Annotated in this window: 106 protein-coding genes (2 of these 106 running past the window's edge); 62 read left to right on the top strand and 44 right to left on the bottom strand. The window is 68.6% G+C overall.

All coding sequences use genetic code 11. The annotated features are described in order from the left end of the window. Positions 1-229: the final stretch of a dipeptide ABC transporter ATP-binding protein gene (locus E0H45_RS40985; RefSeq protein ID WP_131347967.1), read on the top strand. 1,649 nt of this gene lie to the left of the window's left edge; only the last 229 of its 1,878 coding nucleotides appear in the window; the start codon falls outside the window, past its left edge; its stop codon occupies positions 227-229. A gap of 4 nt (positions 230-233) precedes the next feature. Here E0H45_RS40985 and E0H45_RS40980 read toward each other — a convergent pair whose 3' ends face one another. Then, positions 234-1,007 carry a phytanoyl-CoA dioxygenase family protein gene (locus E0H45_RS40980; RefSeq protein ID WP_131347965.1) on the bottom strand — a complete coding sequence of 258 codons (774 nt, stop codon included), beginning with the start codon at positions 1,005-1,007 and terminating at the stop codon, positions 234-236. A gap of 98 nt (positions 1,008-1,105) precedes the next feature. On the opposite strand from E0H45_RS40980, the gene E0H45_RS40975 reads away from it, so the two are divergent. After that, positions 1,106-1,915, top strand: coding sequence for a helix-turn-helix transcriptional regulator (locus tag E0H45_RS40975; RefSeq protein ID WP_165546785.1), 810 nt, complete (start codon positions 1,106-1,108; stop codon positions 1,913-1,915). Between the two features lie 45 nt (positions 1,916-1,960). On the opposite strand, the gene E0H45_RS40970 is transcribed toward E0H45_RS40975, so the two are convergent. Continuing rightward, positions 1,961-2,539, bottom strand: coding sequence for a Uma2 family endonuclease (locus tag E0H45_RS40970; RefSeq protein ID WP_131347961.1), 579 nt, complete (start codon positions 2,537-2,539; stop codon positions 1,961-1,963). A gap of 146 nt (positions 2,540-2,685) precedes the next feature. Here E0H45_RS40970 and E0H45_RS40965 point away from each other — a divergent pair, with 146 nt between their 5' ends. Next, positions 2,686-2,970, top strand: coding sequence for a PDDEXK family nuclease (locus E0H45_RS40965; protein WP_131347959.1), 285 nt, complete (start codon positions 2,686-2,688; stop codon positions 2,968-2,970). A 136-nt stretch (positions 2,971-3,106) separates the two neighbouring features. Here the strand turns inward: E0H45_RS40965 and E0H45_RS40960 are convergent, their stop codons facing one another. After that, complete coding sequence (locus tag E0H45_RS40960) at positions 3,107-3,427, bottom strand: nuclear transport factor 2 family protein (RefSeq protein WP_131347957.1); 321 nt, start codon at positions 3,425-3,427, stop codon at positions 3,107-3,109. A gap of 78 nt (positions 3,428-3,505) precedes the next feature. On the opposite strand from E0H45_RS40960, the gene E0H45_RS40955 reads away from it, so the two are divergent. Further along, the gene (locus E0H45_RS40955; protein WP_238155690.1) at positions 3,506-4,276 is read left to right on the top strand and encodes a helix-turn-helix domain-containing protein; all 771 of its coding nucleotides are present in this window, start codon (positions 3,506-3,508) and stop codon (positions 4,274-4,276) included. On the opposite strand, the gene E0H45_RS40950 is transcribed toward E0H45_RS40955, so the two are convergent. From E0H45_RS40950 to E0H45_RS40940, 3 genes are all read right to left on the bottom strand, one after another. Next, entirely contained in the window at positions 4,273-5,463 is a 1,191-nt protein-coding gene (locus tag E0H45_RS40950) for an epoxide hydrolase family protein (RefSeq protein ID WP_131347953.1), read from the bottom strand. The two genes, E0H45_RS40955 and E0H45_RS40950, sit on opposite strands and share 4 nt — an antisense overlap. After that, positions 5,460-5,885, bottom strand: coding sequence for a MarR family winged helix-turn-helix transcriptional regulator (locus E0H45_RS40945; RefSeq protein WP_131347951.1), 426 nt, complete (start codon positions 5,883-5,885; stop codon positions 5,460-5,462). The genes E0H45_RS40950 and E0H45_RS40945 overlap by 4 nt, the downstream gene beginning before the upstream one ends. Positions 5,886-5,969: 84 nt before the next feature. Then, a complete protein-coding gene (locus tag E0H45_RS40940) occupies positions 5,970-8,033 on the bottom strand; it encodes an FHA domain-containing protein (RefSeq protein WP_131347949.1) in 2,064 nt (687 codons plus the stop codon). A gap of 525 nt (positions 8,034-8,558) precedes the next feature. Here E0H45_RS40940 and E0H45_RS40935 point away from each other — a divergent pair. After that, positions 8,559-10,859, top strand: a complete 2,301-nt coding sequence (locus E0H45_RS40935) for a M4 family metallopeptidase (RefSeq protein ID WP_131347947.1) — start codon at positions 8,559-8,561, stop codon at positions 10,857-10,859. A gap of 62 nt (positions 10,860-10,921) precedes the next feature. Here E0H45_RS40935 and E0H45_RS40930 read toward each other — a convergent pair whose 3' ends face one another. From E0H45_RS40930 to E0H45_RS40920, 3 genes are all read right to left on the bottom strand, one after another. Further along, positions 10,922-12,100 (bottom strand): SGNH/GDSL hydrolase family protein, encoded by a 1,179-nt coding sequence (locus E0H45_RS40930; protein WP_238155689.1) that lies wholly within the window; start codon positions 12,098-12,100, stop codon positions 10,922-10,924. Positions 12,101-12,284: 184 nt separating this feature from the next. After that, a complete protein-coding gene (locus E0H45_RS40925) occupies positions 12,285-12,965 on the bottom strand; it encodes an SRPBCC family protein (protein WP_131347946.1) in 681 nt (226 codons plus the stop codon). Beyond that, positions 12,962-13,531, bottom strand: a complete 570-nt coding sequence (locus E0H45_RS40920; RefSeq protein WP_131347944.1) for a winged helix-turn-helix domain-containing protein — start codon at positions 13,529-13,531, stop codon at positions 12,962-12,964. Before E0H45_RS40920 ends, E0H45_RS40925 begins: the two co-directional genes overlap by 4 nt. A 202-nt stretch (positions 13,532-13,733) precedes the next feature. Between E0H45_RS40920 and E0H45_RS40915 the strand changes: the two genes are divergently transcribed. From E0H45_RS40915 to E0H45_RS40870, 10 genes are all read left to right on the top strand, one after another. Next, positions 13,734-14,651: a nucleotidyltransferase domain-containing protein gene (locus tag E0H45_RS40915; RefSeq protein ID WP_131347942.1), complete on the top strand. Its 918-nt coding sequence runs from the start codon at positions 13,734-13,736 to the stop codon at positions 14,649-14,651. Beyond that, on the top strand, positions 14,641-15,396 hold the full coding sequence (locus tag E0H45_RS40910) for a nucleotidyltransferase domain-containing protein (RefSeq protein WP_238155688.1): 756 nt from the start codon (positions 14,641-14,643) through the stop codon (positions 15,394-15,396). Before E0H45_RS40915 ends, E0H45_RS40910 begins: the two co-directional genes overlap by 11 nt. A gap of 127 nt (positions 15,397-15,523) precedes the next feature. Beyond that, positions 15,524-17,641 carry an alpha-galactosidase gene (locus E0H45_RS40905; protein ID WP_131347940.1) on the top strand — a complete coding sequence of 706 codons (2,118 nt, stop codon included), beginning with the start codon at positions 15,524-15,526 and terminating at the stop codon, positions 17,639-17,641. Positions 17,642-17,673: 32 nt separating this feature from the next. Continuing rightward, a complete protein-coding gene (locus E0H45_RS40900) occupies positions 17,674-18,618 on the top strand; it encodes a carbohydrate ABC transporter permease (RefSeq protein ID WP_238155687.1) in 945 nt (314 codons plus the stop codon). Beyond that, positions 18,615-19,496 (top strand): carbohydrate ABC transporter permease, encoded by an 882-nt coding sequence (locus tag E0H45_RS40895; RefSeq protein ID WP_131347938.1) that lies wholly within the window; start codon positions 18,615-18,617, stop codon positions 19,494-19,496. Before E0H45_RS40900 ends, E0H45_RS40895 begins: the two co-directional genes overlap by 4 nt. Continuing rightward, positions 19,493-20,851, top strand: coding sequence for an extracellular solute-binding protein (locus E0H45_RS40890; protein ID WP_238155686.1), 1,359 nt, complete (start codon positions 19,493-19,495; stop codon positions 20,849-20,851). The genes E0H45_RS40895 and E0H45_RS40890 overlap by 4 nt, the downstream gene beginning before the upstream one ends. Positions 20,852-21,021: 170 nt before the next feature. Next, positions 21,022-21,498 carry a DUF1707 SHOCT-like domain-containing protein gene (locus E0H45_RS40885; RefSeq protein ID WP_131347934.1) on the top strand — a complete coding sequence of 159 codons (477 nt, stop codon included), beginning with the start codon at positions 21,022-21,024 and terminating at the stop codon, positions 21,496-21,498. Beyond that, on the top strand, positions 21,495-21,908 hold the full coding sequence (locus tag E0H45_RS40880) for a hypothetical protein (RefSeq protein ID WP_131347932.1): 414 nt from the start codon (positions 21,495-21,497) through the stop codon (positions 21,906-21,908). The genes E0H45_RS40885 and E0H45_RS40880 overlap by 4 nt, the downstream gene beginning before the upstream one ends. Next, a complete protein-coding gene (locus E0H45_RS40875) occupies positions 21,901-23,355 on the top strand; it encodes a multicopper oxidase family protein (RefSeq protein ID WP_238155685.1) in 1,455 nt (484 codons plus the stop codon). The genes E0H45_RS40880 and E0H45_RS40875 overlap by 8 nt, the downstream gene beginning before the upstream one ends. A 43-nt stretch (positions 23,356-23,398) precedes the next feature. Then, positions 23,399-23,776: a hypothetical protein gene (locus tag E0H45_RS40870; RefSeq protein WP_131347930.1), complete on the top strand. Its 378-nt coding sequence runs from the start codon at positions 23,399-23,401 to the stop codon at positions 23,774-23,776. A gap of 47 nt (positions 23,777-23,823) precedes the next feature. On the opposite strand, the gene E0H45_RS40865 is transcribed toward E0H45_RS40870, so the two are convergent. The 6 genes from E0H45_RS40865 to E0H45_RS40840 form a co-directional block, all read right to left on the bottom strand. Further along, a complete protein-coding gene (locus E0H45_RS40865; protein ID WP_238155684.1) occupies positions 23,824-24,057 on the bottom strand; it encodes a hypothetical protein in 234 nt (77 codons plus the stop codon). 82 nt (positions 24,058-24,139) lie between these two features. Further along, positions 24,140-25,243, bottom strand: a complete 1,104-nt coding sequence (locus E0H45_RS40860; RefSeq protein ID WP_131347928.1) for a sulfite oxidase — start codon at positions 25,241-25,243, stop codon at positions 24,140-24,142. A 42-nt stretch (positions 25,244-25,285) separates the two neighbouring features. Continuing rightward, positions 25,286-25,894: a response regulator transcription factor gene (locus tag E0H45_RS40855; protein ID WP_131347926.1), complete on the bottom strand. Its 609-nt coding sequence runs from the start codon at positions 25,892-25,894 to the stop codon at positions 25,286-25,288. Positions 25,895-25,928: 34 nt separating this feature from the next. Further along, a complete protein-coding gene (locus tag E0H45_RS40850; protein ID WP_131347924.1) occupies positions 25,929-27,062 on the bottom strand; it encodes a sensor histidine kinase in 1,134 nt (377 codons plus the stop codon). 100 nt (positions 27,063-27,162) lie between these two features. Then, positions 27,163-27,897: an ABC transporter permease gene (locus E0H45_RS40845; protein WP_131347922.1), complete on the bottom strand. Its 735-nt coding sequence runs from the start codon at positions 27,895-27,897 to the stop codon at positions 27,163-27,165. Further along, the gene (locus E0H45_RS40840; RefSeq protein WP_131347920.1) at positions 27,894-28,814 is read right to left on the bottom strand and encodes an ABC transporter ATP-binding protein; all 921 of its coding nucleotides are present in this window, start codon (positions 28,812-28,814) and stop codon (positions 27,894-27,896) included. Before E0H45_RS40840 ends, E0H45_RS40845 begins: the two co-directional genes overlap by 4 nt. 207 nt (positions 28,815-29,021) lie before the next feature. On the opposite strand from E0H45_RS40840, the gene E0H45_RS40835 reads away from it, so the two are divergent. Continuing rightward, entirely contained in the window at positions 29,022-29,675 is a 654-nt protein-coding gene (locus E0H45_RS40835) for a DUF1269 domain-containing protein (RefSeq protein ID WP_238155683.1), read from the top strand. A 14-nt stretch (positions 29,676-29,689) separates the two neighbouring features. On the opposite strand, the gene E0H45_RS40830 is transcribed toward E0H45_RS40835, so the two are convergent. Then, positions 29,690-30,652 carry a glucuronyl esterase domain-containing protein gene (locus tag E0H45_RS40830; RefSeq protein ID WP_131347918.1) on the bottom strand — a complete coding sequence of 321 codons (963 nt, stop codon included), beginning with the start codon at positions 30,650-30,652 and terminating at the stop codon, positions 29,690-29,692. A gap of 48 nt (positions 30,653-30,700) precedes the next feature. Here E0H45_RS40830 and E0H45_RS40825 point away from each other — a divergent pair, with 48 nt between their 5' ends. The 4 genes from E0H45_RS40825 (at position 30,701) to E0H45_RS42740 (ending at position 34,143) form a co-directional block, all read left to right on the top strand. Beyond that, a complete protein-coding gene (locus E0H45_RS40825; RefSeq protein WP_131347916.1) occupies positions 30,701-31,237 on the top strand; it encodes a phosphotransferase family protein in 537 nt (178 codons plus the stop codon). Between the two features lie 31 nt (positions 31,238-31,268). Continuing rightward, positions 31,269-32,180, top strand: a complete 912-nt coding sequence (locus tag E0H45_RS40820; protein ID WP_131347914.1) for an aminoglycoside phosphotransferase family protein — start codon at positions 31,269-31,271, stop codon at positions 32,178-32,180. A 107-nt stretch (positions 32,181-32,287) separates the two neighbouring features. Further along, positions 32,288-32,623 carry a hypothetical protein gene (locus tag E0H45_RS42745; protein WP_165546784.1) on the top strand — a complete coding sequence of 112 codons (336 nt, stop codon included), beginning with the start codon at positions 32,288-32,290 and terminating at the stop codon, positions 32,621-32,623. Next, positions 32,587-34,143: an HNH endonuclease signature motif containing protein gene (locus E0H45_RS42740; RefSeq protein WP_165546783.1), complete on the top strand. Its 1,557-nt coding sequence runs from the start codon at positions 32,587-32,589 to the stop codon at positions 34,141-34,143. The genes E0H45_RS42745 and E0H45_RS42740 overlap by 37 nt, the downstream gene beginning before the upstream one ends. A gap of 688 nt (positions 34,144-34,831) precedes the next feature. On the opposite strand, the gene E0H45_RS40805 is transcribed toward E0H45_RS42740, so the two are convergent. From E0H45_RS40805 to E0H45_RS40795, 3 genes are all read right to left on the bottom strand, one after another. Further along, positions 34,832-35,407, bottom strand: coding sequence for a dihydrofolate reductase family protein (locus E0H45_RS40805; protein WP_131347910.1), 576 nt, complete (start codon positions 35,405-35,407; stop codon positions 34,832-34,834). Between the two features lie 395 nt (positions 35,408-35,802). Beyond that, positions 35,803-36,417: a GNAT family N-acetyltransferase gene (locus E0H45_RS40800; RefSeq protein WP_131347908.1), complete on the bottom strand. Its 615-nt coding sequence runs from the start codon at positions 36,415-36,417 to the stop codon at positions 35,803-35,805. Then, the gene (locus E0H45_RS40795; RefSeq protein WP_131347906.1) at positions 36,417-37,049 is read right to left on the bottom strand and encodes a TetR/AcrR family transcriptional regulator; all 633 of its coding nucleotides are present in this window, start codon (positions 37,047-37,049) and stop codon (positions 36,417-36,419) included. Before E0H45_RS40795 ends, E0H45_RS40800 begins: the two co-directional genes overlap by 1 nt. A 90-nt stretch (positions 37,050-37,139) precedes the next feature. On the opposite strand from E0H45_RS40795, the gene E0H45_RS40790 reads away from it, so the two are divergent. Genes E0H45_RS40790 through E0H45_RS40780 form a run of 3 tightly spaced genes read left to right on the top strand, consistent with a single transcriptional unit; the run spans position 37,140 to position 40,129 of the window. After that, positions 37,140-38,594, top strand: coding sequence for a flavin-containing monooxygenase (locus E0H45_RS40790; protein WP_131347904.1), 1,455 nt, complete (start codon positions 37,140-37,142; stop codon positions 38,592-38,594). 54 nt (positions 38,595-38,648) lie between these two features. Next, positions 38,649-39,953 carry a hypothetical protein gene (locus tag E0H45_RS40785; RefSeq protein WP_131347902.1) on the top strand — a complete coding sequence of 435 codons (1,305 nt, stop codon included), beginning with the start codon at positions 38,649-38,651 and terminating at the stop codon, positions 39,951-39,953. Beyond that, positions 39,950-40,129: a hypothetical protein gene (locus E0H45_RS40780; RefSeq protein WP_131347900.1), complete on the top strand. Its 180-nt coding sequence runs from the start codon at positions 39,950-39,952 to the stop codon at positions 40,127-40,129. Before E0H45_RS40785 ends, E0H45_RS40780 begins: the two co-directional genes overlap by 4 nt. Positions 40,130-40,183: 54 nt before the next feature. On the opposite strand, the gene E0H45_RS40775 is transcribed toward E0H45_RS40780, so the two are convergent. Further along, positions 40,184-40,405, bottom strand: coding sequence for a hypothetical protein (locus E0H45_RS40775; RefSeq protein ID WP_131347898.1), 222 nt, complete (start codon positions 40,403-40,405; stop codon positions 40,184-40,186). A gap of 248 nt (positions 40,406-40,653) precedes the next feature. Here E0H45_RS40775 and E0H45_RS40770 point away from each other — a divergent pair, with 248 nt between their 5' ends. Then, positions 40,654-41,535 carry a phosphotransferase enzyme family protein gene (locus E0H45_RS40770; protein WP_165546782.1) on the top strand — a complete coding sequence of 294 codons (882 nt, stop codon included), beginning with the start codon at positions 40,654-40,656 and terminating at the stop codon, positions 41,533-41,535. A 29-nt stretch (positions 41,536-41,564) separates the two neighbouring features. On the opposite strand, the gene E0H45_RS40765 is transcribed toward E0H45_RS40770, so the two are convergent. Then, positions 41,565-42,314, bottom strand: coding sequence for a MerR family transcriptional regulator (locus E0H45_RS40765; protein ID WP_238155682.1), 750 nt, complete (start codon positions 42,312-42,314; stop codon positions 41,565-41,567). A gap of 105 nt (positions 42,315-42,419) precedes the next feature. Between E0H45_RS40765 and E0H45_RS40760 the strand changes: the two genes are divergently transcribed. Continuing rightward, positions 42,420-44,252 (top strand): hypothetical protein, encoded by a 1,833-nt coding sequence (locus tag E0H45_RS40760; protein WP_131347892.1) that lies wholly within the window; start codon positions 42,420-42,422, stop codon positions 44,250-44,252. Next, positions 44,249-45,181, top strand: coding sequence for an alpha/beta fold hydrolase (locus E0H45_RS40755; RefSeq protein ID WP_238155681.1), 933 nt, complete (start codon positions 44,249-44,251; stop codon positions 45,179-45,181). Before E0H45_RS40760 ends, E0H45_RS40755 begins: the two co-directional genes overlap by 4 nt. A 1-nt stretch (position 45,182) precedes the next feature. Here the strand turns inward: E0H45_RS40755 and E0H45_RS40750 are convergent, their stop codons facing one another. Continuing rightward, positions 45,183-45,596 (bottom strand): CHRD domain-containing protein, encoded by a 414-nt coding sequence (locus E0H45_RS40750; protein ID WP_131347890.1) that lies wholly within the window; start codon positions 45,594-45,596, stop codon positions 45,183-45,185. Between the two features lie 131 nt (positions 45,597-45,727). On the opposite strand from E0H45_RS40750, the gene E0H45_RS40745 reads away from it, so the two are divergent. Next, positions 45,728-46,873: a CaiB/BaiF CoA transferase family protein gene (locus E0H45_RS40745; protein ID WP_238155680.1), complete on the top strand. Its 1,146-nt coding sequence runs from the start codon at positions 45,728-45,730 to the stop codon at positions 46,871-46,873. Positions 46,874-46,933: 60 nt separating this feature from the next. Here E0H45_RS40745 and E0H45_RS40740 read toward each other — a convergent pair whose 3' ends face one another. Genes E0H45_RS40740 through E0H45_RS40730 form a run of 3 tightly spaced genes read right to left on the bottom strand, consistent with a single transcriptional unit; the run spans position 46,934 to position 49,292 of the window. Then, complete coding sequence (locus tag E0H45_RS40740; RefSeq protein WP_131347886.1) at positions 46,934-48,007, bottom strand: LacI family DNA-binding transcriptional regulator; 1,074 nt, start codon at positions 48,005-48,007, stop codon at positions 46,934-46,936. 18 nt (positions 48,008-48,025) lie between these two features. Beyond that, entirely contained in the window at positions 48,026-48,343 is a 318-nt protein-coding gene (locus E0H45_RS40735) for a hypothetical protein (protein WP_131347884.1), read from the bottom strand. Between the two features lie 4 nt (positions 48,344-48,347). Continuing rightward, entirely contained in the window at positions 48,348-49,292 is a 945-nt protein-coding gene (locus E0H45_RS40730; protein ID WP_131293460.1) for a DUF6772 family protein, read from the bottom strand. Between the two features lie 189 nt (positions 49,293-49,481). On the opposite strand from E0H45_RS40730, the gene E0H45_RS40725 reads away from it, so the two are divergent. From E0H45_RS40725 to E0H45_RS40675, 11 genes are all read left to right on the top strand, one after another. Beyond that, the gene (locus E0H45_RS40725; protein ID WP_131347882.1) at positions 49,482-50,126 is read left to right on the top strand and encodes a helix-turn-helix domain-containing protein; all 645 of its coding nucleotides are present in this window, start codon (positions 49,482-49,484) and stop codon (positions 50,124-50,126) included. Beyond that, positions 50,126-51,052, top strand: a complete 927-nt coding sequence (gene nikB, locus E0H45_RS40720) for a nickel ABC transporter permease (protein WP_131347880.1) — start codon at positions 50,126-50,128, stop codon at positions 51,050-51,052. Before E0H45_RS40725 ends, nikB begins: the two co-directional genes overlap by 1 nt. A gap of 2 nt (positions 51,053-51,054) precedes the next feature. After that, positions 51,055-51,936, top strand: a complete 882-nt coding sequence (locus E0H45_RS40715) for an ABC transporter permease (protein ID WP_202872753.1) — start codon at positions 51,055-51,057, stop codon at positions 51,934-51,936. Then, positions 51,936-52,922: an ABC transporter ATP-binding protein gene (locus E0H45_RS40710; protein WP_131347878.1), complete on the top strand. Its 987-nt coding sequence runs from the start codon at positions 51,936-51,938 to the stop codon at positions 52,920-52,922. The genes E0H45_RS40715 and E0H45_RS40710 overlap by 1 nt, the downstream gene beginning before the upstream one ends. Further along, complete coding sequence (locus E0H45_RS40705) at positions 52,912-53,916, top strand: ABC transporter ATP-binding protein (RefSeq protein ID WP_131347876.1); 1,005 nt, start codon at positions 52,912-52,914, stop codon at positions 53,914-53,916. Before E0H45_RS40710 ends, E0H45_RS40705 begins: the two co-directional genes overlap by 11 nt. Further along, a complete protein-coding gene (locus E0H45_RS40700; protein ID WP_131347874.1) occupies positions 53,913-54,515 on the top strand; it encodes a histidine phosphatase family protein in 603 nt (200 codons plus the stop codon). The genes E0H45_RS40705 and E0H45_RS40700 overlap by 4 nt, the downstream gene beginning before the upstream one ends. Beyond that, positions 54,512-55,273: an endonuclease/exonuclease/phosphatase family protein gene (locus tag E0H45_RS40695; protein WP_131347872.1), complete on the top strand. Its 762-nt coding sequence runs from the start codon at positions 54,512-54,514 to the stop codon at positions 55,271-55,273. Before E0H45_RS40700 ends, E0H45_RS40695 begins: the two co-directional genes overlap by 4 nt. An 11-nt stretch (positions 55,274-55,284) precedes the next feature. After that, positions 55,285-56,784, top strand: coding sequence for an ABC transporter substrate-binding protein (locus tag E0H45_RS40690; protein WP_131347870.1), 1,500 nt, complete (start codon positions 55,285-55,287; stop codon positions 56,782-56,784). Between the two features lie 171 nt (positions 56,785-56,955). After that, positions 56,956-58,509: a sugar ABC transporter ATP-binding protein gene (locus E0H45_RS40685; RefSeq protein ID WP_131347868.1), complete on the top strand. Its 1,554-nt coding sequence runs from the start codon at positions 56,956-56,958 to the stop codon at positions 58,507-58,509. Beyond that, entirely contained in the window at positions 58,509-59,525 is a 1,017-nt protein-coding gene (locus tag E0H45_RS40680) for an ABC transporter permease (RefSeq protein WP_131347866.1), read from the top strand. The genes E0H45_RS40685 and E0H45_RS40680 overlap by 1 nt, the downstream gene beginning before the upstream one ends. Before the next feature lie 12 nt (positions 59,526-59,537). Next, positions 59,538-60,554 carry a substrate-binding domain-containing protein gene (locus tag E0H45_RS40675; RefSeq protein WP_131347864.1) on the top strand — a complete coding sequence of 339 codons (1,017 nt, stop codon included), beginning with the start codon at positions 59,538-59,540 and terminating at the stop codon, positions 60,552-60,554. A 93-nt stretch (positions 60,555-60,647) separates the two neighbouring features. Here E0H45_RS40675 and E0H45_RS40670 read toward each other — a convergent pair whose 3' ends face one another. Continuing rightward, a complete protein-coding gene (locus tag E0H45_RS40670) occupies positions 60,648-61,637 on the bottom strand; it encodes a LacI family DNA-binding transcriptional regulator (RefSeq protein ID WP_131347862.1) in 990 nt (329 codons plus the stop codon). A 118-nt stretch (positions 61,638-61,755) separates the two neighbouring features. Between E0H45_RS40670 and E0H45_RS40665 the strand changes: the two genes are divergently transcribed. The 3 genes from E0H45_RS40665 to E0H45_RS40655 are packed head-to-tail and all read left to right on the top strand — an operon-like array spanning position 61,756 to position 64,173. Beyond that, a complete protein-coding gene (locus E0H45_RS40665; protein WP_131347860.1) occupies positions 61,756-63,186 on the top strand; it encodes an NAD-dependent malic enzyme in 1,431 nt (476 codons plus the stop codon). 32 nt (positions 63,187-63,218) lie between these two features. After that, positions 63,219-63,608: a VanZ family protein gene (locus tag E0H45_RS40660; protein WP_238155679.1), complete on the top strand. Its 390-nt coding sequence runs from the start codon at positions 63,219-63,221 to the stop codon at positions 63,606-63,608. A gap of 7 nt (positions 63,609-63,615) precedes the next feature. Then, positions 63,616-64,173, top strand: a complete 558-nt coding sequence (locus tag E0H45_RS40655; protein ID WP_131347858.1) for a YqgE/AlgH family protein — start codon at positions 63,616-63,618, stop codon at positions 64,171-64,173. A gap of 18 nt (positions 64,174-64,191) precedes the next feature. On the opposite strand, the gene E0H45_RS40650 is transcribed toward E0H45_RS40655, so the two are convergent. Next, positions 64,192-64,464, bottom strand: coding sequence for a DUF3039 domain-containing protein (locus E0H45_RS40650; RefSeq protein WP_131347857.1), 273 nt, complete (start codon positions 64,462-64,464; stop codon positions 64,192-64,194). A 121-nt stretch (positions 64,465-64,585) separates the two neighbouring features. On the opposite strand from E0H45_RS40650, the gene E0H45_RS40645 reads away from it, so the two are divergent. The 3 genes from E0H45_RS40645 to E0H45_RS40635 all read left to right on the top strand — a co-directional run bounded on the left by E0H45_RS40645 (position 64,586) and on the right by E0H45_RS40635 (position 70,465). Next, complete coding sequence (locus E0H45_RS40645; protein ID WP_337590434.1) at positions 64,586-65,089, top strand: Uma2 family endonuclease; 504 nt, start codon at positions 64,586-64,588, stop codon at positions 65,087-65,089. A 44-nt stretch (positions 65,090-65,133) separates the two neighbouring features. Continuing rightward, positions 65,134-66,924 carry a DEAD/DEAH box helicase gene (locus tag E0H45_RS40640; RefSeq protein WP_131347855.1) on the top strand — a complete coding sequence of 597 codons (1,791 nt, stop codon included), beginning with the start codon at positions 65,134-65,136 and terminating at the stop codon, positions 66,922-66,924. 208 nt (positions 66,925-67,132) lie between these two features. Further along, the gene (locus E0H45_RS40635) at positions 67,133-70,465 is read left to right on the top strand and encodes a CARDB domain-containing protein (protein ID WP_131347853.1); all 3,333 of its coding nucleotides are present in this window, start codon (positions 67,133-67,135) and stop codon (positions 70,463-70,465) included. Positions 70,466-70,513: 48 nt separating this feature from the next. Here E0H45_RS40635 and E0H45_RS40630 read toward each other — a convergent pair whose 3' ends face one another. Next, positions 70,514-71,269 (bottom strand): glycoside hydrolase family 16 protein, encoded by a 756-nt coding sequence (locus E0H45_RS40630; protein WP_131347851.1) that lies wholly within the window; start codon positions 71,267-71,269, stop codon positions 70,514-70,516. Positions 71,270-71,316: 47 nt separating this feature from the next. Further along, the gene (locus tag E0H45_RS40625; RefSeq protein ID WP_131347849.1) at positions 71,317-72,159 is read right to left on the bottom strand and encodes a helix-turn-helix transcriptional regulator; all 843 of its coding nucleotides are present in this window, start codon (positions 72,157-72,159) and stop codon (positions 71,317-71,319) included. Between the two features lie 101 nt (positions 72,160-72,260). On the opposite strand from E0H45_RS40625, the gene E0H45_RS40620 reads away from it, so the two are divergent. Next, complete coding sequence (locus E0H45_RS40620) at positions 72,261-72,989, top strand: SDR family NAD(P)-dependent oxidoreductase (RefSeq protein WP_131347847.1); 729 nt, start codon at positions 72,261-72,263, stop codon at positions 72,987-72,989. Between the two features lie 3 nt (positions 72,990-72,992). Here the strand turns inward: E0H45_RS40620 and E0H45_RS40615 are convergent, their stop codons facing one another. Both E0H45_RS40615 and E0H45_RS40610 read right to left on the bottom strand, forming a co-directional pair. Further along, a complete protein-coding gene (locus E0H45_RS40615) occupies positions 72,993-73,544 on the bottom strand; it encodes an NUDIX hydrolase family protein (protein WP_131347845.1) in 552 nt (183 codons plus the stop codon). A gap of 14 nt (positions 73,545-73,558) precedes the next feature. Next, a complete protein-coding gene (locus E0H45_RS40610) occupies positions 73,559-74,221 on the bottom strand; it encodes an AraC family transcriptional regulator (protein ID WP_131347843.1) in 663 nt (220 codons plus the stop codon). A 119-nt stretch (positions 74,222-74,340) separates the two neighbouring features. On the opposite strand from E0H45_RS40610, the gene E0H45_RS40605 reads away from it, so the two are divergent. Together E0H45_RS40605 and E0H45_RS40600 are read left to right on the top strand one after the other, a co-directional pair. After that, positions 74,341-75,102 carry a phytanoyl-CoA dioxygenase family protein gene (locus E0H45_RS40605; RefSeq protein WP_131347841.1) on the top strand — a complete coding sequence of 254 codons (762 nt, stop codon included), beginning with the start codon at positions 74,341-74,343 and terminating at the stop codon, positions 75,100-75,102. A 29-nt stretch (positions 75,103-75,131) separates the two neighbouring features. Further along, the gene (locus tag E0H45_RS40600) at positions 75,132-76,364 is read left to right on the top strand and encodes an MFS transporter (RefSeq protein WP_131347839.1); all 1,233 of its coding nucleotides are present in this window, start codon (positions 75,132-75,134) and stop codon (positions 76,362-76,364) included. On the opposite strand, the gene E0H45_RS40595 is transcribed toward E0H45_RS40600, so the two are convergent. Next, complete coding sequence (locus tag E0H45_RS40595) at positions 76,365-77,114, bottom strand: hypothetical protein (RefSeq protein WP_238155678.1); 750 nt, start codon at positions 77,112-77,114, stop codon at positions 76,365-76,367. It abuts the gene before it with no gap. 55 nt (positions 77,115-77,169) lie between these two features. Here E0H45_RS40595 and E0H45_RS40590 point away from each other — a divergent pair, with 55 nt between their 5' ends. Next, complete coding sequence (locus tag E0H45_RS40590; RefSeq protein WP_130382015.1) at positions 77,170-77,814, top strand: IclR family transcriptional regulator; 645 nt, start codon at positions 77,170-77,172, stop codon at positions 77,812-77,814. 131 nt (positions 77,815-77,945) lie between these two features. Here E0H45_RS40590 and E0H45_RS40585 read toward each other — a convergent pair whose 3' ends face one another. Further along, positions 77,946-78,434, bottom strand: coding sequence for an Lrp/AsnC family transcriptional regulator (locus E0H45_RS40585; RefSeq protein ID WP_131347837.1), 489 nt, complete (start codon positions 78,432-78,434; stop codon positions 77,946-77,948). A gap of 148 nt (positions 78,435-78,582) precedes the next feature. Here E0H45_RS40585 and hppD point away from each other — a divergent pair, with 148 nt between their 5' ends. The 7 genes from hppD to E0H45_RS40550 all read left to right on the top strand — a co-directional run bounded on the left by hppD (position 78,583) and on the right by E0H45_RS40550 (position 85,066). Then, on the top strand, positions 78,583-79,785 hold the full coding sequence (hppD, locus tag E0H45_RS40580) for a 4-hydroxyphenylpyruvate dioxygenase (RefSeq protein ID WP_131347835.1): 1,203 nt from the start codon (positions 78,583-78,585) through the stop codon (positions 79,783-79,785). Positions 79,786-79,969: 184 nt separating this feature from the next. Next, positions 79,970-80,443, top strand: a complete 474-nt coding sequence (locus E0H45_RS40575) for a DUF2690 domain-containing protein (RefSeq protein ID WP_131347833.1) — start codon at positions 79,970-79,972, stop codon at positions 80,441-80,443. A gap of 51 nt (positions 80,444-80,494) precedes the next feature. Further along, positions 80,495-81,871: an FAD-binding oxidoreductase gene (locus E0H45_RS40570; protein WP_131347830.1), complete on the top strand. Its 1,377-nt coding sequence runs from the start codon at positions 80,495-80,497 to the stop codon at positions 81,869-81,871. A gap of 150 nt (positions 81,872-82,021) precedes the next feature. Further along, positions 82,022-82,621, top strand: coding sequence for a hypothetical protein (locus tag E0H45_RS40565; RefSeq protein ID WP_131347828.1), 600 nt, complete (start codon positions 82,022-82,024; stop codon positions 82,619-82,621). Between the two features lie 47 nt (positions 82,622-82,668). Next, on the top strand, positions 82,669-83,334 hold the full coding sequence (gene cseB / locus E0H45_RS40560) for a two-component system response regulator CseB (protein WP_165546781.1): 666 nt from the start codon (positions 82,669-82,671) through the stop codon (positions 83,332-83,334). 3 nt (positions 83,335-83,337) lie between these two features. Continuing rightward, a complete protein-coding gene (locus tag E0H45_RS40555) occupies positions 83,338-84,582 on the top strand; it encodes a HAMP domain-containing sensor histidine kinase (RefSeq protein ID WP_131347826.1) in 1,245 nt (414 codons plus the stop codon). Between the two features lie 70 nt (positions 84,583-84,652). Continuing rightward, entirely contained in the window at positions 84,653-85,066 is a 414-nt protein-coding gene (locus E0H45_RS40550) for a hypothetical protein (protein WP_131347824.1), read from the top strand. Between the two features lie 47 nt (positions 85,067-85,113). Here the strand turns inward: E0H45_RS40550 and E0H45_RS40545 are convergent, their stop codons facing one another. The 3 genes from E0H45_RS40545 to E0H45_RS40535 all read right to left on the bottom strand — a co-directional run bounded on the left by E0H45_RS40545 (position 85,114) and on the right by E0H45_RS40535 (position 91,119). After that, positions 85,114-88,872, bottom strand: a complete 3,759-nt coding sequence (locus E0H45_RS40545) for an endo-alpha-N-acetylgalactosaminidase family protein (RefSeq protein WP_131347822.1) — start codon at positions 88,870-88,872, stop codon at positions 85,114-85,116. A 181-nt stretch (positions 88,873-89,053) separates the two neighbouring features. After that, a complete protein-coding gene (fahA, locus tag E0H45_RS40540) occupies positions 89,054-90,268 on the bottom strand; it encodes a fumarylacetoacetase (protein ID WP_131347820.1) in 1,215 nt (404 codons plus the stop codon). Beyond that, positions 90,265-91,119, bottom strand: coding sequence for a hypothetical protein (locus E0H45_RS40535; protein ID WP_131347818.1), 855 nt, complete (start codon positions 91,117-91,119; stop codon positions 90,265-90,267). Before E0H45_RS40535 ends, fahA begins: the two co-directional genes overlap by 4 nt. Before the next feature lie 74 nt (positions 91,120-91,193). Here E0H45_RS40535 and E0H45_RS40530 point away from each other — a divergent pair, with 74 nt between their 5' ends. After that, on the top strand, positions 91,194-92,387 hold the full coding sequence (locus tag E0H45_RS40530; protein WP_131347816.1) for a homogentisate 1,2-dioxygenase: 1,194 nt from the start codon (positions 91,194-91,196) through the stop codon (positions 92,385-92,387). Between the two features lie 23 nt (positions 92,388-92,410). After that, positions 92,411-93,109 (top strand): Hint domain-containing protein, encoded by a 699-nt coding sequence (locus E0H45_RS40525; RefSeq protein WP_238155677.1) that lies wholly within the window; start codon positions 92,411-92,413, stop codon positions 93,107-93,109. Between the two features lie 117 nt (positions 93,110-93,226). Here E0H45_RS40525 and E0H45_RS40520 read toward each other — a convergent pair whose 3' ends face one another. Then, entirely contained in the window at positions 93,227-94,018 is a 792-nt protein-coding gene (locus tag E0H45_RS40520; RefSeq protein ID WP_131347814.1) for a polysaccharide deacetylase family protein, read from the bottom strand. A 114-nt stretch (positions 94,019-94,132) separates the two neighbouring features. Between E0H45_RS40520 and E0H45_RS40515 the strand changes: the two genes are divergently transcribed. Continuing rightward, positions 94,133-95,983, top strand: coding sequence for a bifunctional metallophosphatase/5'-nucleotidase (locus E0H45_RS40515; protein ID WP_131347812.1), 1,851 nt, complete (start codon positions 94,133-94,135; stop codon positions 95,981-95,983). A 28-nt stretch (positions 95,984-96,011) separates the two neighbouring features. On the opposite strand, the gene E0H45_RS40510 is transcribed toward E0H45_RS40515, so the two are convergent. After that, entirely contained in the window at positions 96,012-96,983 is a 972-nt protein-coding gene (locus E0H45_RS40510; RefSeq protein WP_131347810.1) for a hypothetical protein, read from the bottom strand. Positions 96,984-97,078: 95 nt separating this feature from the next. Between E0H45_RS40510 and E0H45_RS40505 the strand changes: the two genes are divergently transcribed. The 4 genes from E0H45_RS40505 (at position 97,079) to E0H45_RS40490 (ending at position 101,064) form a co-directional block, all read left to right on the top strand. Continuing rightward, a complete protein-coding gene (locus E0H45_RS40505; protein ID WP_238155676.1) occupies positions 97,079-97,768 on the top strand; it encodes a FadR/GntR family transcriptional regulator in 690 nt (229 codons plus the stop codon). An 11-nt stretch (positions 97,769-97,779) separates the two neighbouring features. Continuing rightward, positions 97,780-98,508: a creatininase family protein gene (locus E0H45_RS40500; RefSeq protein WP_131347808.1), complete on the top strand. Its 729-nt coding sequence runs from the start codon at positions 97,780-97,782 to the stop codon at positions 98,506-98,508. A gap of 91 nt (positions 98,509-98,599) precedes the next feature. Next, positions 98,600-99,535, top strand: coding sequence for a CE1 family esterase (locus E0H45_RS40495; RefSeq protein ID WP_131347806.1), 936 nt, complete (start codon positions 98,600-98,602; stop codon positions 99,533-99,535). Beyond that, on the top strand, positions 99,532-101,064 hold the full coding sequence (locus E0H45_RS40490) for an AbgT family transporter (protein WP_131347804.1): 1,533 nt from the start codon (positions 99,532-99,534) through the stop codon (positions 101,062-101,064). Before E0H45_RS40495 ends, E0H45_RS40490 begins: the two co-directional genes overlap by 4 nt. 105 nt (positions 101,065-101,169) lie before the next feature. Here the strand turns inward: E0H45_RS40490 and E0H45_RS40485 are convergent, their stop codons facing one another. The 6 genes from E0H45_RS40485 to E0H45_RS40460 form a co-directional block, all read right to left on the bottom strand. Next, complete coding sequence (locus E0H45_RS40485; protein ID WP_131347802.1) at positions 101,170-101,748, bottom strand: isochorismatase family protein; 579 nt, start codon at positions 101,746-101,748, stop codon at positions 101,170-101,172. A gap of 66 nt (positions 101,749-101,814) precedes the next feature. Beyond that, positions 101,815-102,594, bottom strand: a complete 780-nt coding sequence (locus E0H45_RS40480) for an SDR family NAD(P)-dependent oxidoreductase (RefSeq protein ID WP_131347800.1) — start codon at positions 102,592-102,594, stop codon at positions 101,815-101,817. A gap of 73 nt (positions 102,595-102,667) precedes the next feature. After that, on the bottom strand, positions 102,668-106,312 hold the full coding sequence (locus E0H45_RS40475; RefSeq protein ID WP_131347798.1) for a hypothetical protein: 3,645 nt from the start codon (positions 106,310-106,312) through the stop codon (positions 102,668-102,670). Next, entirely contained in the window at positions 106,312-113,076 is a 6,765-nt protein-coding gene (locus E0H45_RS40470) for a DUF6603 domain-containing protein (RefSeq protein ID WP_131347796.1), read from the bottom strand. Before E0H45_RS40470 ends, E0H45_RS40475 begins: the two co-directional genes overlap by 1 nt. Before the next feature lie 79 nt (positions 113,077-113,155). Continuing rightward, a complete protein-coding gene (locus E0H45_RS40465) occupies positions 113,156-113,476 on the bottom strand; it encodes a hypothetical protein (protein WP_131347794.1) in 321 nt (106 codons plus the stop codon). Beyond that, positions 113,473-113,963 carry the 3' portion of a carbohydrate ABC transporter permease gene (locus E0H45_RS40460; RefSeq protein WP_131347792.1) on the bottom strand. 349 nt of this gene lie beyond the right edge of the window, so only the last 491 of its 840 coding nucleotides appear in the window; its start codon lies beyond the right edge, outside the window — the gene reads right to left on this strand; the stop codon is at positions 113,473-113,475. The genes E0H45_RS40465 and E0H45_RS40460 overlap by 4 nt, the downstream gene beginning before the upstream one ends.

Genomic DNA, 113,963 nt, shown 5'->3' with positions numbered 1-113,963 from the left:
GGTGCTCGAACTGTTCGACAAGCTGGTGCACGAGCGCAGCGTCGGGATCCTCTACATCACCCACGACCTGCTCAGTGCCCGGATGCTCTGCGACGAGGTCGTCGTTCTCAACGAGGGCAAGGTGGTCGAGCAGGGGCCTTCGCTGGACGTGATCCGTTCGCCCCAGGACGACTACACCCGGTTGCTGCTCGATGCCATCCCGAACCCGTTCGCCGCAACCCGCGACTGAGCACTCAGGACTGGTCGGCGGCAACCTTGCCGTCGACCAGGAACGGCTCGAAGGAGCCGTGCGGCCCCGTACCTTCGGCGTTCGTGATCACTTCGGGGGAGTACTGCAGCAGGTAGACCTGGCGCAGCTTGTCGGTCAGGTTCGCCCCGCTGCGGTGGATCACGGTGCTGGAGAAGCAGACGATCGTCCCGGCCGGGGCGATCACCGGCATGCCCGGATCGGAGCCGAAGTAGCAGACCCGGTCACCGGTCTCGACCGGGACGTGCTTGATGTAGGACTTGATGCCCGAGCGGCTGTACGGCAGCAGGTAGACCGACCCGTTCTCCTCGGTCACGTCGTCCAGCGCGATCCAGCAGGTCAGGTACGGCGTGTGGTTCTCGTGGACGTACCCCGAGTCCTGGTGCCAGGCGAACGTGGTGTCGGGATCGCCCGCCTTGATCACGTACTGCTCCCAGAACAGGAAGGCGTTCTCGCCGAGCACCCGGCGGCAGATCTGCTCCATGATCGGGCCGAAGATGAAGCTCCGCAGCTCCGGGCGCTGCTGGTAGATCATGTTGCTGAAGTACCGCTTGCCCTTGGCGTTGATGCCGATCCGATCGACCCCGGCAGCATCCATGGCGGCGTCGAGACGGTCGATGGAGAACTGTGCGGCACTGCGCAGCAACTCCAGGTCCTCGGGGCCGATCGCCTTCTCCAGGACGAAGTAGCCCTCCTCGGCGTACTGGGCGACCTGCTCGTCGCCGATCAGCTGGGCGATGGATTTCTCCGTTTGCGTCATGATGATCACTCTGGCAAACCAGCAGCAGGTGCCGGAATGCTCGCGGTGGCAGTTCGATGCACGTTTTGGCACGGAGGTTGGAGCGGAGGTCGGACCTGATGGCCGGTGGCTACCAGCGGATCACGATGTCGGACCAGGACCCGACCCCGTTCGGCAGAGTGCTGCTGGCCGGGGAGGTCTCCGATGCCGAACCGCTGGTGCCCGGACCGCTGCACGCCTTGCCGGGCACGGTCATCTCACTCGTCACCGCCGGCACCGGCTTCTATCGGCACGCAGATCGGCACACCGAACCGATCGTCGCACCATCGCTCACGGTGGTGCTCCCCGGCGAGCAGCATTGGTACGGCACCCACCCCGGTCAGCGCTGGAGTGAATGGTTCGCGGTCGTCGAAGGGCCGGCGTTCGAGCTGTTGCGCCAGACCGGTCGGCTGACCTGGTCGGGTCCCCGGCCGCTCCAGCGTGGGGTTCGGCCGGCCGACCTGGCGCTACTGCTCCGCAGCGCGCCGCCGGGTTCGGGGGCCGAGCAGCAGATCTGGGCACTTGCGGCCTGGCTGTCGGGTGCGCTGGCTCCGTCCGTCGACGACGAGACAGCGCTCTGGGACCAGGCGGCGCGGCTGCTCAGCGAGGACCTGCCCCGCCGGTTGGAGATGCGCGACGTCGCGGCCCACCTCGATCTCGAGTACGACCGGTTCCGGCGGGTCTTCCGTGACCGCTTCGGCAGGTCGCCGCTGGCCTTCCGTAACGACCGGCGGCTCGAGGTCGCAGCAACCCTGTTGCGGGCCACCAACCTGACCTGCCGGGAGATCGCCCGGCGCATCGGCTTCTCCGACGAGTTCCACCTCTCCCGCCGCTTCCGCAGCCGCTACGGCACCTCCCCGACCGGCTACCGAACCTCCCGAGTGGCCTGATCCCCCAAGAGTGCGGCGTTGTGGGTTCGACTCGTGATGCTGGTCCTAGTGGAGGTCTTCGAGGTCGAGGTTCACGGCGAACGGCTCGGTGCCGGTGAAGAGACCGCCAACGACCTCCGCGTCGAGGTAGCCGAACTTGTCGGTCAGGTGGCAGGCCAGGAGGGAGACCGGCTCTTGGAGGTCGACGATCCAGTAGTGGGGAATGCCGGCATCGGCGTACTCGGCGCGCTTGACGACGTTGTCCGTACGACGTGATCCCGGGGAGACGATCTCGACGACGACGAGGACCTCCGACGCCCGGATCAGTCCGCCGTCGGTTCGGACGCGGCGACGGGCGGAGCGGCGTACGACGATGACGTCAGGCCGACGGGAGAAGCCAGGCTGATCCGGCGGCACGAGCTCGAGATCGATGTCCACGTCAGTGATGACTTCGAGATCCTGCGGCAGTTGGGGCATCAACTGTACGGCGATCCGCAGCGCGGCCATGTTGTGGTCCGGGCTGGGGCTCGGCGACATCACGAGATTGCCCTCCATGAGCTCGGACCGGCCGGCATCGTCTTCGCCGAGTGTCGCGTACTCGCCGACGGTGAGCAGATGGGCGGGCGGCAGCGGGACAGCTGTCATCGTCTCCTCCTCATCTCCGGACACCATTGTTCCATGCGTCAGCATCTGGGGATCGCTGGGACACTCGTCCGGTCGCGCTCCGTAGCCGGTCTCCCTAGGGTGAGAGGCTGATTGGGGGTGCCGTGGTCGATCCACGTTGTGAGGCCGTGCTGGTTTGGAAAGACGGCAGGTTCGTCGACAAGACGCGGGAGGCCAGTTCCTGGCGACCGGCGGGCAACGGCCGGATCGTCATCGTCTACGGCACTCGCCCGGTGCTCGGGATCGAGGTCGACGGGTTCAAGTACCACGAGAACAACCCCGAGCAGCTGAGACGCGATGCTCTCAAGGACGGCATCTTCGCGGCGCACCGGATGCCCCTGCTCCGGCTGCCCACCACGGGGAGTGCGGAAGCCGCCCGGATCCGCGCGGAGCTGGACCGGATCGACATGTGATCCTCGCCGGGCAGGTGACGGTGAGGTCGGCGTGCGATGCGCTGACTGGAGCTCCAGGCCATCACAATTGCCGCCTGTCGGCGAGCTTGAGCGTGTGGTCTGCGCTGGTCCGTCGAATGTGATGGCCTGGCGGTCCTCAAGCAGGCTGTACGACGTCCCAGTGTTCGACGATCTGGTTGTTTTCGAAGCGCCAGATGTCTACTACGGACTGGGTGGCTTCGGGGGTGGTCATGAGGTAGTGGACGACTACGTGGGTGTCGTCGGCGATGACGCGGTGCAGGTCAAGTTTGGCGCCGGCGACGGGGGCCTTGGCGATGAACTCGAGGAAGGCGTCGCGGCCGGAGGGGTTGCCGGGGCTGTGCTCGACGAAGTTCTCGTGCAGGAGCGGGCGGAGCGGTTCGAGGTTGCCGTTGGCGAATTCCTGGAAAGCGTGCAGGGTGAGCTGCTTGATCGTCATGCGTACGACGGTGCGCCCGCCGGTGTGGTGCTGTCGATTACCTGCCTTGTCATGGCGCGGCCCTGGATACTTGAAGGTGTGAGTGACGACAGGCCTGTGGGCGAGCTGTTGCGGGAGTGGCGGCGGCGGAGGAAGTTGAGTCAGCTCGACCTCGCGATCCAAGCGGATGTCTCGTCGCGGCACGTGAGTTTCGTCGAGACCGGGCGGACGATTCCGAGCAGTGCGATGGTGTTGCACCTCGCCGAGCAGCTCGACGTACCGCTGCGCGAACGCAACAGACTCCTGGTTGCGGCCGGCCACGCGCCTGTGTACCGGCAGACGCCGCTGGACGATCCGGACATGACGCGGGTCCGAGCGGCCCTCGAACAGTTCCTCCGGGCGCACGCGCCGTACCCGGCCGTCGCCGTCGACCGCCGCTGGAACCTGCTGCTGGCGAACGACTCCTTCAACGTGTTCCTGGCCGGCGTCGACCAGAAGTTGCTCACGGCACCGATCAACCTGATGCGCCTCGGCCTGCATCCCGACGGTCTGGCGTCCCGGGTCCGCAACCTGGAGCAGGTTCGCGGGTATCTCCTGCCCCGCCTCGCCCGCCAGGCCGCGGCCTCCGGCGACCCCGAACTCCATCAGCTGTACGACGAACTCGTTGCCCACGGCCCTGTCGACACCACGCCGCCGGATCCCGCCGACATCGCCCTCCCGATCCACATCCGGTACCGCGGCACCGACCTCGCGTTCCTCAGCACCATCACCACGTTCGGCGCCGCGTTCGACATCACCCTCGAGGAGATCGCCGTGGAGACGTACCTTCCCGCGGACGCGAGCACTATGGAGTTCTTCCGGCGTACCTAACGGAGGTCGCGGAACGTTCTCCGGAGGTCGTCGGTCAATTCCGTTGGGAGCTCCCACGGGATGAAGTGGCCGCCGTTGGGGTGGGCGGTGATGTTGGTGTGGTTGTACCAGGCGGCGCGGTCGCTCGCGAGGAAGTTCTGCACGCGTTCCTCGGGAGTGTGGACGCCGGGCGGGTCCTCGTGGCCGACGAACGTGATGCCGGTCGGGGCCTCGATCGCCGGCATACGGTCGTGCGACGGCGTCCACGGGTAGCGGTTGTTGTTGGCGTACGTGCGGATCGAGGTGTCGATCGCGTTGCCCGCCCAGTAGATCGTCGCGTGGGTGAGCAGGTCGTCGTCGGTGAACGCCTTGTCGCCCTCCGACCAGCTCTGCCAGCGTTCCAGGATCCACGCGAGCATGCCGGCGGGGGAGTCGGCGAGGCCGAAGCCGAGGGTGCTCGGATCGAGTACGTGCGTGGCCAGATGTGCGGCGAAGCGGCGTTCGAGCTCGATGATGCGGGCGTGGATCGCCGGCGGCAGCCCCTCCGGGATCGGATTGCCGCCGCTCAGGTCCCAGCCGCGATCGCCGTTGAAGAACGTGAGTTTCAGCGCCGACCCGATGTGGATCCCGTAGAGCTCATCGGCGTACTTGTGGCCGAGCTGCCCCGTCACCAGCGCGCCGACGTCACAGCCGGCCGCGGCGTACTTCGGGAATCCGAGGACACCCGTCATGAGTTCGTGCCAGACGTCGGCGATCTTCCAGAAGTTCATGTCCACACGGGTCGGCGTCGAGAACCCGAACCCGGGCAGCGACGGGACGATCACGTCGAACGCATCCGCCGGATCACCGCCGTACGACGCGGGGTCGGCGAGCTGGTCGATCACCTTCGACCAGTGCCAGAACGTCCACGGCCAGCCGTGACTCAGGATCAACGGGATCGGCCGCGGGCCGACGCCCGGCCGGCGCAGGAAGTGCACCGGTACGTCGCCGACGTCGACGCGGTAGTGGTCGTACGCGTTGATCGCCCGCTCGGCCGCGCGCCAGTCGAAACCGTCGGCCCAGTACTCGACGAGCGGTTGCAGGCGGGTACGGCGTACACCGTAGAAACCGTCGTCGTTGCCGGCGTCGCGCGGCCACTTCGTCGCGCGCAGGCGGCGGCGGAGGTCGTCGAGGACCTCATCGGGTACGGCGATAGGCGTGGGGATCATGGGGTGTCCTCCGCGAGTGCGGTCAGGCGATGGAGTACGTCGATCGAGCCCGCGAGTACTGCGCGCTCGTCGGGGCTGAGTTGCTCGACGAGCGCGGTCAGTTTCGCGACCCGGTTCGTGTGCCGGGATCGGACGAGCTCCTGGCCGGTGTGGGTCAGTGACAGCAGGCTGGCGCGGCCGTCGGCTGGGTCGGGGCGGCGCTGGACGAGACCGTCCTGCTCGAGTTTCCCGACCAGGCTGGTCAGGGCGGGTTGCTTCAGCTGCTCGGTCGCCAGCAGGTCGGTGAGACGCAGCGGTCCGCGCCGGTTGAGCGTGTGCAGGACCGAGAGCGCCGAGAAGTTGAGCCGCCGTACCGACGGGAGGCGGATGAAGATCGTGTTGAAGTCCTCGATGACCGTGGTCAACCGGTCGACGTCCAGCATGCCGCCTCCTCCTTGCCCACCGCGACGGTGGGTTGCGGCGACTATATCAATTTTCGATATAAGTCGGCCGGGAGGGTGCTGGGATCAGTTGCTGAGGGCCACCTTGGGGACGGCGAAGGTCGTGTCGCCGGACTTGAAGGTGAGCACGGCCGTGGTGGCGCTGTCCGGGAGGTGACCCTTGAACGTGAGCGTGCCGTGTTCGGTGCCGCCGGTCGCGATCCGGCTCGGCCAGGCGCTCTTGCCGGGGTCGGCGCGCAGGGCGGTGCCGTCGGCGGCGGTGAACGTCGTACCGTCGATCGGGACCGTGATCGCCTGCTTGGAGGTGTTGACCAGCTTGACCTCGACGCGGGTGAAATGGCTCGTGTACGTGACGTTCTCGACGGTCATCGTGACACCGGTGCCGGGCTTCGTGACCGGTTTGATCAGCCGGTCCTCGCCGGTCTCGTTGCCGGTCAGGTAGCCGCCGACGTACTCCGCGCCCGCGGTCAGCGCGAACCCTCCGACCCCGACGCCGACGAGCACCACGGCGACCGCGACGAGAACCGACACGTCGAGACGGCCCGGCCGGTGGTACTTCGGGACGGCTGCATCAATCAGTGCGAGAACCATCGCGACCACGAGGGCGATACCGGGCGGGACCAGCCATCTGAGCACGCCACCGGGTCCGTCGGCGAGGAACGTGACGACCAGGTTCACGACGATCCCGAGCAGGATCACCACACCGGCCGCAATCAGCACCCGCGACAAGCGCACCGTCCCTACGGCGTCGTCGTCGTTGGCTGTACGCCGCTCCGCTCCGGGCAACTGACCTGACCTGGGGAGCCGATCGTCCGCGCCGGGCAGTTGCTGGTCCGCATCGGCCGACCGCCGGTCGCGTCCCGCCGTACGAAGATCCCGCCCGACCGACCGCCGCTCACCACTCGCTCGCTGCTCGGCACGCGTTCGCTGGTCGGCGCTTGTCTGGCGGTCGACGCCGGCGGCTGTCGGGTCGGGCCAGCCGGCGGACTCGTTCCAGTTCGCTTCCGACTGATCAATCTGCGCGGAAATCTCCCACGGCGACCGCACCGGCTCCGGATTGTCCGCCGACGGATAAGCCGCCCACGTCCCGCCGTCCCGCCCGGCACCGTCTCCAACCTCAAACCCAGGAACCACCCCAGCAGCCCCATACCCACCAGCCTCCGCCCCGTACTCGGCGTCCGCATACCCGTCGGCGTCCGCGCCGCGCCCGTACTCGTCGGCGTCCGCCCCGGCCCCGTACCTGTCGGCGTCCGCCCCAGGCCCGTACCCATCAGCTCCCGCGCCCGGCGCAAACGGGTTGCCGCCACCAGACACCTGCTCGCCGTCCGCGAACGGATTCCCGCCCGCAGCCGACTGCCCACCCTGCACCGACGGCCCACCAGCAGGCTCCTGCTCGCTCGACGCAAACGAGTCGGCACCGGCCACCTGGTCCGCCTGCGCGAACGGGCTGTTGCCGGGCGCCTGCTCTGCCTGCGTGAACGGGTTGTTGCCGGGCGCCTGCTCTGCCTGCGTGAACGGGTTGTTGCCGGGTTCTTGGTCCGGTTGCGTGAACGGGTTTGGTTCGTTCCGAGGGCCGGGTGTGGGTTCGGCGTACGGCGGCTCAGCGTCCGGCGCGGTGCCGGGTGGGGTGTTGGGGGCTGACAGGGGGCCGGGTGTGGGCTCGGCTGGTGGGGGTGGCTGGGTGAAGGCGGTCGGGGGCGGGGTTGGTGTGGGGAGCGGGGGTGCGGCGGGGGTGCTGGTGGCGGGGTGGTCCTGGGCGTCTGGGTGCTGGTGCGCGTCCGCGTCGGACCGGGTGGGAGGGGCGGGAGGTGTTGGGGGTGCGTCTGCGGGGTGGGGGGTGGTGGACTTGTTGAAGGTCAGGATCGAGCGGCCGATGTGGATTCGGTCGCCGGTGGTGAGAGGGGTGGGTCCGGTGAGGCGGCGGCCGTTGAGGCCGGTGCCGTTGCGGGACTCGTCGTGGAGGGTCCAGGTGGCGCCGTCGCGGCTCAGGCGGGCGTGGATGCGGGAGATCTGGTCGTCCGCCTGCAGCCGGATGTCGGCGTTGGAGGCGCGGCCGATGGTGACCGTGTCGGTCCCGTCAGACAGCGTCCACTGCTGCTCGCCGAGCGACAGCACGAATTCGGTTTCCACTCACACCCCAGCCGGCGTCGTCCTGATCGCGATCCGGTCCCGCCGCCGGGGTGTTGCACCCCGCGGCAGCCGACCCGTCTGCGCGATTCTGCCATTCACACCAGCCCCAGACCACCAGCAGACCCACCCCACGCAACCCCACCACCGTCCGCAACGAACCCCTCACGCACCCCCAGTACCGTCCGCAACCAGCCGCTCACCACCGCCGGCCACCGCCCGCAGCCAGCTCCGCTCGAGTCGGTCGGGGTTGTGATGATTCTCAGGTTGGTGGGGCGTTTGTCAGCGCTTAGTAGCGATGACAACGCGGTCAGTTGTCATGGGGGTGCCAACGGCACGACAGCGCCTTGCTCGGGTGCGGGGTGGGACATAGTGTCCGTCCGCGCGATCCATCGGGGCTGGATGGAAAGGGGTCTTCCGGACAGCCGTTCCGATGGGTAGGCCGGAGGTTCCAGGCGGAGTGGTGCACCGCCTGCAGTCCGGCGAGGCGCAACCCGCCCAGCACCACATCGCGAAGGGACCACATCCATGGTCTTGTTTCAGCGTTCCCGCAAAGTTGCTGTCGTTCTCGGGGTGACCAGCCTCGCAGCGGCAGCACTCGCCGGGCTCGGTACGTCGGCCGGTGCGGCGACGAATGCGGCACCTCCGCCGCGGCCCTCACAGGCGCAGTCGAAGGCGTTCGCCGCCGACTCCGCCTCCTCACTCGTGGCGGGGCGGCCGAGCGCCCTGCACGCCTCGAAGGACGACAAGTTCACCGCGAAACCGGTGATCTCGGAGCAGTCCGGTCTGCAGTACGTCCCGTACGAGCGTTCGTACAAGGGCCTCCCGGTCGTCGGTGGTGACTTCGTCGTGGTCACCGACGCGAAGGGTGCTGTGAAGTACACCTCGGTCGGCCAGACCACCGCCGTACCGGAGCTGTCGACGACCGCGAAGGTGACCCCAGCGGCCGCGCAGAAGACGGCGAAGACGCAGCTCAAGAAGGTCGACTCGTCGACCACGCCGACGCTCGCGGTCTACGCCCTGAACGGCACCCCGAAGCTCATGTGGCAGTCGCGGGTCAGCGGCAACAACGGCCACGACCCGTCGAGCCTGTCGGTGTACGTCGACGCGCAGAGCGGCAAGGTGCTCGGTAGCAAGGAACACGTGATGGCCGGCAACGGTACGGCGGCGTACAGCGGCCCGAGCCCGGTACACCTGGACACCACACTGTCGGGCAGCACGTACTCGATGAAGGACCCCAACACCACCAACCTGTCCTGCCAGGACGCGGCGAACAACACCACGTTCTCCGGTCCGGACGACAACTGGGGCAACGGTACGGCGACCAACAAGGAGACCGGTTGCGTCGACGCCCTGTTCGCGGCGCAGACCGAGCGGCACATGCTGACCGACTGGCTCGGTCGCAACGGCATGGACGGTAACGGCGGCGCCTGGCCGATCCGTGTCGGCCTGAACGACGAGAACGCGTACTACGACGGCTCGCAGGTGCAGATCGGCCACAACACGGCCGGCGGCTGGATCGGCTCGATCGACGTACTGGCCCACGAGATGGGTCACGGGATCGACGACCACACGCCGGGCGGGATCTCCGGCAGTGGCACCCAGGAGTTCGTCGCCGACACGTTCGGCGCGGCGACCGAGTACTACAGCAACCAGGGCGCGTCGTACGACCCGCCGGACTTCCTGGTCGGCGAAGAGGTCAACCTGGTCGGCAGCGGGCCGATCCGGAACATGTACAACCCGTCGGCGCTCGGCGACCCGAACTGCTACTCGAGCTCGATCCCGGGCACCGAGGTGCACGCGGCAGCCGGTCCGGGTAACCACTGGTTCTACCTGTTGTCGCAGGGCAGCAACGGCTCGCCGACGAGCCCGACCTGCAACAGCTCGACCGTGACCGGGATCGGCATCCAGAAGGCGATCCGGATCATGTACAACGCGATGCTGATGAAGACCAGCAGCAGCTCGTACCTGAAGTACCGGACCTGGACGCTGACCGCGGCCAAGAACCTGTACCCGGGCAGCTGCACCGAGTTCAACACCGTGAAGGCGGCCTGGGACGCGGTCAGCGTGCCGGCTCAGACGGCCGACCCGACCTGCTCCACGTCGGGTGGCGTGACGGTCACGAACCCCGGCAACAAGACCGGCACGGTCGGTACGGCGATCTCGTCGTTCACGCTCACCGCGTCCGGCGGCACCGCGCCGTACACCTGGTCGGCGTCCGGTCTGCCGGCCGGCATCACCATCGGCTCGTCCACCGGCACCGTGTCCGGTACCCCGACCGCGAGCGGCACGTTCAACGTCACCGCGACGGCGACCGCGAGTGCCGGCGGCTCGGGCAGCACGTCGTTCACCTTCACCATCGGCGGCACCGGCGGCTGCTCCGGCCAGAAGCTCGGCAACCCGGGCTTCGAGACCGGTACGGCGGCACCGTGGTCGGCGTCGGCCGGAGTGATCGACAACAGCACCTCCCAGCCCGCGCGCAGCGGCACCTGGAAGGCGTGGCTGGACGGCTACGGCTCGACCCACACCGACACGCTGAGCCAGTCGGTCGCGATCCCGGCCGGATGCTCGGCAACGCTCTCCTTCTACCTGCACATCGATTCTGCGGAGACCACCACGTCGACGCAGTACGACAAGCTGACGGTGAAGGCGGGCTCGACCACGCTGGCGACGTACTCGAACCTGAACAAGGCGAGCGGCTACTCGCTCAAGTCGTTCAATCTCTCGTCGTTCGCCGGCCAGACGGTGTCGATCAGCTTCACCGGCACCGAGGACAGCTCCCTGCAGACCTCGTTCGTCATCGACGACACAGGCCTCAACCTGAGCTGACGCAGTAACTAGAACCCGGCCGCCGCACCTTCGGGGGTGCGGCGGCCGGCCTTTGTCTTGTGTCAGTTCAGGGTCATGCGCGGCTCGCCGTTCACCAGGCCGGTGCCGGCGATGGTGCAGGTGCCGCCGCGGTTCTGGGTGTAGGTCTGGCGGACACAGGAGCGGAGCGCGAGCTGGGCCCAGTAGTTCGGGTGCAGGGATTCCTGGATGAAGTAGTTCGAGCCGACGGTCGTCACCGTACGGATCTGGTTGATCCACTCGGTCTTGTCGACGGCCGTGGGCTGGGTCCACGAGCTGAGGCCGACCTCCTCGTACAGGCCGACGGTGTTCTCGCAGAGCCGGCGGCCGTTGAACGCGGACTGGAGTTCGAGCAGGCGGGCGTTGGACAGGCCGGACTGGCCGATCGCGGCGCGGACCGTGTTGTTGATCGTGGTGAGCGCGGTGCTGTTCGCCCAGTCGGCGTCCGCGTTCCAGAAGCCGCATCCGCCGACGCTCTGCCGGGTGTAGCCGCTCTGCCCGTACCGGAACCCGCTGGCGGCCGGGATCGGTGACGGATACGTCTGTACGACGAGAGTCCACGCGCTGTCGCCGTACCCGGCGTTCCGCATCGCCGTCCGGACGTTCTGGAACGCCGTAGCGATCTTGCCCTGAACCGTGGTGATGTTCGAGGCGGTGAAGTTGGCGACGACGGACGAATCGTCGCGGCAGTAGTCCGGGTCCCAGGACGGCGAGAGCAGGAAGTCCTGCACGCACTGGGTGACGATCGACGCGAAGTTGAAGTCGTTGCCGCCGATCGAGACGACCACCTGCTTCACATTGTGGGTCGCCGCGAAGACCTGCAGCATCTTCGCCTGTCCCTGCTTGCCCGCGCCGTCGTCGTAGAAGTCGATGCCCGGCTTGAAGTCGCTGCCGGTGCCGGTCGTGGTGCGAGCGCCCGAGCAGGCCAGGTTCAGCCCGCCGACCCCGCCGCCGACGTACGCCTCGGCGGACTGACTGCGGTGGCACTTCGGGATCAGCTCGGCGGTGTGCGTCGCGTTGTCGTGGTAGGCGTGGGCACCGAGCGCGTCGGCCGGTGCCTCGGAGTCGTTCGAGCTCCCGGCCCATCGGCCGGCCTCACCCGAGATGTAGGAGTCCCCAACGGTGACGACGTACGGCGTTCCCGATCCGGGACCGTCGGCGTGGGCAGGGGACGCGACCAGGCCTAGGCCGGTCATGGAGAGCACAAGGATCGCTGCTGACACTCGACGCCACGATGAGAAAGCAAGGGGCGGATTCATCCGGAAGACCTCTCTCGCCGGAGTTCGGTGATCTCAGGACCCCCTCCAGATCACCGTCGGCAAGAATGTACTTCCCGGTAACCACACTCGGTAGACCGAGAGTGCTGACACCTTTGCGCCCTGTCACCGCCGTGTCACCGCTGAGCGGTTACTCGGGGAGCTTGAGCTCCTGCGGGTAGCGCTCGGTCCACCACGCGCGCCAGCGGGCCTCGAGCTCGTCGCGGTCGGTGTCGCCGTACACCGAAAGGATCGCCATCGTGGCGCCCTCCGGCTTCTGGTCGCCGGGCGGGATGTGGCTGAGCACCAGGAGACCGTTGCCCCAGGCATCTATTGTGAGGCCGAGTTGGTGGTCGGAGCGGTACCAGACCTCGCACTTGACGCTCTCGCCGATCAGATCGAGGTCGAACGCGTCACCGGCCGGAATGTGTAGCTCGTCGATGGGGGAGACGGCGCCGGTACCCGAGTAGAACAAGGTACGGCGGGGATCGCCCGGATGCCGTTCGACCGCGAAGCGGAGCTGGTGGAGGAACGTGATCCAGCCCTCGGTGACGTCGTCGTAGTACGCGTCCCACTCGGGGTTGGCGCCCAGCGGCGCGCGTGTCAGCGTGACGCGGGATCCGCCCTCGACCGCCTCGACGACGAACTCGTCACCGTTCCCTAGCCGCAGCGCCGTACCGTCCTCTGTGACCTCGGTGAAGTAGATCAGGTCGATCTCTTCGTCGAGGCCGCCTTCGTACTCCCAGCCGTGCCAGTGCCGGATCTTGTCCTTGTTCCGCAGGGCGTCCCACACCGTCTCCACCGGGGCGGCCACCGTCACCACGATCTTCATGACTCTCCTTCGGTACGGCGGGGCGCGGGATGTCCGCCCGCGATCAGCCGATACGGCCGCCCGCCCTCGCTGTCGAACTCCTCGACCACGCGCTGCATCGCAGCGGTCAACGCGTCGGTGAACCGGTGCACGTCGCTCGGCTCCGCGAACCGCACCTCGGTCTCGAGCGTGAAGGTCAGCAGCCGCTTCGCGTCCGCGTCGGCTGCGGTCTGCATCCGCGCCACGTCACGGACCGTCCCGGCGGCGACCTCGACCAGGTGCTCGGCGGCGTACTGGTCCTGGATCTGGGTGAACGCACGGCCCATGACGCCCGGATCGACGACCAGGTCGGCCGACGCGCGCAGGATCCGCTCGGTGAACCCGCGTCGGCGCCGCTCCTCGACGAGCTCGACCAGGCCGGCCTTCTCGAGTTCGCGCAGGTGGTAGTTCACCCGCTGCCGCGGCAGGTCGAGCGCGGCCGCGAGCTGGGTCGCAGACGAGGGCTCCCGCAGCAGCTCGAGCAGCCGCCGCCGGATCGGCGACAACGCCAACCGCACCTTCTCGGGCTCCTCGAGATACCGCAGCATCCCCTCAATCTCCACTTGACAGGAAAATTTGTCAAGAGAGTGCTGAACGCCCAGACCATCACAATTGGCCGCGGCCGGGGCCGCCACGCGGGGATGGGCTCGGCCGGCGCAATTGTGATGGCCTGGGCGTCCGGGGCTCGGGTGGCGCGGGTCGGGCGGAATGTGATGGCGGCGTGGTCTGTGGGTCGGGCAGCATGGGCGGGTGGGAGTTCAGGGGCCGCAGTTGCCGGTTGGTACGCAGGTGGTGGTCCGGGTCGCGGCGCCCGACGATCGGGGCGGTACGGCGCAGCGTGGAGCGACCGGGCGGGTCGCCGGCGTGACCCCGGACGGCCGCTACACGGTCCGCCTCGTCGACGGCCGCCAAACCGTGGCCCGGCGCGATCAGCTCAGCCTGCGGACGGCGTACCAGGACGAGGCGATCGAGCTCGACCAGCCGGACGGCGACCGGCTGGTCCGCGAGCACACGATCTACGCTGCGGTCGTCGGGTCACGCGCGTTCGGCCTGGATACCGATCAGTCGGACACCGACACCCGTGGTGTGTACGTCGCCCCGACCGAAGCGTTCTGGTCGCTCGCTAAGCCGCCGACGCACGTCGACGGACCGGAGCCGGAGTGGTTCTCGTGGGAGGTCGAGCGGTTCTGCGAACTCGCGCTGAAGTCGAACCCGAACCTCCTCGAGGTCCTGCACTCACCCCTCGTCGTCCGGCAGACGCCCCTCGGCGAGGAACTCGTCGGACTCCGTACGGCGTTCCTGTCCCAGCTGGCGTACCAGACGTACTCCGGCTACGTGCTGAGCCAGTTCAAGAAGCTCGAAACGGACTTCCGCCGCGACGGCACGCCGAAGTGGAAGCACGTCATGCACCTCATCCGGCTGCTGCTCTCGGCCCGCGAACTGTTGCTCGAAGCAACCCTCGTCGTCGACGTCGGCCCGCACCGCGAACGCCTCCTCGCAGTGAAGCGCGGCGAGCTGCCGTGGGACGAGGTCGAGCGCTGGCGACTCACCCTGCACGAGGAACTCGACAAGGCGCTGCAGCGAACTGTCCTCCCGGCGACGCCGGATGTCGCAACCGTCGACGCTTGGCTGCGGTCCGTCCGGAAGAGGGGTCTCGGTGACGCGTGACATGCGGCAGCTCGACTATGCCGAGCTGCGAACCATCATGGGGGAGCAGCCCTACCCGTTGCTCTTCGCAACAGTCTCCGGCGCACATCTGTACGGCTTCCCGTCCCGCGACTCCGACGTCGACCTGCGCGGCGTACACGTGCTGCCGGCCGCCGAGGTGGTCGGACTGCGGCACGGTCCGGAGACCCTCGATCGCACCTGGTTCGAGAACGAGGCCGAGGTTGATCTGGTCACTCACGACCTCGCGAAGTTCGCCCGCCTGATGCTCCGCCGCAACGGCTACGTCCTCGAACAGGTCCTGTCGCCCCTCGTGGTCGTCAGTACGCCGGAACACGCGGAGCTGGTCGCGCTCGCGAAGGGCTGCATCACCAAATGGCACGCGCACCACTACCGCGGGTTCGCACGCACCCAGTGGGAGTTCTTCGAGAAGAAGCGTGAGCTGAAGCCGTTGCTGTACACGTTCCGGGTGCTGCTGACCGGCATCAACCTGATGCGGACCGGCGTGGTCCAGGCGGATCTGCGCGAGCTTCCGGGTGGGCCGTCGTACCTGCCGGAGTTGATGGCGGCGAAGGCGGAGGCTGAGCACGCGCCACTCGAAGGGCCGAGCTTCGAGCAGCTCGCTGCGGACGTACTAGAACTACAGAACGTGCTGGACGAGGCGGAGGCAGTGAGCGACCTGCCGGACCGGCCGTCCGCCGAGCCCGGACTGCACGAGCTGCTCCTCAAGGCCCGGCTCAGTCGCTGATCGCACCCTTTTCCTTCGTTGTAGACAGCCCTAGGCTATTTACTTAACTTCGTGAAGCATTGACAACCGGGCTGGCGGGGTAAATAGTTCCGTCCTGAAATCAATCAGAAAGCAGAGTGAATCAACAGTGTCGAACATCGAGATTCTGCAACTCCGCGCCGGTGGCGTCAGCCTGGTGCTCGACTGCTCCGGCCCGGCCCTTCCGTCCGTCCTGCACTGGGGTGCGGACCTGGGTGAGTTGACCGAGAACGCTCTGCTGGAACTGCGCCGCGGCGCGGGCGCGGTCCAGGAAGGCAACGGCCTGGACGAGAACCGGCCGATCGCGATCGTGCCCGAGTACTCGGCCGGCTGGTTCGGCCTCCCCGGCCTGAACGGGCACCGCGACGGCCAGGACTTCTCCGCGAGTTTCACCCTGAACAGCGTCGCCCGGACCGACAACACCGTGCAGATCGACGCCGCCGACGCCGGGCTCGAGCTGCGGCTCACCATCGAGCTCACGGACTCGGGTCTCGTGCGGAGCAAGGCCGACCTGACCAACACCGGCGCGACGCCGTACACGGTCGACGGGCTGTACCTCGCGCTGCCGGTGCCGACCGAGGCGACCGAGCTGCTCGACCTGACCGGCCGGCACATCGGCGAGCGGCACCCGCAGCGGCACGCGTTCACGCAGGGCGCCCACATCCGCGACAACCGCCGCGGCCGCACCGGCGCCGACGCCACCCTGTTGCTGTTCGCCGGCACCCCAGGCTTCGGCTTCCGCGCCGGCGAGATCTGGGCCGTGCACACCGCCTGGAGCGGCAACCACCGCACGTATGCCGAGCGCGGCATGAGCGGGTACGGCGTGATCGGCGGCGGCGAACTGCTCCTCCCAGGCGAAGGCCGCCTCGAGCCCGCGGGCACCTACAGCGCCCCGTGGATCTACGGCTCGTACGGCGTCGGTCTCGACCAGGTCTCGCACCGGTTCCACGACTTCTTGCGCGCGCGTTCAAACCACCCGCAGACCGAGCGTCCCGTCGTACTGAACACCTGGGAGGCCGTGTACTTCAACCTCGACCTGGACAAGCTGAAGTCGCTCGCGGACGCGGCCGCCGAGGTCGGGGCCGAGCGGTTCGTCCTGGACGACGGCTGGTTCCGCGGCCGCCGCGACGACCACGCGGGGCTCGGTGACTGGTACGTCGACGAGGGAATCTGGCCGAAGGGCCTGCACCCGCTGGTCGATCACGTGAAGGGTCTCGGCCTGCAGTTCGGGCTGTGGGTCGAGCCGGAGATGGTGAACCCGGACTCGGACCTGGCCCGCGAGCACCCGGACTGGATCCTCGCGACCGGCGACCGGATGCCGCCGACCGCACGCCACCAGCAGGGCCTGAACCTCGGCGTTCCGGCGGCGTACGACTACATCCTCGAGCGGCTGGACAGCATCCTCAGCGAGTACGACATCGCGTACCTGAAGTGGGACCACAACCGCGACTTCGTTGACGGCGGCAACCAGCACACGGGGACGGCGGGCATTCACGAGCAGACCCTGGCGGTGTACCGGCTGATCGACGAGCTGAAGCGCCGGCACCCGGGGCTCGAGATCGAGTCCTGCTCGTCCGGCGGCGCCCGGGTCGACCTCGGCATCCTGGAGCGCACCGACCGGATCTGGGGCAGCGACAGCAACGACGCGCTCGAGCGGCAGACCATCCAGCGCTACACGCAGCTCCTGCTGCCGCCGGAACTGATCGGCTGCCACGTCGGCCCGCCGCGCGCGCACACCACCGGCCGCACGCAGACGCTCTCGTTCCGCGCGATCACCGCGCTGTTCGGCCACTTCGGCATCGAGTGGGACATCGCGTCGGCGAGCCCCGAGGAGCGCGCGGAGCTCGCCGGCTGGGTCGCCCTGCACAAGGAGCTGCGGCCGCTGCTGCACACCGGGACGGTTGTCCGCGCCGACCGCGGGCCGGAGGACGTGCTCGTGCACGGCGTCGTCGCCCAGGACGGATCCCGTGGCGTGTTCAGCGTCGTACAGGTCGCGCAGTCGGTGACCTCGGCCGTCGGCCGGGTCCGGCTGCCCGGACTGGACCCGCAGCGGACGTACCGGATCAGCAAGGTCGCGACACCCGGACCCGGGTCGCGGTCCACGGCCTGGTCGGCCGACGGTGGAAGCGTCGAGCTGAACGGCGCCGCCCTCGCCTCGGTCGGAGTGCTCATGCCTGCGCAATGGCCCGAGAGCGCGATCTTGCTGGATGTGACTGCGATCGGGTAGTCGGCCCGATCCGGACAGAGAAGGAGATCCCCGTGACCGCCACCACCAACGCCCCACCTACCAGGAAGCGAAGTCACGGGGACTCCACCGCACCACCAGGCAGACGGCGAAGCCTGGGGGATCTGAAGGTCGCGATGATCTTCATCGCCCCGGCCACCCTGGGGTTCGTCGTGTTCTACATCTGGCCGACGCTGCGTGGAGCGTACCTGAGCTTCACCGAGTACAGCCTGCTCTCGGCACCGAAGTTCAACGGGCTGGCCAACTACGAGCGGATGGTCCAGGACAGCTTCTTCTGGAACGCGCTCGGCGTCACGGTCGAGTACGTCGTGATCAACATCGGCGTGCAGACCGTGCTGGCGGTCGGGATCGCGATGCTGATGTACCGGTTGACGAAATCGATCACGGTCCGCGCGGTCATCCTCGCGCCGTACCTGGTCGCGAACGTCGTCGTCGCGCTGGTCTGGTACTGGATGCTCGATGTGCAGGTCGGCATCGTGAACACGTTCCTGGGCTGGGTCGGGATCGACCCGGTGGCGTTCTTCGGTGACTCGCACTGGGCGATCCCGACGGTCGCGGGGATCAACGTCTGGCGGCACATGGGGTACACCGCGCTGCTTGTGTTCGCGGGGCTGCAGACGATCCCGAAGTACGTCTACGAGGCCGCCGAGGTGGACGGTTCGACCGAGTGGAAGACGTTCTGGCGGATCACGCTGCCGCTGCTGCGACCTGTTCTGGTGATGGTCCTGGTGGTCACCATGATCGGGTCGTTCCAGATCTTCGACACGGTCGCCGTGACTACGCAGGGCGGTCCGATCAACGCGACCCGGGTCATCTACTACTACATCTACGAGCGGGCGTTCACCCGGTTCGACTTCGGGTACGCGTCGGCGATGGCGCTGGTGCTGTTCGCGATCCTCGCGGTCGTGTCGCTGCTCCAGTTGCGGCTGCTGCGGGCGAAGGAGAGTGATCTCGCATGACGCGGCAGGTGAGTGTCGGTCGTACGGTCGCGTGGATCCTGCTGTTCGTCCTGCTGATCGTCACGCTGTTCCCGTTCTACTGGATGTTGCGTACGGCGTTCTCCGACAACACGCAGCTGCCCGGTCACCCGAACTCGCTGCTGCCCGTGGAGACCACGCTCGGCGCGTTCAAGCGGGTGCTCGGGCTGGCGTCGATCGAGGAGGCGCAGGCGCAGGGCGGTTCCGGCGCGGCCGTGAACTTCTGGCTGTACCTGCGCAACTCGTTGGTGGTGGCAACCATCACGACGGTCTGCCAGGTGTTCTTCAGCGCGATGGCGGCGTACGCGTTCGCCCGGCTGCGCTGGCCCGGGCGGGACAAGGTGTTCGCGTTGTTCCTGGCCGCGCTGATGGTGCCGCCGATCTTCACCACGCTGCCGAACTTCGTGCTGATCAAGAACCTCGGTCTGCTGAACAGCTTCGCCGGCATCATCCTGCCGGGCGCGTTCATGACGCCGTTCGCGATCTTCTTCCTCCGGCAGTTCTTCCTCAGCATCAACCGGGAGCTCGAGGAGGCGGCGATGATCGACGGCGCCGGGCACCGGCGGATCTTCTTCGGGCTGATCATCCCGATGAGCGCGGCGCCGATCGCGACGCTGGCGATCCTGACCTACATCAACTCGTGGAACGACTACTTCTGGCCGTTGCTCGTCGGTCAGCAGGAGAACGTGCGGGTGCTGACGGTCGCGCTGGGCGTGTTCCGGTCGCAGACGCCGCAGGGCGGTCCGGACTGGGCCGGGCTGATGGCGGCGACGCTGATCGCGGCGCTGCCGATGATCATCCTGTTCCTCGCGTTCGCCAAGCGGATCACCAACTCCATCGGCTTCTCCGGGATCAAATGATGACACTCAATCGAAGGACCCTGCTGAAGGCAGGACTGGCCGCGCTCGCCGTGCCGGCTGTTGCCGCCTGCAACAACGGTGCCGCGGCGCGGGGTGACGGCGAGATCATCTACTGGCTGTGGGACTCCGCGCAGCTGCCGATGTACACCGAGTGCGCGAAGGTGTTCCACGAGCAGAACCCGCAGTACTCGGTGAAGATCGAGCAGTACGGGTGGAACGACTACTGGTCGAAACTCGTCACCGGGTTCATCTCGGACACCGCGCCGGACGTGTTCACCGGGCACTCGTCGAAGTACCCGCTGTTCGCGGACAAGGGTCAGGTGCTGGCGATCGACGACTACGTTGCCAAGGACAACGTCGATCTGGGCATCTACCAGAAGGGTCTGGCGGATCGCTGGATCGGTGCCGACGGCAAGCGCTACGGCCTGCCGAAGGACTGGGACACCGAGGTCTACTTCTACAACAGCGCGTTCACCGAGGCGGCCGGGATCAGTACCGAGCAGCTCAACTCGATGACGTGGAACCCGAAGGACGGCGGGACCTTCGAGCAGATCGTCCGCCGGCTGACGGTGGACTCCAAGGGCCGGCGCGGCGACCAGCCGGGGTTCGACAAGGACAACGTCAAGGTCTACGGACTCGGGTACGCCGACGCCGGCGGTGGTGACGGGCAGACGAGTTGGAGCTGGTACGCCGCCATCAACGGCTGGAAGTACTCCGAGGGCGAACCGTGGGGGACGAAGTTCTTCTACGGCGACCCGAAGTTCACCGAGACGATCGGGTGGTGGCGTGGGCTCATCACCAAGGGGTACATGCCGACGTACGCGCAGGCGAAGTCCGGGGTGGACGTGACGACCTCCTTCGGTGCGGGGAAGTACGCGATCACCCCGAACGGCTCCTGGATGCTCGGGACGTACGGGACGCTGAAGCAGGTGAAGACGAAGCTCGCGCGGCTGCCGATCGGACCGGTCGGGAAGCGGATGTCGATGATGAACGGGCTCGCGGACACGATCTGGGCCGGTACCACCCGGCGGGACGCGTCCTGGGCCTGGGTGAAGTTCCTCGGCTCGCAGACCGCCCAGGACATCGTCGCCAAGGCGGGCGTGGTGTTCCCGGCGGTAGCAGCGAGCATGCCGGCGGCGAAGGCGGCGTTCGCGAAGAGCGGGTGGGATGTCACACCGTTCCTGGAACCGGTCGAGGCCGGTGACGTCTTCCCGTACCCGGCCAACCCGAACGCCGCGGACGTGACCGCGGTGATGACACCGGCGATGGAGTCGGTGATGTCGTTCGAGGCCGAGCCGGGGTCGCTGGCGAAGGCGAACGACGATGTGAACAAGATCCTCTCGGCAAACACCTGAGGGTTCACCCTGGGGTGCACTACGCCCGGGGGAGTACGTCGTACTGCGTCCAGCGGTGCAGTGTGCTCCTCCGGGGGTAGGGGAGGTGCCGCCGCTGAGGCGACGCGGTGGAAGCGGTTTGAAAGACAGTCTTGGTGCCGTTGGAAGACCTACGAGCACCGAGGAGTGTCATGAACGACGAGAGGCCGGGCGGATCGATCCGTATCGGCGACAGTGAGCGTGAGGACGCCGTCCGGCGTCTGGGCGAGCATTACGAAGCCGGCCGGCTGAGCGCGGACGAACACTCCGAGCGCGTCGAGCAGGCGCTGAAGGCGAAGACCGGCGCCGACCTGGACGGTCTGTTCGCGGACCTGCCGGGAGCCCACCAGGCCGCTGCCGGGCCCGCTGCGGGCGCCACGGGACCGGGTGCCGGTGGGCGCGGATCTGGGGCCGGTGGGGCCGGTTTTGGTGGGCCGCGGCCGGAGTGGGCCCGGCGTGGGGTCCTCGGGCGGGTTCCGTTCCCGCTGCTGATTCTGCTCGGGGTGTTCGGCGTACTGGCCTCGATCGGGTGTGTGGTCGGTGGCGGGCATCCGCCGCTCCTGCCGCTGGCGCTGATCGTGGCGGCCGTCTTTGTGGTGCGGAAGCGCCGGATGGAGCGGCGCGCATGAGGAACGTGTACCGGGTCGTGGGGATGCTGATCGCGATCGCGGTCGTGCTGCAGGTCGCCTCGATCGCGCTGGCCGGGTTCACGATCGCGAAGGACGCCGACGACGGCACCTCGATCGGCGCCGACTACAGCAACTTCGGGCAGAGCTACCACAGCATCGCCGGTTCGGTGATCGCGCTGCTCGCGCTGGTGTTCCTGATCGTGTCGTTCCTGACCGACGTACCGCGTGGCCGCGTGCTGGCCGGGATCGTGGTCGGCCTGGTGGTCGTGCAGATCCTGCTCGCGGTGGTGTCCTTCGGGGTGCCGGCGCTCGGACTGCTGCACGGGATCAACGGGCTCGTGATCGCCGGTGTGGCGAGTGCGGGCGCGCGGCGGGCCGCCGTACCGAATCAGCCTGTGACCAGTGGCTGACGTCAAGAACCGCCGGTGGGGCCGGCTGGTTGCTCTGGGGGTGACCCTGGCGGTACTCGTACCGCTCGGGTACCTCTGGGCGACCAGCCTGGTCCCCGGGACGTACAACCCGGCGGAGATGGGGTACGCCGACTACGGCGGCGGACCGGCGATGAACCATGAGCACCACGCGATGAGCGGCATGAGCGTCGCGGACCTGACGGGGCCCAAGACGGGTACGCCGGAGGTGGACGTGACGCTCGTGGCGCGGAAGCAGAAGTTCCAGCTCGCGTCGGGGGAGACGATCGACGGGTACACGGTGAACGGGACGTCGCCCGGTCCGCTGATCCGCGCGCGGGTGGGCGATCTGGTGCAGGTCACCTTCGTGAACGAGTCCGTGAAGGACGGCGCGACGTTGCACTGGCACGGGATCGACGTACCGAACGCCGAGGACGGGGTCGCCGGGGTGACGCAGGACGCCGTACCGATGGGTGGGAAGCATGTGTACCGGTTCAAGGCCGCGCAGGCGGGGACGTACTGGTACCACTCGCATCAGGTGTCGAGCGACGAGGTGAAGGGCGGGCTGTTCGGTCCGATCGTGATCGCGCCTCAGTCACCTGGTGAGGTGGTGGCCGCCATCCACACGTACGACGGGAAGCGGACGATCAACGGGCGTACCGGGACCGGTCAGGTGGAGCTGCCGGCGGGTACGACGGCGCGTGTGCGGGTGATCAACACCGACAACGCGATCCTCCGGGTCGGGCTGATCGGGACGCCGTACAAGGTGGTCGCGGTCGACGGTCGCGACGTCCACGGGCCGACGGCCGTGACGGCTGCGTTCCCGCTGGCGGCCGGTGCGCGGGTCGATCTCGAGGCGGTGGTGCCGGCCGGTGGGATGCGGCTGGTGGCCGGTACGTCGGCGTTGTCGCTCGGGATCGGGCCGGGCGACCCTCCGCAGGGTGAGCTGCCGGGGGAGACGGTGGATCTGCTGACCTACGGTACGGCAGCACCGGTCGGGTTCGACCCGGCGAAGGCGGACCGGAACTTCGAGTACCGGATCGGACGGCGGCCCGGGTTCCTGGACGGTATGCCCGGGTTGTGGTGGACGATCAACGGCCACAAGTTCCCCGACGTACCGATGTTCATGGTCGCCGAGGGGGACGTGGTCCGGATGAAGATCTCCAACACCAGCGGCCAGGCGCACCCGATGCACCTGCACGGCCACCACGCCGTCGTCCTCTCCCGCAACGGCGTCGCTGCGACGGGTTCACCGTGGTGGGTCGACACGCTCGAGGTCGGCAACAAGGAGACCTACGAGATCGCCTTCGTCGCCGACAACCCCGGCCTCTGGATGGACCACTGCCACAACCTCCCGCACGCCTCCGAAGGTCTGATGACCCACCTCATGTACGAAGGCGTCACCACCCCCTACCGAGTAGGCGGCGACTCCCACAACGAACCGGAATGAAACCGCGCGGCGGCGGCCTGCGTCCATCGCACATGATGTTCCGGTGAGCAGCCCCGAAGACGACCTGCACGGCCGGCAGCTACTCCTGCTGCTGGCCTTCTTCGGCACGGTCGGCGGTGGGTTGTACTTCATCGGTTGGCTGACCCGCCCCAGCACCCTGTACGACGCTCCGCTCCTGTGTTTCGCGATCGCGGGCGGGGCCTGCTACCCCGCCCGCTGGCTGGCCGAACGGTTCGCGTGGTGGAAGCGGCTGGAAGAGCCCACCCGGTGGACGCAGGCACGGCGCGAACGAGCCCGCGAGCGGGATCGCGCCGACGCGCGCGAGGCCGCAGCCAGGCGGCGCGCGGCCGAGGCGGCCGGGATCGAACTGACGGGGGCGCGGCACAGGAGGAGGCGACGGCGGGGCGACCGCACGACGTGACCGGGCTCGTCCGAGCCTGGTTCAGCTCGTTGCTCGTGTTCTGATGCTCACGCGGTTGCTTGCGGCAACGGGTGGTGGCTGAGGCGGTCGATCTGAGTGCGGTGGAACGCGGCGATCCGCTCACAGGCGGCGTCGATCGCGGCCCGCTGGGACGCGTACGAGCCGCACCAGAACGGGTCGTCGGGCTGTGGATCGAGTTCGTCGTCGACGTCGGCGTACCACTCGCCCGCCGCCCGGAACACCCGTGCGTGCAAGTGCACCTCTGTATCCAGCTCGTTCACCGCACCACTCCCTGGAGTGAAACCGTGTCCGTCTCCAGGATGTGCCGCTGGTACGGCGGAAGCGCACAGCGACACGCGGAAATCAGGTGACGAGGACTGTGATGCGCTGGGCGGTGTTGTTGGTGAAGCCGCCGCGGTTCCACGGTGCCTCGATGGGCTGTTCGCGACCGCTGGCGTCGTACGCGCGGACGGTGAGGACGTGCTCGCCGGGTGTGGCCTCCCAGTCGTAGGCGAAGGCGCGCCAGGCGAGCTCGTCGTCTTCGTTGCTGGGGGCACTCAATTTCGCCTCGTGCCAGTTGACGCCGGCGTCGGTGCTGACCTCGACCCGTTCGATCGGCGCCCACCCGGACCAGGCCCGGCCGAACAACGGAACGGTGCCTGCGGCAACGAAGCGGTGGCGACTCATGAAGTCCGGGAAACCGGGTGGGACGAGCAGCGCCCGCGGCTCGATCCGGGTGATCGCGACGCCGGGGTCGTCAGCGTCCGTGCGGATCCGGTACGCCACCGCGTTCTGGAACCCGTCGAACGTGTGGTCGATGACCTCGATCGAGCGCAGCCACTTCACGCTCGCCATCCCGTACCAACCGGGTACGACGAGCCGCAGCGGGTATCCGTGCTGCGGCGGCAGCGGCGCACCGTTCATCTCCCACGCGACGAGCGCGCCGGAGTCGATCGCCTCCTCCACGGACAACCCACGCTGGTAGTCCTGCTCGACTCCGCGCTCCACGCCGTGGTCCGCGCCGGTGAACACCACATCCACGGCGTCGGAGCGCAGCCCGGCCAGCCGCAGCAGATCGGACAACAGCACGCCCGTCCACTCCGCCGTACCGACCGCCTCCGACAACCACGGCTGACTGATCGGCCGCGGCTGCAGCGTCGCCCGGCCGTTGCCGGCGCACTCCAATGTGACGCGGACGGTACGCCGTCCCATCGCGCGCAACTCGGTCAGCCCGAACGTCAACGGTTGCTCGACGCACCCGTCCACGTTCAGCAGCCACTCGCCCGCATTCGTTGCCGGGATGTCGTAATGCACTAGCACATAGTGCAGTCCCGGCGGCGTCACGTCGTACCGCAGGCTCTCCAGCGGCATCCCGTGGTTCCGCGCCGCCAGCTGCAGCTCGTCGGCGGTGATCCCCTCGCCCGTGTCCGCCAACCGCCCCCGAACACTGAAATTCTCGATCGACATCGCAGATCCCTCCCCTGACGTAACCCTAGAGGTAGAGACCGGCTACAACCACCCGTTGTCGATGGCGATACGCGCGGCTTCGGCCCGGGTACGGGCGCCGGTCTTGCCGATGGCGGCGGAGAGGTGGTTGCGCACGGTGCCTTCGGACAGGTGCAGCTCCTTGGCGATGTCGGCGACGGTGCCTCCCTCCCGGGCGGCCCGCAGTACGTCGGACTCGCGGCCCGTCAACGGGCTGGTGCCGGCCACCAGGGTCTCGGCGGCGAGCGACGGGTCGACCACGCGGAGCCCTTGATGGACCCGTCGTACGGCGTCCGCCAGCTGCGTCGCGGGCGTGTCCTTGACGACGAACCCGGCCGCGCCGGCCTCCATCGCGCGTCGCAGGTACCCGGGCCGGCCGAACGTGGTCACCATCAGCACCCGCACCCCCGGTACGGCGGTGCGCAGCGCGGCGGCCGCCTCGATACCGTCCAGCCCGGGCATCTCCACGTCGAGGAGTGCGACATCCGGCCGGGCGCTCTTCGCGGCCTCGATCACCTCGTCGCCGCGGCCGACCTCGGACACCACCTCCAGGTCAGGCTCGAGGTCGAGCAGAGCGGCGAGGGCGCCGCGCACCAGCGCCTGGTCGTCGGCGATCAGCAGTCGGATGCTCACAGCCCCATCCTCACAGGCCGATCCTCACAGGTCCTCACTGACCGACCTTGACGGCCAGCCGGAAGCCGCCGCTCGGCGCCTCGCCGACCTGAAGCCCCGCACCGACCTGGTCCGCCCGTTCCCGCAGCCCGATCAGCCCGTGGCCCGACGTGCCCCCGCCCGGCGTCGGCCCCTTGCCGTCGTCGAGTACTTCGATCTGCGCCGCCGTGATCCGGATCGTGCAGCGCTTCGCGCCGGAGTGCCGTACGACGTTCGTGACGCCTTCCCGCACCACCCAGGCGAACAGTTCGCGGTTCTCTTCCGGTACTTCGTCGACCGTGGTCGGCAGATCCGCCTTGATCTCGGCGGCCTGCAGCGCCGCCCGCGCCGAGACGAGCTCACCGGCCAGGCTGAGCTCGCGATACCCGGCGACCGCGGCCCGTACGTCGGCCAGCGCGGCCCGGGCCAGGCTCTCGACGTCCGCGACCTCGGCGGCCGCCCGATCTGGGTTGGCCGCGATCAGCTTGCCGGCCAGCTCCGCCTTCACCGTGATGACGGTGAGCGAGTGGCCGAGGATGTCGTGCAGGTCGCGGGCGAACCGGTTCCGCTCCTCCTGCACGGCCAGCTCGGCCATGTCCTTGCGGGCCGCGCTCAGCTCGATACTGCGCTGGATCGCCCGCCGCATCCCGAACACGGCCAGCGCGCCGAGGAAGATCGCGAAGCCGAAGCTGCCGTCGTCGGACCAGCCTGGCACCAACCGCATCGCCAGCTCGACGCCGCCGAGCAGCAGCGCGACGAGGCCGACCGCGATCCGGAGATCGAGCGCCATCATCGCGACCGCGGAGATGTACACCAGGCAGGTCAGTGCCTGCTGACCGGCCGACGGCAGCAGCAGCAGGCACAGGACGAGCATCCCGCCGAGGTACAGCAGCCGCTGCCAGGTCGGCATCAGCCGGGAGGCGAGGCCGACCCAGCGGATCCATCCGAAGAACCCGAGGTACGCCAGCGCGAACAGGGCGAGCGTGACCAGACCGAGGACCCGGGTCGTGCCGTCCCGGTGGACGATCTCCTCGAACGGCTGGTTCAGGTAGAACAACCAGACCCCGGCGGCCAGCCAGCCCCACCGCCCAGGTCCTGGGCGGCCTCCGCGCTCGGCGAGCGCTTCCATCAGGGTCGGCGAAGTCTTCACGGTGGTCACGCTATCGCCCGGATGTTCAGGGACGGATGTCTCAGCCACGGATGGTTCAGTCACGGACGTGTCGGTCACAGACGTTTCAGTCACAGACGTTTCAGGCGCGGGCGGTGTCGGCGCGGTACCGGCGGAGCCCGATGAGCCCGAGGACGACGGTCCAGCCGATCACCACCAGCAGCGCGTGGGTGTCGACACCGCCCTCGGTCAGCGCACTCCGGGACGTCTGACCGGTCCAGTACGCCGGCGTCAGTTGGGCGATGTGCTTCATGACCGACGGCATCTGGTCGACCGGCAGCCACAGGCCGCCGAAGGCCGCGATCAGCATCGTGCTCAGGCCGGTGATCGGCTGCACGCTGTCGGGCTTCGCGATGTACCCGATGACCAGGCCGATCGCCGCGAACGGCAGCGCGCCGAGCCAGGACACCAGCGCGACCGTCAGCCACTGGGTGGCGCTCAGGTGCACGTGCCCGAAGACCATGCCGCACAGGAACACCACGATGAGCGGGGGGACCGCCAGTAGCAGGCTCAGGATGACCTTGTTCACGACGTACGCCTGCGGCTTCAGCGGGGTGAGCCGCAGCGTCCGGTTCCAGCCGCCGTCGCGTTCGGCCGCGATCACGCCGCCGCTGCTCATCGCCGCGGACATCGAGCCGAACATCGCCATACTGACCATCACGTACGCGATCGCGGAGATCCCGGCCTCGTTGGCGTCCTGCGGGAGCGTCAGGCCGAAGATCAGGAACAGCACCAGCGGCATCAGGATCGAGAAGATCAGTACCCGCCGGTTCCGCAGGATGCGGCGGATGTCGAAGATCAGGTAGTCGCGGTTCATGCCAGGGTCTCCTGTGCCTTGTTCTGGGCGTTGTTCTGGTCGGCGATCGCGAGCACGGCGTCCTCGAGGTCGGCCGAGGTCACTTCGATGTCGTGGGCCTTGGTGTTGTCCAGCAGGTGCCGCAGCGTGTTGTCGGAGTCGGCGCACTGCAGCAGGACCACGTCGCCGCGGGTCTCGACATTCCGTACGCCGGGCAGCGACGCGAGCGCGGCGAGATCGGCGCCGGGGATCGTGGCGCGGATGGTGCGCCCGGAGACGCTCGCCTTGATCTGCGCGGCGGTGCCGTCGGCAACGACCTTGCCGTTGCGCATCAGCACCACGCGGTCGGCGTACGCATCCGCCTCTTCCAGGTAGTGGGTCGCGAACAGCACCGTGCGGCCGAGAGCGGTCTCGGCGTGCATCGACGCCCAGAAGTCGCGGCGAGACTCGACGTCCATGCCGGTCGTCGGCTCGTCCAGCACGATCAGGTCCGGCTGCGGGATGATCGCCATCGCGAACCGCACCCGCTGCTTCTGGCCGCCGGACAGGCCCTTCATGGTCCGCTTGGTCAGGTCGGCGATCCCGGCCCGCTCGAGTGCTTCCTCGACCGGCATCGGGTCGTTGTGCAGGCCGGCCACCAGGTTCAGGAGTTCGCCGACCTTGGCGTCCTCGATGATCCCGCCGCTCTGCAGCATCACGCCGACCTGGCCCTTGGCGATCGCGTCGGTCGGCGTACCGCCGTACACCTGGACGGTGCCCTGGTCCGGCTTCACCAGACCGAGCAGCATCTCGATCGTGGTCGACTTACCGGCGCCGTTCGGCCCCAGCAACGCCACCACCTCGCCGGCCCGGATGGTCAGATCCACCCCGGCGACGGCCTGCACATCCGCATACCTCTTGGTCACACCCCGCAGGCTGACCGCAGTCGTTGTCGTCATACCTAGAGCCTGCTGGAGCGGGCCGTCGCACCCCTGGATCGCTCGTCACGACCCACCCATGACATCCGTCAGACGGGTGCGGGTGAGACCTGGCACCGGGTGGCTTGCGGTGGTGGACTCGTGATCTGGGGAGAAAGTCGGCAACTGATGGGTGAGAGGGAGCGTCCAGTGAAGTGTTGACGTAGGGATGCGATCGGGGTGGATGACGTGGGTACTGGAGCGCGCGGTGCGGCGGGAATCGTGCACGGCAGGGTGGGTGTGCGGCGGACGCGGGGTGGATTGGCGGCGGGGGTTCGGGTGCGGATCGGCGTACCCCAGCACGCACGCGCTGCGCGGGAGTCGGCGGATGGGCGCGAGGAGAGCGGTGCGATGGCGACGTTGACGGTGTGGAAGTTCGAGACCTGGGACGGGGCCAACCAGGCGATCGGGACGTTGGAGAGTCTGGCGAAGCAGAAGCTGATCCGGATCCATGACGCGGCCTCGGTGTCGTGGCAGCCGGAGAAGCGGCGACCGCGGACCCGGCAGGTGCGGAACATGACAGGTCCGGGAGCGGTCGGTGGGATGTTCTGGGGGACGCTGTTCGGAACGATCTTCCTGATGCCCTGGGCGGGAGCTGCGATCGGCGCGGCGGCCGGAGCGGTGGCGGGCTCCCTGATCGACGTCGGGATCGACGACGACTTCATCAAGGAGGTACGCGCCCAGGTCACGCCGGGGACGTCGGCGCTGTTCCTGCTGTCCAGCGACGAGGTGGTGGACAAGGTCCGCGAAACCTTCCGGAGGACCGGCCTCCGGGCCAAGCTCATCCACACCGACCTGACCGACGACCAGGAAGCCGCCATCCACGAGCTGTTCGGGAACTGACTACTCCCGCGGATTCACCGTTTCGCGAAGTCCAGAGCGTGCAGCCAGTCCTCTTCGAGGAGATCGTGGGTGCCGGGGCGGACGTGGTAGCCGATGCCGTTCGGGCCGAAGGCCGGCCGAGCGGCGACGACGGCCAGGTACTCGCCGACCGGGTCGGCCCAGGCATCGTCCTCGGCGCTTGCGACGTACACGCGGCGCGGAGCGATGCTCGCGAGGAGCTGGTGCTGGTCGACGGGCAGGCTGCTCTCGTTACCGGCGTACGTCGAGAACGACGGGACGAACCAGTGCGGGAACTTCGTGGTGATCGCGGCGATGTCCTCGCCACCCGGATGCCGGAACAGCGAGGCCCCGCAACAACCGGACCCGTTGGTGACCGTGACGGCGAACCGCTCGTCCTGCGCACCGGCCCACAGAGCGGCCTTCCCCAGCCGCGAGTGCCCGAGCACGATCGCCCCCTCCGGATCCACGCCGTCGATGCTGCCCGCGATGTCGAGGAGGCGGGACAGTCCCCAAGCCCAAGCGGCCACCGCGCCCCACGACTCGGTCGGGAACAGCGCGCGTACGCCGGGTGCGGCCGGTGCCGGGTCGTCGGGCTCGATCTGCTGGTAGTCCACCGTGAGTACGGCGTACCCAGCCTTGAGTACCTTCGCGGACGGCTCCTCGTTGCTCTTGAAGTTGAGGGCGACGACGACTGGTACGGGGTGTTCGGCGCTCGCCCCGGCCGGCAGATGGGTGACGGTGTCGAGCTCGAGGTTGCCCAGTGGGCAGGCGATCACGGCGCGATGGCGCAAGCGGTCGGCTGCCCCGCTGAGGACGCCGTTGTCCCGCGAACGCAGTACCAGGTCGGTCAGCTGCCCACCTTCCGGCGTACGGCCGTAGATCGTACGGGCGAACTCGTCGACGACATCAGGTCCGATGGCCGGCAACGAAGGAACCCCAGCACATTGCCACGCCTCGGGGAGCGGTGAACTCATCATGAAATCAGTACCCTAGCGATCTCATTGGGGTGCTGAGGGAGACGTCCGGTGACTGGTCCGGTGGTCGTGGACGTCGGCCGGGTCGAGGCGTGGGCAGGGCGCCAGATCGTCGGTGACGTGCGGCGCGTGGCGTTGGAGGGTGGGCGGGTGTCCCCGGTCGTTGAGCGGGTCATCGGGCCGGTGTCTGGCGGTGTTCCGGTATGTGAGCGGGCGTACCGGATGCTGGATCGGTTCGTGGACGACGAGCGGCTGCTGGCCGGGCTGGAGCGGTTGCCGGTCACATTGCTGCATGGTGACGTTCATGGCGACAACGTGATCGTCGATGATCTTGGTCGCCCGGTGCTGGTCGACTGGGGCAGTGCGCGGATCGGTCCGGCGATGCTGGACGTTACGTTGGCGGCGGGTCCTTCAGGCTTCGCGTCGTACGGCGAGAGGTCGGAGCTGGGGCGTGTGTGGGCGACGGCCGTGAACAACGCGATGTTCGTCGGGGCCGCTGCACAGCGGAGCCTTCAGGTCGCGGGCGAGATGGTGATCGCGGCCGACCAGGCGGTCGACGAATTGGGGACGCTGCTCGAAATCGGTTGACCGTACGTCGTCCGAGTGTGAGGGTCGCGCCGTGACGGGTGTTTCGAAGCTGCATGACGACGAGGTGGAAATCGACTCCGCGGTGGTGGAGCGATTGCTGGCGGAGCAGTTCCCACGCTGGGCGGGGCTGCCGGTGCGGGTGGTCGAGCGGTCGGGGACCGACAACGTGACGTTCCGCGTCGGCGACGACCTGGCGGTCCGGTTGCCGCGGACGTCGCGGAACCAGGGCCAGGTCGAGAACGATCTCACCTGGATGCCACGCTTGGCGCCGTACGTCTCGCTCCCGATTCCAGAACCGCTGGAGCTCGGCCAGCCCGCAGACGTCTACCCCTTCACCTGGGGCGTCTACCGGTGGTTGCCTGGAGCACCGTTCACTCCGGAGGCTGTCGACGGGACGCAGGCGGCTCATGAGCTGGCCGGTTTCGTACGGACCCTCCGAGAGGTCGACACGACCGGCGCGCCGGTTCCGGACGACGATCCGTTCAGCCGCGGTACGCCGCTGGCGCCGCGGGACGAGATGTTCCGCGAGGCGCTTGACGAGCTGCGGGAGCACTTCGACACCGAGCGCGTGCTGGCGGCGTGGGAGGAGTCCTTGGCCGCCGACACCTGGGACGGTACGCCGCGGTGGATCCACGGCGACCTGATGTCGGGCAACGTACTGGTTGCTGATGGCAAGCTGTCGGCGGTGATCGATTTCGCTACGGCGCGTGCCGCCGACCCGGCCGGCGACGTACTGCCCGCGTGGTGGATGTTCGAAGGCGAGTCCAGGAAGGCCTACCGCGAAGCACTCGAGGTCGACGACACCACCTGGCTCCGCGCCCGCGGCTGGGCGTTGTCCCTCGTGATCATCGCAATCCCTTACTACATGGGCCGTTTCCCCAACACCCTCCGCGACGGCCAGGAGTCAGTAGCCGACATCCTCACCGACTTCACTGCACACTAGCCGCCGCTTGCGCAAGATCCTATGGAGATCTGTGGATAACAGAATCCCTTGGAAACAAGGGGTTGTGGCTTTGGAAACTGTCGGTGGGGGTGTCTAGGCTTTGATGCATGGACAGGCCGCCTGAGTTGATGAGCGACGCCGAGCTGGTGCGCGCTCTCGACCAGGCCGACGCCGACCTGGCCCGCATCGAGACCCGCCGGCTGCGGATCGTCGCGGCAATGGACAAGTCCGGCTACGCCGAACAGGCCGGCGCCCGCGACATGGTCCAGTACCTGGAATTCCGCTACCGCCTCGACCACTCCCGCGCCTACCGCGAGCCCGCCTGGCCCGCGCCCTGCCGAAGTATGCGGCGGTCACCGCCGCCCTCCCCGACCCCGAACTCGCGGACGACGGAGAGATTCCTGCGGTGGTGTTGCGGCCGGCGCAGGCCGAGGCGATCGTGACCGCCCTGGAGAAGGTGCCGACGACGGTGCCGGTCGCGGACCTCGAGTTCGCCGAACAGGAGCTGGTCCGCCTGGCCCGCCACTTGGCACCGATCGATCTGCGCAAGGCCGCCGAGCAGTCCCGCGACATCCTGGACACCGACGGCCCCGAACCCGAAGAACACAAGGCGGCCGCCCGCGAAACCCTCACCCTGACCACCGCCGACCGCGGCGTCAAATTCAAGGGCTACCTCGCCAACGAGAACGCCGAGCTCCTCCGCACGATGATCGTCGCTGGGGCCCGCCCCCACAAAACCCTCGACGGCGGCCCCGACCCCCGCTCCCGCGAGAAGCGCCAGGCCGACGCCCTCACCACCACGTTGACCCTCGCCGCCACCGCCCTCGACGCAGGCACCCCGAGCCCCACCATCCCCCGCCCCACCAACACACGAACCAACCCCACACAGCCAAGCTCCGCACAGACAGGTTCCACGACGGCTGGTTCCACGGCTGCTGGTTCTACGGCGAGAGGTTCCACGGAGGCTGCCTCGACGGCAGCTGGTTCCACGACGGCCGGTTCCACGGAGACTGGCTCGACGGCAGCTGGTTCTACGGCGAGAGGTTCCACGGAGGCTGACTCGACGGAGTTTGGTTCTACGGTGGAGACAGCGGCCGACGCGGTGAGCAGCTTGGATGTTGGCTCGGAGGGTGCGGCGGTAGCCGTCCCGGGCTCTGGTGCTGCTGATGTGGCGGCAGCTGGCGTGGTGGGTGGTGACGTGGTGCCCGGGTTCGGGGCGAAGGCAAACCTGACCGTGACGATCGACCTGGAAGACCTGAAGGCAGCGACCGCGGACGCGATCGGGCACACCGTCTACAGCAATGGTCTGTCCGCGGCCGCGATCCGGCGGCTGGCGTGTGATGCGAAGGTGATCCCGATCGTGCTCGGTTCGAACTCCGAACCGCTGGATGTCGGCCGGTGCGAGCGGCTGGTCACGCGGGCGATGCGCCGCGCCCTGAACACCCGCGACCGCGGCTGTGTCGTGTGCGGAGCCCCACCGATCATGTGCGACGCACACCACCTGATCTCCTGGATCGACGGCGGCGAGACGAAGATCAACAACCTGGCCCTGCTCTGCCGCCGTCACCACACCGACCTGCACCAGGGCCGCTGGACCGTCACCATCACCAACGGCGAAGTCCACGTAGCCAGGCCTGCCTGGGCCGACCCACCACCCCGCCATCTACACAGACCACCGGACGACGCGTCCCGAGCGCACGAGCCACCGGGTGAGCGCCCCATGCGCCCTGATCCAGCGGACGGCGGACTCACGTCCACGGGCAAACCGAGGCCCCAGACCTCAACCCCAGCAGACGATCCGTGGGGTGGGGCAGCCGTGCCCGCGGCCGCCGCACCGGGTGTGAGATCGCGCCGCTGGCGTGCCGACGAGTCGACGCGCGCGGAAGCAGCCCGGTTCGCGGTCTGGGGTGAGCGCGCCCCGGACGAGTCCGGTGCCGGCCCGCCCTCCTTCGCCACAATCTGATCCCACCGGCTGCACCATCCTCGGGCAGGTCGGCAGTCCCGGCGCGCGCGTCCCGCTACACGCGAACGCCCGCGCGATCGCGACTCACTGCTGCTGCGCGCGGGGGTGCACCGTGCCGGAGGCGCACCGTGCCGGAGGTGCACCGTGCCGGAGGTGCACCGTGCCGGAGGTGCACCGTGCCGGAGGTGCACCGTGCCGGAGGTGCATCCCTTGGGTGCACCGGGGTGCGCGGTGTCCGGGGTGCACCCGAGGTGCGCGGTGTCCGGGGTGCACCATGACCCGGGTGCTTGGCACGCGTAGCTGATGCCGGGGGAGATGTTTCGTCGGGCGGGGTGCGTCTGGCTGAGGTTCCAAGGCGAGTGTGCCGCATGCGCTGCTCGTGCATCGGAGAACCGATCGGGCCTACTCGTAAGGCGCAGCCCCGCTTGCAGCGCATCTCGCCGCTTGTAAGGCGCAGTCGCCAGTTTGTGAAGACAGCCCGCTGCTGGTGGGGCGCAGTCGCTCGCTTGTAAAGGCACGGTCCGCTGCTGGTGGGGCGCGGTCCTCGGTTTGTGAAGGGACGGCCGCTGCTGGTGGGGCGCAGTCGCTCGCTTGTAAAGGCGCAGCCTGCTGCTGGTGGGGTGCAGGCTCCGGTTGTGGGGCTCCGCCCGGATTGTGCGGCGGAGTCTGGCATCTCGGGGTGGTGCGGTCAGGCGTGGAGAGTAGGGCGGTAGATGAGTTCTTGGGTGTGGTTGTCGAGGGTGTGGGTTTCGATCAGTTCTAGGTCGAGGTCGGGTGTGTTCTCGAAGATTCGGCCCAGCCCGCTCTGGCCGGTGATTACGGGGAAGAGGGTTACCTGGACGCGGTCGACGAGGCCGGCGGCTAGTAGTGCGCGGTTCAGGGTCAGGCTGCCGTGTGAGCGCAGCGGGACGTCCGACTCCTTCTTGAGGCGGGCGATGGCTTCGATGGGGTCGCCGTTCAGGACGGTGGCGTCCGGCCAGTCGAGGGTTCCTTCGAGGGTGTTCGACACCACCGTCGTCGGCAGGTTCCGCATCCGGGTGACCCATGGGTCGAATACCTCGGAGCCCGCGGAGCTCGAGGCCAGCATCGCCGCCATGCCCCGAAAGGTGTTGGCCCCGAGGACCAGCCGCTGCTCCTCGCTGAACTGCTCGAAGCGGTGCTCGAGAAACTCCGGGCCTTGCTTCCCGAAGTAGCCACCGAACGTTCTGCTGTTCGAGTAGCCGTCGAAGCTGGAGAAGATGTCGAAGGTGTAGCTGGCGGTCATGCTGTTCTCCCCTGGTTTGGTGGGCGTCTTCGTCGGTGCCCTCACCACTACTACGACCACGTCAGCCCCGATCCGACACTGCTGCCAGAGCAGGCGCTGTCGGCTGGGTGCGAGCGTACTTCGGCGACGGCTCGCGGTAGGCACGCGCGGCTGGGCCGAGTGGCTGCGTTCGTGCGGTGGGTCGGGCTGGCTGGTGAGGGTCTGCACGTCTCCCGCAGTGCACCAGGCGAACGTGTTCCCGGTGGCCGCGTCGACGATGTCACCCGTCCAGGCAGGCGAAGCCGGTTCTGTTGGGGTCGGCGATGAAGCCGTGCGGCGAGACCGACGCCTGCGCGTGCACCTTGGGCAGCTGAGCACTCGGGTAGGTCGGGGGCGCGGGCTGAGCCTCGGCGTGGTTACCAGAGTTTGTCGATGTGGCCTGGGTGGAGGGGGATGCGGGTGTGGTGGAACGTGGGGGCGGCTTCGCGGGCGGTTGGGGTGAAGAAGGAGGCGAGGGTGACCTTGTCGAAGCCGGGTTGGTCGCTGGGGAACGGGGCGTCGGGGGTGCCGCCGATCAGGACCGTGCCGGGGAGGAGTTGCCAGCCGGCCGATTCGTAGAACGGCTGGAGAGGCCGGTCGCAGGTGAAGATGCCGAGGTCGAGGTGGAGGTCGATCATCGCCGTGCGGGCGGCGGTGATCAGGTGGTGGCCGTAGCCGCGGCCGCGGAGGTCTGCGCGGGTCACGACGGTGCTGAGACCGCCGGCCTGGAAGGTGGTTCCGGCGTGGTGAAGCGGCTTGCGCAGGATGTCGAGTGCGGCGACGACCATGCCGTCGTCGACGAGGATCAGCGACAGCGGCTGAAGAGCCGGGTCGTGGACCAGGCCGTTGTCCGGCGGAGCGCCGGTCGCAGGTGTTCGGGAGCCGGGCCGGCCGTCGTTTGGGGGATCGGGCCAGGCCTGGTCTTGCAGCGCGTGGATCTGGTGGCGGAGGGCCTGCGGTACGGCGGCCTCGGGGTGGGACTCGAGGTGCATCAGGTGGTCTTGAGGGTGTGGAGGCCCTGCCAGAGAAGGTCTTGGAGGGTGCGGGCCACCTTTTCGGGGGTTGGTGGCGTGGCGGCGCGGGTGCGCCAGATGGCCAGGCGTTCGGTGGCGCCGGAGATGCTTTGGGCAACGATCTGGACCTCGTCGTCGTCGACGGGGCGGCCGGCGGGAAGGTTCATCCGGACCATCTGGGCGATCAGTTCGATGAAGGCCGCGCGTACCTCGTCGGTGGCCTCCGCGGCGGGGCCGGCGCTCAGCATGCCCTCGTCGACCAGGACGGACCACGCCTGCGGGTGCTCGTCGAGGAAGCGGAACCAGGCCAGGAACCCGGCGTACAGGGCGTCCTCGGCGTCGGGGGCGGCCATCACGGCGTCGGCGACGGTGTCCAGCAGGTGGCCGCGGAGCCGGGCGAGGCAGGCGAGGAACAGGCCGTCCTTCGAGCCGTAGTACTGGTAGATCAGCGGTTTCGACACCCCGACCTGTGCGGCGACGTCGTCCATCGATGTGCCCTGGTACCCGCGTTCGCCGAAGATCCGCTCGGCCGCCTCGAGGATCTCCCGTTCCCGAGCGGCCCGGTCGCGTCGGCGCTTCGGCGGGCCTTGGGGAACCGTGGTCGAGGTCACTTGCGCAGTCTAACTGACTCCGAGTAACTTACTACGAGTAAGTTCCGGACAAGTAACCTCCGACGACGAACGAACGGGCTGGAGAACCTCATGGGCGAGCGGCATCGGATCGTGGTGATCGGCACCGGGTTCGCGGGGATCGGGATGGCGGTCCGGCTGAAGCAGGCCGGGTACGACGATTTCGTCGTACTGGAGCGCGCTGAGGACGTCGGCGGCACCTGGCGGGACAACACGTACCCGGGCTGCCGGTGTGACGTCCCGTCGCACCTGTACTCGTTCTCGTTCGCGCCGAACCCCGACTGGTCGTCGACGTTCTCGCCGCAGCCCGAGATCGAGGACTACCTGCGCAAGGTCACCGAGTCGTACGGCGTCCGCCCGCACATCCGCTTCGGCAACACGGTCGAGTCGGCGCGCTGGGTGGACGGCAGCTGGCAGATCGCCACGAACCAGCAGACGTTCACCGCGGACATCGTGCTGTCCGGTATGGGCCCGCTCGCGGAACCGTCGTACCCGAAGCTGCCCGGGATCGAGGACTTCGAGGGGGAGGTCTTCCACTCCGCGCGCTGGAACCACGACCTGAACCTCAGCGGTCGCAAGGTCGCCGTGATCGGGACCGGCGCGTCGGCGATCCAGTTCGTGCCGGCGATCCAGCCCGAGGTCGAGGAACTGCACCTGTTCCAGCGGACGCCGCCGTGGGTGATGCCGCGGCCCGACCGCAAGATCACCGCGGCGGAGAAGGCGATCTACCGGCGCTTCCCGCTGGTACAGAAGGCCGTCCGGGCCGGGATCTACTGGGGTCGCGAGTCGATGGTGCTCGGGTTCGCCAAGCTGCCCGCGATCATGAAGCAGGCGCAGAAGGTCGCCGAGAAGCACCTCGCGCACCAGGTCCGCGACCCGCTGCTGCGGGCCAAGCTGACGCCGGACTTCACCCTCGGTTGCAAGCGCGTGCTGATCTCCGACGACTACTACCCGGCGCTCGCGCGGCCGAACGTCGAGGTGGTCACCGACGGGATCGCCGAGGTGACGCCGACCGGGATCGTCACCACCGAGGGCGTGAAGCACGAGGTTGACACGATCGTCTACGGCACCGGCTTCAAGGTCACCGACCTGCCGGTGATGGACATGGTGCACGGCCGCGACGGTGTCTCGCTGCGCGAGGCCTGGGCCGACGGCATGCAGGCCCATCTCGGTACGGCGATCGCCGGCTTCCCGAACTTCTTCATGCTGATCGGCCCGAACACCGGCCTCGGGCACAGCTCGATGGTGTTCATGATCGAGTCCCAGATCGCGTACATCCTCGACGCGCTGAAGACCATGGACGCCCAGGGCCTGCGTGAGGTCGAGGTACGGCGGGACGTGCAGCGCGCGTTCGTCGACGGGGTCCGCTCGTCGATGCGGAACACGATCTGGACCCGCGGCGGCTGCACCAGCTGGTACCTGGACTCGGAGGGGCGCAACACGACCATCTGGCCGTCGTTCACGTTCCGGTTCCGGCAGCTGACCCGGCGCTTCGATCCCTCCGAATATCAGACCCTCGCTATGTGACATCGGTCGTGTTACATTCGATCGGTCGGATAGTCCGGTTGATCGGAGTACGCGGTGCTGCCACTGCATGGGATCGGCGGTCGAGGGGACCTGCCGGTGCCGCTGTGGCTGGCGATCTACTCCGCCGGTGCCGCGGTCGCGGTGTCGTTCTTCGCGCTCGCCGCGTTCTGGTCGCGCCCTCGTTTCGAGCGGACGATTGGCCGCCCGCTCGAGGTCCTGACCCGGATCGTCGACCACCCGGCGACCCGCGTCGTACTGAGGCTGGCTGGGCTAGCAGCGCTAGCACTCCTGCTCGGGGCCGCGTGGTTCGGCAACCCCGAGCCGTCCCTGAATCCGGGGCCGACCTGGCTGTACGTATGGATCTGGGTCGGCATCATCCCGCTCTCGCTGCTCTGCGGACCGATCTGGCGGCTCGCAAACCCGTTGCGGACGATCGCGGGCCTGGTACGGCGTACGTCGTACCGGCGGCTCCCGGACGGGATCGCGTACTGGCCCGCGGTGGCCGGTCTGGCCGGCTTCCTCTGGCTCGAACTGGTGTACCCCGAAGGCTCCGAGCCGCGCGTGGTCGCGATCTTCGCCACGACGTACGCCGTCGTGAATGTTGCCGCGGGCATCGTGTACGGCCCGTCCTGGTTCGCGATCGGGGACAGCTTCGAGGTGTACGCCGAGACGCTCGGCCGATTGAGCCCGATCGGCCGCGGCGCTCGAGGCCGGCTCGAACTGCGCAACCCGCTCGCCGGACTGGCGACGATGCCGCAGCAACCGGGGATCGTCGGACTGCTGTGTTTGCTGCTCGGTTCAACGGCCTTCGACGGAATCTCCTGCTGGTCGGCCTGGATGCGGCTGACCGGTGAGCTGAGCCGACCGCAGCACCTCGTCGTCTACACCCTTGGGCTGATCGCCGCGATCGCGATCGTCACCGCCCTGTTCTTGTTGGCCGCGCGAACGACCGCCGCGGCGCAGATTCGGCCGGGGGCGGTCGGGGCCGCCGGGCTACCGGGTGCGTTCGTGCATTCGCTGGTGCCGATAGCGATCGGGTACGCCGTCGCGCACTACTTCTCGTTCGCGATGTTCCAGGGTCAGGACGGCTGGCTGCTTGCGACCGACCCGTTCGGGCGCGGCTGGGACCTGCTCGGGACGAGCGGTACGCGGATCGACTACGCGTTCCTCGGGACCGGCCTGATCGCGGGGGTCCAGATCGGTGCGATCGTGCTCGGACACGTACTTGGGGTCGTGTCCGCGCACGATCGCGCTGCCGACCTGTTCCGGCGCCGGCAGTTACGCAGGGCGCAGTACCCGATGCTGGCCGCGATGGTCGCGTTCACAGCCGGCGGGATCGCCCTGGTGACGGCCTCATGATCGGCCTGCACATGGGTGGGATCCCCGAGACTGCGATGGTCCTCGGCCCGATCCTGCTGATCATCGCGTTCGTCCGCATCGCCCGCCGCAACGAAGCGAACCTCCCGGACGACGAGGACGACTGGAACTCCGACCTAGGTGATCTTCCCGAGCGGTGCGACCTCACCAAGAAATAAGAGAGGCCCGGCAAACCCCCTGCGGTTCGCCGGGCCTCTGGGTTCCCCGTGGGTTCAGGCGGCCAGGGCCGGTTCGTAGTACCCGCTGACGCGGGACGGGGCGGTGATGCGGGCCAGTTCGGCGAGCTGGGCGCAACCGGCGGCGAGGGCGGACTCGAGGGTCGGCCACGCGTCGACGCACCAGTACGGGTCGTCGGGCTGCCGATCGTTGTCGTCGTCGATGTCGGCACACCAGCCGCCGGAGCGGACGTGGTGGACATGCAGTCGGAGTTTCATCGGAGTCAACCTAGGAAAACGGTGCCGTCAGAACGGCAGTGGGCGCCCGGACGGGGTCCGGAGGTCGAGGGTCTGAGTCTGGCGGCGTGTCGTGGTGGTGCGGGGCCGCCGACGGATCTGGATCTGGCGCATCCTCTTCCTCCTGCCCGATGTGTTCTGGTAGCTATACGCTCCCGCATGAGGACCGGTTCACACATGCGGAGGATTACCTATCTGTCCCCGGACCTTCCCTCAGGGAAGATGCCGGGGTGGACAGTCTGCTAAGGCATTGGGGGCTTCAGGGGTACGCCGTACGCCCGCTCACCGAAGGCACGAACAACACCGGCTACTACGTCGGTGACGAGTTCGTACTGCGCATCCATCGGAACGCGATCGCCCCGACGTACGAGCACGCGGTACTGCGGTCCTTGAGTGGACTGTCCTTCGCCGTACCGGTTCCTGTGCCGGTTGACGGAGAAACCACAGTGCGCGGAGAGCTCCACGGCGAGACGGTTCTCGCGAGTCTGAGTCGCCGCATCCCCGGTGAGCATCCGGTGCGCGGCGATTCCGGACGCGTGGAGGCGTGCGGACGTGCGCTGGCCGAGCTGGACCATGCACTGGGCCGGCTGGATCAAGCGGAGTTGCCGCCGCCGCGGGTGTGGGACGGCGACCTGACCAACGTCCACCCGCGCGTGCCGAGCATCGATCGGGTCATCGATGGCGTAGCCGCGGAGGACCGGGACGACGTCGCCCGGATCCTCACCGGCATCGGCCCGCGGCCAGACCTGCCGCGGCAGATCATCCACGGCGACTTCGCGATGACGAACGTACTGATGGCCGGTGACCGCGTCGCCGCGATCCTGGACTTCGAGACCGCCGGCCCCGGCTACCGGGCGATGGATCTCGCGGTCGGCCGGTTCTTCTTCGGTGAGGTCGGCCACCCGAGCGAGGCGTTCCAGCGTGGGTACCTCGACGCGTTCCCGCTGACCGATGCCGAGCTGTCCGCGATCCGCGAGCTCGAACTGATGCGCGAGGCAACGAGTCTCGTGCACTGGTACGGGCGGTACGTCGATGGGCAGATCACGGCCGAGAACCTCGCCGACCGAGTGGAACGCCTGCGGAGGGTAGAAGACTGGGCGAGTGAGCGCTGACATGCTGACCGCGCCCTGCAGGAGCGCGTCTAGCCCGCGGAGGGGAGGTCTTTCGGGTTGAGTCCGAGCTCCTCGTACGCGACGACCTCGATCTCGCGGGCCATCGCCTCCCGGAAGGCAGCGACCAGCGCCTGCCCGGCCAGCGGAATGATGCCCTCCAGCGTCCGCTGGATCTCGGGCCAGCCCTCCGTCGGCATGCCCGCGTTGGTGAAGTCGCGCCAGACCGTGCTGCGGAACAGCTCGACGTACGTCTTGGCGACCGCGTCCGCCTGCGCGAACAGCTTCGGCAGCATCTCGAAGATCGCCTGCATCGGGACGCCGAGCTTGATCACCTCGAGGCCGGTCCGCAGCAGGTCCGAGTTCGCGATCCGGAGCCGGCCGTCGTCCAGCCGCTCGGCGATCCCGAGCTCGACCAGCCGCTCGATGACCGCGGGATCATGCGGTACGCCGGCCCGCTCCGCCAGCTGGAATTCGTCGAGCACCTCGGGCTCGGCCGGGGTCCACGGGTTCACCAGGGTCTCGAAGACACCGAGCGCCATCGCGCCATCGGGCAGTTCGCCCAGCATCCGCTCGACCGCGGCCAGCGTGTAGCCCTTGGCGAGCAGCTCGCGAACGAGCGTCAGCCGGGCCACGTGGTCCTGGCCGTAGTACCCGGTCCGGCCGGCCAGCCGCGGCGGCGGGATCAGGCCGCGCCCGGCGTACGCGCGTACGTTTCGCACCGTCATGCCCACCTTGGCGGCGAGCTGGTCGACGGTGAGCTCCTCGTCCTGTGCGTCCACCCTTGACAGTCTTCCAGACTCCACGTTACATAGTAGATGTAACATCAGCCATGGCGCATGCCTCCTGTCGCGCCTGAACCACGCAGCCGGATGAAGGAGCACCCGATGGCGATCCCGCTGGCGACCACCGGTACGGCGACGTTCGACCAGATCGCGATCGTCACCGGCGTGGTCGGGCTGCTGTACGTCGCACTCGCCGTGCTGCTGTGGCGCGAACGCACCGGCCGCGTCACGCTGGTAGGGAGGTTCGCGGACACCATCGGGAGACTGGACGGAGTCCCCCGATGGGCCGCGCTCACGCCGTACCTGCACGCCGTCTCGCTGCTCGCCTGCGCGTTCGGGGTCTGGTGGGACATCGCGGTGCACATCGACAAGGGCCGCGACACCGGTCCGTTCGGGACGCCGGCGCACTACCCGATCTTCTTCGGGATCCTCGGCGTGATCGTCTCCGGCGTACTGCCGATCGCACTCGCACGGAAGCCACTGCCGGCCCGGACGATCAAGCTGACCAAGGGCTGGCGGATCCCGTGCAGCGCCGCGCTGATCACGGTCTGCGGCACGTTCGCGCTCGTCGGTTTCCCGCTCGACGACGTCTGGCACCGGCTGTTCGGCGAGGACGTCACGCTCTGGGGACCGACCCACCTGCTGATGATCGGCGGCGTGGTCTTCTCGATCTTCGCCCGGTTGCTGGCGATCGCCGAGGTTGAGCAGCTGATGGGGCCGAACAAGCGGCGGCTCTTCCAGGAGCTCGTGTCGGTCGGCGCGCTGCTGATCGCATGGGACCTGTTCAGCACCGAGTTCAACTACGGCGTACCGCAGTTCCCGCTGATCCTGCAGCCGCTGCTGATCGTGTTCGGCGCCGCGATGGCGTTCACCATCCTGCGAGCCCGCCGCGGTCCCGGGACGACGTTCGCGGCGCTGGCCGTGTACCTGCTGATCCGCGGCGGGATCGCGTGGGCGGTGGCCGAGCCGCTCGGCGAGATCGTCGGGCATTTCCCGTTGCTGATCGTCGAGGCAGTGTTGGTCGAGCTCGTGGCGCTTGCTCTCGGCAACAAGAGCCGCTTCCGACTGGGACTCGTCTCCGGTGTGCTGATCGGGACGGCCGGCGTGGTCGCGGAGTACGCCTGGAGCCACGTCTGGATGCCGATCCCGTGGCCGTCGTCGATGCTGCCGGCCGCGATCGGGTATGGCGTGATCGTCGGAGCCGGCGCCGGCCTGGTCGGGGCCTGGCTCGCGACCCGGTACGCCGAGGTGGCCGGTGAGGAGCGCGCGATCGGGATCAAGTACATCCGGGCGGTCGCGGTCCGGCGTACCCATCAACTGGGTGCGGTCGGACTGGTCGCGGTCGTCGCGACGGTGTTCTTCTGCGTGCCGCGGACCGCGGATGCGGGCGTGTCGGGGGTCGTGTCGTTGGAGCGGGTGGCCACGGGGGCCGAGCCGACGGCGTACGTCACGATCACGATGTCGCCGCCTGACGCGGCCGCCCATGTCGACAGGGCGCGGTGGTTCGAGGCGCTCGCCTGGCAGGGCGGCGGGCTGGTGTTCCACCCGATGAAGAAGGTTGCCGACGGCACGTACCGGTCGGCCGACCCGCTGCCGATGTACGGGAAGTGGAAGTCGATGATCCGGCTGCACCAGGCGCCGCGGGACCTGGTGGCGAGCTGGGTGTACGCGCCGGAGGACCTGGCGATCGGCAAGCCCGCGATCCAGGTGTCGAACGGGCAGACGGTGGAGTTCGTGAACGAGCAGCAGACGTTGCGGCGCGAGGAACGGACCGACGTGCCACGATGGATGTGGAACGCCGGCTATGCGTTGCTCGCCGTGGTCGGGCTGCTCGAGGTGATCGGGATCGCCTGGCTGGTCGGGCGCGGTGCCCGCGGCGGGCGGATGCGGGCGGCCCACCTGGCCGCCGGCGAACGGGAACGGGAGACTGCGTGACGATCCAGTTGGAGCGGTCCGGGGTGACGGCCGCAGATGGAGTACGGCTGAACGTCGAGGTGGCCGGGCCGGCCGACGCGCCGGTGACGGTGCTGCTGGTGCACGGGTGGACATGTTCGACGCGCTCCTGGCACAACCAGGTGGAGGGACTGCCGCAGATCCTCGGGCAGGACGCGGTGCGGGTCGTCACGTATGACCACCGCGGACACGGCCGGTCGGACGCCGCGCCGGCCGGTTCGACGCGGCTCGATCAGCTGGCGGACGACCTGGTCACGGTCCTCGACGAGGTCGTCGGCGACGGGCCGGTCGTGTACGCCGGCCACTCGATGGGCGGCATGACCTTGATGGCGGCCGCCGAGCAATACCCCGAGCTGTTCGGTTCCCGCATCCGCGCAGCCGCCCTGGTCAGCACAACCTCCGGCCACCTCACCGAGGGAGCACTCGGGATCCCCGAGCGGTTCGATCCCGCGGCCGCCCGGATCGCTCCGCGGATCCTGAACCGAGTCGGCCTGAGAGCCGACCGCCACGCCGAAGCCGCAGGACGGGCGCGTCGTGCCGCGCGGCTTGCTGCGAACCTGCAGCGGCCGGCTTTGCGGCAGGTGGTGTTCGGTAAGAAGCCGGACCCGGCTGAGGTCGACCTGTTCATGGCGGATCTGGCTGTGGTGCCTGGGCCGTCGTACGGCGGGTTCTTCGAGACGATGCTGGAGCACGACCGGGGGCACACGTTGAAGGTGCTCGACCAGCTGCCGGTGGAGATCATGCACGGCACCCGCGACCGGCTCCTCCCGCCGCGGCACGCGAACCGGATCGCCGCCCAGCTCCCGACCGCCCGCCTCTGGATCTACCCCGGCGCCGGCCACATGCTCATGCAGGAGCGGCCCAGGGACGTCACCCATCGGCTCGCGTCCCTGGCCCGCAAGGTGAGCTGAGCTACTTCAGCTGGCCGCGGATGGCACCTGCCGGGAACGTCGCGTTGTGGATGTTGACGTAGTACGCCTTCGGGTCGGCGGTGATGCCGGCGGCGAGGTCGGCGCTGATCGTGGTGCAACCCGCGGAGGGGGAGCTGGTGATCGCCAGCGGAATGAGCACCGGCCCGGCAACGTGCCGCGGGGCGAGGTGGACATGCGCGGCGGTCGCGGGCTCGATGCCCTGCCAGGTCAGCCGCCAGCAGAACGTGGTGCCGTCGATCGAGTAGGTGAAGAACCCGTGACCGTCCGGATCCGCGGCGGCCGCCTCCTGGTCGCCGTTCAACGGGATGGCTGGTTCGGCGCTCGCGGCAGGCAGGCCGAGTGCGGTGGCCGCAAGGGCGGTGGCCACGGCGGCGATGCTGGTGCGTACGGACATGATCCCTCCAGGTCTGGTGTGCAGGGGGCTCCCCTGTCGGGGACACGTGCGGACGGCAGGATCGGTTCAACGCACCTCGGATGAGAACCGCATCACGGCCACCCGCGCCGTCCTCGCCTACTCTCGATCTCGTGCAGAACCTTCTCTCCGATGTCGTGGTCGTGGATCTGACCCGTGCGCTGGCCGGGCCGCATGCGGCGATGATGCTGGGGGATCTCGGGGCGCGGGTGATCAAGGTCGAGACGCCGAACGGCGGCGACGACAGCCGTGGCTGGGGTCCGCCGTTCGTGGACGGCGAGTCGACGTACTACCTGTCCGCGAACCGGAACAAGGAGTCGGTGACCGCCGACCTGAAGTCGGACGAGGGCAAGGAGTTCCTGACCAAGCTGGTCCGGAAGGCCGACGTCCTGCTGGAGAACTTCCGGCCCGGCGTGCTCGACCGGCTCGGTTTCTCCACCGAAGGGCTGCACGAGCTCAACCCCGGCCTGGTGATCCTGTCGATCACCGGGTTCGGGCACGACGGCCCCGAGGGCGGCCGCGCCGGGTACGACCAGATCGCCCAGGGTGAGGGCGGCCTGATGAGCATCACCGGCGAGACCGAGCCGACGAAGGTCGGCGCCCCGATCGCGGACCTGCTGGCCGGGATGTACGGCGCGTACGGCGCCCTGGCCGCGCTCCACGAGCGATCGATCACCGGCAAGGGGCGAGTCGTCCGCACCAGCCTGCTCGCCTCGGTCGTCGGCGTGCACGCGTTCCACGGCACGAAATGGACGGTCGCACACGAGCTCCCCGAACGCGTCGGCAACCATCACGCGCAGATCGCGCCGTACGGGCTCTATCGCACCCAGGACGACATCGTGCAGGTCGCGATCGGCAGCGAAGGCCTCTGGCGACTGTTCGCGCCGATCGTCGGTCTGGATCCGTTGGACGAACGGTTCGCGGCCAACTCGGCCAGGGTGGCGCATCGGGACGAGCTGACCGCGTCGATCGAGGCCGCGTTCGCCGGTGCGCCGGCCGATGTGTGGCTGGAACGTCTTGCGGAGAAGGGGATTCCGGCCGGTAAGGTCCGCGACTTCCAGCAGGTGTACGACTGGGAGCAGACCCGCTCACAAGGCCTGCTGATCGACGTCGAGCACCCGACCCTCGGCACCATCCAGCTCCCCGGCCCGCCGTTGCGCTTCGACGACAACCAGTACGCCGGCGCACGCGAGACCAACCTCCCGCCGCCGCGGCTCGGCGAGCACAACGAGTCGGTCAGAGCCTGGCTGGACGAGTAGGACGACCGCCACGCCATCACAATTGGCGAGTGGCCCGACGCTGCAGGCGGGGCGCCACTCTCAGCGGTCGATTGTGATGGCCTGGCGGTGCGGGGCCGACGCCCGGATCACCAGCTCCGGGCGGATCAGTGTCTTGCGGGGGCGTTCGCCGGACGAGCGGAGGCGTTGCAGCAGCAGGTCGACCGCGGTGGTGCCGACCTCCGCCGCGGGCAGGCGGACCGTGGTCAGCGGCGTCTGCAGGTACGCCGCGTACGGGTGGTCGCCGTACCCGGTGATCGCGACGTCGCTCGGGACGGCGAGGTCGCGCTCGGCGAGGACCCGGAGCAGGCCGAGGGCGAAGTAGTCGTTCCCGGTGACCACGCCGTCGGGGTGGCCGTCGGTCAGCAGGGTCTGGGCGAAGCGGTACGCCTCCTCTGGCTGCCATGGCAGCGCGAGCGAGTCGTACCGCTTCGTCGGCACCGCTCGGACCTGGTCGTCCGACACCTTCAGCCCGGCATCGGCCATGGCCCGGCGGAAGCCGGTGATCCGGTCTGCCGTGGTGGTGATCGGCAGGTCTTCTTCGAGCAGGAGCAGGCGGCGCGCACCGCCCGCGATCAGGTGGCTGGTGGCCTCGTACGACCCGCGTTCGTAGTCGACCCCGACCATGTCGCAGTCGAGCTCGGGCACGTCACGGTTGACGAACACCAGCGGGATCCCGCTGTCGCGGACACGGCGCCAGTGGTCCCACTCGGCTTGCACCGGCACGACCACGGCGCCGTCCACCGCGGAGCGCAGCAACGCCTCGGTGGCGCGCTGCTCGTTCTCCACGCTCTCGTCGGTGACGAGCAGCAGCAACGAGTACCCCTGGGCGCGGACCCGGAGCTCGATGCTGCTGATCAGCTGCGCGTAGAACGGGTTCGAGGGGTTGGTGATGACGAGGCCCAGTGTCATCGCGGAGCCGAGCACCAGCGACCGCGCCAGCGTGTTCGGGACGTACCCGATCCGCGCGGCCTCGGCCTGGACGGCGGCCCGCGTGCTCGCGCTGACGCTGTCCTTGTCGCCGAGCGCGCGCGACACGGTGTTCACCGACAGGCCGAGCGCCGTCGCGATGTCCCGCAACGTCGGCCGCGGTCGTGGGCCCTGGGCCTCCGTCATACGACCTCCCCCTTGAGGCTAAGCCTTCACGGCCAGGTGGATGCGTACCTGGACCGAGCCCTCGACCTTAGCGCGCAACCGCAGCCAGTGGCCGAACCCGGCAGCCGGCCAGCTCACCAGCTTGCCCGGTTCGACGACATGTTCTTGATCGTCGAGGTCGCACCAGGTGATGCCGTCGGGGGAGACCTGGGTGACGTACGTCGCCGTACCGTCGCCGCCGATGTGCTGCACGAACCAGCGCGCCTCACCGGCCCAGGCGACCTCGTAGGGCTCGGTCGCGAAGCGGGTGTCGAACGTCGTGTCGCGTTCCAGCACCGCCGTCATGGACTGTCGCATGGGCCTACCAATCAACCGAGATGAGGACGGAGTCGAGGAAGAGGAAGTTGCGCACCGAGCTGTGGGTGCGGACCGAGAAGTAGAAGTTCAGCAGGTTCTCGAGCGTCTCGTAGCGTTCCTCGTACGGCGGAACCGGGACGTCGCGCATGTCCATCACCCGGTCGTTGACCTGCAGCTCCACGTTGCGCCGTTTGTCGGTGTCGATCAGCCAGCGCAGGTAGTGCCAGTTCACCTTGGTCGGGACCTCGTTGTAGCAGAGCTCCTGTGGCTCGCCGAACGCCTGCCAGTCCTCCGGGTTCGGCGCGGTGAAGTCGGCGGCGTACTCCAGCTTCACCTTGCCCTCGAAGTGCTCGCGCGGCGTCGGCTCGGGGACGGTCGGCGCCATCCACCGCCGGGTGAAGTGGTTGTCCAGATCGGTGTTCTGGTAGCGGGCGACCGTGTGGTACCGCAGCCCGCCGTCACCGCACAGGTCGGTGGCGACCGTGAACGCGCCGAACTGCGCCTCGGACGGGTGCGTGTTGCCGTCCCACTGGACGTCGCCGAAGTTGTCCAGCTCGGCGCCGCCGCCAAGGGTGGCCTCGGACTTGAAGGCGAAGTACGTCTCGAGCTGCACGAGGCCGCGGCCGCTCATCGTGAGCCGGCGGATCGCGACCGCCGTGTGGCCCTTGTGCGGGCGGGTCGCGAGCTTGAGCGCGTACGTGCCGCTGAGCGCTCCGTGCGTACCGATGTCGAAGAAGTTGCAGGCCGACAGCTGCGGCGGCCGGAAGTCGCGCATGTGGTCGTCGACCGTGCTGAGGTCGCCGCGGCCGTTGTAGTTGCCGAGCAGCTCGGTCCAGCCGTGCGTCCCGCTGTCGAACTCGTCGAAGGCCAGGATGCGCGGCAACGGCGAGAACTTGGACAGCCGGGGATCGGCGGACAGTAGCGCGGCGCGTACGTCGGATGTCGTCACGCAGAGCCTCCCAGGGCGGGGTTAGGTGGATGTTGTGTGAAGTTAACGTTCACGGGAACTGGCCGTCAACGGGCCGTTTCACCCTCAGCAACGATGGTCTATTGACACGTAAATCACACGCTTCTACGGTGCATTAACGCTACCGTTAACGTTCACGGCAGCTTCCCCCTTCATCCGCCGGGAGGCACCATGCAGTCGCTGAGTCGTGCCCTGACCGTCCTGGCCGAGCTCAACCGCGAGGACCGCGCGTACGGCGTGACCGAACTGGCCGTCACCGTCGGCCTGCACAAGAGCACCGTGCACCGCATCCTCGCCACGTTCTGCGCCCACGGCCTGGCCGACCGCGTCGACGACCACCGCTACACGGCTCTGGACGGTCTGGCCGCACTTCGGCGTACGGCGCAACGCCGCGCCGGTCCCGAACACACCCTGACCGCCCTCGGCGACCGCCTCGGCCGCCTGGTCGTTCTCGCAAAACCGTTGCCCAAGACAACCGGAACCGTCCTGCAGGTCGCGGCCGTAGCGGGTGGTTCCTCGGTGCAACCAGGTCACGCGGTCTCGCTGCGGCAGAGCGCGCTCGGACGTGCGTACCTCTCCGCCCTTCCAACAAACGAAGTGACCGGTACGCCGGATCTTCTCGACACGTTGCAGCGCATCCGGGTGTCCGGGTTCGCGCACAACGCGCGGCCGGTGGCGTCGTTGCCGCGGATGGTTGCCGTGCCGGTGCGGGCGAGTGACGGGACCTGCGCCGGTGCGCTCGGCGCGGAGCTGATCCAGCAAGGGTCGGTCGATGAGGTCCGGCGCGTGGTCTCCGTACTGCGGAGCGGCGTCTGATGGGGGCGTACGTCGTCCGGCGGTTGTTCTTCTCGCTCTTCGTGCTGTGGGGTGCGGTCACGATCATCTTCGTCGTACTGCGGCTCGTACCCGGCGACCCGGCGTACATCATGCTCGGGCCCGATGCGGACCAGGCGCAGGTGGCCGCGTTGCGGGCGCAACTCGGACTCGACCAGTCGCTGATCCAGCAGTACGCGACGTACCTGGCGAACGTCGTGCACCTGGACTTCGGCGAGTCCTTCCGGCTCAACGCGGACTCGATGAGCCTTGTGCTGCAACGGGTTCCGGCCACGATCCAGCTCGCGACGACCGCGTTGCTGCTGTCGTTGCTGATCGGTCTGCCGCTCGGTGTGATCGCCGCGTTGCGGGCGCACAGCTGGGTGGACCGGGCGATCTCGGTGTTCTCGCTGATGGGCCAGTCGACACCATCGTTCTGGCTGGGAATCGTGCTGATCCTGGTGTTCGCCCGTGGACTGAAGGTGCTGCCGAGTGCCGGCTCCGGATCGTGGGCGCATCTGGTGCTGCCGACGATCACGCTGGCCTTGCCCTTCCTGGCGATCCTGGTGCGACTGACGCGCAGCGGGCTGCTCGAGGTCGTGCACGAGGGTTACGTGCAGACCGCGCGGGCGAAGGGTCTCGGCGAGGGGATCGTCGTGCTCGTGCACGCGATGCGGAACGCGCTGATCCCGATTGTGACCGTCGTCGGCCTGCAGTTCGGCGCGTTGCTCGGCGGCACGGTGATCGTCGAGACGGTGTTCGCCTGGCCGGGTGTCGGGCGGTTGCTGATCGACTCGATCGGGCGCCGCGATTACGGCGTCGTCCAGGCCTCGATCTTGCTGGTGGCAACGATCTTCGTGCTGATCAATCTGCTCGTCGACCTCCTGTACGGCTTCTTGGACCCGCGGGTCCGTCTGGCTGGTGACTGACCTTGACTGTCGAGCTTTCCGTGGTGGCGCCGGTGGCTGCCCGCCGCCGTACCCGGGCCGGGTCGGCCCGGATCCGGTTCGGGTTCGCGGTGATCGCGGTGTACGTCGTGGCCGCGGCGATCGGACCGTGGCTGTTCCGGTACAACCCGGTCGACACCCGCACCGCGGACCGGCTGAAGCCGCCGTTCACCCGGTTGTCCGACGGGTCGTTCGCGATCTTCGGCACCGACCAGGTAGGGCAGGACCTGTTGGCCCAGATGTTGCAGGGGGCAAGGATCTCGATCGCGGTCGGGCTGGCAACCCTGCTGCTGGCCGGAACCATTGGCGTGACCATCGGCCTTGCCGCCGGGTACTTCGGCGGCTGGCTGGACGGCGTCCTGATGCGGCTCGCGGACATCCAGCTGGCGTTTCCCTCGATCCTGCTGGCGATCTTCATCGCGGCACTGCTCGGTCCGTCGGTGGTGAACGTGGTGATCGTGCTCGCGGTGGCGAACTGGGTGACGTTCGCGCGGGTCGCCCGCGGGCAGGCGCTGGCGACGCGGCGGCGGGAGTTCGTCGATGCGTCTCGGACACTGGGCGCCGGGACCTGGCGGCTGGTCACCCGCTGCGTGCTGCCGGCCTGTGTCGCGCCGGTGCTGGTCGTGGCGACGGTCGAGATCGGTCACGTGATCCTGGCCGAGGCGTCGCTCAGCTTCCTCGGTCTCGGGACGCCGGCTTCGACACCCAGTTGGGGTGTGACGATCGCGAACGGGCGCAACTACCTCGCCGACGCGTGGTGGATCTCGACGATCCCGGGGATCGCACTGGCGTTCCTGGTGATCTCGCTCGGCGTACTCGGCGACGCACTCCGCGACCGGTACGACCCACGCCTGAGGAGTCTGTGATGGTGCTGTTGAGTGTGCGCGACCTGCGGGTCGAGTTCGCCACTTCTGGTGGAGTAGTGACGGCCGTCGACGGGGCGTCGTTCGACGTCGGTTCCGGTGAAACCGTTGCCCTACTGGGGGAATCGGGCAGCGGGAAGAGCGTCACCGCGCAGGCCGTGATGGGGATCGTGCCGAAGCCGGCCGGCCGGGTGTGCGGCGGGTCGATCTCGTACGACGGCCGCGACCTACTCGCACCGGGCGTCGCGAAAGGCCTGCGTGGGCGGGAGATCGCGATGGTCTTCCAGGACCCGTTGAGCTCACTGAACCCGGTGTTCCGCGTCGGTGCGCAGATCGGCGAGATGTTCCGTCGCCATCGCGGTGCGTCCCGCCGGGAGGCGCGGGCGGCCGCGCTGGACCTGATGAAGCGGGTCGGGATCCCGGCCGCGTCCAAGCGGCTCGACGACTACCCGCACCAGTTCTCCGGCGGAATGCGGCAGCGGGTGATGATCGCGATGGCACTCGCCCTGTCGCCGCGGCTGCTGATCGCGGACGAGCCGACGACCGCGCTCGACGTCACGGTCCAGGCGCAGATCATGGACCTCCTGACCCGGCTGCAGGCCGAGGAGGGGATGTCGCTCGTCCTGATCACCCACGACCTCGGCGTCGTCGCCGGCGTGGCCGACCGGGTGATCCTGATGTACGCCGGACGCGTCGTCGAGACCGGCTCCCTCCGCGAGGTCTACGAACACAGCGGCCACCCGTACACCTCCGGTCTGATGGCGTCCGTCCCCGCCGTGGACGGCCCTCGCGATCGCCTCGTGCCCATCCAGGGTTCGCCGCCCGATCTCCTGTCCCTGCCCTCCGGCTGCTCCTTCCGCCCACGCTGCCAGTACGCCGACGAACAGTGCGCCGAGGTCGAGCCCGTCCTCCGTCAGCTTCCCGACCGCCCCAGCACCCACCAGGCCGCCTGCCACCACCCGGAAGGAGTCCTCACCGATGTCCACTGAGTCTCCGCTCTTGTCGGTGCGCGACCTGCAGACCTCGTTCCCGATGCGGTCGCCAGTACTCCGGCGTACCGTCGGGCAGATCCAAGCCGTGGCGGGCGTCTCCTTCGACATCCCGGCCGGTGGGACGCTGGGGCTGGTGGGGGAGTCGGGCTCCGGGAAGTCGACCGTCGCGCGGACCATCATCGGGCTGGAGAAGGCGCGTTCGGGGAGCATCGTCTTCGACGGCGACGAGTTGACCTCGTTGCCCAAGGCATCCATGCGCCGGGTCCGCCGGCAGCTGCAGATGATCTTCCAGGACCCGTACGCGTCGCTCAATCCGCGCGCGACCGTCGAGCAGATCATCGCCGAGGCGTGGCAGATCCACCCCGACGTCGTACCCCGGAACCAACATCGCGCCGAGGTCCGCGACCTGCTCGAGCGGGTCGGACTGAACCCGGACCACGCGGAGCGGTACCCGCACCAGTTCTCCGGCGGGCAACGGCAGCGCATCGGCATCGCCCGCGCGCTCGCGCTCCGCCCGAAGCTGGTGATCTGCGACGAAGCCGTCTCCGCGCTCGATGTGTCGGTGCAAGCACAGGTCCTGAACCTGCTCGACGATCTGCGCTGCGACCTCGGGCTCGCGTACCTGTTCATCGCCCACGACCTGTCCGTCGTACGGCACATCTCCGACCGCGTCGCGGTGATGTACCTCGGGCGCATCGTGGAGACCGCGTCCCAGGACGAGCTGTTCACCCGGCCGTTGCATCCGTACACGCAGGCGCTGCTGTCCGCGGTGCCGGATCCGAAGCCGTGGGACAAGCCGGCGCGCGAGCAGATCATCATCGGCGGCGACGTCCCGTCACCTGCGGACCCGCCGTCGGGGTGCGGTTTCCGGACCCGCTGCTGGAAGGCGGAGGAGACCTGTGCGCACGACGTACCTGAGCTCACGACCCGGCTCGAGCTGCACCCCGCCGCCTGCCATTTCGCCACCGAGCTCGCTGGAGCCGCCCGATGAGCGTCACCGAACTGGTCCTCCTCCGCCACGGCGAGTCCGTGTGGAACGCCGAGCACCGCTACCAAGGCCAGCAAGGCACCGGCTTGAGCGCACGCGGCCGGCAGCAGGCGAAGCAGGCCGCGGAATACCTGCAGTCGCTCGAGTTCGACGGGATTGTCGCGAGCGACCTGCAACGCGTGACGGAGACCTTGCAGCCTTATCTGGACAGCCAGGATCACCTTGAGGTCCGTGTCGACAAGCGGTGGCGGGAGATCGACGTCGGGACGTGGGGTGGGCGGATGATCGCAGACCTCGCAGCCGAGGAGCCGGACGTCGTCGAGGCCTTCGCCCGTGGTGAAGACATTGCTCGCGGAGGTGGCGAGACCTTCCGGCAGTTGCGAGCACGGGTGTGGGAGGCGGCGCAGGACATCACGCGGTCCGGCGTACGGCGAGTACTGGTGGTGACGCACGGCGGGCCGATCCGGGTTGCGGCGGCGTCGGCGCTCGGGCTGCCGGCGGGGGACGAGATGTTGCTGGATCCGCCGGGGAACTGCTCGCTCACCACGCTCCGGCTCGACGGACTCACGTCGTACAACGTGCCTACCGGGATGGACCGATGACTTTCACCTTCGTGGCGATGACCTACAACCTGTGGTCCGAGTTCTACCTCGACCAGCGCCGGGACGCGATCGCGAGCCTGTTCGCGACGCGTCCGCCCGACCTGCTCGCCGTACAGGAACTCCGGCCCGCCACCCGCAAGCTGCTCGACGACGTCCTGCCCGACCACGACCGCATCGACGGGACCGCAGGCTGGGAGACCCAGAGCAACCTGTGGTGGCGACGCGACCTGTTCACGTACGTCGAGCACGGGGCCGAGGACGTCGGCATCCTCTCGCCCGACGCCCGCCTGTTCTGGGTCCGGCTGCGCACCCCCGACGGCACCGAGCTGATCTTCAGTACGGCGCACCTCACCTGGCCGGGCCACTCCGACGAGCGGACCGATCACGTCAACCGCCGGATCGCCCAGGCCCGCGCCATCGGGGAAGCGCTCGAACGCCTGGCCGGCGACGGCGCCTGCCTGTTCACGGTCGATATCAACGACATCGGCCCACCGCAGTGGGAGCTCGGGAACGCCGGGTTCCTGGACAGTTTCACCGCCCTCGGCCGGCACTCACCGGTGACCCATCCGGTGGTGCCGACGGTCGCGACCGGTCCGATCGGGACGCGGTTGTCGCCGCTCGCCTCACCACCCAAGGCGATCGACTGGATCTTCGCCCGCGGCCCGCTCGCCGCCCGGTCCAGCGAGGTCGTCGACTTCTTCCACGACGGCCGCGCACCCTCCGACCACTACCCGGTCGTCGCCACCTACACGCTTTGAGGAGAACCCCTGTGCTGAGGAAGCGAATCGTGGCGGCGCTGGTCGCCGTCACCCTAGGCGTGGCCGGGTGCTCGCCGGCCAGTGAACCGAGCAGCGGCGAACAGGTCCTGCGGTACGCGCCGGCGATGTTCCCGGTGTCGCTGGACACCCATAAGTACGCCGGTGAGGAGGCGGTACAGACCGCGATCCAGCAGATCATGGAACCGCTGGTCCGCGTCGACGACGGCAAGATCGTCCCGGTCCTGGCCACCGCCTGGGAGAACCCGGACCCGAACACGTGGGTGTTCAAACTCCGCTCCGGCGTGAAGTTCTCCGACGGTACGCCGTTCACCGCGAAGGACGTGGTGGCGTCGTACGAACGGCACAAGAAGCTCGACGGCCCGCTGGTCCCGCTCTACTCGACAGTGACGTCGTTCGCGGCCACCGACGACCAGACCGTGACAGTGAAGACCAGCAAGCCGCTCGGCACGTTGCTGAGTTCGCTGACGCTGCTGTTCATCGGGCCGGCCGCCAAGATCAACACCGACGGGTTCTTCAACAAGCCGATCGGGACCGGGCCGTTCACGGTCTCCTCGTTCAAGCCCGACGAGAAGCTCGAGCTGGCCGCGAACCCGACGTACTGGGACGGCGCGCCGAAGCTGAGCAAGCTCGAGTTCGTGAACATCCCGGAGGTCGCCGGGCGGATCACCGGGCTGGAGAACGGCGAGGTCGACGTACTGACGCAGATCCCGCCCGACCAGGTCGGCTCGGTCAAGGGCAGCGATGCGATCACGTACTCGACGACGCCGAGCTGGACGTACTACTTCGACTGGTTCAACTCCAACCGGAAACCGTTCAACGACAAGCGCGTCCGGCAGGCGATGTGGCACGCGCTCAACCTCGAGGGCACCGTGAAGGATCTCTTCGGCGATCTCGCATCCGTCGCGCAGGCGCCGCTGGCCCAAGGCGTGATCGGTGCGCCGAAGCTCTCGCCGTACACCTACGACCCGGCGAAGGCGAAGCAGTTGCTGACCGAGGCCGGGTACCCGAACGGGTTCACCACGTCGATGCAGTGGCCGCTCGAAGGCGGGCCGAACATCCGGGCGCTGGCGCAGGCGATGATCTCGGACTGGGCGAAGATCGGCGTCACGGTCAAGCCGCTGGAGAAGGAACGCGCGCAGTGGCTGGAGGACTTCGGCAAGCTCAACTGGGACATGAACCTGCAGACCAACGTGACCGGCACTGGTGACGCCGACTACACACTGGCCCGCCTGTACGTCTGCACCGCCAAGCGCAACGGCTATTGCAACCCCGCGCTCGACAAGGCCCTCCTCGACGCCCGCTCATCGGTCGACCAGGCCGCCCGCCCCAAGCTCTACCAGCAGGCCGGCAAGACGATCTGGGACGACGCCGTCGGAATCTTCCCCGCCGACCTCGCCTCGAACGCGGCCGTCCGCTCCCGCGTCCAGGGGTTCGTGATGCCGCCGAGCGGTCGCCCTTTGTTCGCGAAGGTGAGTGTGTCTGGGAGCTGAACCGCCACGCAGGCAGAACCCGCCCTCCGCGCCGCTTGCAACGATCAAGGCGGGGGTTCTGCCTGCGTAGCCATTCGTAGCTCTTCGATTGGGGTGTGAGGGGTTGACGCCCCGGACGTGTGCGGTCTAGCGTCCGGGAAATCGATTACTCGCCCGAATCGCGGAGGTGTCATGGCCGAAAGCTTTGACCTGGTCCGGATGGTGGGAATCGGGAAGCGGTACGGCGGGGTGCAGGCGTGTCACGAGGTGGACTTCGTGCTCGGCGCCGGGGAGGTGCACGCCCTGCTCGGCGAGAACGGCGCCGGCAAGAGCACGCTGATGAAGATCCTCTCCGGCGACGTCACGGAGTACGCGGGCAGCATCGCGATCAACGGCACCCCGGTGCGGTTCAGCGGCCCGACCGACGCACAGGCCGCGGGGATCGCGATGATCCACCAGGAACTCGACCTCGTCCCGGGCCTGTCGGTCGCGGACAACATCTTCCTCGGCCGCGAACTGCGGACGACGGTGCGCACCGTCGACCGCCGCCGGATGGAACGCGAGGCCCGCGAGCTCCTCGACCGCAGCGGTGTCAGCCTCGACCCGCGCCGGCCGGTCGGTGAGCTCCGCGTCGGCGAGCAGCAACTCGTCACGATCGCGAAGGCGATCTCGCTCGACGCCCGGGTGCTGATCATGGACGAGCCGACCTCCGCGCTCACCAGCTCCGAGGTCGAGCGGCTCTTCGACGTGATCCGCGAGCTCCGGAACAGCGGTGTCGGCATCGTCTACATCTCGCACCGGATGGAGGAGATCGCCAAGGTCGCCGACCGTGCGACCGTCCTCCGCAACGGCAAGATCGTCACCAGCTTCGACCCGCGCAAACTCAGTACGGCGGAAGTCGTCGAGGCGATGGTCGGCCGCCCGGTGCAGACCATGTTCACAACTCCTGACTCCGACACCGGCGACGAACTGCTGCGCGTCGAGAACCTGAAGCTGAAGGCCCGCCGCCCACGACCCGGCCGCCGCGACCCTGACGGCATCTCGCTGACCGTCCGCTCCGGCGAGATCGTCGGTCTCGCCGGCCTGCTCGGCGCGGGCCGCACCGAACTCCTCGAGACCTTGTACGGTGTCGCACCCGGCGGCACCCGCACCGGCCGGATTCTCCTGCAGGGCAAGCCGATCCAGCCTCGCGGGCCCCGTCAAGCGCTTGCTCAGGGCATCGGTTTCGTCCCGGAGGACCGGCGCGCGTCGGGGCTCGTGCTCTTCCACTCGATCCTCGCCAACACAGTCGTCTCGAGTCTCCCGTCGTACGGCCGGCTCGGGGTCATCGCCCGCCGGATGGAGCGCGCGGCGTCAACCAGGATGGCCGATCGGCTGCGGCTGAAGTTCGGCCGCCTGCAGGACGAGGTCGGCACGTTGTCCGGCGGGAACCAGCAGAAGGTCGTGTTCGGCCGGATGCTGCTCACCGAGCCCAAGCTGCTGCTCCTCGACGAGCCCACGCGCGGCGTCGACGTCGGCGCGAAGGCCGAGATCTACCGGTTGCTCGGTGAACTCGCGGCGCAGGGTCTCGGCGTACTGCTGGCGTCGTCGGAGCTTCCCGAACTGGTGGGGGTCTGCGACCGCGTCGTCGTACTGCGGGACGGCCGCGACGTCGCCTCGTTCAGTACGGCGGACTCGGGCGAGGGCGAGCTGCTGGCGGCGGCGATGGGACAAGGTGCGGTGTTCGACGAGGTCGGAGGAGTGTAGTGACCGACGTACAGGACAAGGTGGTGACGACGGAGAAGCCATCCGTGGTCGCGACGCTGTTCCGGTTCCAGAGCGTGTTCGGGCTGATCGCGGTCTTCGTCGCGGCGATCATCTTCTCGCCGCGCAAGAACGGCGAGATCCTCTTCGTCAGCGCGGACAACCTGGCGAACGTGGTCCGCGCGGTGTCCGAGATCGGGATCATCGCGGTCGGCATGACGTTCGTGATCCTGATCGGCGGGATCGACCTCTCGGTCGGTGCGGTGCTCGGGCTCGCCGCGGTCGGATCCGCCGTCCTGATGGTCGAGAACGACTGGGGCTTCCTGCCGTCTGTCGTGCTGGTGCTGGCGATCGGCCTGGTCTTCGGCGCCCTGCAAGGCGTCGCGACCGCGATGATCGGGATCCAGTCGTTCATCGTCACCCTCGCGGGCCTGCAGATAGCCAGAGGTTTGGCCCGGATCTGGTCCGGCGGCCAGGGCGTCGCGATCGCGTACGGCGACGGACCGAAGGAAGCGCCGACGTCGTTCGCACTGCTCGGCGAACGCACCTTCGGCGGCCTGGTGCCGATCCCAGTGATCATCTTCGCGGTGGTCGCGATCGCCGCGGTCGTGTTCCTCCGGGTCAGCGCCTTCTCCCGGCACCTGTACGCCGTCGGCGGCAACGAGAAGGCCGCGCGGTTGTCCGGCGTACCCGTGGTCCGGGTCAAGATCGCGGTGTTCGCGATCTGCGGGCTGCTCGCCTCGCTGGCCGGCATCGTGCACGCCGTCCAGCTCAACCAGGGCAGCCCGAACGACGGCATCGGCTACGAGCTGGACGCGATCGCCGCGGTGGTGATCGGCGGCACCAGCCTGGCGGGCGGCCGTGGTTCGGTGGCCGGGACGGTGGCGGGTGCGCTGCTGCTCGGCGTACTGAACAACATCCTTGCCCTGAACAACATCGACTCCAACATCCAGCTCCTGATCAAGGGACTGGTGATCGTTGCCGCCGCCGCGCTGCAGCGACTCCGCCCCACCTCGTAAGGAAGGCTCGTCATGCGCTCTGTACGAATTCCACTGGCTGCCGCAGCCCCGTTTGTCATGGCCGCGTTGGTGCTGGCCGGTTGCGGGACGACCAGCGAACGGGCCTCGGGCGGTGCGTCGCCGGGGTCGTCCAAGTCCTGCAAGGGAACCGACGGCAAGTACACGATCGGGATGAGCCAGGCGAACGTCGCCGAGCCGTACCGGCAGCGGATGGACGACGACATCAAGGCGGCGGCCAAGGACGTGCCGCAGTTCGACGTGAAGTTCGCGGACGCGGCGCAGGACAACGCCAAGCAGGTCGCGGACGTGGAGAACTACATCACCCAGCAGATCGACCTGCTGATCATCAGCCCGAACGAGGCGAAGCCGCTCACCGCGGTGGTGAAGAAGGCCTACGACAAGGGCATCCCGGTGATCGTGCTGGACCGCAAGGTCGAGGGCGACGCGTACACCGGGTTCATCGGCGGCGACAACGTGCAGATCGGTCGCGAGGCCGGGAAGTACATCGCCGAGAAGCTGCTGCCGCAGGGCGGGAACGTGGTCGAGCTCAAGGGACTGGCCGGCGCGACCCCGCAGGCCGAGCGGCACGAGGGATTCGTCGAGGGGATCAAGGGCAACCCGAAGGTCAAGGTGATCGCGAGCGCGAGCGGTGACTGGCTGCGGGAGAAAGGGCAGGCGCAGATGGACGCCCTGCTGAAGGCGAACCCGAAGATCGACGTCGTGTACTCGCACAACGACCCGATGGCCGAGGGCGCCTACCTGGCCGCGAAGGCGGTCGGCCGGGAGAAGGAGATGAAGTTCACCGGCATCGACGCGCTGCCGATCCCGTCCGGCGGGATCAAGGCCGTCGAGCAGGGCCGCCTGTCCGCCACCTTCACGTACCCGACGAACGGCAAGGAAGCGATCGCCGCCGCGAAGAAGATCCTGGTCGAGTGCGGCACCATCGAGAAGACGCAGACCCTCCCCACGCGCCTGATCGACGCCTCGAACGCGGCGAAGATCTACGCCGAGGAAAACCCGACAGGCTGACGGAGGCGGACCGCCAGGCCATCACAATCGCAGCGGAGCGGGACCCCTGAGCGTGGGGTCGGCGATGCGGCGGCAATTGTGATGGCGTGGCGGTCAGCGGCGGGAGCTTGCTCGCTCGATGAGTCGGGCGCCCAGCGTGGTCGCGGTCGGTGGGCGAGTGGGGTCGGCGATGCGTGCGAGGAGGAGGCGGGCGGCGACGGCGCCGATCTCGTACGCCGGTTGCGCGACCACGGACAGCGGCGGGTCGACGAGCGCGGCCCACGGCGCATCGTCGAACGTGACGAGGCCGACGTCCCGCCCGGCGCGCACACCGCGCTCCTGCAGGGCTTGCAGCACACCGACCGCCATCGCGCTGTTCGCGATCAGGAGGGCGTCCGGTGGTTCGGACTGGGCGAGCAGGTCGAGGGCAGCACGGTGCGCGCCGGCGGCCTTGTACTCGGTCCGCCGCACGAGCTTCGGCGTACGGCGACGGGCCGCCTTGAGTGCGTCGCGGTACCCGGCCAGGCGGTCGTCGGCGGTGCGGACACCGGCCGGGCCGGTGATGCAGCCGATCCGCTCGTAGCCTTGGGCAACCAAATGGGCGGTCGCCTCGCGGGCGGCGAGCCGGGTGTCGACCAGGACGACGTCACTGTCCTGCCCGGGCAGCGGCCGGTCCACCGCGACGTACGCCGTACCGCGCGACGCCAGTTTCGCGACAGTGGACGTCGGACCGCTCGGGGACAGGATGACGCCCGCGACCCGTTCCTGGATGGCGATGTCGAGGTAGCGGTTCTCCTTCTCCACGCTCTCGTCGGAGTTGCAGAGCACGACGGAGTACCCGACCTCGTGCGCGACGTCCTCCACCCCGCGGGCGATCGCGGTGAAGAACGGGTTCTCCACGTCCGAGATGATCAGCGCCACCACCGCGGCCTCCTGGCGGCGCAGGTTCCGCGCCGGGCCATTCGGCTGGTACCCGAGCTCGTCGGCCGCTTGCCGCACCCGCGCGGCGAGGTCCGGGTCGACCGTCGGCTTCCCGTTCAGCGCTCGCGACACGGTCGCCGTCGACACCCCGGCGCGCGCGGCCACGTCGCTGACAGTCGGCACTCTGGCTCCCTTCCTGACGGAACAGTAACCGGTCGAGTAATGGATTACCCAGAGGTCTGTCGTGCACTTTACTTACGGAACCTCCGGGCATTACCAGTGACATGAGAGGATCACCCGCGTGACTGCCTTGCCGAGTGTTTCGTACTCCATCACCGTTCGCCTCGAGGTGCCCGCGGGTGGCTCGACGGTGAGCAAGCTGACGACCGCGGTCGAGCAGGCCGGCGGTCTGGTCACCGCGCTCGACGTGACCGCGTCCGGCCACGAGCGGCTGCGGATCGACGTCACCTGCGCCGCGGCCGACACCGAGCACGCCGGCCGCCTGGTCGAGGCGATGCGCGCCGTACCGGGCGTCGAGATCGGCCGGGTCTCGGACCGGACCTTCCTGATGCACCTCGGTGGCAAGATCTCGATGGAGGCCAAGCACCCGATCCGCAACCGTGACGACCTGTCGATGATCTACACGCCGGGTGTCGCGCGGGTCTGCCTGGCGATCGCCGCCAACCCGGAGGACGCGCGCCGGCTGACGATCAAGCGCAACAGCGTCGCGGTCGTCACCGACGGTTCCGCCGTACTGGGCCTGGGCAACATCGGCCCGAAGGCCGCGCTGCCGGTGATGGAGGGCAAGGCCGCGCTGTTCAAGCGGTTCGCCGGGATCGACGCCTGGCCGCTGTGCCTGGACACCCAGGACCCGGACGCGATCGTCCAGATCGTCAAGGCGATCGCCCCGGGCTTCGCCGGCATCAACCTCGAGGACATCTCCGCGCCGCGCTGCTTCGAGATCGAGGCCCGGCTGCGCGAGGAGCTCGACATCCCGGTCTTCCACGACGACCAGCACGGTACGGCGGTCGTTGTGCTGGCGGCGCTCTTCAACGCGCTGCGAGTGGTCGGCAAGGACATCAGTGAGATCCGCGTGGTGCTGTCCGGTGCGGGTGCGGCCGGTACCGCGATCCTGAAGCTGCTGATCAAGGCCGGCGTGAAGGACACGATCGTCGCCGACATCGCCGGCGTCATCCACACCGAACGCGAAGGGCTGTCGCCGGAGCTGCGCTGGATCGCGGAGAACACCAACGCGGCGAAGTACAGCGGCGATCTGAAGGGTGCGCTGAGCGGGGCGGACGTGTTCATCGGCGTCTCCGCGCCGAACATCCTGAACGGCGCCGACATCGCCACCATGAACAAGGACGCGATCGTCTTCGCGCTGGCCAACCCGGACCCGGAGGTCGACCCGGCCGCGGCGCACGAGCACGCGGCCGTGGTGGCGACCGGGCGCAGCGACTTCCCGAACCAGATCAACAACGTGCTGGTCTTCCCGGGTGTCTTCCGCGGTCTGCTCGACGCGCAGTCGTCGAAGGTGTCGATCGACATGGAGCTGGCCGCGGCGAAGGCCCTGGCCGGTGTCGTCACCGACGACGAGCTGAACGCGGACTACATCGTGCCGAGCGTCTTCCACCCGGAGGTGCACACGAGGGTGGCGCACGCCGTCCGCGACGCGGCCGGCGGCAGGGCCCCTGCGCACGAGAGCTTCCCGGACGACACCCCGGCCCTGTGACCGGCACTGGGACTGGCCGTGGGACTGGCACTGTGACTGGCGCGGTTTCGGAAGACACCGGCTCGCGGGTGCGGGTCTGGGCCTGGCGGATCGCCTTCGTCGCGGCAGTGGCGTTGCAGCTGTACGGCGTCTACGCGCCCCGCGAGGCGGGTCCGCACATCGGGATCCCGCAGATCGACAAGGTCGCGCACTGCTTCCTGTTCGCGGCGGTCGCGTTCACCGGGACGAAGGTCGGGCTGCCGGTCCGCTGGTTGCTCGGGGCACTGGTCGCGAACGCGGTGGTCAGCGAACTGGTGCAGCATTGGCTGCTGCCCCAGCGCGACGGCGATCCGTTCGACGCGCTCGCCGACATCGCCGGGGTCGCGCTCGGTGCCTGGCTGGCCAGGTACGGGCGGGGCCGGGTGCCCCGTCGTACGCCATGATGGGGGTATGACGGTCTCGACCCTGACCGGTTCGCTGCTGGTGGCCACGCCGTTGCTCGACGAGCCGCCCTTCCGCCGGTCGGTGATCCTGCTGCTGGATCACGACGACGACGGCGCGCTCGGGGTGGTGGTGAACCGCGCCGCGGACCTGTCCGTGGGGCAGGTGCTGCCGAACTGGTCGTCCGCGGTCGACGAGCCCGGTGTGCTGTTCATGGGTGGCCCGGTCGGCACCGACAGCGCGCTCGCGGTCGCCGAGGTGGCCGAGTCCACGGACCCGCCCGGCTGGCGCGAGTGCTTCGGGCGGATCGGTCTGGTCGACCTCGACGTACCGCCGGTGCTGCTGGAGGGCGCGATCACCCGGATGCGGATCTTCGCCGGGTACGCCGGCTGGTCCAGCGGCCAGCTCGAGGGCGAGATCGCCGAGGGCGCCTGGTACGTCGTCGACTCCGTGCCGGAAGACGTGTTCGGCCACGACCCGGACACCCTGTGGCGCCGGGTCCTGCGCCGCCAGAACGACCAGATGGCGTACCTGGCGACGTACCCCGACGACCCGACCCAGAACTAGGCCGGAACCAGGGCCGGACTACTCGTCGTCGCCGCCGCCCTCGTCACCCGGGTTCAGCGAGTCCCAGATCTCCTTGCACTCCGGGCAGACCGGGAAGCGCTGCGGGTCGCGGCTCGGGACCCACACCTTGCCGCACAGCGCGACCACCGGCGTGCCCATCACCATCGCCTCGGTCAGCTTGTCCTTCGGCACGTAGTGCGAGAACCGCTCGTGATCGCCCGGCTCTGCCGGCGACGTGTTGGTCCGCTCGTCGACAACCGTCTCCGCACCGGGGGTCAGCTGAGTACTCATACCCCCGAGTGTAGGACGTGTCACCAGCCGATCCGGAACTTTTCCACACCCCGGGGATTCCCGGGGCAACCCGGGGCAGATCCCGGCACCTTCTCTGACCTGACCGACCGAAGGAGGCACTATGAGTGTCGTGGACAGCATTCCGGACCCACCCGACGTGTTCAGCCGACCAGCAATGCCGCTGACCCGCGCCGATCTCGACCGGATGCCCGATGACGGGTACCGGCGCGAGCTCATCGACGGAGTCCTTCTCGTGACCCCGAGCCCGTCGTTCAACCACCAGGATGTGGCCAGCAATCTCCTCATCCACCTGAGGCAGGTGTGCCCGCCGGAGCTCTACGTCATGGTGGCGCCGTTCGACATGGTGCTGGCGGACGACACGGTGATGATCCCGGACCTCCTGGTCGCCCGCCGTGATGGTCAAGTTCTCGCGGCTGGAGGCTGCAGGGTGTCAGGCGTACTGGGTGGTGGATCCCGACACGCCGAGTTTGATTGCGTGGGAGTTGCGGGACGGCGCATATGTGCAGGTCGCGAAGGTCACCGGCGAGGAATCGGCGCGGTTGACGAGTCCGTACGACGTGACGGTGGTGCCGGCGGATCTGATCTCGTAACAGATCTCGGGTAACCTTCCTGCCCGGCACACTGTCGACTTCGGGGGAGTAGCTGTCTGTGGATTCGCACGTGCCGGCCAACCCTGCTGTCCTGCCACCGGCCTATCCGGACCGGGCGGCGTGGGGTACCGCGAGCAAGCTGCGAGCCTGGCAGGCCGAGGCGCTCCAGGTCTATTTCGACAAGAACCCGCGGGACTTCCTCGCGGTCGCGACCCCGGGCGCCGGTAAGACGACGTTCGCGCTGACCGTGGCCGCCGAGCTGCTGCACCGGCGGCAGATCGAGCGGATCACCGTGGTCACGCCGACCGAGCACCTCAAGGTCCAGTGGGCCGAGGCGGCCGACCGGGCCGGGATCGCGATCGATCCCGCGTTCGCCGGGCGGCGCGGGAAGACGAACAAGGACTACCAGGGCGTCGCGGTGACGTACGCCGGGATCGCGGTGAACCCGCTGGCGTTCCGGGTCCGGACCGAGCGGTTCAAGACCCTGGTGATCCTGGACGAGGTGCACCACGGCGGTGACGCGCTCAGCTGGGGTGAGGGTGTCCGCGAGGCGTTCGAGCCCGCGGCCCGCCGCCTCTGCCTGACCGGTACGCCGTTCCGCAGCGACGACAACCCGATCCCGTTCGTGACGTACGAAGAAGGCCACGACGGGGTCGCCCGGAGCAAGGCGGACTACACCTATGGGTACGGGCACGCGCTGCGCGACCACGTCGTACGTCCGGTGATCTTCATGTCGTACTCGGGCGAGATGCGCTGGCGGACCAAGGCCGGTGACGAGGTCGCCGCCCGGCTGGGCGAGCCGCTCACCAAGGACCTGACCGCCCAGGCGCTGCGGACCGCGCTGGACCCGGCGGGCGAGTGGATGGGCGCGGTGCTGGCGGCCGCGGACAAGCGGCTGACCGAGGTACGGCGGCACATGCCGGACGCCGGCGCGCTGGTGATCTCGGGTGATCAGAACACGGCCCGCGCGTACGCGAAGACGCTGCGCGAGCTGACCGGGGAGTCGCCGACCGTCGTGCTGTCGGACGAGAAGGCGGCGAGCAAGAAGATCCAGAAGTTCTCCGAGGACGAGTCCCGGTGGATGGTCGCCGTGCGGATGGTGTCGGAGGGCGTCGACGTACCGCGGCTGGCGGTCGGCGTCTATGCGACGCCGACGTCGACTCCGCTGTTCTTCGCGCAGGCGGTCGGGCGGTTCGTGCGGGCTCGGAAGCGGGGTGAGACGGCGTCGGTGTTCGTGCCGTCGGTGACCCGGCTGCTCGGGTTCGCGGCCGAGATGGAGGTCGAGCGCGACCACGTCCTCGGCCGGAAGAACAGCAACGAGGACGGCGACATCTTCGCGCTCGAGGACGACTTGCTGAAGCAGGCGAACCAGACCGAGGGCGCGAGCGACGAGCTCGAGGGAAACTTCGAGGCGCTCGGGTCGGATGCGAGCTTCGACCGGGTGGTGTTCGACGGCGGTGACTACGGGACCGGCGGGGACAACGCGTCCGACGAGGAGCTGGACTTCCTCGGGTTGCCGGGTCTGCTCGAGCCCGACCAGGTGCGCGAGTTGCTGCACAAACGCCAGCAGAAGTCGCTGGCGGCGCAGAAGAAGTCGCAACGGTCCACGAGCGACCGTGAGGACCCCACGCCGACCGAGCTGGCCACCCACGAGCAGATCGGGCTCCTCCGCCGCGAGCTGAACGGTCTGGTCGCCGCCTGGCATCACCGCACCGGCCAGCCGCACGGCGTCATCCACAACGACCTGCGCCGCAAACTCGGCGGGCCGGCTGCCGCCCACGCCTCCTCCATCCAGCTGAAGGAGCGGATCGAACTGATCCGCGACTGGGCCACCCAGCGCCGCGCCTGACCTCCCGAGCCTGATCCTCCGCGCCTGATCCTTCGCGCGCGACGCCCCGCCCTGGACCTCCTGGGCGGGGCGTTTCCGTCGGTGGCGAGGTGTTGACGTCCTGCGACCGGTGCTGCAAGCTTCGGATACCCGCGGTGCAAGAAATTGTCAGAGTTACGCAATTTATGTAGCGCGGAGACCTCCCACGCCCCCGATGGAGGACTACCCGATGCATCGGAAGAATCTTCTGCGGCTCGTGCTGGCCGCCCTGCTCGTCGCCGCCGGCCTGCTGTCCGTCCCGACCGCGATGGCCGCCGACCTCACCAAGACGCTGACCGCCAGCAGCTCACTCGGCGAGTATCCGAGTGGCAACGCCGCCGACGGCAACGCGAACACCTACTGGGAGAGCAGCAACAACGCCTTCCCACAGTGGCTCCAGGCGGACCTGGGCGCCACCAAGGACGTCAACCAGGTGACGCTCAAACTCCCGTCCTCCTGGGGCGCGCGAACCCAGACCATCACGGTCCAGGGCAGCGCGAACGGCTCGGCGTTCACCACGATCGTCAGCAGTACGGCGTACAACTTCAGCGGCACCAACGTCGTCACGATCGCCTTCAGCAACACCTCGGTGCGCTACGTCCGGCTGACGTTCACTGCGAACACCGGTTGGCCCGCCGCGCAACTGTCGGAGTTCGAACTGGCCGGGCCTGGTGGCGGGCCGGTCGAACCTCCGACCGGCACGGATCTCGCCGCCGGCAAGCCGATCGAGGCATCCAGCTCGGTCTTCGGTTTCGTCGCGTCCAACGCCAACGACGGCAACCTCGGCACCTACTGGGAATCGAACGGTTTCCCGTCGACCCTGACCGTCAAGCTCGGCTCGAACGCCGACGTCGGCTCGGTCGTCGTCAAGCTCAATCCGGACTCGGCCTGGCGTGCACGGACGCAGAGCATCGAAGTCCTCGGCCGCGAACAGTCCGCGACGACCTTCACCTCGGCGGTCGCCAGGGCCGACTACCAGTTCGATCCGTCCGCCAACCAGAACACCGTCACGATCCCCGTCATCGGCCGGTACGCCGACCTCCGCCTGCAGGTCTTCAGCAACACCGGAGCGCCCGGCGGTCAGGTCGCCGAGCTCCAGATCTTCGGTACGGCGGCGCCGAACCCCGACCTCGTGGTGACGAACGTCGACTGGTCGCCGGCCAACCCGTCCGAGTCGACGCCGATCACCTTGTCCGCGACCGTCAAGAACAACGGCTCCGCGGCCGCGCCGGCCAGCAGTCTCAACTTCCTCCTCGGCGGCTCGGTCGCGGGCACGGCGAGCGTCCAGGCGCTTGCCGTCGGTGCCTCTGCCACCGTCACCGCCAACGCCGGAACTCATGCCCAAGGCAACTACACCGTCGCCGCCGTCGCCGACCCGACCAACGTGGTCGTCGAGCAGAGCGACACCAACAACACGCTCCAGGCAGCGACCCAGCTGACCATCGCCCAAGCGCCGGGCCCCGACCTCCAGGTCACCGGCATCACCACCAACCCGGCCAACCCGGCGCCCGGTACGCAGGTCTCCTTCACGGTCGCCGTCAACAACCGCGGTACGTCGGCCTCCACCGCCAGCACGACCAAGCTGGTGGTCGGCACGACCACGCTCAACGGAAGCACCGCGTCGATCGCAGCCGGCGCCACCGCCAACGTCGCGATCAGTGGCACCTGGACGGCGACCAACGGCGGCGCAACCGTCACCGCGACAACAGATGCGGGCAATACCGTTGACGAGACCAACGAAACGAACAACACCTTCACCAAGTCGATCGTGGTCGGCCGCGGCGCCGCCGTGCCGTACACGTCGTACGAGGCCGAAGCCGGCGACTACACCGGGACCCTGCTGACCGCCGACGCGACGCGAACCTTCGGCCACACGAACTTCGCCACCGAGTCGTCCGGCCGTTCTTCGGTCCGGCTGAACTCGAGCGGTCAGTACGTCGAGTTCACCTCGACCGTGCCGACCAACTCGGTCGTGGTCCGCAACTCGATCCCGGACTCCGCCGACGGACAGGGGCTCCAGGCAACGATCAGCCTGTACGTCAACGGAACCTTCAAGCAGAAGCTCAACCTGTCGTCCCGCAACAGCTGGCTCTACGGCAACAGCGACGGACCTGAGGCACTCACCAACACGCCCGGCGGTGACGCCCGCCGCCTCTTCGACGAGTCACATGCCCTGCTTGGTCAGTCCTACCCGTCCGGCACGAAGTTCCGCCTGCAACGGGACTCCGGTGACAACGCGTCGTACTACATCATCGACCTGGTCGACCTCGAGCAGGTCGCGCCGGCGCTGCCCCAGCCGGCCGGGTGTACGTCGATCACGCAGTACGGCGCGGTGCCGAACGACGGGGTCGACGACGCGGACGCGATCCAGCGGGCCGTGACGGACGACCAGAACGGCGTGATCAGCTGCGTCTGGATCCCCGAAGGGCAGTGGCGGCAGGAGAAGAAGATCCTCACCGACGACCCGCTGAACCGCGGGCAATTCAACCAGGTCGGGATCAGCAACGCCACCATCGGCGGCGCCGGGATGTGGTACTCGCAGCTGTACTCGACGATCGAGCCGCAGAACGCGGGCGGCATCAACCATCCGCACGAGGGCAACTTCGGGTTCGACATCGACAAGAACGTGCAGCTCTCGGACATCGCGATCTTCGGCTCCGGCCGGATCCGCGGCGGTGACGGGAACGCCGAGGGCGGGGTCGGGTTGAACGGCCGGTTCGGAACCGGTACGAAGATCACCAACGTCTGGATCGAGCACTCGAACGTCGGGGTCTGGGTCGGCCGCGACTACGACAACATCCAGGAGCTGTGGGGCCCGGCCGACGGGCTCGAGTTCAGCGGCATGCGGATCCGGGACACCTACGCCGACGGCATCAACTTCTCCAACGGGACGCGGAACTCGAAGGTGTTCAACTCGTCCTTCCGCACCACCGGCGACGACGCGCTCGCGGTCTGGGCGAACAAGTACGTGAAGGACCAGGCGGTGGACGTCGGCCACGACAACACGTTCACCAACAACACGGTCCAGCTGCCCTGGCGGGCGAACGGGATCGCGATCTACGGCGGGTACGGCAACAAGATCGAGAACAACCTGGTCTACGACACGATGAACTACCCCGGCATCATGCTGGCCACCGACCACGACCCGCTGCCGTTCTCCGGTACGACGCTGATCGCGAACAACGCGCTCTACCGCTGCGGCGGGGTGTTCTGGAACGAGGACCAGGAGTTCGGCGCGATCACGCTGTTCCCGTCGAACCTCCCGATCCCCGGCGTCACCATCCGGGACACCGAGATCCACGACTCGACGTACGACGGGATCCAGTTCAAGACCGGCGGCGGCGAGATGCCGAACGTTGCCCTGACCAACGTTCGGATCGACAAGTCCACCAACGGCTCTGGCATCCTCGCGATGGCCGGCGCCCGCGGCAACGCCAACCTCTCGAACGTCACCATCACCAACTCCCGCGACGGCGACATCCTCAAGGAACCCGGCAGCACCTTCACCATCAGCGGCCAGTAGATCCCCGAGGCCCAGCACCCCGGTCCCGAGGGTGCTGGGCCTCAGTCTTCAGGAGCGGTACACGCGGACGTAGTCGAGTTGCATCGACTCGGATGTCACGGTGGGTGGGATCTTCGCGTAGACGAACAGGTCCAGGATCAGGGCGTCGCCGGTGCCGGAGTATGCGCCCTGGCGGCAGATTTCCTTGCCGTCGAGGTACCAGACGGTTTCGTCGGGGCCCAGCTGCTGGGCGATCGTGTGCCAGTCGGTGGTGAGGTCGGTCGGCGACTGGTAGGTGCAGCCGCCGCCGGGGGACTGGTGGTTGGTGAGGTACAGCGCGTTGTGGTTGTCGCTGTAGAACTCGTACGTGTCCTGCTCGTTGGAGCCGTTGCCGTTCCAGGTCCAGGTGGACGGCCAGAAGCCCTTGGCGGACGGGAGTTTCAGCCGCGTCTCGATGTAGTCGCCGGGCTGTACGGCGAACGACTGCGACGGCTCGTGCCCGCAGGCCTGACCGGTCGTGATCAGGGCGCCGGACCACTCGTACCCCGGTGCCGGGTTGTTCTTCTTCGCCGTCATCGTGAGCGTGCCGTCGTGCACCGACAGCGCGTCCCAGGTGTGCCACTCGAGTTGCTGGTTGCCCTTGTTCCCCAGGCACTGGTCGGCTTCCGCGTTCGAGTGGATGGCCCACTTCGTCCGGTCGATCGCCGTACCGTCGAACTCGTCCGCGAACACGAGCTTCCCCGGCGCCGCGTCGTCAGCGTCCGCGGCCCGGAGCGGTACGACGAGCAGGCCGAGCACGACCAGTGCCGTAAGTAACTTACGCATCAGGCAAGCCTCTCCGTCGGAAACCAACGGATCAAACAGTCGCTTGATCAGGGCCTGGTTGTCAACTCCTGCAACCCGATCACGTCCAGCAGCCGGATCGCCTGCTCGGACGCCGATCCCGGCTCGGCCGTGTAGAGCACCACGCGCTGGTCGCGCTCCGGCACCACGAGCACCTCGCAGATCACGTCGATCCGCCCGACCTGCGGGTGGAAGATCGTCTGGCACAGCGTCTGCTGCCGCCCGACCTCGTGCCGCGCCCAGATCTCCGCGAACTCCGGGCTGCCGGCCACCAGGTCGTCGACCAACTGGGCGAGGGCCGGATCGTTCGGGTAGGTGCTGGTTGCGGCGCGGAGGTCCGCGGCCGCCTCGCGGGCGAACTCCCGGGTGGCCTGTTCGCCGAACAGCTCGGTCTGCCGATCGGTGAGGAAGCGGAGGCGGAGAAGGTTCCGGTCCCGCGGTGGGAGCGCGGAGAAGTCCGTGATGAGCGCCGCGGCCAACGGATTCCACGCGAGTACGTCGTACTTCGCGTCCAGGACCAGACCCGGTACGTCGAGCCGCGCGAGCATCCGCAGTACGCCGGTCCGCACCTCCACCGGCGGACCTGGTGGCGGCCCGGGCTGCTCGCCCGCGAGCCGGAACAGGTGGCCGCGCTCGTCGTCCGACAAGCGCAGCGCGCGGGCGAGCCCGGTCAGCACCGCGCGGGACGGGCGTGGACCACGGCCCTGCTCCAGGCGGGTGTAGTAGTCCGTCGACATGGTCGCGAGACTCGCCACCTCTTCCCGGCGGAGCCCAGGTGTACGTCGGCGCAGGCCGGCGGGGAGGCCTACGTCGGACGGCTGCAACGCTTCCCGCCGTACCCGCAGGAACTCCGCCAGCCCGTCGCGATCCATGCACCCATGCTCCCAGGCGTCCGCGAGCTCAGCCAGGGACCGCCGATCCCAGCCTCGGCCGACTCTGCCTGACTGCGCCGGATCACCGGAGGGTGGAGGCCATGAACACGAGGAAGATCGCGCTCGTCACGGGCGCCAACAAAGGCATCGGCAAGGAGATCGCGCGGCAGCTCGGGCAGGCCGGTTTCACCGTGCTGGCCGGGTCGCGGGACCTGCACCGCGGCGAGCTGGCGGTGAAGGAACTGGTTGCCGAGGGCCTCGACGTGGTCGGGGTCCAGCTGGAGGTGACCGACAAGGCCTCGGTGCGGGCGGCGGCCGAGCGGGTCGCGGCGGAGTACGGGCGGCTCGACGTACTGGTCAACAACGCGGCGATCATCCCCGCGGGCGACGACGCGGTGTCGCGGATCGAGGCCGACGTACTGTGGTCTGCGTTCGAGACCAATGTGCTCGGGCTGGTGGGCGTGACGCAGGCCTTCCTGCCGCTGCTCCGGAGTGCCGAGGCCGCTCGGATCGTGAACCTGTCGACGTCGCTGGCGTCGTTCGAGCAGGTCGGCGATCCGGAGTCGCGGATGTCGACCGTGCTGACCGTCGGCTACAACGCGTCGAAGGCGGCGGTGAACATGGTGACGGTGATGCTCGCCAACGAGCTGCGTGGCACCGGCATCCTGGTGAACGGCGCCGACCCCGGCAACTGCGCGACCGACATGGGCGGCTGGACCGCCGCCCGTACTCCCGCTCAAGGCGCAGCGGTCGCTGTCAGTCTCGCGACACTGGGTTCCGACGGACCGACCGGTCACGTGTACGCCGAGGAAGGTCGCCTCGCCTGGTGAGCCTCAGACGATCGCGCCGGACCACGCCAGGGCCTGCTTGAGCAGCTGGCCGCGGCCGCCCTCCATGTCGTTGAGCAGGCTCGGCGCGAGCGCCTCCTCCGGCGTCAGCCAGGTCAGCTCGAGCGCGTCCTGGCGTGGGTTGCACTCGCCGGTGACGGGGACGACGTACACGAGGGCGACCGCGTGCTGGCGCGAGTCGTGCAGTGCCGGGCTCATGCCGGGGAACGGGAAGTACTCCGCGACGGTGACCGGGACCAGCGTGGACGGGAGCCGCGGGAACGCGGAGGGGCCGAGGTCCTTCTCGATGTTGCGCTGCAGCGCGTCGCGGATCGGCTCGTTGTGCAGTACGCGCCCGGAGACCAGCGTGCGGGTGATCTCGCCGTTCGCTGGGGAGGTGCGGAGCAGGACCCCGATGTGCTCGATCTGGCCGAGCGTGTCGACGCGGACCGGGACGGCCTCGACGTACAGGATCGGTACCCGCGTCCGGGTCTCGGCGAGCGCGAACTCGGACAGCCAGCCGGGATTCGGGTCAGGCGTTTGCACAGACGACGTCATGAGCACATCTTTGCTTACGGTCTGAAAGCGGACCTGTACTGGGATGGACTGAGTCCGAATGTTGAGCGGAATCTTCTCGTCGCGTGGCTCGGATCGTGCCAGCCGACCTGTGCGCCGATGGTTGCGACCGGTAGCTCGGTCTCGATCAGGAGGCCGGCGGCGCGCTCGGCGCGGATGCGGGTCAGGTAGGCCATCGGGGACAGGCCGACCGACTTGCCGAAGAGCCGGATCAGGTACCCGGGTGCGAGGTTGACGCGGGCGGCGAGCTGGTCGAGCGTCCAGGGTTCGGCGAGGTCGGATTCCAGCAGGCGCATCGCGTGCTGCACTGCCGGATGCGTCGGCGCTCCCACTCCGAGAGCGTTGGGCCCGAGAGCTCCCGGTACGAGGGCGCCGGACAGCAGTCCGAACACGTCCGGTCCGAGATATGCGTTCCGCACCACGAGGTCCTCGCAGTCGACGTACCCGTGCCACTCACCGGGCCGCAGTACGACGACCGAGTCCGGCGCCAGCGCGACCTCGCCGGCCGCCGACACGTGCGTACCCCGCCCGGCCACCACGACCGCGATCTCGAAGAACGCGTGGCTGTGCGGCGCGACGTCCGCGACCACCTCGAGCCGCTCGCCCGCCACCGGCAACCGCGGGTCCGGGAAGACCGCGCTGCTCAACACGTTGTGCATCCTGTCCTCCAGGAGGTCAAGATCGGTCAAGTCCTGGTGAACCACCGCCTGTCCCCGCGCCGAGGCAACCGCGACGCTGGAAACACCTACCAGGCCACCGGAATCCGAGGAGCACACCGATGACCACGACCGACCCTACGGCACCCGTGACCGTCGACGAAGAGACCATTTCCGCCTACCGCCGCGACGGCGTCGTCCGGATCCGGAGCATCATCGGCCGCGACGAGGCGGCCCGGTTCGCGGCCGCTGCGACCGAGTGGACCGCGGGCGCCGACGACCTGTTCAAGGAGTCGAAGATCTTCAACCAGTACGTCAACGTCTGGCAGCAGAACGACGTACTGCGGGAGCTCACCCTGGACCCGCGGCTCGCCGCGGCGGCGACCGCGCTGGCCGGCGTACCGCTGCGGATCTGGCACGACCAGCTGCTGATCAAGCCACCGCACAACGGTGCGGCGACCGAGTTCCACCAGGACGCGCCGTACTGGCCGCACGCCGGTTCGCGGGCCTCGCTGTCCGCGTGGATCGCGCTGGTCGACGTACCGGTCGAGCGTGGCTGTATGACGTTCATCCCGGGCTCGCAGGACCACCAGGACCTGCGCCGTCAGGATCTGTCGGACCGCGACGACCTGTTCCGCGCCGCGCCCGACCTGCGCTGGGAGAAGCGCCTCACGATCCCGCTGCAGGCCGGCGACTGCACCTTCCACAACGCGTACCTGGCGCACTCCGCGACACCGAACTTCACCGACGACCCGCGGATCGCGCACGTCAACATCTACTTCGACGCCGAGGCGACGTTCACCGGCGCCGGTCACGTGGTCACCGACGGCCTCGACCTGACCGCCGGCCAACCGCTCGACCACCCGCGATTCCCGACTGTTTAATTTTTCACGTTGTGACATAAGTTGTCAGGGTGCGTCTGCTCACCGACATCCGCCCGCTGCGTGAGTCCGCCGACTTCCGGAGGTTGTGGATCGGGTCGACGGTGTCGCAGCTCGGCCAGCAGATGACCGCGGTGACCGTCTCGATCCAGGTTTACGCGCTGACGCACTCGACGTTCTCGGTCGGGCTGGTCGGCCTGTGCTCGCTGGTCCCGCTGATCGTCTTCGGGCTGTACGGCGGTGCGATGGCCGACGCGATCGACCGCCGTACGCTCGCCCTCGTCTCGTCGGCGGGGTTGTGGCTGCTCTCGATGGTTCTGGTGCTGCAGTCGCACCTCGACTGGGCACAGGTCTGGGTGCTGTACGCCGTGGTGGCCTGTCAGTCGGCGTGCTTCGCGGTGAACAACCCGGCCCGGTCCGCGATCATCCCGCGGCTGATCCGGCCCGAACTGTTGCCGGCCGCGAACACGCTCAGCCAGGCCGCGTTCAACCTGGGCTTCACCGCCGGACCGCTGCTCGGTGCGGCGGTGATCGCCTGGCGAGGGTTCGCGGCGGCGTACCTGGTCGACGTGATCACGTTCACCGCGGCGCTGTACGCCCTGTTCCGGCTGCCACCCGTGCCTCCGACCGGCGCCGTACGGCGGGCCGGGCTGCGGTCCGTGCTGGAGGGGTTCACGTTCCTGCGCGCCGCGCCGGCGTTGCTGGCGACGTTCCTTGCGGACATCCTCGCGATGGTGTTCGCGCAGCCCCGGGCGCTGTTCCCGGCCGTGGCGGGCGCGTTCTTCGGCGGCGGCGTACGGACCGTCGGCCTCCTGCAGGCCGCGCCCGCGATCGGGGCGCTGATCGGGGTGATCTTCTCCGGCTGGGTGACCCGGGTCCGCCGTCAGGGCGTGGCGATTGTGCTGGCGATCACGGCGTACGCCGTTGCCGTCGGGCTGTTCGGGTTGTCCCGGACGATCTGGCTGGGCGTTGCACTGCTCGCGCTGTCCGGGGCGGCCGACATGGTCAGTTCGGCGTACCGGAACACGGTGCTGCAGTCCGCCGCGCCGGACGCGATGCGCGGCCGGCTGCAGGGGGTGTTCATCGTCGTCGTTGCCGGTGGCCCGCGGCTCGGTGACTTCGTCGCCGGTACGACGGCGTCGCTGACCACCCCGACCGTCGCGTTGCTCGGCGGCGCCGCGGTCTGTGTCACCGGGCTGCTGATCCTGCTGGCCCGGAACCGTCCGTTCCGGGTCTACGACTCCCAGACCCGCGCGCTCAGCTGATCAGCCGCCGGTCGCGAGCTTCTTCAGGACGGTGAACCAGGAGTCCATGTCCGGGTTGATCTCGCTCACCGGCTCGTCGTCGATGGTCACGATCTTGCGGTCGCCGAGCGGCTCCTTCAGCTTGATCGGGGTGACAGACATGTTGCTGTCCTCCGGACAGGGCGCGTCGGTGTCGACGACCACCATGATCTTGTCCTCGAGTTGCTGGACGCTGAGGTCCGACGCGCACTTGCCGACGGTGCCGAACAGCAGGTCCGCCTCGTCGTACTTGGGGGCGTTCTGGATCCACTTGAGGTACTTCGGCTTCTTCCCGTCCACCCGCTGGTAGTACTTCACCGGCTGCGGGCTCTTCTCGTCGGGCGCGCGCGAGCCGTCGCCGATGAACGTGCCGTAGATCATCTCGATGCACGGGTCCTTGGTGTCCGGGCCGTCGATCGCCCCGAACGCGCGGGCGGCCTTGTAGCAGCCGACCGCCTCACGGTTCAACGAGATGTTGAAGCCGATCAGCGCGACCGCGCCGACGACCATCGCGATCGCCAGCATCCGGCGGGACTTGAGCTGCGCCGGGCCGAGGATTCCGGCCGCCCGGCGGGCCTCCTCGGGGGTGGCGTCGGCCGGCACCGAGGTGGTGCGGAACATCGCCGTGATCGAGCTCGTCCATTGCGGATTGATGATGGTCGGAACGGCATAGACCAGGATCAGACCGACGATCACGGCAATGGCTGGAAGCAGCGACCAGTAATTTCGCACGGCAGCAAGATACGGGGCCATCGGGCCGCGCACGAATAACGGATACTCTTGCTAGGTGCCCGCCGAAACCTCGCAGACGCTCGACCGGGGGCTGACCGTCCTCGAGTTGCTGGCGGACGCCCCTGACGGGCTGTCCATCACCGAGCTGGCCGCGGCGCTCGGCGTCAGCCGCACCGTCGTGTACCGCCTGGTGAACACGCTCGAACTGCACCGGCTGGTACGCCGCGACAGCGAGGGTCGCGCCCGGCTCGGTCTCGCCGTACTGCACTACAGCCGGCGAGTGCAGCCGACTCTGCGTGACGCCGCGCTCCCGGTCCTGCGCTCGCTCGCCGAGGACACCGGCGCCACCGCGCACCTCACCGTCGCGGACGGTGAGGAGGCGCTCGCGATCGCGGTCGTCGAGCCGAGCTGGACCGACTACCACGTCTCCTACCGGATGGGTTCCCGGCACTCGCTCGACCAGGGCGCGGCCGGCAAGGCGATCCTGGCCGGCCGCCGCAAACCAGACCCCGCCGGCCGTCCCTTTGTCGTCACCTCCGGCGAACTCCAGGCCGGCGCCCAAGGCGTGTCCTCCCCGGTCCTGGGTGTCCCAGGCGTCGAGGCCTCCATCGGCGTGGTCGTCCTCGGCAAACTCGACCGCGACTTCGTCGGCCCCCGCGTGGCCCGCGCCGCAGTCGAGGTCGCCAAACGCCTCGCCTGACCCGCCCACCCCCATCACCCCGGCCGCCCCTCACCCCATTTGCCTGGCAGACCCAGCAATTTGCCTGGCTCACCAGCGAAATCGGGGGTTCATGACCCTGGTTGAGGGTCATGAACCCCCCATTTGCTGGGTCAGCCAGGCAAATGAGGTTTGGTGGCGGTGGCTGCTTCGACCAGGGGGAGGACTCGGTGGGGGATCTGCTCGGCCAGTGCGATCACGGTGGAGGCGCGCTGGATGCCTCGGACGATGACTACCTGGTCGATCACGCGTTGGAGGTCGGCGTTCGAGCGGGCGACGATGCGGCACCACAGGTCCTCGGCGCCGGTGATGGTGTGTACCTCGAGGACCTCGGGGATGCGGGCGAGCGCCTCGGCGACCGTGGTGTGACCCGAGCCCTGCTCGATCTGCAGCGTCGCGAACGCCGTCACCGGGTAGCCGATCGCGCTCGTGTCGATGTCCGGCCCCCACCCCCGCACCACGCCGTCGCGCTGCAGCCGGTCCAGCCGTGCCTGCACGGTCCCGCGCGCGACCCCGAGCCGGCGTGACGCCTCCAGTACGCCGACCCGTGGCTCGGCCGCGAACAACCCCAGGATCCGGGCGTCCAGCGCATCGACCGTCATGGCCAACCTCCCGCGATGGTCAGACTGACCAAATAGTCCAGCAACATCCGCAGCATACTGCACAGCTTGTCCAGCGAAACAAGGAACTGTTGCGCAACCTGCGTCCGCCTACCAGGCTCGGCTGCACGAACCCGACCCGGGAGGGCCCATGACCAGCACCGACCTCACCCCCGCAGAGCTCGACGCCGATCTCGACCTCGACCAGCTGAAGCAGCTCGTCGGCCTGGTGCCGTACGACGAGAGCACCGACCCGTTCCCGGTCACCGCCATGGACGCGGTGGTGTTCGTGGTCGGTAACGCCACCCAGACCGCGAAGTGGTACCAGCTCGCGTTCGGGATGGACCTGGTCGCGTACTCCGGCCCCGAGACCGGCTCCAAGGACAGCAAGGCGTACGTCCTCAAGGCCGGCTCCGCCCGCTTCGTCATTTCCGGCGGTGTCAGCCCGAAGAGCACCCTGCTCGACCACCACCTCAAGCACGGTGACGGCGTCGCCGACCTCGCCCTTGAGGTCCCCGACGTCGACAAGTGCATCGCGCACGCGCGCAAGGTCGGTGCCGTCGTCCTCGAGGAGCCGAACGACGTCTCCGACGAGCACGGCACGGTCCGCCGTGCGGCGATCGCGGCGTACGGCGACACCCGCCACACCCTGATCGACCGGAGCAAGTACGACGGCCCGTACCTGCCCGGCTTCATCGCGGCCACCACCAAGGTCACCCGCCCCGAGGGGCACCCGAAGCGGCTGTTCCAGGCCGTCGACCACGTGGTCGGCAACGTCGAGCTCGGCAAGATGGACGAGTGGGTTGCCTTCTACAACAAGGTGATGGGCTTCGTGAACATGGCGGAGTTCATCGGCGACGACATCGCCACCGACTACTCGGCGCTGATGAGCAAGGTCGTCGCCAACGGCAACCACCGGGTGAAGTTCCCGCTGAACGAGCCGGCGGTGGCGAAGAAGAAGTCGCAGATCGACGAGTTCCTGGAGTTCTACGACGGCGCCGGCGCGCAGCACATCGCGCTCGCGACCAACGACATCCTGCGCACCGTCGACATCATGCGGGCCAACGGCGTCGAGTTCCTGAACACGCCGGACTCCTACTACTCCGACCCGGAACTGCGGGCCCGGATCGGCGAGGTGCGGGTGCCGATCGAGGACCTGCAGTCGCGCGGCATCCTGGTCGACCGCGACGAGGACGGCTACCTGCTGCAGATCTTCACCGCGCCGATCGGCGACCGCCCGACGGTGTTCTACGAACTGATCGAGCGGCACGGCTCACTCGGCTTCGGCAAGGGCAACTTCAAGGCGCTCTTCGAGGCCATCGAGCGCGAACAAGAGCGTCGCGGCAACCTCTAAGAGGGTGTCTGAGCGTCCTCTAGGACCCGGTTAAACGGGTAACCGAGGCCCAGAACCTTGCCGGTAGCAACTGCACACGGCGTGTCGCCGTCCGATTACCGGAATGACTGTCCGGGCAGGCTCCGTTCGCGTAGTGTGCCTTCCTGAGTGGGCGTCGGGGCGTGCACTCAGGAAGGGTTTCGTCATGAAGACACTGAGCATTCTGCTCAGCACCGCCGGCCTGGCCGGCGTGGGCGCGATCGCGTTGTCCGCTCTACCGGCAGAGGCGGCCACGGCCGCCAGTTGCTCGGGCGCGAGGTCCATCGCATCGGCGCCGATGCTGCGTAACCATCAGCCGCCCAGCTGGGGAACGGTCCGGCTCGTCCGGGACAGCTGCTATCAGTACTGGGCCGAGATCACCATGGCGTCGCCGCTGGTGGCCAACGCGAAGGCCAACGCCTTCCTGGTGCAGTACGGCGGCGGCAACAACGGCCGGGTGCTCAGCTGCGACAGCAGCGGCGGCAACGGCTCGGTGATCCAGGGCCAGCGCACCTGCCGGACACCGAAGGTGAAGGCGACCGCCGGCAGCATCACCTTCGCGGCGATCGGCCGCGAGTACCACAACTACGGCGGCGGCTACGAGGAGATCTCGGAGAACGTCACCAAGCGCACCCGCTGAAACCAGCGGGCAGGGCGGGCAGTACCGCGGAGTATTAACTAGGCTCGACCTATGAGTGAGGTTGTCGAGCAGCTGCGTCAGGTGCTGCCGCCCGAGGCGCTGGTGACCGATCCGGACCGGATGGAGAGCTACCGGTACGACCGGGCGATGTTCTGCCCGGCCGGAGTTCCGCTCGCCGTCGTGCTGGCCCGGGAGACCGCGCACGTGCAGGCAGCGGTGCGGGTCGCGGCCGAGGCCGGCGTACCGATCGTGCCGCAGGGCGCGCGGTCCGGCCTGTCCGGCGCCGCCAACGCTCTCGACGGTTGCATCGTCATCTCGCTGGAGAAGATGGACCAGATCCTGGCGATCGAGCCGATCGACCGGTACGTCGTTACTCAGCCAGGGGTCTACAACGCGGTCCTGTCCCGCGCGGTCGCGGAGCACGGGTTGTTCTACCCGCCGGACCCGTCCAGCTGGGAGTTCTGCTCGATCGGCGGCAACCTGTCCACGAACTCGGGCGGCCTGTGCTGCGTGAAGTACGGCGTGACCACGGACTACGTGCTCGGCCTGGAGGTCGTGCTCGCCGACGGCCGGATCCTGCGGACCGGGCGGAAGACCGTGAAGGGCGTCGCCGGGTACGACCTCGCGAAGCTGATCGTCGGCAGCGAAGGCACGCTCGGCATCATCACCGAGGCGACCTTGGCGCTGCGCCCGGCCGCCGCGAAGCCGAAGACGATGGCCGCACTGTTCGGCTCCGGCGTCGAGGCCGGGAACGCGATCCTGGAGATCATCCGCAGCGGCGTCTCGCTCAGCCTGCTGGAGATCATGGACCGGACCACGATCCGTGCGGTCAACAAGTACAAGCGGATGGACCTGCCCGACGAGGCCGCCGCGATGCTGATCGCCCAGTCCGACGCGGGCGGCGAGGCGGGCGCCGCCGATGTCGCCGCGGTGGCCAAGCTGTGCCGTGACCACGGCGCGCTCGAGTGCATCGAGGCCGAGGACGACGCCGAGGGCGAGTTGCTGCTCGAGGGCCGCCGGGCCGCGCTGACCGCGCTGGAGGAACTCGGTACGACGATGATCGACGACGTCGCCGTACCGCGCTCGCGGCTGGCCGAGTTCATCGGCCGGATCGAGGCGCTGTCGGCCGAGCTGGACATCACGATCGGTGTCCTCGGGCACGCCGGCGACGGCAACATGCACCCGACGGTCGTCTTCGACCAGACCGATCCGGCGCAGGCCGAGCGGGCCCAGGTCGCGTTCGACCGGGTGATGGAGATCGGGCTGGAGCTCGGCGGCACCATCACCGGCGAGCACGGGGTCGGGGTGCTGAAGCGCACCTGGCTGGCGGAGGAGATCGGGCCGGTCGCGCTCGACGTGCACCGGGCGATCAAGACCGCGCTGGACCCGAAGAACCTGCTGAACCCGGGAAAGGTCGTCGCCGGGTGACCCACTGACCACGCCGTGACGGAACCGCAATAGAACTGTCGAGGCCACTCGACGTCCACGCCCGTCGAATGTGACGTCCGGCCGACACCATGGGAAGTGAGGACGTGTACGAATTCGCGGGGGGACTTGATGCAGGGTAGGAGGCGCCCGATGGGTCTGTGGCGCCGTACCGTGCTGCCTGCCGTCGCCGCGGTGGTCGCAACGATCACGCTCGCCGCCTGCGGGAACGGCGGGGGACTGCGCGTCGAGGGCCCCGAGTCACCCCCTCCGACGACCCCGACACCGTCGGTCGCGTTCGGTACCGGCAACCCCTCTCCGCACGCCGAGCGCACCCCGCAGGTGGCCGTCGACCTGTACAAAGTCCGGGCCCGGCTGCTCGCCGATCGGCACCTGTCCGGCTACTCGCGGACAGTCCTTTCGAATTGCACCGTGATTTCGCGTTGCCTCAGCAGGGGTAAGACCGTTGATGTATTGCACAGCGGTACACCTCAGCAGATCGTCCTGATCCATACTCTGGAGAAGTTCGTCTTCGGTATCTTCCTGATCGCCGTCGAGCCGACCGGCCCGCGACCGATCTGGAACCTGGATGTCGAGCAACCGACCGTGAACGCCAGCCCGCAAGGTGACCTGGTGGTCGAGTCGAAGATCTTCGGGATCGACGACCCGGTCTGCTGCCCGTCCGGCCGACGGGTCGAGGTCTACCGTTGGAACGGTCGGCAGATGATCAAGGTGAGCTCGACGGACCAGTAGGGAGACCCAAGTTCGTGGTACCGGAAGAACCGGCAGCGCGCATTCTCATGGTTGAGGACGACGCGGTGATCCGTGAGGCAACCCAGTTGACCCTCGAGCGGCACGGCTACGACGTGACCACGGCCGAGGACGGCCTGGAAGCGATCGAGCGCTTCGAGAAGATCCACCCGGACGTCGTGATGCTCGACATCATGCTGCCCGGGCTGGACGGAATCTCGGTGTGCCGACGGATCCGCGAGACCAGCACGGTCCCGATCGTGATGGTGTCCGCGCGCGGAGACGCGCTCGACGTCGTACTCGGTCTCGAAGCAGGCGCCGACGACTACGTGACCAAACCGTTCGACACCCAGGTGCTGGTGGCACGGCTGCGGGCGGTGATGCGGCGCGCGGTCTCCGATCCGGAGCGTCCGGCACCGGCGGCCGGTTCCGGTGTGGAGTCGTTCGGCGACCTCGAGCTGGACCGGGAGGCGCTGGAGGTACGACGCAGTGGACAGACCGTCCAGCTGACGCCGACCGAGCTCAAGCTCCTGATCGAGTTCGCGAACAACCCCGGTGTGGTGCTGAGCCGCTCGACCTTGCTGCAACGGGTCTGGGACTACGAGTGGGGTGGCGACGGCCGGCTGGTCGACGTCCACCTGCAGCGGCTGCGGACCAAGATCGGTGCCGACCGCATCGAAACCGTCCGCGGCTTCGGGTACAAACTCAGGGCATAGCGGATGGGACTGCGCGGCAAGCTCGGTCTCATCTTCCTGCTGGTCTCCGCGCTCGCGATCCTCGTGCTGTGCGTCGCGGTCTACACCCAGGCCCAGTCGGCCCGGCTGGACCGGACGCGCAGCTTCGCGGACGAGCGGATCCAGCTTGCGGCGCAGAGCTACGACACCAACGACGTACCGGTGTTCGGAGCGAAGGTCGACGATCCGGAGCTGCCGCCGCAGTTGCGGTCCGCCGTGCTCGAAGGCAAGCGGGCCACGTTCAAGACCGGGTCGCCGCACGCGAAGATGTGGGCGGCGGTCGCGGTCAAGGACGGGAAGGTGCTCTCGATCGAGCAGGACTACGAGAGCACCGACGACTCGATGAAGGCCTTGCAGCAGGCCCTGATCCTCGGCGGGATCGGCACGGTCGCGCTGGTCGCCCTGGTCAGCGTCATCCTGGCCGGCAGCCTGTCCAAACGGATTGTCGCGGTCGCGGGCACGGCCCGGCGGATCGCGGCGGGCGACCTGGACGCGTCCGCGGCCGAGGCCGTTGGCAAGGGCAAGGACGAGGTGCAGTCGCTGGCGACCGCCCTCGACACGATGGCCAGCTCGCTGCGCGGTCAGCTCGAGGCAGAGCGCCGCTTCACGGCGGACGTTGCCCACGATCTGCGTACGCCGGTGACCGGGCTGACCACCGCCGCCGAACTACTGCCGCCCGGCCGTCCCAGCGAACTGGTGCGCGATCGGGCGAAGGTGCTGCGGCGGCTGGTCGAGGATCTCCTGGAGATCGCCCGGTTCGACTCGGGCGTCGAGCAGGCCGATCTGGAGCTGGTCGGGCTCGGCGCGTTCGTTGGGTCGGCGGTCGGGCGGTTGCGGATGCAGCAGTCGCTCGCGCCGGACAGTGTGATCGTGCACCAGACCGGGCCGGACGAGACGGTGTCGACCGATTCGCGGCGGATCGAGCGGATCCTGGCGAACCTGATCGTCAACGGGCTGCGGCACGGCAAGCCGCCGGTCGAGGTCACGGTCAGCGGCCGCACCGTCGAGGTCGTTGACCACGGCAACGGATATCCCGAGGAACTGATTGCCGAGGGCCCGCGCCGCTTCCGGTCCGGGATGGCCGAACGCGGCGCCGGGCACGGCCTCGGCCTGACCATCGCGGTTGGTCACGCCAAGGTTCTCGGCGCAGAGCTGACGTTCGGCGAAGCACCTGGCGGCGGCGCGCTGGCCCGGCTGGTGTTGCCACCCGGACCTGAGACGGTGTTGTAACACAACCTTTCCGTCGACCGCCGCGTCTTCCTCTCCGTAACACCAACAAAACGAGGGGAAACCAGTCATCATGCGTACTCAGTTCGTTCGTCGTACCGCTGCCGCCTTCGCCGGTGTCGCGCTCGCCGCCGCCGGTCTCGGTGTCGCCGGCGCCCTGCAGGCCAACGCCGCCACCACTCAGCAGAGTGCGGTGAGCACCCCGGCCGCGGCGAAGTCGATCACGATCAAGTCGGACAAGGCCACCGCGAAGGCGTGGACGAAGGTCTCGTTCACCGGCAAGACGTCCGGCATCGCGAAGAACACCGTCGTCCAGGTGCAGCGGCTGCAGAACGGCAAGTGGGTTAACTTCCCGGCCACCACCAAGGTGACCAGCCGGGCGACCTACTCGGTGTGGGTGCAGAGCGGCCGGGTCGGCGTGAACAAGTTCCGCGTCGTCGCAGCGAACACAGCGTCCGCGCCGATCTCGGTGACCATCACCAAGTAATACAGGCGAAAGCGGCGCCACTCCCTAGTGGCGCCGCTTTCTGTTGCCTAGTGCGTTCCGTATACGTTGAACTCGGCGGCTGATCCGAAGACCGCGCCGTTGAGCGAGCTGGTGCCGACGAACTTCACGTACCGGCCGGGCTTCGCGGTGAAGTCGACTCGCTGTACGGCGGTGGAGTTCGGGAACTGCCCGGTCGCAACCGGCGTGCCCCAGTCCTGACCGGCCGCGCTGACATAGATCTCGTACCCCTTGAACATCCCGTTCGTGCCACTCTGCCGCGGCAGGTAGCCGAACCCGTTCACCTGGTACGTCGACCCGAGATCGAGCGTCATGTAGTGCGGGTACCCGGCCGGCGTGCTGACCTCGGACCAGGCGGAATGCCAAAGGGTGCTGGGGTTTCCGTCCAGCGCCGAGGTCGCGGCACCACCCGTGGCGACGTCCTCACTGCTCACGTCGGCCACCTTGATCCGGGACTGCGGAACGATCCCCGGCGGCAGCACAGTCGCCTCCGCGCTGATCGTTGCCTGACCACCCGTCGCAGTCAGCGGGTACTTGCCCTCCGGCGTACCGGCCGGGGGAGTCACGTCCCACGTGGTCGTCACACTGGTGCCTGCGGCAACGGTCGCGTGGGTCGCCGGCGTGGTCGCCGTGACGGTCCAGCCGTCCGGTGCGGTCAGGCCCAACGTGATGTTGCTGGCGGCCACCACATCGTTGTTGGTGAACGTGGTGGTGACGGTGTTCGCTTCACCGGAGACAAGCCCGTTCAGGCCCGACACCGCGACCGAGGTGCAGTCCGCCGGCTGCGACGTCGTACCGAGATCCGTCACGGCGAAGTTGTCCATGATGAAGTCGCTCTGGTCGCCGCCGTCGGTGAGCTTGCGCAGTCCGACCCAGTAGTCGCCGCCGCAACCGGCCACGAACTCCTGGTTGAACGTCGCCTTCGTCCGCTGCTCGCCGATCGGCGTCGCCTTGACCTCGACGGACGCCGGCCGGTCGACCCCCTGGACCCACGCGTACTGACCGGCGCGACCGCTCTCGTAGTCGAAGCTGACCTTGTACTTGTGGCCCGGCTGGAAGTTCACCGTCCACGGCGCGGTCCGGTAGACCAGCCCTTCGTTCTCCTCGTGCGACTTGAGCGACCAGGTGCCGTCGAGCACGTCGTCGACCAGCTTCCCGTTCCAGCCCGCCTGCGTGTACGGCGCATGCTTGGGGGCGAGCACTGTCCGCGGGTCGGTGACACCACCGGCATCGCCCTTCACGAACGGCCCCCAGCCCTGGTCGACATGCTCGAAGTCGTCGACGAGCCCGGCCGCAGGCTTCGTCGTTTCGACCACCCGCACATCGTCGAGACGAACCCGCGCTGCACCCGCGGCTGCCCCGATTGTCAGGTCAGCCGTGCTTCCCTTGGCCTGGAACACGACTCGGGCGCGCTGGTAGTACGCCTCATGTTTGTCGTCGGCGGCAACCACGTTCTGCGCGGTCGATCTGGTGACCTGGTTGCGAGCGCCGTCGACGGTCACCGTGGTCGGGCGGGACTTGCCGGGCTCGACCTCGATCCAGGCGGAGGCGCTGTACGTGCGACCGCGGGTCAGGCCCGTCAGTTGCTGCCGGATCGACGAAGCCTTCGTCCCGAGTTCGGCGACGTGCTGGCCGTTCTCGAGGGTACCGATCGTCGCGTTACCGGTCACGTTCCAGGCCGCGAGGTTGCCGGCGTTGAAGCCGGGGTCCTTGACGTGCGAGCTCTCGCCCCAGTTCGCGGGCCGCGGCGTCGGCCCCGTGTCCGGGTAGACCACGTACGGCTGGCCGGCCTTCGCGTCGAGGCTGATGCTGCCGTTGCGGACAGGCGCGGTGGCGACCTTGACCCGGCCGGTGTCGGTCAGCTTGTAGACGGAGAAGGACCGAGTGCCGGCGAAGGCCGCGGGCACCTGCCAGGTGGTGTGGCCGCCTGCCGGGTTGTAGTGGTACAGCTTCTTGTTGTCCCACGGCAGCAGGTACTTGTCGCCGTCGAGCACCTTGGCGTTGCCGACGTACACGGTCCGCTTGCCGTTCTCGACCGCGCCGCGGACGCCGCCGGTGAACGTGATGTCGCCGCTGTTCCAGTCCAGGATCTTCTGCTGCTGCAGGAACTTCGCGGGTAGATTGCGCTGCCAGATGTTGGTGTAGAACGCGTTCCAGTCGGTCTCGCCGGTCCAGCCCTCGAACTCGACGATCGCGGTCTGGCCGAGGATCGGGTCGTTGTTCCAGACGTCCTTCTCGTGGTTGCGGACGAACCGGATGATCTGCGAGTTCAGGCCCTTGTTGGTGGCACCGCCGTAGTCGAGGTCGTTGGCCCAGTGCGACCACAGCGACGTCCGCTCGTGCCGGTCGGCCCACTCGGTGGCGATCTGCCAGCCCTGGCCGGCGAGCTGCCGGGACAGGCCGTCGGCGAGCCAGCCCGACTGGTAGTACACGTCGATGTACAGCTCCTGCAGGTTCTTGTCGGTCTCGTCGCGGAGCTGCTGGAACCGCTTCACGATGTTGCCGGAGGCAAGATCAGGGCGCTGCTTGATGTAGTAGCTCTGGTTCAGCCAGTTCCAGCCCTTGGCGTTCTTGTCCACCAGGTCCTCGCTGAAGGCGTTCGCCTCCGGGTAGGACTCGGTCGCGTTGACGTGGACGCCGAACGCCGCGTTCCAGGACTTGCCCTGCTTGAGCAGCGTGTTCAGGTCGGTCAGGCCGCCGGCGCGGGTGTTGTAGTTGCCGCCGTAGTCCGGGTGGGCGGAGTCGTGGCCTTCAGCGCCGTACCCCTTCAGGACCGTCATCTGACCGAGGCCGTCGGTCGCGAGCGAGATCCGCTTGACGTCGTCGAGCGTCCGCAGGAACGGGTGCGTGGCCTGGCTGGCGAAGTTGAACGGGATGTGCGTGATCACCCGGTTCTTGACCTGGTCGCCGCCGTTCGGCTCGGTCATGATCGAGCGGAACGCGACGGCGCCGTCCTCCCAGTCGACCGTCCGGTCGTTGTTCGCGTCGGGGGTGACGACGACCTTCGCCCAGGGGAGCGGTTCGGTGTACGGCGACGTGTCGGCACGGTACGTCCATTGGCCGCTCCACACGCCGACGCGCGTACTGCCGTCGGCGGCCTTGCGGGCGCGGTGCCAGAACCGGGCGCCGTCGTCGACCGACGGCCCGGACGGCTTGTCGTACACCGAGTTCGACTCGATGCCCGCCGCGAGCCCGCTGGTGTTGACGAACGCGTACGCCGCTCCGGCCGCAGCCGTGTCGCCCGGCGTGCTCGCGGTGACCGGCGTGATCTTGTCCGCGGTCCGCGTCGAATCCGGATCCAGCGTGGTGAACGCGGTCGTCGCGCCCGCGTCCGTACTCGCCACCGAGACCAGGTCGTGGTCAGGGATGTCGATGGTGTGCACGCGACTCGTATCGGTGTCGCGCACCGCGTCGATCGCGAACTTCGTCACCCGCCCCGTCACGCTCAGACTCGCGTCCAGCTCGACGCCGGGCAGGGCGTCGAAGGCCAGCGTGTACGCCGCTCGTCCGCCGTCGACCGTCGGCGACGCGGCGAGATGCGCGGTGCGGGCCACGCCGTCGATCGTGACCGTCGAGATCGCGTCCGGCTGACCCCCGAGGGCCTGCCCGGAGGCGTTGTCGACGTACTTGACCACCCGGGGAAAGTCCGCCCCGACGGTGACCGTCAACTCACTCGACCGCAAGGTCAGGTCGCCGGCCGTGCTGTCAGCGTGCGCACCTGCAGGCACGCTCAGCACACCGGCGGCCAGGGCCACAGCCAGTACTCCACACCCCACTGAACGTTTCATGCCGATGAAGTTCGCACGTAAGCGCTAACTCGTCAAGAGAAACAAACAGTAATGAACATCTTCGCCCTACTTTCCCGCTCGAAGGATCCACTGTGGGCTCGCACCAACCGTTTCGGCCGCTCGCAGATGGTCGGTGGGGGCCCAAAGACGTCGGCGGGAGTGGTGTGAGGTGGCGAGGCGGTCAGGCTGGTGGGGTGTGGGCGGGGGTGATGCGGCCGGTGACGTCTCCGAGGCCGAGGCGGGATCCGTTTGCTGTGGTCGCCCAGGCGGAGATGGTGACCTCGTCGCCGTCCTCGAGGAACGTGTGTTCCTTGCCGTCGACGATCAGCGGCTCACGGCCGCCCCAGCTCAGTTCGATGAAGGAGCCGCGTTGGTTCTTCTCGGGCCCGCTGACGGTGCCGGAGGCGTAGAGGTCGCCGGTGCGGATCGTGGCGCCGTTGACGGTCATATGGGCGAGCATCTGCGCGGGTGACCAGTAGAGATCGCGGTACGGCGGACTGCTGACGTGATGGCCGTTCAGGGAGACCTCGAACGTGATGTCGTAGTTGACCAGATTCTTGCCGGCCAGATACGGGAGGACGGGAGGGTCCTGCGCCGGGAGCGGGACGGCGGCGGCCGCGAGTGCGTCGAGGGAGATGACCCAGGGGGAGATCGACGTGGCGAAGGACTTGCCGAGGAACGGGCCGAGCGGCACGTACTCCCAGGCCTGCAGGTCGCGGGCGGACCAGTCGTTGACGACGACCACGCCGTACACGTGCTCCTCGAAATCCTCAACAGGAACAGGCTTTCCGAGCGTGGACGGCGTACCGACGACGTAGCCGAGCTCGACCTCGATGTCGAGCCGCTGGGACGGGCCGAAGGTCGGGGACGTCGCGTCCGGGGCCTTGCGCTGACCGCTGGGGCGGACGATGTCGGTGCCGCTGGCAACGATCGTGCCGGCCCGGCCGTGATAGCCGACGGGCAGGTGCTTCCAGTTCGGCAGCAGTGGCTCGGAGTCCGGGCGGAACAGCCGGCCGAGGTTCGACGCGTGCTGCTCGGAGGCGTAGAAGTCGACGTAGTCGCCGACCTCGAACGGCAGCTGCATCGTCACCGCGGACTGCGGGATCAGGTGCGGCTCGACGGCGTCCCGGTCGTTCTCGTTGCGGACCAGGTCGAGCAGCCAGTTCCGGGTCGCGCGCCAGGCCGGGCGGCCGAGCGCGAGGAACGGGTTCAGCGTCGGCTCGGCGAACAGTTGCGCGCCGTCCAGCATCTGCGCGGATGCGACCGGCGCGAGGTCGATGATCTGGTCGCCGATCGCCGCACCCACCCGCGGCTCCTCGTCGCCGTGCCGGAACACACCGAGTGGCAGGTTCTCCGGCCCGAACGGCGAACCGTCCGGGATGTCGATCCAGGTCATGGGGCCTCCATCAGGTTCAAGGCGATCAGGTCCGCGCGCGGCTCGTCGATACTGCAGGAGCCGAACGACGTGAACCACCGGCGCGTGCTTGCCGCCTGATCGTCGGACAACTCGCGCGCCCGCGCCGCCAGCACCTCACCGTCGCGCTGGTCCAGCAGTTCGACCAGTTCGTCGTGTGCGGCCCCGTCGAGCGACGCCCGGGTCGCGAGCAGCACGTTGAGGAACCCGTGGTGCTCGAAGCCGGTGTCTTCAGCGGTATGCCGGACCGCGTTGTGCAGGCCGGCCGTGCACTTGAAGGCCACTTCGCGGTCGAGGCAGGCGGTGATGAAGGCGGCCACCTGGGCAGCCGACGGGAACAGCGCGGCGTCGAGGCCGCCGGTGCGGAGCTTGGCGGCGTACCCGGCGTCGGCGACCACGTCGAGCGCGCGCTCCCACGCCCCGTCCAGGCCGAGCTCGACGTACGCCGTCTCCTCGTCGAGGCAGTCGTCGCACGCGCGGACCACGCGCAGCGCGTTCCGGGACAGGTCGTCCTCGTCGCGCAGCCGGACCTCGACCGCGGTCACCTCGACGTCCTTCGAACGGTCGCCCCAGCGGACGGCCGGCTCGATCCCGCCGGCGCCGCCGGAGATCACCACCGCCACGCGGAGTGGTGCCGTGCCGGTGCGGGCCGCTTCGGCGGCGACCTTCATCAGGTCGTCGTCGGTGCACACGAACGTGCCGACCAGGTCGGCGTACGGCGCCCGGCGGTGGACGTGGTGGGCCGCGACGGCCTCGGGCAGCGGCAGGTTGCCCGGCGGGAACATCGAGGCGTCGTCGACCAGGTGCCGGTACAGCGCAGGGACGGTTGACATGGGTCGAAGCCTAACGGATGCTTTCGGTAAGCGGACGCACGCGTCCGAATAGCGTACAAGCAGGAGTGGCGGAGATGGCGTTCTACCGGCAGGTCGGGGAAGTTCCACCGAAGCGGCACACGCAGTTCCGGAAACCGGACGGCGGGCTGTACTACGAGGAGCTGATGGGGGAGGAGGGGTTCTCGTCGGACTCGTCGCTGCTGTACCACGCCGGCGTACCGTCCGCGATCGTCGATTCCCAGGTGTGGGACCTGCCGGATCTCGCCACCGTCGCGAACCACCCGCTCACGCCGCGGCACCTGAAGCTGCACGACCTGTTCACCGAGACGTCCAAGTCGAACGCCGTGGAGGACAGGCGGCTCGTGCTCGGCAACGGTGACGTCCGGATCTCGTACGTCGTGGCCGAGCAGCCGTCGCCGTACTACCGGAACGCGATCGGCGACGAGTGCGTGTACGTCGAGAAGGGCTCGGCGACCGTGGAGACCGTGTTCGGCGTACTGAACGCGGTCCAGGGCGACTACGTGATCATCCCGCGCGCGACCACGCACCGCTGGCTGCCCGGGCCGGAGGGCGTGCACGCGTACGCCATCGAGGCGAACTCGCATATCGCGCCGCCGAAGCGCTACCTGTCCCGGTACGGCCAGTTCCTCGAGCACTCGCCGTACTGCGAACGCGACCTGCACCCCACCATCGAGCCGCTGGTGGTCGAGGGGACCGACGTCGAGGTGCTCGTCAAGCACCGCGGGAACGGGGCCGGCGGGATCGTCGGCAGCCGGATGACGTACGCGACCCACCCGTTCGACGTGGTCGGGTGGGACGGCTGCCTGTACCCGTACACGTTCAACGTGAGCGACTTCGAGCCGATCACCGGGCGGGTGCACCAGCCGCCGCCCGTGCACCAGGTGTTCGAGGGGTACAACTTCGTGGTCTGCAACTTCGTGCCGCGGAAGGTCGACTACCACCCGTTGTCGGTGCCGGTGCCGTACTACCACTCGAACGTCGACTCCGACGAGGTGATGTTCTACTGCGGCGGCGACTACGAGGCGCGGAAGGGCTCCGGGATCGGGCTCGGGTCGATCTCGCTGCACCCCGGCGGGTACGCCCACGGGCCGCAGCCGTCGGCGATCGAGGCCTCGCTGGGTGCCGAGCGCTTCGAGGAACTGGCCGTCATGGTCGACACCTTCCGCCCGCTCGAACTCGGCGAGGGCGGCCAGGCGGTCGACGACGGCGTCTACGCCTGGACCTGGGCAGGTCGCCGCAAGAACTGACAGTCTGTGGGATTCTGTCCCCTGTGAGTGAGGACGGGGACGTAGCTTCACAGGTTTCAGAGGTCAGTACTTCAGAGGCCGGGCCGGAGGTGCAGGTGCCGCCACGGGATCCAGGGCAGTCGTTCGTGGTCGGGGTCGACCGGGATGCGGTGCTGCGCCGGCGCGAGGTGGTGCGGACCGTGGAGCGGCGCGGTGCGTGGGTGACGCTGGCCCTCGGCGCGATCGGTATCGTCGCCGCGATCTACGCGCTGATCGCCTTCCGCGGCTCCGGGATGTGGCCGTTCGCGCTGTTGTTGATCGTGGCAATGATCCCGCTGGTGCTCAGCACGGTCCTGGTGTACCGCGTGCAGGCCGAGCGGGTGGAGTGGTACGACGCCAACGAGCTGCCGCCGGTGGCGATGCGGATCTCCGCCAAGGGCCTCGAGCTGGCCTGCGACGGCGCCGCCTTCCCCGTCGTACTGCCATGGGCAACCGTCCGCGGCTTCACACAGCACAAGCTGCTCGGCCAGTACATGCTCGACCTGGCTCTGGTCCGCGGCGTCGGCGCGACGACGGCCGGTGTCCGCGGTCTCGACCAGCCGTCCGTCCGCAGCGTCGTCAAGCCGAACCCACTGCTGCGCCCCACCGGCATGTTCCTGGTCAAGGCGCTCGACCAGCCGGTGCACGTCATCGACGAGGCCATCAGGCACTTCTCCGACGGCGCCGCAGGCGTGCTGCGCTGACCTGCCGACCTGCGAAGCTCAGGTCATGGACGAAAGCTTCGTGGTCGGCCCGATGCGCGACGAAGTACTGCGACGCCGCCCCGCCGCGCTCGAACTCGGTATCGAGGGCGTCGCGCGTTAGCAGGGCAGCGAGCGGTACGTGTAGCCGAGCTTGGTGAGCTTGGTCAGGGCTCGGTCGAGGGCCGCGACGGTCTCGGAGCGGTTGCCGCCGCCGTCGTGCATCAGGATGATCGCCCCGGGACGGGCCCCGGCCATGATCGCGTGCTCGATGCTGGCGGCGCCGGGCTTCTCCCAGTCCTTCGTGTCGACGTCCCAGAGCACCTGCCGCTGGTGGTACGCCGCGGCGATCGCCTGGATCTTCGCGTTCGTGGCACCGGTCGGCGGCCGCAGGCACTTCGACTTCACGCCCATCGCGATCTCCTGCCGCACCTTCGCGTCCGGCAACAGGGTCAGCGTCTTGTGGTCCCAGGTGTGGTTGCCGACGGTGTGCCCGGCGGCCCGCTCGGCGGCGATCAGTTCCGGGTACTGCGCCACCTGGATCCCGAGCACGAAGAAGGTCGCGTGGGCCTTGTGCTTACGCAGTACCTGCAGGACCCTCGGGGTCCACTCGTGCTGGGGACCGTCGTCGAAGGTCAGGTAGAGCACCTTCCCGTGCGCCGCCAGGTTCCAGTCGTCAGCAGGCGGCTTGGCGACCGGGGGCTTGGCAGGCGGCGTGGGTTGTTTGGTCGACGACGGTTCGCCGCGCTTGGACGTGACCGGCGTACCCAGCAGTCCGTGGCCGGACGTCGGGGAGACAGGCGCGGCTGCGGACGTGACGGAGTGGTCGGAGGGCGTGGCGGCTTGGGCGAGGACGGCACCGCAAAGGAGGGCGGCGACCAACGGCAGGACTTTGCCGGGCGGCTTGGTCATGAGGGCCATCTTCTCGCGTGGGCGGGGCCATGCGTTCACGGGGTGGGGGTGTGTCGCCCGTATCGTGTGCTTTCGGGCCGGAGATCCCGGCGTACGGACCTGTGAGGCGGGGCGATGACGGACAGCGGTGAGCGGACGAGCATGACACGACGCACGGTGATCGGTGGGGCGGCGGCGCTGGCCGCGGCCGGTTTCCAGGCGGTCCCGGCGTACGCCGGTGACGACCGCGGCGGGCCCGGGAAGACCGTCCGGCTGACCGTGATGGGCACCACCGACCTGCACGGCAACGTCTTCAACTGGGACTACTTCAAGAACACCGAGTACGACGACAGCGCGCACAACGACATCGGCCTGGCCAAGATCTCGACGCTGGTCAGCGCGGTCCGGGACCGGATCGCCGCGGACCGGCGGGCGCCGCGCCCGCTGCTGCTGGACGCCGGCGACACCATCCAGGGCACGCCGCTGGCGTACTACTTCGCGAAGATCGAGCCCATCACCGGCGGTCACACGCACCCGATGGCGGCCGCGATGAACCGGATCGGGTACGACGCCGCCGCGCTCGGCAACCACGAGTTCAACTACGGCCTCGACATCCTCCGCAAGTTCCAGCGGCAGCTGCGGTTCCCGCTGCTCGGCGCGAACGCCCAGGACTGGACCACAGGCCTGCCGGTGTTCCCGCCGTACACGCTGAAGCGGGTGCACGTGCCGGGGGAGAAGCCGATCACCGTCGGCATCCTCGGCCTGACCAACCCGGGGATCGCGATCTGGGACAAGGCGAACGTCGAGAACAAGCTGAAGTTCGGCGGCATCGTCGAGCTCGCGAAGATCTGGGCGCCGCGGGTCCGCAAGGCCGGTGCCGACGTCGTGATCGCCTCCGTGCACTCGGGGATGGACCTGTCCTCGTCGTACGGCGACGCGCTGCCGTACCCGGAGAACGCGTCGGTGCTGATGGCCGAGACCGTCCCGGGTATCGACGCCGTCCTGGTCGGTCACGCGCACCTGGAGATCCCCGAGCGGCTCGTCACGAACAAGACGAGCGGCGAGCAGGTGGTGCTCAGCGAGCCGCTGAAGTGGGGTATGCGGCTGTCGCTGTTCGACCTCGACCTGCAGAAGGTCCACGGGCAGTGGAAGGTCGTCGGCCGGCACAGCCAGGTGCTGAACGCGAACACCGTCGGCGCCGACCCGGACGTCGTCGCGCTGCTGCAGAAGGACCACGACAAGGTCGTCGAGTACGTGAACTCGAAGATCGGCACCTGCACCGAGGCGATGTCCGCGGCGACCGCGCCGTGGGAGGACACCGCCGCGCTGGACTTCGTCAACTTCATCCAGGCCGACGCGGTCTCGAAGGCCCTCGTCGGTACGCCGCAGGCGTCGCTGCCGGTGCTCGCGATCGCGGCCCCGTTCAACCGGGCCGCCGCGATCCCGGCCGGCGACGTGTCGATCCGCGACGTCGCCGGGCTCTACGTCTTCGACAACACGCTGCTCGGGGTGACGATGACGGGTGCGCAGATCAAGGACTACCTGGAGTTCTCCGCGCAGTACTTCAAGCAGGTGACCGGCACCGGGCCGTTCCCGTCCGACCAGGTCACCAACGCCCCGACCCCGACCGCGCCGAACGGTACGCCGGATTACAACTACGACATCCTCGGCGGCCTGTCGAAGCCCCTGACCTACAAGATCGACATCGCCAAGGCAGCCGGCGCGCGGATCACGGACCTCGCGTACGACGGCACGCCGGTCGCGGCCGACCAGCAGTTCGTTGTCGCGGTCAACAACTACCGCCAGTCCGGCGGCGGCAACTTCCCGCACGTCAAGACCGCACCGGTCGTCTACAACCGCCAGGTCGAGATCCGCCAGCTGATGATCGACTACGTCACCGCCACCGGCGAGGTCAACCCGAACACCTTCCACACCGGCGACTGGTCCCTGGTCTCGAACGGCGCCCCCATCACCGTCACCCCCTGACCCGCTCGGCGTTCGCTGCGAGTGGCTGTTACGCCAGCCACTCGCAGAAGCCGCAGCCGACCGATTCGGCGGCAAGGGGAAAGGCTGAGCGCGGTCGCAGAGATCTCGCGATCCGTTCGGCGCGGGCGTCGTGCTGTCGCTGGACGTCCGCGCCGCCATAGGTTCCGGCCCGAACGTAGGCCCACTGGCGATCCCCGGCGTGGACGAAGTACTGGGTCTCGCCGTGGGCGCCGTGTGCTTGCCACAGGTTCGGGACGAGTTCCGTGCAGCCGGTGACCGTGACCGGGCCTTCGATACGGTCGGTGAAGCCGGTGCACGGCGCCTGGTCCGGGGCCGCGTTGCGAACGGTGACAGAGACCTCGGCGATCCGCTGTCCGTTCGACGGGGGCTCCATCACGTCGTACTCGAACCCGGAGTCCCACGAGCGCACGGAGTAGGGCCAGGTGCCGTCCAGGTCGGTCTGCAGCGGTCGGGCGATGACAGCCTCGATCCGCCGCTCTTCCGACCACACCTTGGCGAGCTTGAACCCGGCCGGAAGGGCGCCGAGGAGTACGACGCCTGCCGCGATCAGAACCGCCCCCGTCGACGGCCGCGTCCACTGCCGGTGCCCGCCGTCGGTCGGCCGATGGCAGCGCTGGAGAACCGCGCTGGCCGAGAACGCGACAGCGGCCAGCAAGAGGAGTGGCTGGGCCCACCCGAGGAGGGCTGCCCATGCCGCGGCGAGCAGAGCCAGTACTCCGACCGCGGCGCCGGTGCCGAAGATCGCGCCGACGTGCAGACGGATCGCGAATACCAGGATCGCGAGCGCCATCGCGATCCCGCCGCCGAGAGCGCCGTACGCGATGCCGCCGACGGCCGCCCAGCATTCCTCGTCGGGCAGGCAGTTCGCGGACTGGACGCTCGTCACGATGATCCCGACGACGACGGCCACGCCGAGACCGATGCCCAGGGCCCGGAACCCGATGACGACGATCGAACCCGCCCAGGTGCGCTCCTTCATGCCAGCAAGGTACGGGCACGGACGGTCACCGCGACTGAGCAGAACTACTCGTTCGAGGTCTTGACCGGGATGTGGCTAAGTGATTTAGTCACTTCGTGACTTACTCAGCATCTGAGGCGCTGCCCAGTTTGTCGGACCGGTTGACCGAGTCGATCCTCGGGATCATCCGGGACGGCGGGCTGCGGCCCGGTGACGCGATCCCGTCGGCGCGCGAGTTGGCGAAGCGGTTCGCGATCACCACGCCGACGGTGCGGGAGGCGCTGCGGAAGCTCGAGGCGACCGGGGCGGTCGAGTTCCGGCACGGCTCCGGGACGTACGTCGGCCCGACGATCAACAACGTCGTACTGGCGAATCCGCACCGGCCGCCGATCACGAAGGACTCGGTGTTGCAGCTGATCAGTGCGCGCCTGGTGATCGAGCCGGCCGTCGCGGCGCAGTCGGCCCTGGCGCGCCAAGCCGAGAACCTGGAGCGCCTGGAGGCCGCGGTCACCAACGCGCTCGTCCCGCCCGGTGGACCGGCGTTCGCGCTGAACTTCCATGTCGAGCTCGCGGCCGCGTCCGGGAACCCTTTGCTGCAAGAGGTTCTGGCGTCGCTGCTGAAGGTTCGCGTCCGCGAGCAGCAGCAGATCCGTGCGTTGTACGACAACCGCGGACGTGATCACGAGGAGCACCAGGCGATCGTCGAGGCCGTCCGCGCACAGGACGCCGTACAGGCCGAGCGGCTGACCCGGGAGCACCTCGACAACATCCGCCGCGCCGTCGAGTCCTCGCCGGAGCTGTCGTGAAGCTTGCCGAGATGACGACCGATGAAGCGCAGGCCGCCGTACGCCGGTCCCCGCTGGTGATCGTTCCGGTCGGCGCGCAGGAACAGCATGGCGGCGGGATGGCGATGTCCACCGACACCGTCCGCGCCGTCGGTGTCGCCGAGCGGGTCGCGGAACGGCTGGCCGGTCGCGCGGTGATCGCCCCGGCCGTCCCGTACGGCGTCTCGCCGCACCACATGGCGTTCCCCGGGACGATGACGTTGTCACCGGCAACGTTCCTGCAAGTTCTCCGGGATCTGGTGTCCAGCCTGCACGACCACGGCTGGCGGCAGTTCCTGGTGATTACAGGGCACGGAGGGAACAACGCCGCCCTGTCCGTGCTCGCGCAGGAGTACGTCCGCAGCGAGCTCACGTTCGCGTGGACCCCGGTCACGTCCGTCGTTTCGGACCTGATCACAGGAGTCAGCGAGGTGCACGGTCACGCCGGTGAGGCGGAGACCGCGCAGATGCTGTACCTCGCACCGGACCTGGTCCAGGCCGACCGCCTGGAACCCGGCGCCACCACGCTCGACGACCTGACCACCACGGCCCGGCTCTCCCGGCAGTCGCGCGGACCGCGGCTGTCCGTCGGGTTCGACGCGTACCACAAGCGTGGCGTGCTGGGTGATCCCCGCCGCGCCACAGCCGAGGACGGCCGGCTCCTCGTGGAGACCGCCGCCGACCGGATCGCCGCCTTCGCCGACGAGTTGCTCTCGGCCTGACGCTGCACCCCCGAACACTGGACCTTCGCTCAGGGAGGTCCAGGCGCGAGCCTGCCCGCCTGCAGGCCGCATGCCCCCGAGGAGGCCCCTGATGAACCTCGCACGGCCCAAAATCCCACGCCGTACCGCCCGCCGGTTTGGTGCGCTGCTAGGAGCGGCGGCTCTGGTGACCGCCGCCACCACGTTGCCCACGGCAACGGCAGTCGGCGCTCACAGCGCCGGCTGTGGCAAGCAGGCCGCACCGAGCGGCGACTACACCGTCACCAGCGGCGGCCTCACGCGCACCTATCGCCTGCACGTGCCGGACAACTACCAGAGCTCCAAGGCCAGGCGACTCATCCTCGTGTACCACGGCCGCGGCAAGACCGGCGCCCAGACCGAGGCGTTCTCCGACCTGTCGAAGCTCGACGCGATCGTTGCCTACCCCAACGGTGTGATCGGCGACGAGAACAAGCAGGCCTGGCAGGGCGCGCCGTACTCCGCCAAGGGTGTCGACGACGTGCAGTTCACCGAGGACCTGCTCGACCAGCTGGAGGCGTCGTACTGCGTCGACACGGACGCCGTCTACGTGACCGGCAAGTCCAACGGCGCGGGCTTCACCGGCATCCTCGCCTGCCGGCTCGCCGACCGGATCGCGGCGATCGCCCCGGTCTCCGGCGCGTTCTACATCGAGGGCACGCACTGCGCGCCTAGTCGCCCGGTCCCGGTGCTCAACATCCACGGCACCGGCGACACCACGATCCCGTACGGCGGTGACGGTCAGCGCGACCTCCCCGACGTAGAGACCTGGGTCCGGGACTGGACGGTCCGCGACCACTGCGATCCGGAACCGAAGACGAGCCGGATCGGTGACGACGTACTGAAGTTCACCTACAAGGGCTGCACGGCCGACGTCGTGCACGTCGCGGTCACCGACGGCGGGCACAGTTGGCCGGGATCGGACGCGACATCCGGCCCGGGCTACGTGACGCAGACGTTCGAAGCGCACGAGTTGATCGGCGCGTTCTTCAAGGCGCACACGTTATGAGTACGGCAACCGACACGAGGGAGCTGCCGCGCCTGGTCCGGGCGATGGCGGTCATCGAGCGGATCGGGAACGCGCTGCCGCATCCGTTCTGGCTGTTCTGGATCCTGTCGGCGATCCTGGCCGTGGTCAGCGCGATCCTGTCCGCGCTGGACGTGTCTGTGCTCTCGCCGAAGGACGGCAAGGAGGTCGCGGTCCAGAACCTACTGTCCGGCGACGGCCTGCAGATGGCGGTGTCGACGGCGATCTCGAACTTCGCCGAGTTCCCGCCGATGGCCACGATCGTGGTCGTGATCATGGGCGTCGCGCTGGCCGAGCGGACCGGGTTCCTGCAGGTACTGATGCGGGTCAGCGTGTCCCGGGTGCCGCAGTCGATGGTGGTGTTCGCGGTCGCGTTCGCCGGCACGATGGCGCATGTCGCGTCGGCGGCGGCGTACATCATCCTGGTGCCGCTCGGCGGGCTCGCGTTCCGCGCGGTCGGCCGGTCGCCGATCCTCGGCATCGTGGTCGCGTACACCGCGATCGCCTCCGGGTACGACGCCAGCCCGATCCCGACCCCGAACGACGCGATCTTCGCCGGCATCACCACGGCCGCCGCTCGCACAGTGGATCCGGATGCTCATGTCTCGGTGCTGTCGAACTGGTTCTTCAACATCGCGTCGTCGGTCCTGCTGGCGCTGGTGATCACCCTCGTCACGCGACTGGTGCTGAGCAAGCGGACCGACCTCGACGCCGACCCTGAAGCGCCCGGCGACGACGCGGATCAGCTGTCCGTGTCTGTTGCCGAACGCAAGGGTCTGCGCCGGGCCGGGATCGTGTTCCTGGTCGCGGCCGTCGCGATCGTCGCGGTCCTGCTGCCGCACGGCTCACCGCTGCGCGGCAAGGACGGCAGCATCGTCGACTCACCGTTCCTGGACGGCATCGCGATGGTGGTCGCCGTCCTCTTCGGCCTGGTCGGCATCACGTACGGCGTGACCGTGAAGGCGATCGAGCGCGCCGCCGACGTACCGAAGCTGATGGCCGAAGGCATCAAGCAGATGGCGCCGGTGCTCGTGCTGTTCTTCGCGATCGCGCAGTTCCTCGCGTACTTCGACTGGAGCAACATCGGCGACCTGCTGTCCGCGGAGTCGGCCCGGGTGCTCGGCGATCTCGGGGCGCCGAAGGTGGTGATCTTCCTCGGCATCCTCGCGCTGCTGACGGTGATCAACGTGCTCGTGACGAGCGGCTCCGCGATGTGGTCCCTGACCGCGCCGATCCTGGTGCCGATGATGCTCCTGCTCAACGTCCCAGCCGAAACCACCCAGGCCCTCTTCCGGATCGCCGACTCAGGCTCGACGGCGATCACGCCGATGAGCCCGTACTTCGTGATGGCCCTCGGCTTCCTCCAGCGCTACCGCAAAGACGCCGGCGTCGGCACGCTGGCGTCGTACACAGTCCCACTCGCAGTCTCCATGACCATCGCCTGGACCCTCCTGTTCCTCGCCTGGTGGGCCCTCGGAATCCCCCTCGGCCCAGGAGCCCCCGTCAGATAGGAGCCTGCGGCGCCCACTTTGTGCACCCACCGACCATTTTCCGGCGCCTGAAATGGGCGGTGGGTGCACAAAGTGTGGCGGCAGCGAAGGGTCGGCGCGGAGCGGTTAGGTGAGGGTTACGCCTGCGGTTCGGAGGTCGGTTAGGGCTTGGGTGGTGGTGGACTCGGCTACTCCTGCGGTGAGGGTGGTGAGGACTGTGGTGGTGAAGCCTTCTTGGCGGGCGTCGAGGGCGGTGGCGCGGACGCAGTAGTCGGTTGCGATGCCGCAGACGTCGACATCGGTGACGCCCTTGCCGCGCAGCCAGTCGGCGAGCGTGTGACCGCCCTCGTGCGACTTGCCCTCGAAGCCGGAATACGCGGCCGCGTACTCGCCCTTGTCGAAGATCGCGTCGAACGGCTGCGGGTCCAGGTTCGGGTGGAAGCTGACGCCGTCGGTGCCGGCCACGCAGTGCCGCGGCCAGGAGTTCACGAAGTCGGGCTCTCTGGAGAAGTGGTCACCCGGGTCGATGTGGTGATCCCGGGTGGCCACGACGTACGCATACTGCCGCTCGTCGGGCTCGGCCTCGTGCCAGTGGTGCAGCAGTTCGCCGATCCGGAACGCGACGTCGGCGCCACCGGCCACGGCCAGGCTCCCGCCTTCGCAGAAGTCGTTCTGCACATCAACCACGATCAGTGCCCGGGCCATCGCGACGCTCCTTTTCCGGAGTACTCCTCAGCCCACCGTACAAGCGTCGGCGCCGTCGACGCTGCATTACGCGGGGATCAGGTCTCCGCCGGTCACGTGCAGCAGTTGGCCCTGGATCGCCTTGGTGCGGGGCGAGGTCAGGAACAGGATCGCGTCGGCGAGCTCGGACGCGTCCGGGAGGTGCCTCGCGGTGAATCCGGCCGCGATCCGGTCCAGCGCCTGGCGGGGGATGACCCGGTGCGCCCCGTTCTCCAGCGTGATGCCGGGAAGGACGACATTGACCAGTACGCCGTCCGCGCCGAGATCGTGCTGCAGACTCGCCGCCAGGCCGTGCAGTCCCGCCTTCGCGGCGCCGTACGCCCAGGAACCGCGCATCCCGCGCTCGGCGAGGTCCGTCGAGATCAGCACCAGGCGGCCGTGTTCGGAGGCGCGGAGTGCCGGGGCGACCTGCTGGACGAGGTGGAAGTTCCCCTCGAGGTTGGCCCGGATGATCTCGGTCCACCACTCGACCCGGGAGTCCTCGATCCGCTCCGGCCGGTCGTCGTACCCGAGCGTTCCCCAGCTGACCGCGTTCGCGACCACGGCGTCCAGTCCGCCCCAGTGCTCCACCGTCGACGCGACGGCGGCCGCGATCGTCTCCGGGGCACCGAGATCCAGCTGGACGACGTACGCCGTACCACCGGCCGCCTCGATCTCCTCCGCGACGGCCTCGGCCGCGTCCTTCTGTGAGTTGTAGGTGATCGCGACCCGGGCGCCTTCCCGCCCGTAAGCGATCGCGGTAGCCCGCCCGATCCCCGACGACCCACCCGTCACCAGCACCGCGGCATCCTTCAAACCCAGGTCCATGACCCGTCCTCCTGCATATATTGTTAGTCGGCTAATCACAAAACTTAGCCGACTAACAAAACAGATGCAAGATCTAGGTTGTGACCTCGGCGACTACTTGGGTCTGGGCGCCGTTGGGAGCACGCAGCACGAAGGTGACGACCATCGGGGGTGCCAGCCGGATGAGGATCTGATACTCGTGCGGCGGGTCCTCGGTCACCCGGACGGCTTGGATGGGGTCGGCGCTCGGGAAGGGGCCCGGGCGGGCCGGGATGTCGTCGAGCTCGAAGCGAGCCCGGACCGGTGGTGGTAGCGGACCGATCGGGAACGGACGGCGGGTCTGCTGGGCTTGAACCCCCAGAACGTAAGGGGGTTGAGCTGCGACATCGGCATCCGAGCGGAGCCGTGCCACCACACCGCGGCCGACGATCGTGAAGATGTCGATCAGATCGAGACTGGGCGGTTCGGCAACGAACGCCGGCACGGTGACCTGCTGTTCGGCGAGCCGGCCGAGCGGATCGACCAGCCGGACGAAGACGTCGACCGGCTGGCCGCTGTCGGGCCGGGTGAGCCATACGCCGAGTGGCGTTCGGCCGACCGCTCGCGGTCCGCGGACCAGGGCTGCACCTGGGTCGGCGTTGGCCGGCGGCGGTCCGGAGACCGGGCCTTCCGCTACCTCTTGAAGTGGGAGCGGATCGACGTTGACCACCCCAGCAGCGCCCTGTACCTCGACCGAGATGCGGTGGTTCCCCAGAGCAACCTCTCGGGGAGGTGCCGAGGTTGACGTCGTCACCAGGATCAGCTCGCCTGTGCCGATCGGCGTAGCGACGAGCGGAGCCAGGTCGGGCGCCGTTCCTGGAAGGACTGTCACGACCACTGGTTCGCAGGCAGTCGACGGCAGACCACGCACGGCCGCAACCGGCACAGCATCAACCGGTATGGCGACCGCCCGCACAAACCAGTCGTCCCACGACGGACCGAACGCACCCGTCCAGTTGGCCGTGTAGGTCAACTCGCCAGTGACCGGGTCGGGTGGCTGCCCTGCGCCGGGCGGAACAGCCGGTACGACGGCGAACGCTGGTCCCATCGACTCGAAGGATCGCGCGGCGACCTCGGATCGCGTCCGGAACAGCCGGAACTCGCGGACCGGCACGCGGCTCGCCGAGGTCATGGTCAGGGCGACGGTGCCCGCGACTCCGATGACCGAACTGACGACAGGCGCCGCGGGACGACGCAGTCGCGGTGCCGCGACGGCCTGCAGGCTTTCGTGAGCGGGCGCGCCGCCAGGCCAGGCCGACTCGATGCCTGACGTGGACAGCGTGGTCACGGTGAACAGGTGGATGTCCGTGGATCCCTTGGGCAGGGTGACGTCCGCTTCGCGAGCCGAGCCGGGCAGCACCATCAGACGCCGGAAGATCGACCGGCGGCGGTCAGCCGGGAGGGCGTCGTACGAGTCCCAGAGTTGTTGCAGCCGTACGCCGGGCAGCGTGCCTTCGGCCGCTCGGGCCGGGAGCCCGACGGATTGACGAAGGGCCGTCTCGGCGATCTCCCAGACGATGATTCCCTTGTCTGCTTGGAGTTGCGCACCGGCGGGCACAGACCACTGCACCCTCGCGTGCGAGCAGCCTTGCGCGTCGGGTGCGCTTCCCATCGGGACACCGGGCGGCAGCGGCGGCGGAATCGGCGCGACCGGGACTGGCGTCGCCGCACTTGTCAGCGCAGGACTTGCCGCAGCCGGCGTCAGGCCGGACGTGACCCCGATCAGCAGGTGGGACCGCGTCCACAAAGCCGCACCCCAGCGCGCTGTCACTCCGAAGTCCAGGACGGGCACAGAGATCCGCAGCTTGTACCGGCGGCCTTCTTCGCCCTGTGCAGGCCCAGCCGGTACGACGTTCTCACCGGCCGAGTCCAGATGCTCTACCTGTACTCCGGCGCCGCCCTGCAACTCGTGACCCGCGAAGCTCAGCGCCACATCCCGCCGAAAGCAACCAGCGGGTGCGGCACCGAACGGCGTAACACCCGCCGGTGGCGGACTGGTCGACGACGCCATCGGGAACATCACGACGCGCAGGTCGACCGCGACCGGCGTACGGTCTTCCCAGCCCACCGCGAGCTCGACCTCGAGCGTCGCGGGGCACGAGGTCGAACCGGTGAAGGTGGAGTTGAGCGCCATCGCGATGATCCGCGGCCGGGGCGGAGCAGGTTCGTCGCCGGCGTACAGCGCGTCCTCCCATTTCGACCAAACGCCGAAGACATCCTGAACCGCGACCGGATAGCCCGGACTGCGCCCGCCGCTTCCGAGCGGGATCTCGGCGGCGGCGTCGACGATGCTCGTCCGGCGGAACTCCGGCTGATCCTCCGGACCGTCAGGCACCGGAAGCAGCGGCCGGAAGTCGCCCGCGGGCCGCAGCGGCAGCAAGCACTCCGCGGTCGTGTCGGCCGGCGACTCGAAGCGAGCCAGTGATCCGCCGGTTCCTTGCCCGAGCGCGGCCGTGCTCGGCGGCCGGAACCACGAGATGCGCACCGTCTCGCGCCACGGTCGATCCGGTACTTCGGGCGCCACCAGCCCATCGCGGACAGCCGCGACATTGAGCGGCGTCGCGGTGTTCACGTGCTGCGGGAAGGACGGCAGGTACGCCGCCATCGCGGTGGAACCCATCCCGTTGGGCGTGTCCGAGTACTCGGCGGTGACCATCAGGTCGTCACCACCCACGCCCGGCTGGTCGTGCTGAAGTTCCTCCAGGTAGCTGGTTCCGAAGCCGAGTCCCAGGGCCAGGAACGGGTCCGCACTCGCAGGCAGGGTCAGCAGTGAGAGCACAGGCAGCTCGGCAGTCGCGGTCAAGGAAGACCCACTCGGACCGTCGACCGGTCCGGTGTCGAGCACGTTCTGCTGCTCGTACGGCGGAAGGGCCGGGCGGTAGATCCGCTCGATCCGGGGCAGGGTCTCGTTGCGGATCTCCTTGAGCAGCATGCCGTAGTCCGGTGGCGCCCAGAGCGGCGCAGTACGGCTCGTGGCGGTGACTGGGTACCAGCCGACCGGGGGACCGCCGCGCTTGAGTCGCTGCAGGGCTGCCTCGACCGGATCCACCGGGTTGTCGAAGAAACCCTGCGGTCCGGTGTCGTACGACGTACCGGGCCAGGGGGAGTCCACCGGCAGGCCTACGCGTTCGAGCCGCGTCCACTCGTCGTCGTCGAGCACCTGCTGGAGTAGCTCGATCCGGAGGTCCGGGCTGTGTCCGTTGACCAGTAGCGCTCTCGTGCCGCCCGGGCATCGGACGACGAGCCGCACCCGAGCACCTCCGACACTGGTGACGGCGGCGGCTCCGACGGTGGCCTCGAGGCCCAGAGCACCGCGGGTGACCAGTAGCCCGACAGGGCGACCCGGGTCGATCGGGTCGCACTCGACTTCGACGTACGAGGCGACTCTGCTCCAGTTCAGTCCTAGGCCGCCCTTGACCGGGAGCTGGGTGAAGTCGGCGCGCTCGGGCTGGTCCCGTCGCGGCCGCTGCCACACGACGAACGGCTCGGACGGAACACCGAGTTCCTTGGCGCAGATCCAGCGCAACTGGATCTCGGTGGGCCGCTTCTCCCGGATCGTCTTCAGGTGCTCCAGCAGCCGGTCGTCGATCACGACGTGGTGCTGACGAACCTGCTGCAGGTGCTGCTCGGCAAGGACGGGCCACGGGATCTTGGCTGCTTCGGCGCGGAACCAGTAGGGCCAGGCGATTCGACGAGCCATCAGTCCTCCACCTCCCAGGGCGCCCGGTGCAGGGCGATGCGCAAGGCCTCGGCCCGCTGTTCCGGAGTACCGGCGAGTGCGTCACCGGCGAGTACAAGATCCAGGCGCAGCTCGGAGCCGCGGGAGCCTGGGGCGAGCAGGATGACGGCTCGGGTGCCGCCTGGTCCTTTCACGAGTTTGGTGATGCCGGCTCTTGGTAGATCGCCGGCCGCGACCGCTGCGGTGCTCGGCTCGAGCGAGAGCCAGTCACCCTCGACTGCGGCCCACCACTTGTGACCCGGCCCGGCTGATGGGTCGGGTGGCCCCTCGACGACGGTAGGCATCGGCCGCGAGCGCCACATCGCCTCGCTGCATTCCACGACGACCGCGACCGGCTGCGGTACGGCCTCACCGGACCAGAGCACTTCGGCCGCGGGATAGCGAGGTACTTGCGGGATGGCGAGCCCGGCGGACTGGTAGACCGTGTCCAGGACGTCGCCGGCCGGGGTCAGAGGTAGTGCGGACAGCGCGGTCGGAGTCGGCACATGTCGGTCCGCGCGGGTTCCGAGCCGGATGAGCTTCGCCAGGTCGCCGACCGTGTCGAAGCGAGAGGTGGTGAAGCCGACCCGGTAGATGCGCCTGCCGTGGGCGTTGTCAGGTGCCCCCTTCGGTACGGCTTCGATGTCGACCAGGTAGTCGGTGAGCGGCTGCAGGTCGTAGGGCAGCGTCAGGATCGTGCCGTGGGTGCTGCTGCCACTGCTGTCGGTGCACGGCAGCTCGTCGAGCATTTCGGTCACCGCCTGCTGCCACGGGTTCATGACCTGGCCCAGGTCTGGTGTCAGTGCACCCATCACCCCGCCCTGGCCGGTCAGTTGATAGGGCAGGGTGAGTGAGAGGCCGCCACCTGGTGGTTCGGGATGGAAGCCGGACGAGGCCTGCACGTGGACGCGCAACTCCTCGCCGTACGCGTCGAAGAGGGCGGTCACGTTCTGGGTGGCGAGCGCGATCCGGATCGGCTCGGCGCAGAAGATGCCGGTCTCGTTCATCGCCGGCGCGGTGGCCAGCAACCATGGCCCGAGATCACGAGGTACCTCGTCCGGCCCGTCCGCCGCGAACTGGAAGTCCCGCGTCTCCTCGCCGCCCCAGTTCTCCGGCTCGGTGGGTGACGGCTTGTTCGCACCGGCCACGGACTGGGCGCGGTACTTGACCCTGACCGTGTACGACTGCGACGGCACGAGCAAGGCGACGTCGGTCGGGTCCTGGGTCAGGGTGGATTCGAGCAGATCGCGGTCGGTCGTGATGACCTGGGTGTCGTAGTCGAAACGCCACCGCTCGGCGGTGGTGATCCCGGCCGCGGCGACCAGCCAGTACGGCGTACCGGTCAGGAACCTCTCGCGGCGATCGGCGCCGAGCTCCACCACGGCAACGCTGCCCGGTACGTCGACGACAACGCGGCAGAGCAGCAGGTCGCGTTCTTCGGCGACGACCCGGGCCGCGATCCGCCCGGCGCGTTCGATCGGGTCGGCCCAGGGGCCGGCCGGGTCGGTCCACTCGCCTGGCAGCGGGTTGGTCGACGTCACCATGCTGTCCGGGGTGACCGGCTGCTGCGCGACGACCGAACCGTCGCTCTTGCGGCAGGTGATGATCAGGCCCTCGTTGAGCATCCGCTCGGACACCAGCAGGAGGAGTTCGAGCGCTTCGAGACCGCCGTCCACCGAGAGCCGCACGGTGTTGCCGAAGTCCGACGGCTTGAACCCGGTCTCCTCCCAGATCTTCTTGACCAGCTCGCGTTCTTCCTCGGTCCCGTACGGCGCCGGGTCGGGTTCGTCGCCCGACGGTGAACGCAGGATCCGGCCCTGGCATCCCAGTGGCTGGTCGGAAAGCTCTTTGTCCCAAGCCGTTTCGGCCCATGCCGCACCGAGGTCGGCCAGCGACGTACCGGTGGCGAGCAGGTCCACGACCTCCTGCAGAGCCTCGCCGTTCATCGGCAGCGCGGCGTTGCTGAAGGTCAGCGGGTTGCCGCTCTGCCAGACCTGGATCGAGTCGACGTGATCGATGTGGCCGGTCGGACACGGCACCGAGTCGCCGACGACGACCGCAGGATCCGTGCCCTGCAAGAGATCGGCGAGCGGATGGTGGGTCCGCCAGGTCTCGGTGACGTCGAGCTTGGCGTCGACCGGCGTGCTGCGGAAGTCGCCCGGCTGGTCCGGCCAGGGGATGCCGGTCAGGCGCCAGCCGGTCGGACTCGGTCCGGTCGGCTTGTTGTCGAAGGTCCACACGACCGGCGCCGGGCGGGCGGGGTCGCTGCAGATGTGTCCCCATTGTTCGTTGACCGTGGTGGTGAGGCTTTCGCCGTACGGGACGGCTCGCGGTGCGGGCGTTGGCAACCAGCTCAGCAACGCGAGCGCCGGGCCGAGTTGGGACTGGCCGGGCGCGCTGCGTGCCCACCAGGTCGCGGGTGTCTTGCCTGCGGGCGGATCCGGCTGCAGGTCGCCGATCAACTCGACGCTGGTGAGCTGGAAACGCCACCAGTTGTCGCCTCGGCGCACCCACGGGTCGGCTCCGGCGCCGGAGGTACCGCGCGCCTCACCACCAAGTACGACGTTGCCCGGCAGGACACTCGGCGGGGTCTTGAACAGGACGACCGGAACCGCATCCAACGGAACGGTCGGTATCGGGTCGCCGGACTGAGCTGCTGCGTCACCCAACGCGCCGTCGACGGCCCGATCGGTCGCGCTGCCCTCGACGAGGGCGGGGGAGCGGCTGACAAGTTTCACCCCGCCGATCAGCTCCGGAGGATCGGCCGGGTCCGGTGGGCCGCCGCCGATCTCGAGCTTGATGCAGCCCTCGACGCTGAAGAAGAAAAAGTCGACCTTGCCGCAGACCCGGCCGGTGATGCTGGTCGTGTCGGTGCTGCCGCGGCGGCCGACCAGCACGGTCAGTTCGGCCCGCGCCGAGATGCCGACGATCCACAGCCGCAGCTCGCCCCGGGCGTAGATCATCCCGCCCAGACCGAAAGGCTCGAACGAGATCAGCGCGTCGAACCCGGCCGCGACCTCGAAGTACAGGCCGACGGACTTGCTGCCCATCAGCACGCACTGCAGGTGGAAGCCGACCGCGATCGCCAGACCGTTGGTGGTGATCGGCAGCTTCGGATTGGCGAGCGTGGTGCCGTCGCCGTGGATCATCAGATAGCCGGTGCCGCGGAAGACGTCGAGGATCGAGACCGTCACCGGGTCGGTGTAGGTGCCGAGATCGATGAACCAGTTCTGCGCCTGCGACAGATGGAAGAACGCGGTCACCGGGACGCGGATCTTCAGCAGCTTGAGAATGCTGTACTCCGCGACGATGCCGATCGTGATCGTGCCGCGGCCGAAGTCGAGGTCGAGCACGGCCAGGAAGGTGGCACTGCTCTGCGCCTTCAGGACCGGCGGCATCTTCAGTACGTCGGCCTTCATCACCAGCAACAGCCGCGGCCCGGGCACCTCGACCAGCACGATCCCCTTGAGGTGGATCAGGAAGCCACCTTCGGCGGTGCCGAGCATCATGCCCGCGGCGATCGCGAAGCTGCCGGGGTTGAGCTCCCAGCCCGCCGGATGCATCACGCTGAACCCGCGGGCAGGCGTGAGCTGATTCTCCAGCCACTTCAACGCCGGCGCCTGGACTCCGGTCTGCTCGAGCCTGCGGTAGTTGACCCCGACCCCGCCCAGGAAGCCGAAGATCCCCAGCCCCGAGTTGCCCAGCGGCAACGGCACCGGGAACTCGACCTCGGCCCCGACCAGCACTCCGGTCGTGCCGGCCCGGCTCTCCAACGCGAGCGTGGCACTCGCGCGCAGGCCGATCGACGGGAAGGTCAGATCGAAAGCGCCCTTGAACCCGAGATCGGTGATCTCCAGGTAGCCGGTGCCGTGAATCGCGCCTGGGATGTCCAGAGTGGCGCCGAGCTTGGTGAGTTGCGGCGCCTCGAAGGCGTCGAGCCGGAGCCGGACCCGAACGGTGTCGACGGTGACGATGCCGAGATCGACTCCGAGGCCGACTTCCACTTCCAAGTAGGTCGGGTTGAGTCGGCTCGCGCGAACGCCGAGCACCCGGAGCAACGAATCCAACGGCGGCGCGGCCATCAACGACCCGGCCGGTACGTCGAGCGTGTAGCCGCGGCTCGGGTCGAACACGGGCAGCGGCACGTACTCGACCGTCCCGTCGCCGTTGTTCTCGGTGTCCCACGTGCTTCTGATTCCGACCGCTTGGTAGCGGGTCACGATCGGCTTCTGCGGATCGACCTTGATGAAGCCGAGGTCGAACGAGAACGCGGTCTCGAGATCGAGCAGCACGCTGATCTGGGTGGTGGTCGGGCCGCTGCCGGTGGCCGGGTTCACGAGGCCGTCGGTGACCACGAGCTGCCCGCCGCGCAGGACGACGTACTGGGTCTGGATCTGGCCGCCGGCACCCAGCCCGACCGCGGCGCTGCCGAGGACAACGAGCGGAACCAGCTCGCCTGCTGTCGGACTCGGCGGCGTGACCGCGGCCAGGAGCGGGGAGAGGGCGGAGACCGCACCGAGGATGTTGAGCGCGGTGTTCGAGCCCGCGGACGCTCGCTCGACCTTGGCGAGGCCGTCGAGATCGCCTTCGATGGCCCGGAACTCGGCACTGGTCTCCCAGGACGAGCGGTCCTCGGCGACCTTGAGCCGGACCAGAAACGTGCAGATGCCGTCGCTCGGATTGGTCCTGGCCGGGAGTTCCTCGTCCGTGTGCTCGTCCAGGCGCGCTTCGGCCGCGGTACGGACGTCGAACTCGCCGTAGATCTCGGCGCGCACGAAGGTGCCGCGGATCAGTTCGACCCGGACGCCGATCTTGCGGAAGCAGTCGGGGACCAGTTGGCGCGGTGGCTCGGGGTCGACTTCCGTGGTGGTCGCGGCCGCTGGGCGGGTCAGGTCCGCGGTGACGGTTTCGGTGGTTGGTGCCACCAGTGCTGGTTTGGCGGTCGCCCGCCACCAGTGCGCCGAGCCGGGCGCCGGCGTCGTGCTACCTGCCGCGGTCCCCTGACCGTGTGCGGTGCCGGGAGTCACGGTGGTGAACTGCAGTTCCGTGGTCAGCAGTTGGATCAACGCATCCCGGCGCCGCCTGCTGAGCTCGAGGTTCCGAGTGACGGCGTCCGGGTCGGTGTGGCCCTCGAACGACGCGAAGCCCTCGACGACCAGCGGCGTGGACTTCGGGATCTGTTCCAGCCGGGCCCGCGAGTCCGGGCCGAGAAAGGGCTGCGCGGCGCCCCATTCCTGGCGAGACGATGCGGGGGAGGTGCGGATGTTGTCCGCGACGGTGGTCCAGTTGGTGCTGGTGCCGGTGGGGAACTCGGTCGTCGTCGGGTGGTTGAACAAGGTGTAGGCGCTGAACTCGGCCACTGCGGCGGGGGTGACTGTCCTGGTCGCGGTCACCGTCACGGTCGCGCCGGCTGCCACCGGGATCACGGCGGTGTCGCCGTTGGCGGAGCCGCCGGGCCACGACCAGGCGATGTCGCCGCCATCGTCCGGATCGAGTCTCACAGTTGCGTTGCTGTCGGTCTGACTGGTGACGACCACGCGATGGCCGGTGCTGGTGACAGTTCGCGGTACGACTTCGCCACCTGGCGGGGGAGGCGGAGTGACCGGCGTTGCGGTCGCCTTGCGGACGGAGATGTTCCTGATCAGCTCGTGCAGGCCCGCATCGGTGACCTTGATCTCCAGCGCCATCGTTCCGGCGGCCGGGAGCAGGATCGTCCGGCGGTCGAGGGTGGTGGGATCGCCGCCGTTGACGGTGACGCGATACTTGTACGGCGCGAGTCCGCCGCCGGCCGTGATGTACAGCGTTGCGCTGTCGGGCAGGTCGACCGGATTCGGTATCGGGTCGGTGTCCGGCACCGGATACCACTCACCGGCCGGACCCTGGAACGCGAGCCGGACCGTCGGCGACTGGCCGCGGTTCACCACCTCGGCCTCGAACAGCCCGGTCACCCCCGCGTGCTGACCGATCCCGATCCACAGGTCCCGTACTCCGGCGCTGACCGCCAGCCCTTCGAGCCCGGTCGGCGCGACGAAGAGCCTGACCTCGGGCAGATACAACCCCTGCCAATCGGTCGGCTGCGTCCGCGCATTCGCCGGTACGCCGGACGGGCCGGCTTCACCCGTCAGATCCAGGGTGGCGCTGCGGAAGGCGAACCCGACCACCTCACCCGGACCGATCAACGCATGGGCCGGCTCCATCCGGATGAAGTCGAAGATCTGATCCTGCGGAGGATGACCACTGACCGTACTGCTCAGCAGCTTGACCTCGAGACCCTGCCCGACAGGTCGCAACAGCCGGACCCGCAACGCAGGCAGGTGGAACCGGACATCCGGGTTGGCCGGATCGGCACGCAGTTGTCCCTGCGCGTCGAGCTTCGCACCCCGCAGGAACGGCAACCGTGCGATCGCCTGTGGAGTGTCGACCACGAGCCGCACGGTCCCGTCCGGATCACCGCCCGGCGCGTCCAGCCGGAGCGCGAACTCGACCCCGACCCGCGGATCGGGAAACGTGAGCAGTGTGGCGGTGCTGTTCACCGCTCCCGGACTTCGGTTGAACGATCCCGTCGCCGGATCGAGACTGAGCGGCAGATCGCCACCCACGGTCGTCTTCCACACCCGCCAGCTGAACCCGTCGTCCTCGACGCGTTCCTCCTCGGTCGGTGTGTCCACGCTGTCCAGCACCGGCTCGAGCGCATCGAGCCCGCCACCGTTCTTCAAGGACGCAGGCGTGTCATCCCAAAGACTCATCTGTACTTCCCCCCAAGAAAATCCCCAGGGTTCAGGACAGCAGTTCTCGCCGCCGGAGGAAACCCCTCAGCACCGGCCGTCAGTCGATCGGGCGGCCGGAGAGCTGGGCGAGTTCGGTGAAGAAGGCGCGGTAGACGGGCTCGTCGGCCATCGTGATCTCGATCGTCGAGCGCGAGTACACGCTGCTCATCAGGCGGCTGTAGATCGGTTCGTCCAGGTCCTCGACGTACGAGAAGTGCAGCAGGATGACGCCGCGCTTGCGCACCTGGACCTGCACCTTGACCCACTCCAGCGGGGTCCGGTACGACCTGAGGACCTTGCTGCGCTCGAACAGTTCGAAGACTCCGCGATCGACCCGGATCTGTACCCGGCCGTGTTCGAAGACGATCGGCTCCGTCATTTGAGACCCGAGTGCGCCAGGCCCTCGACGAACTGGCGTTGGGCGATGACGAACACGATCAGGACCGGGAGGACGGTCATGGTGGCGGCGGCGAGTTGCGTGTTCCACATGTCGGCGCCGTACGCGTCGGTGAATCGGGTGAGGGCCTGCGGCAACGTGAACAACTCCGGCGAGGTGAGGTAGACGGTGGGTTCGAGATAGAGGTTCCACGAGGCGAGGAAGGTCAGGATCGCGACCGCGGACAGCGCCGGCCGGGCGAGCGGCAGGCAGATCCGCCACCAGATCCCGGGGCGGCCGAGGCCGTCGAGCCGCCCTGCCTCCTCGAGTTCGGCGGGCAGGGCGATGAAGAACTGCCGCATGATGAAGCTCGCCAGCACGCACGGTGCGCCGAACGCGGTGACCAGGATCAGCGGCCAGTGGGTGTTGATCAGCCCGGCCCGTTTGAACACCTGGAACAGCGGGACGATCGTCACCTCGCTCGGCACCA

The sequence above is a fragment of the Kribbella soli genome (assembly GCF_004331345.1).
In the GTDB taxonomy this organism is placed as follows: domain Bacteria; phylum Actinomycetota; class Actinomycetes; order Propionibacteriales; family Kribbellaceae; genus Kribbella; species Kribbella soli.
The sequence above is the reverse complement of the archived record's forward strand: the minus strand, read 5'-3'. Positions and strand labels throughout refer to the sequence as shown.

Excerpts from the sequence above, each read along its gene's own strand:
- E0H45_RS40740 (WP_131347886.1), bottom strand. The coding sequence starts at position 48,007 with ATGACGGAGGCCCAGGGCCCACGACCGCGGCCGACGTTGCGGGACATC.
- E0H45_RS40975 (WP_165546785.1), top strand. The coding sequence starts at position 1,106 with ATGGCCGGTGGCTACCAGCGGATCACGATGTCGGACCAGGACCCGACC.
- E0H45_RS40630 (WP_131347851.1), bottom strand. The coding sequence starts at position 71,269 with ATGCGTAAGTTACTTACGGCACTGGTCGTGCTCGGCCTGCTCGTCGTA.
- E0H45_RS40685 (WP_131347868.1), top strand. The coding sequence starts at position 56,956 with ATGGCCGAAAGCTTTGACCTGGTCCGGATGGTGGGAATCGGGAAGCGG.
- E0H45_RS42745 (WP_165546784.1), top strand. The coding sequence starts at position 32,288 with ATGGACAGGCCGCCTGAGTTGATGAGCGACGCCGAGCTGGTGCGCGCT.
- E0H45_RS40470 (WP_131347796.1), bottom strand. The coding sequence starts at position 113,076 with ATGAGTCTTTGGGATGACACGCCTGCGTCCTTGAAGAACGGTGGCGGG.
- cseB (WP_165546781.1), top strand. The coding sequence starts at position 82,669 with ATGGTTGAGGACGACGCGGTGATCCGTGAGGCAACCCAGTTGACCCTC.
- E0H45_RS40790 (WP_131347904.1), top strand. The coding sequence starts at position 37,140 with ATGGGCGAGCGGCATCGGATCGTGGTGATCGGCACCGGGTTCGCGGGG.
- E0H45_RS40650 (WP_131347857.1), bottom strand. The coding sequence starts at position 64,464 with ATGAGTACTCAGCTGACCCCCGGTGCGGAGACGGTTGTCGACGAGCGG.
- E0H45_RS40890 (WP_238155686.1), top strand. The coding sequence starts at position 19,493 with ATGATGACACTCAATCGAAGGACCCTGCTGAAGGCAGGACTGGCCGCG.
- E0H45_RS40465 (WP_131347794.1), bottom strand. The coding sequence starts at position 113,476 with ATGACGGAGCCGATCGTCTTCGAACACGGCCGGGTACAGATCCGGGTC.
- E0H45_RS40830 (WP_131347918.1), bottom strand. The coding sequence starts at position 30,652 with ATGATGAGTTCACCGCTCCCCGAGGCGTGGCAATGTGCTGGGGTTCCT.
- E0H45_RS40750 (WP_131347890.1), bottom strand. The coding sequence starts at position 45,596 with ATGTCCGTACGCACCAGCATCGCCGCCGTGGCCACCGCCCTTGCGGCC.
- E0H45_RS40860 (WP_131347928.1), bottom strand. The coding sequence starts at position 25,243 with ATGTCGATCGAGAATTTCAGTGTTCGGGGGCGGTTGGCGGACACGGGC.
- E0H45_RS40725 (WP_131347882.1), top strand. The coding sequence starts at position 49,482 with ATGCAGTCGCTGAGTCGTGCCCTGACCGTCCTGGCCGAGCTCAACCGC.
- E0H45_RS40645 (WP_337590434.1), top strand. The coding sequence starts at position 64,586 with ATGAGTGTCGTGGACAGCATTCCGGACCCACCCGACGTGTTCAGCCGA.
- E0H45_RS40775 (WP_131347898.1), bottom strand. The coding sequence starts at position 40,405 with ATGAAACTCCGACTGCATGTCCACCACGTCCGCTCCGGCGGCTGGTGT.
- E0H45_RS40490 (WP_131347804.1), top strand. The coding sequence starts at position 99,532 with ATGAGTACGGCAACCGACACGAGGGAGCTGCCGCGCCTGGTCCGGGCG.
- E0H45_RS40555 (WP_131347826.1), top strand. The coding sequence starts at position 83,338 with ATGGGACTGCGCGGCAAGCTCGGTCTCATCTTCCTGCTGGTCTCCGCG.
- E0H45_RS40510 (WP_131347810.1), bottom strand. The coding sequence starts at position 96,983 with ATGAAGGAGCGCACCTGGGCGGGTTCGATCGTCGTCATCGGGTTCCGG.
- E0H45_RS40475 (WP_131347798.1), bottom strand. The coding sequence starts at position 106,312 with ATGGCTCGTCGAATCGCCTGGCCCTACTGGTTCCGCGCCGAAGCAGCC.
- E0H45_RS40610 (WP_131347843.1), bottom strand. The coding sequence starts at position 74,221 with ATGCACAACGTGTTGAGCAGCGCGGTCTTCCCGGACCCGCGGTTGCCG.
- E0H45_RS40950 (WP_131347953.1), bottom strand. The coding sequence starts at position 5,463 with ATGATCCCCACGCCTATCGCCGTACCCGATGAGGTCCTCGACGACCTC.
- E0H45_RS40570 (WP_131347830.1), top strand. The coding sequence starts at position 80,495 with ATGAGTGAGGTTGTCGAGCAGCTGCGTCAGGTGCTGCCGCCCGAGGCG.
- E0H45_RS40655 (WP_131347858.1), top strand. The coding sequence starts at position 63,616 with ATGACGGTCTCGACCCTGACCGGTTCGCTGCTGGTGGCCACGCCGTTG.
- nikB (WP_131347880.1), top strand. The coding sequence starts at position 50,126 with ATGGGGGCGTACGTCGTCCGGCGGTTGTTCTTCTCGCTCTTCGTGCTG.
- E0H45_RS40605 (WP_131347841.1), top strand. The coding sequence starts at position 74,341 with ATGACCACGACCGACCCTACGGCACCCGTGACCGTCGACGAAGAGACC.
- E0H45_RS40760 (WP_131347892.1), top strand. The coding sequence starts at position 42,420 with ATGGCGATCCCGCTGGCGACCACCGGTACGGCGACGTTCGACCAGATC.
- E0H45_RS40840 (WP_131347920.1), bottom strand. The coding sequence starts at position 28,814 with ATGACGACAACGACTGCGGTCAGCCTGCGGGGTGTGACCAAGAGGTAT.
- E0H45_RS40530 (WP_131347816.1), top strand. The coding sequence starts at position 91,194 with ATGGCGTTCTACCGGCAGGTCGGGGAAGTTCCACCGAAGCGGCACACG.
- E0H45_RS40635 (WP_131347853.1), top strand. The coding sequence starts at position 67,133 with ATGCATCGGAAGAATCTTCTGCGGCTCGTGCTGGCCGCCCTGCTCGTC.
- hppD (WP_131347835.1), top strand. The coding sequence starts at position 78,583 with ATGACCAGCACCGACCTCACCCCCGCAGAGCTCGACGCCGATCTCGAC.
- E0H45_RS40895 (WP_131347938.1), top strand. The coding sequence starts at position 18,615 with ATGACGCGGCAGGTGAGTGTCGGTCGTACGGTCGCGTGGATCCTGCTG.
- E0H45_RS40535 (WP_131347818.1), bottom strand. The coding sequence starts at position 91,119 with ATGTCAACCGTCCCTGCGCTGTACCGGCACCTGGTCGACGACGCCTCG.
- E0H45_RS40565 (WP_131347828.1), top strand. The coding sequence starts at position 82,022 with ATGGGTCTGTGGCGCCGTACCGTGCTGCCTGCCGTCGCCGCGGTGGTC.
- E0H45_RS40615 (WP_131347845.1), bottom strand. The coding sequence starts at position 73,544 with ATGACGTCGTCTGTGCAAACGCCTGACCCGAATCCCGGCTGGCTGTCC.
- E0H45_RS40575 (WP_131347833.1), top strand. The coding sequence starts at position 79,970 with ATGAAGACACTGAGCATTCTGCTCAGCACCGCCGGCCTGGCCGGCGTG.
- E0H45_RS40520 (WP_131347814.1), bottom strand. The coding sequence starts at position 94,018 with ATGACCAAGCCGCCCGGCAAAGTCCTGCCGTTGGTCGCCGCCCTCCTT.
- E0H45_RS40485 (WP_131347802.1), bottom strand. The coding sequence starts at position 101,748 with ATGGCCCGGGCACTGATCGTGGTTGATGTGCAGAACGACTTCTGCGAA.
- E0H45_RS40845 (WP_131347922.1), bottom strand. The coding sequence starts at position 27,897 with ATGAACCGCGACTACCTGATCTTCGACATCCGCCGCATCCTGCGGAAC.
- E0H45_RS40585 (WP_131347837.1), bottom strand. The coding sequence starts at position 78,434 with ATGACGGTCGATGCGCTGGACGCCCGGATCCTGGGGTTGTTCGCGGCC.
- E0H45_RS40495 (WP_131347806.1), top strand. The coding sequence starts at position 98,600 with ATGAACCTCGCACGGCCCAAAATCCCACGCCGTACCGCCCGCCGGTTT.
- E0H45_RS40925 (WP_131347946.1), bottom strand. The coding sequence starts at position 12,965 with ATGAAGATCGTGGTGACGGTGGCCGCCCCGGTGGAGACGGTGTGGGAC.
- E0H45_RS40705 (WP_131347876.1), top strand. The coding sequence starts at position 52,912 with ATGTCCACTGAGTCTCCGCTCTTGTCGGTGCGCGACCTGCAGACCTCG.
- E0H45_RS40480 (WP_131347800.1), bottom strand. The coding sequence starts at position 102,594 with ATGGACCTGGGTTTGAAGGATGCCGCGGTGCTGGTGACGGGTGGGTCG.
- E0H45_RS40545 (WP_131347822.1), bottom strand. The coding sequence starts at position 88,872 with ATGAAACGTTCAGTGGGGTGTGGAGTACTGGCTGTGGCCCTGGCCGCC.
- E0H45_RS40675 (WP_131347864.1), top strand. The coding sequence starts at position 59,538 with ATGCGCTCTGTACGAATTCCACTGGCTGCCGCAGCCCCGTTTGTCATG.
- E0H45_RS40880 (WP_131347932.1), top strand. The coding sequence starts at position 21,495 with ATGAGGAACGTGTACCGGGTCGTGGGGATGCTGATCGCGATCGCGGTC.
- E0H45_RS40620 (WP_131347847.1), top strand. The coding sequence starts at position 72,261 with ATGAACACGAGGAAGATCGCGCTCGTCACGGGCGCCAACAAAGGCATC.
- E0H45_RS40700 (WP_131347874.1), top strand. The coding sequence starts at position 53,913 with ATGAGCGTCACCGAACTGGTCCTCCTCCGCCACGGCGAGTCCGTGTGG.
- E0H45_RS40500 (WP_131347808.1), top strand. The coding sequence starts at position 97,780 with ATGACGACCGATGAAGCGCAGGCCGCCGTACGCCGGTCCCCGCTGGTG.
- E0H45_RS40935 (WP_131347947.1), top strand. The coding sequence starts at position 8,559 with ATGGTCTTGTTTCAGCGTTCCCGCAAAGTTGCTGTCGTTCTCGGGGTG.
- E0H45_RS40945 (WP_131347951.1), bottom strand. The coding sequence starts at position 5,885 with ATGCTGGACGTCGACCGGTTGACCACGGTCATCGAGGACTTCAACACG.
- E0H45_RS40970 (WP_131347961.1), bottom strand. The coding sequence starts at position 2,539 with ATGACAGCTGTCCCGCTGCCGCCCGCCCATCTGCTCACCGTCGGCGAG.
- E0H45_RS40805 (WP_131347910.1), bottom strand. The coding sequence starts at position 35,407 with ATGACCGCCAGCTACACCTTCGACATCTTCTCCAGCTTCGACGGCTAC.
- E0H45_RS40735 (WP_131347884.1), bottom strand. The coding sequence starts at position 48,343 with ATGCGACAGTCCATGACGGCGGTGCTGGAACGCGACACGACGTTCGAC.
- E0H45_RS40695 (WP_131347872.1), top strand. The coding sequence starts at position 54,512 with ATGACTTTCACCTTCGTGGCGATGACCTACAACCTGTGGTCCGAGTTC.
- E0H45_RS40920 (WP_131347944.1), bottom strand. The coding sequence starts at position 13,531 with ATGCTGCGGTATCTCGAGGAGCCCGAGAAGGTGCGGTTGGCGTTGTCG.
- E0H45_RS40625 (WP_131347849.1), bottom strand. The coding sequence starts at position 72,159 with ATGGATCGCGACGGGCTGGCGGAGTTCCTGCGGGTACGGCGGGAAGCG.
- E0H45_RS40980 (WP_131347965.1), bottom strand. The coding sequence starts at position 1,007 with ATGACGCAAACGGAGAAATCCATCGCCCAGCTGATCGGCGACGAGCAG.
- fahA (WP_131347820.1), bottom strand. The coding sequence starts at position 90,268 with ATGACCTGGATCGACATCCCGGACGGTTCGCCGTTCGGGCCGGAGAAC.
- E0H45_RS40885 (WP_131347934.1), top strand. The coding sequence starts at position 21,022 with ATGAACGACGAGAGGCCGGGCGGATCGATCCGTATCGGCGACAGTGAG.
- E0H45_RS40710 (WP_131347878.1), top strand. The coding sequence starts at position 51,936 with ATGGTGCTGTTGAGTGTGCGCGACCTGCGGGTCGAGTTCGCCACTTCT.
- E0H45_RS40960 (WP_131347957.1), bottom strand. The coding sequence starts at position 3,427 with ATGACGATCAAGCAGCTCACCCTGCACGCTTTCCAGGAATTCGCCAAC.
- E0H45_RS40515 (WP_131347812.1), top strand. The coding sequence starts at position 94,133 with ATGACGGACAGCGGTGAGCGGACGAGCATGACACGACGCACGGTGATC.
- E0H45_RS40550 (WP_131347824.1), top strand. The coding sequence starts at position 84,653 with ATGCGTACTCAGTTCGTTCGTCGTACCGCTGCCGCCTTCGCCGGTGTC.
- E0H45_RS40780 (WP_131347900.1), top strand. The coding sequence starts at position 39,950 with ATGATCGGCCTGCACATGGGTGGGATCCCCGAGACTGCGATGGTCCTC.
- E0H45_RS40800 (WP_131347908.1), bottom strand. The coding sequence starts at position 36,417 with ATGCACCTCGAGTCCCACCCCGAGGCCGCCGTACCGCAGGCCCTCCGC.